This window comes from Nocardioides sp. Z35_8, assembly GCF_059621125.1.
In genome coordinates this window covers 1,805,807-1,917,887 of sequence record NZ_JCAQIE010000001.1, presented here as the reverse complement: position 1 = coordinate 1,917,887, position 112,081 = coordinate 1,805,807, and the positions used below count along the sequence as shown (strand labels likewise).

At 72.2% G+C, this 112,081-nt stretch carries 106 protein-coding genes, 1 pseudogene and 1 riboswitch (2 of these 108 cut by a window edge); of the genes and pseudogenes, 45 read left to right on the top strand and 62 right to left on the bottom strand.

Features of this window, described 5'->3' with window-relative positions:
- On the top strand, window positions 1–248 hold the final stretch of the coding sequence (locus AC54T2_RS09230; RefSeq protein WP_186341358.1) for an ATP-binding protein. 361 nt of this gene lie to the left of the window's left edge; 248 of the gene's 609 nt are visible here — the last part of the coding sequence; its start codon lies off the left edge, out of view; it ends in the stop codon at window positions 246–248.
- On the opposite strand, the gene AC54T2_RS09225 is transcribed toward AC54T2_RS09230, so the two are convergent.
- The gene (locus AC54T2_RS09225; protein ID WP_186341357.1) at window positions 232–1,311 is read right to left on the bottom strand and encodes an adenosine deaminase; all 1,080 of its coding nucleotides are present in this window, start codon (window positions 1,309–1,311) and stop codon (window positions 232–234) included. The two genes, AC54T2_RS09230 and AC54T2_RS09225, sit on opposite strands and share 17 nt — an antisense overlap.
- A 36-nt stretch (window positions 1,312–1,347) precedes the next feature.
- Between AC54T2_RS09225 and AC54T2_RS09220 the strand changes: the two genes are divergently transcribed.
- Window positions 1,348–1,800, top strand: coding sequence for a MaoC family dehydratase (locus tag AC54T2_RS09220; RefSeq protein WP_496666016.1), 453 nt, complete (start codon window positions 1,348–1,350; stop codon window positions 1,798–1,800).
- A gap of 9 nt (window positions 1,801–1,809) precedes the next feature.
- On the opposite strand, the gene AC54T2_RS09215 is transcribed toward AC54T2_RS09220, so the two are convergent.
- From AC54T2_RS09215 to AC54T2_RS09205, 3 genes are all read right to left on the bottom strand, one after another.
- A complete protein-coding gene (locus AC54T2_RS09215) occupies window positions 1,810–3,396 on the bottom strand; it encodes a VWA domain-containing protein (RefSeq protein ID WP_186341355.1) in 1,587 nt (528 codons plus the stop codon).
- A gap of 93 nt (window positions 3,397–3,489) precedes the next feature.
- The gene (locus tag AC54T2_RS09210; RefSeq protein ID WP_496666015.1) at window positions 3,490–4,773 is read right to left on the bottom strand and encodes a thymidine phosphorylase; all 1,284 of its coding nucleotides are present in this window, start codon (window positions 4,771–4,773) and stop codon (window positions 3,490–3,492) included.
- On the bottom strand, window positions 4,770–5,183 hold the full coding sequence (locus tag AC54T2_RS09205) for a cytidine deaminase (RefSeq protein ID WP_186341782.1): 414 nt from the start codon (window positions 5,181–5,183) through the stop codon (window positions 4,770–4,772). The genes AC54T2_RS09210 and AC54T2_RS09205 overlap by 4 nt, the downstream gene beginning before the upstream one ends.
- Window positions 5,184–5,463: 280 nt before the next feature.
- Here AC54T2_RS09205 and AC54T2_RS09200 point away from each other — a divergent pair, with 280 nt between their 5' ends.
- The 4 genes from AC54T2_RS09200 (at window position 5,464) to AC54T2_RS09185 (ending at window position 10,952) form a co-directional block, all read left to right on the top strand.
- The gene (locus AC54T2_RS09200; protein WP_186341353.1) at window positions 5,464–6,582 is read left to right on the top strand and encodes a BMP family lipoprotein; all 1,119 of its coding nucleotides are present in this window, start codon (window positions 5,464–5,466) and stop codon (window positions 6,580–6,582) included.
- A 265-nt stretch (window positions 6,583–6,847) separates the two neighbouring features.
- On the top strand, window positions 6,848–8,371 hold the full coding sequence (locus tag AC54T2_RS09195; RefSeq protein WP_186341352.1) for an ABC transporter ATP-binding protein: 1,524 nt from the start codon (window positions 6,848–6,850) through the stop codon (window positions 8,369–8,371).
- The gene (locus AC54T2_RS09190) at window positions 8,368–9,654 is read left to right on the top strand and encodes an ABC transporter permease (protein ID WP_241005338.1); all 1,287 of its coding nucleotides are present in this window, start codon (window positions 8,368–8,370) and stop codon (window positions 9,652–9,654) included. The genes AC54T2_RS09195 and AC54T2_RS09190 overlap by 4 nt, the downstream gene beginning before the upstream one ends.
- Window positions 9,651–10,952, top strand: coding sequence for an ABC transporter permease (locus AC54T2_RS09185; protein ID WP_241005337.1), 1,302 nt, complete (start codon window positions 9,651–9,653; stop codon window positions 10,950–10,952). Before AC54T2_RS09190 ends, AC54T2_RS09185 begins: the two co-directional genes overlap by 4 nt.
- 60 nt (window positions 10,953–11,012) lie before the next feature.
- Here the strand turns inward: AC54T2_RS09185 and AC54T2_RS09180 are convergent, their stop codons facing one another.
- From AC54T2_RS09180 to AC54T2_RS09140, 9 genes are all read right to left on the bottom strand, one after another.
- Window positions 11,013–12,200 (bottom strand): amidohydrolase, encoded by a 1,188-nt coding sequence (locus AC54T2_RS09180; RefSeq protein WP_186341351.1) that lies wholly within the window; start codon window positions 12,198–12,200, stop codon window positions 11,013–11,015.
- 12 nt (window positions 12,201–12,212) lie between these two features.
- Window positions 12,213–13,202: a methylmalonyl Co-A mutase-associated GTPase MeaB gene (gene meaB, locus AC54T2_RS09175; RefSeq protein ID WP_489975932.1), complete on the bottom strand. Its 990-nt coding sequence runs from the start codon at window positions 13,200–13,202 to the stop codon at window positions 12,213–12,215.
- Window positions 13,202–15,370 (bottom strand): methylmalonyl-CoA mutase, encoded by a 2,169-nt coding sequence (gene scpA, locus AC54T2_RS09170; protein WP_496666014.1) that lies wholly within the window; start codon window positions 15,368–15,370, stop codon window positions 13,202–13,204. Before scpA ends, meaB begins: the two co-directional genes overlap by 1 nt.
- Complete coding sequence (locus AC54T2_RS09165) at window positions 15,367–17,211, bottom strand: methylmalonyl-CoA mutase family protein (RefSeq protein WP_186341348.1); 1,845 nt, start codon at window positions 17,209–17,211, stop codon at window positions 15,367–15,369. Before AC54T2_RS09165 ends, scpA begins: the two co-directional genes overlap by 4 nt.
- Before the next feature lie 88 nt (window positions 17,212–17,299).
- Complete coding sequence (locus tag AC54T2_RS09160) at window positions 17,300–18,076, bottom strand: succinate dehydrogenase/fumarate reductase iron-sulfur subunit (protein WP_186341347.1); 777 nt, start codon at window positions 18,074–18,076, stop codon at window positions 17,300–17,302.
- An 8-nt stretch (window positions 18,077–18,084) separates the two neighbouring features.
- Window positions 18,085–19,944, bottom strand: coding sequence for a fumarate reductase/succinate dehydrogenase flavoprotein subunit (locus AC54T2_RS09155; RefSeq protein ID WP_186341346.1), 1,860 nt, complete (start codon window positions 19,942–19,944; stop codon window positions 18,085–18,087).
- Window positions 19,944–20,756, bottom strand: a complete 813-nt coding sequence (gene sdhC / locus AC54T2_RS09150; protein ID WP_186341345.1) for a succinate dehydrogenase subunit SdhC — start codon at window positions 20,754–20,756, stop codon at window positions 19,944–19,946. Before sdhC ends, AC54T2_RS09155 begins: the two co-directional genes overlap by 1 nt.
- Before the next feature lie 93 nt (window positions 20,757–20,849).
- Window positions 20,850–22,457 (bottom strand): APC family permease, encoded by a 1,608-nt coding sequence (locus tag AC54T2_RS09145; RefSeq protein WP_186341344.1) that lies wholly within the window; start codon window positions 22,455–22,457, stop codon window positions 20,850–20,852.
- 28 nt (window positions 22,458–22,485) lie between these two features.
- Window positions 22,486–23,553, bottom strand: coding sequence for a DUF2776 family protein (locus tag AC54T2_RS09140; protein WP_186341343.1), 1,068 nt, complete (start codon window positions 23,551–23,553; stop codon window positions 22,486–22,488).
- 216 nt (window positions 23,554–23,769) lie between these two features.
- Between AC54T2_RS09140 and gadC the strand changes: the two genes are divergently transcribed.
- From gadC to AC54T2_RS09115, 5 genes are all read left to right on the top strand, one after another.
- The gene (gadC, locus tag AC54T2_RS09135) at window positions 23,770–25,242 is read left to right on the top strand and encodes a glutamate/gamma-aminobutyrate antiporter GadC (protein ID WP_186341342.1); all 1,473 of its coding nucleotides are present in this window, start codon (window positions 23,770–23,772) and stop codon (window positions 25,240–25,242) included.
- 41 nt (window positions 25,243–25,283) lie between these two features.
- Window positions 25,284–25,688, top strand: a complete 405-nt coding sequence (locus AC54T2_RS09130; RefSeq protein ID WP_186341341.1) for a hypothetical protein — start codon at window positions 25,284–25,286, stop codon at window positions 25,686–25,688.
- Window positions 25,689–25,761: 73 nt separating this feature from the next.
- The gene (locus tag AC54T2_RS09125; protein ID WP_186341340.1) at window positions 25,762–25,971 is read left to right on the top strand and encodes a hypothetical protein; all 210 of its coding nucleotides are present in this window, start codon (window positions 25,762–25,764) and stop codon (window positions 25,969–25,971) included.
- Window positions 25,968–26,642 carry a hypothetical protein gene (locus AC54T2_RS09120; protein ID WP_496666013.1) on the top strand — a complete coding sequence of 225 codons (675 nt, stop codon included), beginning with the start codon at window positions 25,968–25,970 and terminating at the stop codon, window positions 26,640–26,642. The genes AC54T2_RS09125 and AC54T2_RS09120 overlap by 4 nt, the downstream gene beginning before the upstream one ends.
- A 108-nt stretch (window positions 26,643–26,750) precedes the next feature.
- Window positions 26,751–27,095 carry a carboxymuconolactone decarboxylase family protein gene (locus AC54T2_RS09115; RefSeq protein ID WP_496666012.1) on the top strand — a complete coding sequence of 115 codons (345 nt, stop codon included), beginning with the start codon at window positions 26,751–26,753 and terminating at the stop codon, window positions 27,093–27,095.
- A gap of 16 nt (window positions 27,096–27,111) precedes the next feature.
- Here AC54T2_RS09115 and AC54T2_RS09110 read toward each other — a convergent pair whose 3' ends face one another.
- Both AC54T2_RS09110 and bsh read right to left on the bottom strand, forming a co-directional pair.
- Window positions 27,112–29,331 carry a helix-turn-helix transcriptional regulator gene (locus AC54T2_RS09110; RefSeq protein ID WP_496666011.1) on the bottom strand — a complete coding sequence of 740 codons (2,220 nt, stop codon included), beginning with the start codon at window positions 29,329–29,331 and terminating at the stop codon, window positions 27,112–27,114.
- Between the two features lie 65 nt (window positions 29,332–29,396).
- Window positions 29,397–30,368, bottom strand: a complete 972-nt coding sequence (gene bsh / locus AC54T2_RS09105) for a choloylglycine hydrolase (RefSeq protein ID WP_186341337.1) — start codon at window positions 30,366–30,368, stop codon at window positions 29,397–29,399.
- A 266-nt stretch (window positions 30,369–30,634) separates the two neighbouring features.
- On the opposite strand from bsh, the gene AC54T2_RS09100 reads away from it, so the two are divergent.
- The 3 genes from AC54T2_RS09100 (at window position 30,635) to AC54T2_RS09090 (ending at window position 34,233) form a co-directional block, all read left to right on the top strand.
- A complete protein-coding gene (locus AC54T2_RS09100; protein ID WP_186341336.1) occupies window positions 30,635–31,336 on the top strand; it encodes a succinate dehydrogenase cytochrome b subunit in 702 nt (233 codons plus the stop codon).
- Window positions 31,337–31,379: 43 nt separating this feature from the next.
- Complete coding sequence (locus tag AC54T2_RS09095; protein WP_496666263.1) at window positions 31,380–33,401, top strand: fumarate reductase/succinate dehydrogenase flavoprotein subunit; 2,022 nt, start codon at window positions 31,380–31,382, stop codon at window positions 33,399–33,401.
- 88 nt (window positions 33,402–33,489) lie between these two features.
- Complete coding sequence (locus AC54T2_RS09090) at window positions 33,490–34,233, top strand: succinate dehydrogenase/fumarate reductase iron-sulfur subunit (RefSeq protein ID WP_186341335.1); 744 nt, start codon at window positions 33,490–33,492, stop codon at window positions 34,231–34,233.
- Window positions 34,234–34,423: 190 nt separating this feature from the next.
- On the opposite strand, the gene AC54T2_RS09085 is transcribed toward AC54T2_RS09090, so the two are convergent.
- Together AC54T2_RS09085 and AC54T2_RS09080 are read right to left on the bottom strand one after the other, a co-directional pair.
- Entirely contained in the window at window positions 34,424–35,488 is a 1,065-nt protein-coding gene (locus tag AC54T2_RS09085) for a YihY/virulence factor BrkB family protein (protein ID WP_186341334.1), read from the bottom strand.
- Window positions 35,485–36,000, bottom strand: a complete 516-nt coding sequence (locus AC54T2_RS09080) for a 2'-5' RNA ligase family protein (protein WP_186341333.1) — start codon at window positions 35,998–36,000, stop codon at window positions 35,485–35,487. The genes AC54T2_RS09085 and AC54T2_RS09080 overlap by 4 nt, the downstream gene beginning before the upstream one ends.
- Before the next feature lie 50 nt (window positions 36,001–36,050).
- Here AC54T2_RS09080 and trpS point away from each other — a divergent pair, with 50 nt between their 5' ends.
- The gene (gene trpS, locus AC54T2_RS09075) at window positions 36,051–37,115 is read left to right on the top strand and encodes a tryptophan--tRNA ligase (RefSeq protein ID WP_397180301.1); all 1,065 of its coding nucleotides are present in this window, start codon (window positions 36,051–36,053) and stop codon (window positions 37,113–37,115) included.
- A 34-nt stretch (window positions 37,116–37,149) separates the two neighbouring features.
- Here trpS and AC54T2_RS09070 read toward each other — a convergent pair whose 3' ends face one another.
- The 3 genes from AC54T2_RS09070 to AC54T2_RS09060 form a co-directional block, all read right to left on the bottom strand.
- The gene (locus AC54T2_RS09070) at window positions 37,150–37,308 is read right to left on the bottom strand and encodes a hypothetical protein (RefSeq protein ID WP_186341332.1); all 159 of its coding nucleotides are present in this window, start codon (window positions 37,306–37,308) and stop codon (window positions 37,150–37,152) included.
- A gap of 163 nt (window positions 37,309–37,471) precedes the next feature.
- On the bottom strand, window positions 37,472–38,719 hold the full coding sequence (locus tag AC54T2_RS09065; RefSeq protein ID WP_496666010.1) for an MFS transporter: 1,248 nt from the start codon (window positions 38,717–38,719) through the stop codon (window positions 37,472–37,474).
- A gap of 68 nt (window positions 38,720–38,787) precedes the next feature.
- Window positions 38,788–41,001 (bottom strand): NADP-dependent isocitrate dehydrogenase, encoded by a 2,214-nt coding sequence (locus AC54T2_RS09060; RefSeq protein WP_496666009.1) that lies wholly within the window; start codon window positions 40,999–41,001, stop codon window positions 38,788–38,790.
- A gap of 175 nt (window positions 41,002–41,176) precedes the next feature.
- On the opposite strand from AC54T2_RS09060, the gene AC54T2_RS09055 reads away from it, so the two are divergent.
- Window positions 41,177–42,307, top strand: a complete 1,131-nt coding sequence (locus AC54T2_RS09055; protein WP_496666008.1) for an aquaporin — start codon at window positions 41,177–41,179, stop codon at window positions 42,305–42,307.
- A gap of 7 nt (window positions 42,308–42,314) precedes the next feature.
- On the opposite strand, the gene AC54T2_RS09050 is transcribed toward AC54T2_RS09055, so the two are convergent.
- Complete coding sequence (locus AC54T2_RS09050) at window positions 42,315–43,019, bottom strand: hypothetical protein (RefSeq protein WP_186341328.1); 705 nt, start codon at window positions 43,017–43,019, stop codon at window positions 42,315–42,317.
- A gap of 106 nt (window positions 43,020–43,125) precedes the next feature.
- Between AC54T2_RS09050 and AC54T2_RS09045 the strand changes: the two genes are divergently transcribed.
- Window positions 43,126–44,115, top strand: a complete 990-nt coding sequence (locus AC54T2_RS09045; RefSeq protein WP_241005335.1) for a malate dehydrogenase — start codon at window positions 43,126–43,128, stop codon at window positions 44,113–44,115.
- A 116-nt stretch (window positions 44,116–44,231) separates the two neighbouring features.
- On the opposite strand, the gene AC54T2_RS09040 is transcribed toward AC54T2_RS09045, so the two are convergent.
- From AC54T2_RS09040 to AC54T2_RS09010, 7 genes are all read right to left on the bottom strand, one after another.
- A complete protein-coding gene (locus AC54T2_RS09040) occupies window positions 44,232–44,606 on the bottom strand; it encodes a DUF3017 domain-containing protein (protein ID WP_186341326.1) in 375 nt (124 codons plus the stop codon).
- A 1-nt stretch (window position 44,607) separates the two neighbouring features.
- Complete coding sequence (locus AC54T2_RS09035; protein WP_489975915.1) at window positions 44,608–45,456, bottom strand: bifunctional methylenetetrahydrofolate dehydrogenase/methenyltetrahydrofolate cyclohydrolase; 849 nt, start codon at window positions 45,454–45,456, stop codon at window positions 44,608–44,610.
- Between the two features lie 26 nt (window positions 45,457–45,482).
- On the bottom strand, window positions 45,483–46,727 hold the full coding sequence (locus tag AC54T2_RS09030) for an MFS transporter (protein WP_186341324.1): 1,245 nt from the start codon (window positions 46,725–46,727) through the stop codon (window positions 45,483–45,485).
- Between the two features lie 108 nt (window positions 46,728–46,835).
- Entirely contained in the window at window positions 46,836–48,413 is a 1,578-nt protein-coding gene (gene purH / locus AC54T2_RS09025; protein ID WP_186341323.1) for a bifunctional phosphoribosylaminoimidazolecarboxamide formyltransferase/IMP cyclohydrolase, read from the bottom strand.
- Between the two features lie 25 nt (window positions 48,414–48,438).
- Window positions 48,439–48,516, bottom strand: a riboswitch (ZMP/ZTP riboswitch).
- A gap of 1 nt (window position 48,517) precedes the next feature.
- Window positions 48,518–49,135, bottom strand: coding sequence for a phosphoribosylglycinamide formyltransferase (gene purN / locus AC54T2_RS09020; RefSeq protein ID WP_186341322.1), 618 nt, complete (start codon window positions 49,133–49,135; stop codon window positions 48,518–48,520).
- A 9-nt stretch (window positions 49,136–49,144) separates the two neighbouring features.
- Entirely contained in the window at window positions 49,145–50,347 is a 1,203-nt protein-coding gene (locus AC54T2_RS09015; protein WP_496666007.1) for a YibE/F family protein, read from the bottom strand.
- Window positions 50,348–50,349: 2 nt separating this feature from the next.
- Complete coding sequence (locus AC54T2_RS09010; RefSeq protein ID WP_496666006.1) at window positions 50,350–51,630, bottom strand: cell division protein PerM; 1,281 nt, start codon at window positions 51,628–51,630, stop codon at window positions 50,350–50,352.
- A 115-nt stretch (window positions 51,631–51,745) separates the two neighbouring features.
- Here AC54T2_RS09010 and AC54T2_RS09005 point away from each other — a divergent pair, with 115 nt between their 5' ends.
- Genes AC54T2_RS09005 through AC54T2_RS08995 form a run of 3 tightly spaced genes read left to right on the top strand, consistent with a single transcriptional unit; the run spans window position 51,746 to window position 54,653 of the window.
- The gene (locus tag AC54T2_RS09005) at window positions 51,746–53,644 is read left to right on the top strand and encodes a SigE family RNA polymerase sigma factor (RefSeq protein WP_186341319.1); all 1,899 of its coding nucleotides are present in this window, start codon (window positions 51,746–51,748) and stop codon (window positions 53,642–53,644) included.
- Between the two features lie 36 nt (window positions 53,645–53,680).
- Window positions 53,681–54,418 carry a hypothetical protein gene (locus AC54T2_RS09000; protein WP_496666005.1) on the top strand — a complete coding sequence of 246 codons (738 nt, stop codon included), beginning with the start codon at window positions 53,681–53,683 and terminating at the stop codon, window positions 54,416–54,418.
- A gap of 40 nt (window positions 54,419–54,458) precedes the next feature.
- Window positions 54,459–54,653: a hypothetical protein gene (locus AC54T2_RS08995; RefSeq protein ID WP_186341317.1), complete on the top strand. Its 195-nt coding sequence runs from the start codon at window positions 54,459–54,461 to the stop codon at window positions 54,651–54,653.
- Between the two features lie 19 nt (window positions 54,654–54,672).
- Here AC54T2_RS08995 and sucD read toward each other — a convergent pair whose 3' ends face one another.
- Together sucD and sucC are read right to left on the bottom strand one after the other, a co-directional pair.
- A complete protein-coding gene (gene sucD / locus AC54T2_RS08990) occupies window positions 54,673–55,554 on the bottom strand; it encodes a succinate--CoA ligase subunit alpha (RefSeq protein WP_186341316.1) in 882 nt (293 codons plus the stop codon).
- A gap of 17 nt (window positions 55,555–55,571) precedes the next feature.
- Window positions 55,572–56,741: an ADP-forming succinate--CoA ligase subunit beta gene (gene sucC, locus AC54T2_RS08985; protein ID WP_186341315.1), complete on the bottom strand. Its 1,170-nt coding sequence runs from the start codon at window positions 56,739–56,741 to the stop codon at window positions 55,572–55,574.
- A 128-nt stretch (window positions 56,742–56,869) separates the two neighbouring features.
- Here sucC and AC54T2_RS08980 point away from each other — a divergent pair, with 128 nt between their 5' ends.
- Both AC54T2_RS08980 and AC54T2_RS08975 read left to right on the top strand, forming a co-directional pair.
- Window positions 56,870–58,204: a cryptochrome/photolyase family protein gene (locus tag AC54T2_RS08980; protein ID WP_496666004.1), complete on the top strand. Its 1,335-nt coding sequence runs from the start codon at window positions 56,870–56,872 to the stop codon at window positions 58,202–58,204.
- 208 nt (window positions 58,205–58,412) lie between these two features.
- Window positions 58,413–59,180: a M23 family metallopeptidase gene (locus AC54T2_RS08975; RefSeq protein WP_496666003.1), complete on the top strand. Its 768-nt coding sequence runs from the start codon at window positions 58,413–58,415 to the stop codon at window positions 59,178–59,180.
- A 37-nt stretch (window positions 59,181–59,217) separates the two neighbouring features.
- Here the strand turns inward: AC54T2_RS08975 and pcrA are convergent, their stop codons facing one another.
- The 6 genes from pcrA to AC54T2_RS08945 form a co-directional block, all read right to left on the bottom strand.
- On the bottom strand, window positions 59,218–61,575 hold the full coding sequence (pcrA, locus tag AC54T2_RS08970; protein WP_186341312.1) for a DNA helicase PcrA: 2,358 nt from the start codon (window positions 61,573–61,575) through the stop codon (window positions 59,218–59,220).
- Window positions 61,576–61,611: 36 nt separating this feature from the next.
- Window positions 61,612–61,965, bottom strand: coding sequence for a hypothetical protein (locus AC54T2_RS08965; RefSeq protein WP_496666002.1), 354 nt, complete (start codon window positions 61,963–61,965; stop codon window positions 61,612–61,614).
- Window positions 61,966–61,975: 10 nt separating this feature from the next.
- On the bottom strand, window positions 61,976–62,434 hold the full coding sequence (locus AC54T2_RS08960) for a universal stress protein (protein WP_496666001.1): 459 nt from the start codon (window positions 62,432–62,434) through the stop codon (window positions 61,976–61,978).
- 1 nt (window position 62,435) lies between these two features.
- Entirely contained in the window at window positions 62,436–63,851 is a 1,416-nt protein-coding gene (locus AC54T2_RS08955) for an APC family permease (protein WP_496666000.1), read from the bottom strand.
- Between the two features lie 67 nt (window positions 63,852–63,918).
- Complete coding sequence (locus AC54T2_RS08950) at window positions 63,919–64,584, bottom strand: LuxR C-terminal-related transcriptional regulator (protein WP_186341308.1); 666 nt, start codon at window positions 64,582–64,584, stop codon at window positions 63,919–63,921.
- Window positions 64,581–65,939, bottom strand: a complete 1,359-nt coding sequence (locus AC54T2_RS08945) for a PspC domain-containing protein (protein WP_489975906.1) — start codon at window positions 65,937–65,939, stop codon at window positions 64,581–64,583. The genes AC54T2_RS08950 and AC54T2_RS08945 overlap by 4 nt, the downstream gene beginning before the upstream one ends.
- A gap of 143 nt (window positions 65,940–66,082) precedes the next feature.
- Between AC54T2_RS08945 and AC54T2_RS08940 the strand changes: the two genes are divergently transcribed.
- Both AC54T2_RS08940 and AC54T2_RS08935 read left to right on the top strand, forming a co-directional pair.
- Window positions 66,083–67,276, top strand: a complete 1,194-nt coding sequence (locus AC54T2_RS08940) for a PspC domain-containing protein (RefSeq protein WP_496665999.1) — start codon at window positions 66,083–66,085, stop codon at window positions 67,274–67,276.
- An 11-nt stretch (window positions 67,277–67,287) separates the two neighbouring features.
- Entirely contained in the window at window positions 67,288–67,671 is a 384-nt protein-coding gene (locus tag AC54T2_RS08935; RefSeq protein WP_186341305.1) for a hypothetical protein, read from the top strand.
- 3 nt (window positions 67,672–67,674) lie between these two features.
- Here the strand turns inward: AC54T2_RS08935 and AC54T2_RS08930 are convergent, their stop codons facing one another.
- Together AC54T2_RS08930 and AC54T2_RS08925 are read right to left on the bottom strand one after the other, a co-directional pair.
- Window positions 67,675–69,363 carry an aminotransferase class V-fold PLP-dependent enzyme gene (locus tag AC54T2_RS08930; RefSeq protein WP_496665998.1) on the bottom strand — a complete coding sequence of 563 codons (1,689 nt, stop codon included), beginning with the start codon at window positions 69,361–69,363 and terminating at the stop codon, window positions 67,675–67,677.
- On the bottom strand, window positions 69,360–70,400 hold the full coding sequence (locus tag AC54T2_RS08925) for a glycerophosphodiester phosphodiesterase family protein (RefSeq protein WP_496665997.1): 1,041 nt from the start codon (window positions 70,398–70,400) through the stop codon (window positions 69,360–69,362). The genes AC54T2_RS08930 and AC54T2_RS08925 overlap by 4 nt, the downstream gene beginning before the upstream one ends.
- Window positions 70,401–70,477: 77 nt before the next feature.
- On the opposite strand from AC54T2_RS08925, the gene AC54T2_RS08920 reads away from it, so the two are divergent.
- Genes AC54T2_RS08920 through AC54T2_RS08905 form a run of 4 tightly spaced genes read left to right on the top strand, consistent with a single transcriptional unit; the run spans window position 70,478 to window position 73,534 of the window.
- On the top strand, window positions 70,478–71,020 hold the full coding sequence (locus AC54T2_RS08920) for a YbaK/EbsC family protein (RefSeq protein ID WP_496665996.1): 543 nt from the start codon (window positions 70,478–70,480) through the stop codon (window positions 71,018–71,020).
- A gap of 53 nt (window positions 71,021–71,073) precedes the next feature.
- The gene (locus tag AC54T2_RS08915) at window positions 71,074–72,114 is read left to right on the top strand and encodes an LLM class F420-dependent oxidoreductase (protein ID WP_496665995.1); all 1,041 of its coding nucleotides are present in this window, start codon (window positions 71,074–71,076) and stop codon (window positions 72,112–72,114) included.
- Between the two features lie 34 nt (window positions 72,115–72,148).
- Window positions 72,149–73,297, top strand: a complete 1,149-nt coding sequence (locus AC54T2_RS08910) for an acyl-CoA dehydrogenase family protein (protein ID WP_496665994.1) — start codon at window positions 72,149–72,151, stop codon at window positions 73,295–73,297.
- Between the two features lie 21 nt (window positions 73,298–73,318).
- Entirely contained in the window at window positions 73,319–73,534 is a 216-nt protein-coding gene (locus AC54T2_RS08905; RefSeq protein WP_186341301.1) for an amphi-Trp domain-containing protein, read from the top strand.
- Here the strand turns inward: AC54T2_RS08905 and AC54T2_RS08900 are convergent.
- Window positions 73,524–74,411: an alpha/beta fold hydrolase gene (locus AC54T2_RS08900; RefSeq protein ID WP_496665993.1), complete on the bottom strand. Its 888-nt coding sequence runs from the start codon at window positions 74,409–74,411 to the stop codon at window positions 73,524–73,526. The two genes, AC54T2_RS08905 and AC54T2_RS08900, sit on opposite strands and share 11 nt — an antisense overlap.
- A 56-nt stretch (window positions 74,412–74,467) precedes the next feature.
- On the opposite strand from AC54T2_RS08900, the gene AC54T2_RS08895 reads away from it, so the two are divergent.
- Window positions 74,468–75,265, top strand: coding sequence for a DinB family protein (locus tag AC54T2_RS08895; RefSeq protein WP_496665992.1), 798 nt, complete (start codon window positions 74,468–74,470; stop codon window positions 75,263–75,265).
- 23 nt (window positions 75,266–75,288) lie between these two features.
- Window positions 75,289–75,654: a hypothetical protein gene (locus AC54T2_RS08890; RefSeq protein ID WP_186341298.1), complete on the top strand. Its 366-nt coding sequence runs from the start codon at window positions 75,289–75,291 to the stop codon at window positions 75,652–75,654.
- An 8-nt stretch (window positions 75,655–75,662) separates the two neighbouring features.
- On the opposite strand, the gene AC54T2_RS08885 is transcribed toward AC54T2_RS08890, so the two are convergent.
- The 3 genes and pseudogenes from AC54T2_RS08885 to AC54T2_RS08875 form a co-directional block, all read right to left on the bottom strand.
- Entirely contained in the window at window positions 75,663–76,277 is a 615-nt protein-coding gene (locus AC54T2_RS08885; protein ID WP_496666262.1) for an FAD-dependent oxidoreductase, read from the bottom strand.
- 130 nt (window positions 76,278–76,407) lie between these two features.
- Window positions 76,408–76,596 (bottom strand): annotated as a pseudogene (locus AC54T2_RS08880) (FAD-dependent oxidoreductase); the annotation flags it as partial.
- A 64-nt stretch (window positions 76,597–76,660) separates the two neighbouring features.
- A complete protein-coding gene (locus tag AC54T2_RS08875) occupies window positions 76,661–78,361 on the bottom strand; it encodes a phytoene desaturase family protein (protein WP_496665991.1) in 1,701 nt (566 codons plus the stop codon).
- Between the two features lie 158 nt (window positions 78,362–78,519).
- Between AC54T2_RS08875 and AC54T2_RS08870 the strand changes: the two genes are divergently transcribed.
- Window positions 78,520–79,713, top strand: a complete 1,194-nt coding sequence (locus AC54T2_RS08870) for an MFS transporter (protein ID WP_496665990.1) — start codon at window positions 78,520–78,522, stop codon at window positions 79,711–79,713.
- The gene (locus tag AC54T2_RS08865) at window positions 79,710–79,892 is read left to right on the top strand and encodes a hypothetical protein (RefSeq protein ID WP_496665989.1); all 183 of its coding nucleotides are present in this window, start codon (window positions 79,710–79,712) and stop codon (window positions 79,890–79,892) included. The genes AC54T2_RS08870 and AC54T2_RS08865 overlap by 4 nt, the downstream gene beginning before the upstream one ends.
- A gap of 6 nt (window positions 79,893–79,898) precedes the next feature.
- Here the strand turns inward: AC54T2_RS08865 and AC54T2_RS08860 are convergent, their stop codons facing one another.
- From AC54T2_RS08860 to AC54T2_RS08845, 4 genes are all read right to left on the bottom strand, one after another.
- Window positions 79,899–81,299 carry a DUF222 domain-containing protein gene (locus tag AC54T2_RS08860; RefSeq protein WP_496665988.1) on the bottom strand — a complete coding sequence of 467 codons (1,401 nt, stop codon included), beginning with the start codon at window positions 81,297–81,299 and terminating at the stop codon, window positions 79,899–79,901.
- Window positions 81,300–81,402: 103 nt separating this feature from the next.
- Window positions 81,403–81,717, bottom strand: a complete 315-nt coding sequence (locus AC54T2_RS08855; RefSeq protein ID WP_496665987.1) for a hypothetical protein — start codon at window positions 81,715–81,717, stop codon at window positions 81,403–81,405.
- Window positions 81,714–81,905: a putative immunity protein gene (locus AC54T2_RS08850; RefSeq protein WP_496666261.1), complete on the bottom strand. Its 192-nt coding sequence runs from the start codon at window positions 81,903–81,905 to the stop codon at window positions 81,714–81,716. The genes AC54T2_RS08855 and AC54T2_RS08850 overlap by 4 nt, the downstream gene beginning before the upstream one ends.
- A gap of 236 nt (window positions 81,906–82,141) precedes the next feature.
- Window positions 82,142–82,492, bottom strand: coding sequence for a hypothetical protein (locus AC54T2_RS08845; protein WP_496665983.1), 351 nt, complete (start codon window positions 82,490–82,492; stop codon window positions 82,142–82,144).
- Window positions 82,493–82,868: 376 nt separating this feature from the next.
- On the opposite strand from AC54T2_RS08845, the gene AC54T2_RS08840 reads away from it, so the two are divergent.
- From AC54T2_RS08840 to AC54T2_RS08830, 3 genes are all read left to right on the top strand, one after another.
- Complete coding sequence (locus AC54T2_RS08840; RefSeq protein WP_496665986.1) at window positions 82,869–83,552, top strand: GAF and ANTAR domain-containing protein; 684 nt, start codon at window positions 82,869–82,871, stop codon at window positions 83,550–83,552.
- Between the two features lie 27 nt (window positions 83,553–83,579).
- Window positions 83,580–84,278, top strand: coding sequence for an ANTAR domain-containing protein (locus tag AC54T2_RS08835; protein WP_496665985.1), 699 nt, complete (start codon window positions 83,580–83,582; stop codon window positions 84,276–84,278).
- Window positions 84,279–84,841: 563 nt separating this feature from the next.
- Window positions 84,842–85,312, top strand: a complete 471-nt coding sequence (locus AC54T2_RS08830) for a GAF and ANTAR domain-containing protein (protein WP_496665984.1) — start codon at window positions 84,842–84,844, stop codon at window positions 85,310–85,312.
- A gap of 340 nt (window positions 85,313–85,652) precedes the next feature.
- Here AC54T2_RS08830 and AC54T2_RS08825 read toward each other — a convergent pair whose 3' ends face one another.
- On the bottom strand, window positions 85,653–86,003 hold the full coding sequence (locus tag AC54T2_RS08825) for a hypothetical protein (protein ID WP_496665983.1): 351 nt from the start codon (window positions 86,001–86,003) through the stop codon (window positions 85,653–85,655).
- A gap of 402 nt (window positions 86,004–86,405) precedes the next feature.
- On the opposite strand from AC54T2_RS08825, the gene AC54T2_RS08820 reads away from it, so the two are divergent.
- On the top strand, window positions 86,406–87,263 hold the full coding sequence (locus AC54T2_RS08820) for a YihY/virulence factor BrkB family protein (RefSeq protein WP_206054512.1): 858 nt from the start codon (window positions 86,406–86,408) through the stop codon (window positions 87,261–87,263).
- Between the two features lie 136 nt (window positions 87,264–87,399).
- Here the strand turns inward: AC54T2_RS08820 and AC54T2_RS08815 are convergent, their stop codons facing one another.
- Both AC54T2_RS08815 and AC54T2_RS08810 read right to left on the bottom strand, forming a co-directional pair.
- Window positions 87,400–88,053, bottom strand: coding sequence for a flavin reductase family protein (locus AC54T2_RS08815; RefSeq protein ID WP_496665982.1), 654 nt, complete (start codon window positions 88,051–88,053; stop codon window positions 87,400–87,402).
- Window positions 88,054–88,129: 76 nt separating this feature from the next.
- Window positions 88,130–89,482, bottom strand: a complete 1,353-nt coding sequence (locus AC54T2_RS08810) for a carotenoid oxygenase family protein (RefSeq protein WP_496665981.1) — start codon at window positions 89,480–89,482, stop codon at window positions 88,130–88,132.
- A gap of 68 nt (window positions 89,483–89,550) precedes the next feature.
- On the opposite strand from AC54T2_RS08810, the gene AC54T2_RS08805 reads away from it, so the two are divergent.
- A complete protein-coding gene (locus AC54T2_RS08805) occupies window positions 89,551–89,853 on the top strand; it encodes a PspC domain-containing protein (RefSeq protein WP_496665980.1) in 303 nt (100 codons plus the stop codon).
- A 22-nt stretch (window positions 89,854–89,875) separates the two neighbouring features.
- On the opposite strand, the gene AC54T2_RS08800 is transcribed toward AC54T2_RS08805, so the two are convergent.
- Window positions 89,876–90,826 carry a class II glutamine amidotransferase gene (locus tag AC54T2_RS08800; RefSeq protein ID WP_496665979.1) on the bottom strand — a complete coding sequence of 317 codons (951 nt, stop codon included), beginning with the start codon at window positions 90,824–90,826 and terminating at the stop codon, window positions 89,876–89,878.
- A 123-nt stretch (window positions 90,827–90,949) separates the two neighbouring features.
- Here AC54T2_RS08800 and AC54T2_RS08795 point away from each other — a divergent pair, with 123 nt between their 5' ends.
- Together AC54T2_RS08795 and AC54T2_RS08790 are read left to right on the top strand one after the other, a co-directional pair.
- Entirely contained in the window at window positions 90,950–92,683 is a 1,734-nt protein-coding gene (locus tag AC54T2_RS08795) for a DEAD/DEAH box helicase (RefSeq protein ID WP_496665978.1), read from the top strand.
- Between the two features lie 34 nt (window positions 92,684–92,717).
- A complete protein-coding gene (locus AC54T2_RS08790; protein WP_496665977.1) occupies window positions 92,718–94,361 on the top strand; it encodes an ABC-F family ATP-binding cassette domain-containing protein in 1,644 nt (547 codons plus the stop codon).
- 158 nt (window positions 94,362–94,519) lie between these two features.
- On the opposite strand, the gene AC54T2_RS08785 is transcribed toward AC54T2_RS08790, so the two are convergent.
- Window positions 94,520–94,795: an excalibur calcium-binding domain-containing protein gene (locus AC54T2_RS08785; RefSeq protein ID WP_186342348.1), complete on the bottom strand. Its 276-nt coding sequence runs from the start codon at window positions 94,793–94,795 to the stop codon at window positions 94,520–94,522.
- A gap of 68 nt (window positions 94,796–94,863) precedes the next feature.
- Here AC54T2_RS08785 and AC54T2_RS08780 point away from each other — a divergent pair, with 68 nt between their 5' ends.
- Window positions 94,864–95,199, top strand: coding sequence for an HNH endonuclease (locus tag AC54T2_RS08780; RefSeq protein WP_186342349.1), 336 nt, complete (start codon window positions 94,864–94,866; stop codon window positions 95,197–95,199).
- Between the two features lie 15 nt (window positions 95,200–95,214).
- Here AC54T2_RS08780 and AC54T2_RS08775 read toward each other — a convergent pair whose 3' ends face one another.
- Window positions 95,215–95,496, bottom strand: a complete 282-nt coding sequence (locus tag AC54T2_RS08775; protein ID WP_496665976.1) for a hypothetical protein — start codon at window positions 95,494–95,496, stop codon at window positions 95,215–95,217.
- A 39-nt stretch (window positions 95,497–95,535) separates the two neighbouring features.
- On the opposite strand from AC54T2_RS08775, the gene AC54T2_RS08770 reads away from it, so the two are divergent.
- A complete protein-coding gene (locus AC54T2_RS08770) occupies window positions 95,536–96,045 on the top strand; it encodes a YfcE family phosphodiesterase (protein WP_489975880.1) in 510 nt (169 codons plus the stop codon).
- On the opposite strand, the gene AC54T2_RS08765 is transcribed toward AC54T2_RS08770, so the two are convergent.
- The gene (locus AC54T2_RS08765; RefSeq protein ID WP_496665975.1) at window positions 96,014–96,553 is read right to left on the bottom strand and encodes a DUF2243 domain-containing protein; all 540 of its coding nucleotides are present in this window, start codon (window positions 96,551–96,553) and stop codon (window positions 96,014–96,016) included. The two genes, AC54T2_RS08770 and AC54T2_RS08765, sit on opposite strands and share 32 nt — an antisense overlap.
- Before the next feature lie 36 nt (window positions 96,554–96,589).
- Window positions 96,590–96,790: a hypothetical protein gene (locus AC54T2_RS08760; protein WP_186342353.1), complete on the bottom strand. Its 201-nt coding sequence runs from the start codon at window positions 96,788–96,790 to the stop codon at window positions 96,590–96,592.
- Window positions 96,791–96,884: 94 nt separating this feature from the next.
- Here AC54T2_RS08760 and AC54T2_RS08755 point away from each other — a divergent pair, with 94 nt between their 5' ends.
- The 3 genes from AC54T2_RS08755 (at window position 96,885) to AC54T2_RS08745 (ending at window position 102,146) form a co-directional block, all read left to right on the top strand.
- Window positions 96,885–98,744, top strand: a complete 1,860-nt coding sequence (locus tag AC54T2_RS08755) for an AMP-dependent synthetase/ligase (protein WP_496665974.1) — start codon at window positions 96,885–96,887, stop codon at window positions 98,742–98,744.
- Between the two features lie 44 nt (window positions 98,745–98,788).
- Window positions 98,789–99,874 carry a hypothetical protein gene (locus tag AC54T2_RS08750; protein WP_496665973.1) on the top strand — a complete coding sequence of 362 codons (1,086 nt, stop codon included), beginning with the start codon at window positions 98,789–98,791 and terminating at the stop codon, window positions 99,872–99,874.
- A gap of 121 nt (window positions 99,875–99,995) precedes the next feature.
- A complete protein-coding gene (locus tag AC54T2_RS08745; RefSeq protein ID WP_496665972.1) occupies window positions 99,996–102,146 on the top strand; it encodes an MMPL family transporter in 2,151 nt (716 codons plus the stop codon).
- A 3-nt stretch (window positions 102,147–102,149) separates the two neighbouring features.
- On the opposite strand, the gene map is transcribed toward AC54T2_RS08745, so the two are convergent.
- The 6 genes from map to AC54T2_RS08715 all read right to left on the bottom strand — a co-directional run bounded on the left by map (window position 102,150) and on the right by AC54T2_RS08715 (window position 108,208).
- Window positions 102,150–102,920, bottom strand: a complete 771-nt coding sequence (map, locus tag AC54T2_RS08740) for a type I methionyl aminopeptidase (protein ID WP_489975875.1) — start codon at window positions 102,918–102,920, stop codon at window positions 102,150–102,152.
- Window positions 102,921–102,930: 10 nt separating this feature from the next.
- Window positions 102,931–103,623, bottom strand: coding sequence for a type 1 periplasmic-binding domain-containing protein (locus tag AC54T2_RS08735; RefSeq protein WP_186342358.1), 693 nt, complete (start codon window positions 103,621–103,623; stop codon window positions 102,931–102,933).
- Between the two features lie 48 nt (window positions 103,624–103,671).
- Window positions 103,672–104,904, bottom strand: coding sequence for an ROK family transcriptional regulator (locus AC54T2_RS08730; RefSeq protein WP_186342359.1), 1,233 nt, complete (start codon window positions 104,902–104,904; stop codon window positions 103,672–103,674).
- Window positions 104,905–104,912: 8 nt separating this feature from the next.
- The gene (locus tag AC54T2_RS08725; RefSeq protein ID WP_186342360.1) at window positions 104,913–106,208 is read right to left on the bottom strand and encodes a sugar ABC transporter permease; all 1,296 of its coding nucleotides are present in this window, start codon (window positions 106,206–106,208) and stop codon (window positions 104,913–104,915) included.
- A 20-nt stretch (window positions 106,209–106,228) separates the two neighbouring features.
- On the bottom strand, window positions 106,229–107,005 hold the full coding sequence (locus tag AC54T2_RS08720) for an ATP-binding cassette domain-containing protein (RefSeq protein ID WP_186342361.1): 777 nt from the start codon (window positions 107,003–107,005) through the stop codon (window positions 106,229–106,231).
- Window positions 107,006–107,098: 93 nt separating this feature from the next.
- Entirely contained in the window at window positions 107,099–108,208 is a 1,110-nt protein-coding gene (locus AC54T2_RS08715) for a sugar ABC transporter substrate-binding protein (RefSeq protein WP_186342362.1), read from the bottom strand.
- A 203-nt stretch (window positions 108,209–108,411) separates the two neighbouring features.
- Between AC54T2_RS08715 and aceB the strand changes: the two genes are divergently transcribed.
- Complete coding sequence (gene aceB, locus AC54T2_RS08710) at window positions 108,412–109,992, top strand: malate synthase A (RefSeq protein WP_186342363.1); 1,581 nt, start codon at window positions 108,412–108,414, stop codon at window positions 109,990–109,992.
- Here the strand turns inward: aceB and AC54T2_RS08705 are convergent.
- Both AC54T2_RS08705 and xdhC read right to left on the bottom strand, forming a co-directional pair.
- Window positions 109,949–111,328 (bottom strand): guanine deaminase, encoded by a 1,380-nt coding sequence (locus tag AC54T2_RS08705; protein WP_186342364.1) that lies wholly within the window; start codon window positions 111,326–111,328, stop codon window positions 109,949–109,951. The two genes, aceB and AC54T2_RS08705, sit on opposite strands and share 44 nt — an antisense overlap.
- On the bottom strand, window positions 111,325–112,081 hold the 3' portion of the coding sequence (xdhC, locus tag AC54T2_RS08700) for a xanthine dehydrogenase accessory protein XdhC (RefSeq protein WP_186342365.1). It continues 59 nt past the right edge of the window; 757 of the gene's 816 nt are visible here — the last part of the coding sequence; its start codon lies off the right edge, out of view — the gene reads right to left on this strand; its stop codon occupies window positions 111,325–111,327. Before xdhC ends, AC54T2_RS08705 begins: the two co-directional genes overlap by 4 nt.

The window sequence follows — 112,081 nt, the reverse complement described above, 5'->3', positions numbered from 1 at the left end:
GCCGCGACGAGGGGATCCTCGCGGCGGCCTACTGCATCACCCAGCACCCGCTCGTCACGTTCTGGCGGCGCCTGACCCGCGACCTGCGCGAGCACCGCAAGCCGCCGCTCGTCCTGGTGCGCCGCGGCCTGGCGCTGATGCGCGACCAGCAACGGGTGGTCGCCCACGCGGTGCGGCAGGGGTGCCGCCGCGCCACCGGCGACCAGGCCTACGCCGAGCTGACCGCCGCGGCTACCGAGCGTCGATGAGCGCGGCGTAGCCGGGCCTGATGACGCCCTCGATGAGCGCGAGCCGCTCGTCGAAGGGCAGGAACGCCGACTTCATCGCGTTGATGGTGAACCAGCGCAGGTCCTCCAGGGTGTAGTCGAACGCCTCCACGAGCCCGAACATCTCGCGGGTCATCGACGTGCCGCTCATCAGGCGGTTGTCGGTGTTGACCGTCACCCGGAACCGCAGGTCGGTCAGCAGCCCGATCGGGTGCTGGGCGAACGACTCCGCGGCCCCTGTCTGGATGTTGGAGCTGGGGCACATCTCGAGCGGGATCCGCTTGTCGCGCACGTAGGCGGCCAGCCGGCCGAGCTCGACCGACCCGTCGTCGTTGACGGTGATGTCGTCGATGATGCGCACCCCGTGGCCGAGGCGGTCGGCACCGCACCACTGGATCGCCTCCCAGATCGAGGGCAGCCCGAACGCCTCGCCGGCGTGGATGGTGAAGTGCGCGTTCTCGCGCTGGAGGTACTCGAAGGCGTCGAGGTGGCGGGTGGGCGGGAAGCCCGCCTCGGCCCCGGCGATGTCGAAGCCGGCCACGCCGCGGTCGCGCCAGTCGATCGCGAGCTCGGCGATCTCCATCGACCGCGCCTGGTGCCGCATGGCGGTGAGGAGCTGGCGGACGACGATCCTGCCGCCGCTGGCGGCCATGCCGGCGTCGAAGCCCTCCTGCACCGCGGCGACCACCTCGTCGAGCGTCATGCCGCCGCCGACGTGCTGCTCGGGGGCGTAGCGCACCTCGGCGTAGACGACGCCGTCGGCGGCGAGGTCCTCGACGCACTCGCGGGCCACGCGCGCGATCGCCGGGCCGTTCTGCATGACCGCGACCGTGTGGTCGAAGGTCTCGAGGTAGCGCACGAGCGAGCCGGAGTCGGCCGACTCGGTGAACCAGCGGCCCAATGACTCGGCGTCGGACGCCGGCAGCTCGTGGCCGGCCTCCGCGGCGAGCTCGACGATGGTCTGCGGGCGCAGCCCGCCGTCGAGGTGGTCGTGCAGCAGGACCTTGGGAGCGGCCTGGACCTGGTCGCGCGTGGGGGTGCTCATCGGCCCATCCAATCAGGGCCCACTATGTTCGTCCGCATGCGCACCTTCACCACGCTCGACGAGGTGGCGGCCGCCGCCCGCGCCGAGATCGGCACCAGCGAGTGGCTCACCGTCGACCAGGCCCGCATCGACGCCTTCGCCGACGCGACGCTCGACCACCAGTGGATCCACGTCGACGTCGACGCCGCGGCGCAGGGCCCCTTCGGCACGACCATCGCCCACGGGTTCCTCACCCTCAGCCTCCTGCCGCACTTCGCCTCGCAGGTCTTCCGGCTCGAGACGCCCGGCGCCCGCCTCAACTACGGCCTCGAGAAGGTCCGCTTCCCGGCCCCGGTGCCCGTGGGCAGCCGGCTGCGCTCGCACGTGCGCTTCGGCGAGGTGCGCGACCTGCCCGCCGGCCGGCAGCTCGTCGTCGAGCACACGGTCGAGATCGAGGGCCACGACAAGCCGGCCTGCGTGGCCGCGCACGTCGTGCTCCTCCTCAGCTGACCTCCGCGCTCAGCGGGACAGCACGGCCTGGGCGAACACGCCCAGCACGTCCTCGGGCTGCGCTGCCAGGTAGGCCTCCCCGCCGGTCACCCGCGCCATCCGGCGCAGCGCCGCGAGGTCGGCGTCGCCGCTGATCGCGATCCCGACCAGCCGCACCGGCCGCTGCGGGTCGCGCAGCTCGCCCAGGCGCCGCAGCAGGGCCGTCAGGGTGATCGAGCCGGGGTCCTCGTTGCGCCCGTCGGTCATCAGCACCACGGCGTTGGCGTAGTGCGGGCGATAGCTGCGCAGCGCCTCCCGGTAGGCGGCGAGCGCGGTGTCGTAGAGCCCGGTGCCGCCGTCGGTGAGGCCGGGCAGCTCCGCCGCGCGCTCGCGCAGGGCGTAGCGCTGGGTGCGGCCGAAGCGGAGGTCGTCGAGGCGGCGGATGGGCTCGAGCTCGCGCCAGTCGCGACCTGGCCCGCCCTTGTCCTCCGAGAAGACCCACAGCCCCACCCGGGCGTGGTCGGGCAGGAACCCGAGCCCGATCCGGGCGGCGTCGGCGAGCAGGTCCATCCGCGATCCCATCCCGGTGTCGAGGTCCATCGAGCCCGAGGCGTCCACCACCGCGAGCATCGCGGAGGGGACGCTCCACAGGTTCCACGACTGGACCGCGCGGGCGATCGTCGGCGCCGCGGGCGGGCGCAGGTCGCCTCGACCCGTCCCCGGGGCGCGGAGGCCCTCGTCCGCGATCAGCGCGCGTCCCGCCTCGCCCCGGAGGTGCTGGGCGAGGGCGCGGGCCAGCGCCCGCGCCCCCGGGGCCGCGTCGCCGCTGACGAGGAGCGGGAAGTCGAGGACCGGCGCGCCCACGGCCGGGGTCAGGTCGCGCAGGTCGTCACGTCCGGACACGGTGCGCAGCTGCTGCTCGGTGCTGACCACCAGGCGCGGCGAGCGTCGCGCGAACATGGCCGGCCCGACGGACTCGTCCTGGCCACGCACGGCACGCGCGCTCTGGGCCTGGGCGAACGGGACCACCAGCCGGCGGGCGTCGGCCCGACTGCGGCCGACCACGCGGGCCTCGGCCTCGGGCGCCGTCACCGCGAGGGCACCCGCCGCCGACGAGCCGGGGTCGGGCACCGTGACGAGGCCCGACGCCTCGGCGTCGCCCCAGGACGCGAAGCGACGCGCCGCCGCGCCGCCCACCAGCACCACGCGCGTACGCGCCAGGCTCCGCACGAGGAGCCGCGGCCGGGCCGAGCCGAGGTAGGCCGTGGCGGTGAGGAAGTGCGCCTCCGGGATCCAGACGTCGGGCAGTGCGCCCCCCATCGAGGCACTGCGGGCCACGTCGACGCCCGAGCGCATCGCCGGGTCGACCTGCACGCAGTCGGGGGTCACGTCGGCGAGCGCCGCGACCACCGCGCCGTACATCTCGGGCGCCACCGCGAGGTCGAGGCCACGGAACCCCTCGCACCCCGTCGAGTCGGTGCTGGAGCCGGGGCGCGAGAGCGCCAGCCAGGTCGCGCCCGCTCCGACCGCGAGCCCGGTCACCAGCACCACGACCGCCAGCACGGCGGTCGAGCGCGACGTGGCGCGGCCCCCGCCGCGCTCGTGGCTCGTCTGCATCGGGCCCCCAAGTTCCCTGGATGGGGGAAACGTAGGCGGGGACCCCGGTCGGCCGGGCGCTACTGACCGGTCATCGTCAGTTGTGGGGACCGGTCAGCCGATCCGGTCGAGCACGATCTCGCGACTGGCCGACCCGTCGTCGCCGCCGATGTCGAAGCCCCCCTCGAGCGAGGCGAGCGCGCGATCGAAGCGCTGCGGCTCGTCGGTGAGCAGCGTCAGGAGCGGCTCGCCCTCGGTGACCCGGTCGCCCGGCCGCGCGTGCCACACCACGCCGGCGCCGGCCTGCACCGGGTCCTCCTTGCGGGCCCGACCCGCCCCGAGCCGCCAGGCGGCCATGCCGACCGCCATCGCGTCGAGGCGGGTGAGGGTGCCGCTCACCGGAGCGGTCACCACGTGCGACTCCCTCGCCTGCGGCAGCTCGGCGTCCGGGTCGCCGCCCTGCGCGCGGATCATCGCCTTCCACACGTCCATCGCCGAGCCGTCGGCCAGCTTGTCGGCCGGGTCGACGTCGTCGCGCCCGGCGCCGGCGAGCATCTCGCGGGCAAGGGCGAGGGTGAGCTCCACGACGTCGGCGGGCCCGCCGCCTGCCAGCACGTCGACCGACTCCTGCACCTCGACCGCGTTGCCGGCGGTGCGGCCCAGCGGGGTCGCCATGTCGGTCAGCAGGGCGACCGTGCGCACGCCCGCGTCGGTGCCGAGCGCGACCATCGTCTCGGCGAGCTCGCGGGCGGTGGCGAGGTCCTTCATGAACGCCCCGCTGCCGACCTTCACGTCGAGCACCAGGGCGCCGGTGCCCTCGGCGATCTTCTTGCTCATGATCGAGCTGGCGATCAGCGGGATCGCCTCCACGGTGCCGGTGACGTCACGCAGGGCGTAGAGCCTCTTGTCGGCCGGGGCGAGGCCGTCGCCGGCCGCGCAGATGACGGCGCCGACGTCCTCGAGGATGCCGAACATCTCCTCGTTGCTCAGCGCCGCGCGCCACCCCGGGATCGACTCGAGCTTGTCGAGCGTGCCGCCGGTGTGACCCAGCCCGCGACCGGAGAGCTGCGGGACCGCGACGCCGCAGGCCGCGACCAGGGGCGCGAGCGGCAGGGTGATCTTGTCGCCGACGCCGCCCGTCGAGTGCTTGTCGGCGGTCGGGCGCGACAGCGTGGAGAAGTCCATCCGCTCCCCCGACGCGATCATCGCTCCCGTCCAGCGCGAGATCTCCCGCCGGTTCATCCCGTTGAGCAGGATCGCCATGGCGAGCGCCGACATCTGCTCGTCGGCGACGTCACCGCGGGTGTAGGCGTCGATCACCCAGTCGATCTGGCTGTCGGAGAGCTCGTGCTTGTCGCGCTTGGCGAGGATCACCTCGACGGCGTCGTGGGCGGTCATGGGGTTCCTTCCGGGGCGGCACCGGCCGCCAGGTCGTCGGGTCCGAAGGCGTCGGGGAGCACCTCGGACATGGGCCTGATGCCCGAGATGGTCCAGACCAGCAGGTCGCGACCACCGTGCTCGAACAGCAGCTGGCGGCACCGGCCGCACGGCATGATGACCTCGCCGGCGCCGTTGACGCACACGAAGTGTGTCAGCCGTCCGCCGCCGGTGGCGTGCAGGTGCGAGACCAGCCCGCACTCGGCGCACAGCCCGACGCCGTACGACGCGTTCTCCACGTTGCAGCCGACGACGACGCGGCCGTCGTCGGTGAGCGCGGCAGCCCCCACCGAGTAGTGGGAGTAGGGGGCGTAGGCCCGCTTCACCACGTCGAGGGCCGCGGCCTTGAGCTCGTCCCAGTCGACCCCCACGGGGCCGTCGCCCGAGGCGTCCCTCGTGCCGTCGTGCGTCACGTCGCCCGCCCCGCCGGCTGCCTCGTCGTGCACCGTGTCCTCCGCGTGTCTTCCACGCCGCAACTATGGCGCATGGGACGAAGGTGGTGCCTGTGGCGGGTTCCGCCGAAAGTCTTGTGGTGAGTTCTATGTCTCAAACGGGTCTCGAAGGCTGCGAACCGCGTGATTTGTCGCCGGGCGGCAGGCATCATGCTCCCCGAAAGCGACCCCGCCTGGGGGTCACGAACTTGGAGGCACTGTGAACAAGTCGAGGAAGGTCGTCTCGAGCGGCCTCGTGGCCCTGCTGGCGGCCGCGACCCTGGCAGCGTGCGGCGACGCGCCCGAGGAGGAGACCACCGGCGGCGGAAGCGGCAGCAGCGAGGCTGCGGCCAGCGACTTCACGCCGTGCATCGTCTCCGACGCGGGCGGATTCGACGACAAGTCGTTCAACCAGCTCGGCTACGAGGGTGCGAAGCAGGCCGCCGACGAGCTGGGTGTCGAGCTCATCGACGTCGAGTCCAACAGCGAGAACGACTACGGCCCCAACCTGGAGAGCCTGATCGGCGAGGGCTGCGACGTCATCGTGACCGTCGGCTTCGCCCTGGCCGCCGCGACCAAGGAGTCGGCCGCGGCCAACCCCGACGTCGAGTACGTCCTGATCGACGACTCCGCCGACGGCGGCGACGACGGTGCCACCTTCGACGGCAAGGCCGACGAGAAGAACATCAAGCCGCTGCTCTACAACACCGCCGAGGCCGCCTTCCTGGCCGGCTACGCGGCTGCCGACTACACCAAGACCGGCAAGGTCGGCACCTTCGGCGGCATGCCCTTCCCGACCGTCACCATCTTCATGGACGGCTTCAAGCAGGGCGCGGAGTACTACGCCAAGGAGAAGGGCAAGGACGTCGAGGTCGTCGGCTGGGACGGCAAGAACGGCTCCTTCACCGGTGGTTTCGAGGCCAACGAGGCCGCGACCAGCACGGCCAAGCAGATCCTCGACCAGGACGTCGACGTGATCCTTCCCGTCGGCGGCCCGATCTACCAGGGCGCGATCACCGCGATCGAGGACTCCGGCAAGGACGTCGCGATGGTCGGTGTCGACGCCGACCTCTACGAGACCGACCCGAACACCCAGGACTACGTCATGACCTCGATCCTCAAGGACATGAAGGTCTCGACCTACGAGGCCGTCATGGCCGCGGGCCAGGACGAGTTCGACTTCGAGCCCTACATCGGCACCCTCGAGAACGGCGGCGTCAGCATCGCCGGGTTCCACAACTTCGAGGACAAGGTCAGCGACGAGCTCGCCGCTGAGCTCGACGAGGTCAAGGCCGGCATCGTCGACGGCTCCATCAAGGTCAAGTCCTACCTGGGCTGAGCACCACCACGCTCCACCACGCGCCATCACGGGGGAGGCCGACGGGTTCGTCGGCCTCCCCCGTGCCGTGCCGGCCACCTGCCAGACGGCGGCCGTGACCTTTGGCACATCTCGTGGCAGTGCCGCGACAGCGCCGGCCGTTACCCTGCCCGCGCGCTTCCACGCCTGCCGTACGAGAGCGCCTGCCCGGGCCCGCCCGCCCTGGCCCCCAGTACCAGACCCTGGTCCAGCCCCCCGGACCTCTGCGACCCTAGGATGCGATGCCATGAGACTCGTCCTGCGAGGCATCACCAAACGCTTCGGCAGCGTGGTGGCCAACGACTCGATCTCCCTGACGGTGGAGCCGGGGCAGATCCACTGCCTCCTCGGCGAGAACGGTGCCGGCAAGTCCACGCTGATGAACGTGCTCTACGGCCTCTACAAGGCCGACGAGGGCGAGATCGAGCTCGACGGCGAGGTCCAGCACTTCACCGGCCCCGGCGACGCGATGGCGGCCGGCATCGGCATGGTCCACCAGCACTTCATGCTCATCCCGGTCTTCACCGTGGCCGAGAACGTGATGCTCGGCAACGAGTCCACGGGCTTCGCCGGCACGCTCGACCTCGACGCCGCCCGCGCGCGCGTCACCGAGATCTCGGAGCGCTTCGGCTTCCACGTCGACCCCGACGCGGTCGTCGAGGACCTGCCGGTCGGCGTGCAGCAGCGCGTCGAGATCATCAAGGCCCTCTCCCGCGACGCCGAGCTGCTCGTCTTCGACGAGCCGACCGCGGTGCTCACGCCCCAGGAGACCGACGAGCTGATGCAGATCATGCGCCAGCTCCAGGAGGCCGGCAAGGCCATCGTCTTCATCACCCACAAGCTCCGTGAGGTCCGCGAGGTCGCCGACCGGATCACCGTCATCCGCCACGGCAAGGTCGTCGGGGAGGCCGAGCCCAGCGCCACCAACGCCGAGCTCGCCTCGATGATGGTCGGGCGCCCGGTGGAGCTCGTCGTCCAGAAGGACGCCGCCACGCTCGGTGACGACGCGCTCGTCGTGCGCGACCTCGTCGTGCGCGACCTCGCCGGGCGCACGCAGCTCGACGGCCTGAGCTTCACGATCCGCGCCGGGGAGATCCTCGTCGTCGCCGGCGTGCAGGGCAACGGCCAGACCGAGCTCACCGAGGCCCTGCTCGGCCTCCAGGACGACGTCCACGGCTCGATCACCCTCGACGGCGTGGAGCTCGTCGGCCGGTCGACCCGCAAGATCCTCGACGCGGGCGTCGGGTTCATCCCCGAGGACCGCCAGGTCGACGGCCTGGTGCCCGGCTTCACCATCGCCGAGAACCTCATGCTCAACCGCAGCTTCAAGTCGCCGTTCGTCAAGAACGGCTCGCTGCGCCTCGGCGCCCTGCGCGCCTTCGCGGAGGAGAAGCTCCAGCAGTACGACGTCCGCGCCCGCGACATCGACTCGCTGGCCTCCAACCTCTCGGGCGGCAACCAGCAGAAGGTCGTCGTGGCCCGCGAGCTCTCCCGCGACCTGCGGCTGCTCGTCGCGGCCCAGCCCACCCGCGGTGTCGACGTCGGATCGATCGAGTTCATCCACAAGCAGATCGTCGCGACGCGCGACCGCGGCATCCCGGTCCTGGTGGTCTCCACCGAGCTGGACGAGGTGGTCGCCCTTGCCGACCGCATCATGGTGCTCTACCGCGGCCGGATCGTCGGCGTCGTGCCGGCCGACACGCCCCGCGAGACCCTCGGACTGATGATGACCGGCGAACGCCCCAAGGACCTGAAGGACGTGGTGGCGTGAGCGACTCCCGCACCCCCCAGCCCGAGAAGCCCGACGCACCCGAGACGGGCGCCGGCACGGACACCGGCACGATCACCGACACCGCCGACGCTCCCGACGCCGGGTCGAACGACACGCGCGGCCAGCGGTCCCGCTCCGTGCTGCGCGAGATCGCCTCGGGCGACCCGCTCGCCGGCGTGCTCGCCGTGTTCCTGGCGGTCTTCGTCGGGTCGGTGATGATCGCGGCGACCGACGAGTCGGTCCGCGAGGCCGCCGGCTACCTCACGGCCCGGCCCTCCGACTTCGTCACCGCCGTGTGGGAGGCCATCTCCGGCGCCTACACCGCGATGTTCCGCGGCGCGATCTTCAACTACAACGTCGACGACCCGGCGCTGCAGTGGCGCCCGCTCACCGAGACGCTCAAGTTCGCCGGACCGCTCATCCTCGGCGGCCTCGGCGTCGGGCTCGCCTTCCGTGCCGCCCTGTTCAACATCGGCGGCCGCGGCCAGATGCTCATCGCCGGCGGTGCCGCGGGCTGGATCGGCTTCCAGCTCGACCTCCCGCTCATCGTGCACCTGCCGCTCGCGATCCTGGTGGGCATGGCGTTCGGCGCCCTCTGGGGCGGCATCGCGGGCCTGCTCAAGGCCCGCACCGGCGCCCACGAGGTGATCGTCACGATCATGCTCAACTACGTCGCCTACTACCTGCTCTTCTACGCCCTCACCCGGGAGTGGCTGCTGAAGACCCCCGGGTCGGTCAACCCGAAGTCGCCGCCCATGAAGGACTCCGCGACGCTGCCCACGGTGCTGGGCGACCAGTTCAACCTGCGCCTGGGCTTCGTGCTCGCCCTCGTCGCGGTCGGCGTGGTGTGGTGGCTGCTCAACCGCTCCACCCTCGGCTACCGCATCCGCGCCGTCGGTGAGAACCCCCACGCGGCCCGCGCGGCGGGCATCAACGTCGGCAAGACCTACACCGTCGTGATGATGATCGCCGGCTCGCTGCTCGGCCTCGCGGGCGTCAACCAGGTCCTCGGCACCGTGTCCAGCGGCGTCTCGCTCGACCTCGACGCCTCCATCGGCTTCGACGCCATCACCGTGGCCCTGCTCGGGCGCTCGCGCCCGCTGGGGATCCTGGCGGCCGGCCTGCTGTTCGGTGCCTTCAAGGCCGGCGGCTTCACCATGCAGACCTCCGAGAACATCTCGGTCGACCTCGTGCTGGTGGTGCAGTCACTCATCGTCCTGTTCCTCGCCGCGCCTCCCCTGGTGCGCGCGATCTTCCGGCTCCCCGCCCAGGAGGCCAAGTGAGCACCGTGACCCCGGAGACCCCCGAAATCGGCGGTCTCGCCCCCGATCCCGCGGTGGTCCACGTGCGCCGCTACGGCCCGCGCAAGCTGCCGATCGTGCTCGGCGTGCTGACGCTGCTGCTCGCCGGCATCCTCCTGCGCTCGGGCCGCTCCGGCGACACGACGTTCCAGCTCGCCGCCGAGAGCGACATCGTCACGCTTCCCGACATCGTGGTGCCGTCGGGCCCCACCGCGTGGGTGATGGTGGTCCTCTGCCTGGCGCTCACCGCCGAGTCCGTGCGGCGCATGGTCGGGCACCTGCCGCAGCAGATCTGGATCCCGATCGGCTTCGCCGTCGCGTGGATGGTGGGCTTCCTCAGCTGGGCGGCGGCCGACGACCGCATCCGGGTGGTCAGCCTGCTCGGCGGTGCGGTGGCGCTCGCGATCCCCCTGGTCTTCGGCGCGCTCGGCGGCGTCCTGGGCGAGCGCGCGGGCGTCGTCAACATCGCCATCGAGGGACAGCTGCTGCTCGGTGCCTTCGCCGCGGCGATCACCGCCTCGACGACCGGCTCGCCGTGGGCCGGCCTCGTGGCCGCCGCGGTCGCCGGCGCCCTGGTGGCGCTCATCCTCGGACTGTTCGCGATCACCTACTTCGTCGACCAGGTCATCGTCGGCGTGGTGCTCAACGTGCTCGTGGTGGGCCTGACCAACTTCCTGTTCCGCCAGGTGCTCGCCCCCAACGCCGAGACGCTCAACTCCCCCGACCGGCTGCGCGCCGTGCCGATCCCCCTGCTCGGCGACATCCCGCTGATCGGCCCGATCCTGTTCCGCCAGACCCCGCTCGTCTACGTGCTCTACGCCGTGGTGGCGATCGTGGCCTTCGCGCTCTACCGGACCCGCTGGGGCCTGCGGGTGCGCGCCGTCGGCGAGCACCCCAAGGCAGCCGACACCGTGGGCATCAAGGTCAACCGCACCCGCTACCGCACGATCCTGCTCGCGGGCGCGATCGCCGGTCTCGGCGGGGCCTACTTCAGCCTCGTCTCGGTGGCCGGGTTCAACCGGGAGATGACCGGCGGCGCCGGCTACATCGCGCTCGCGGCGGTGATCTTCGGCAAGTGGGACCCGATCCGGGCCACGCTCGCCGCGCTGCTCTTCGGCTTCGCGACCAACCTGCAGGGCGTGCTCTCGGCCATCGGCTCGCCCGTGCCCAGCCAGTTCATGCTGATGCTCCCCTACCTCGTCACCATCTTCGCGGTGGCGGGCCTCGTCGGACGCTCCCGCGCGCCCGCGGCCGACGGGGAGCCCTACCGGCAGCAGTAGGGACGCATGCACCACGAAGGGCCCGGCGCACCGCGCCGGGCCCTTCGTGCACTGCGGGGGTCAGGAGGCCAGGGCCGTGACCGCCGTCTCGGCGAGCACGCGGGCCGCGATCGTGGTGGCCCGCTCGTCGATGCGCAGGTTGCCCTGGTGCAGGTCGTAGGTCGGCCCGCCGGGCGTGCGCGTGCCGAGCCGCGCCATCGCGCCCGGGACGGAGTCGAGGTACCAGCCGAAGTCCTCGCCCCCGAGGCTCTGGGCGGTCGAGACGCGGCCCGGTGCGCCGAGCACGCTCTCCACTGCGGCGCCGAGCAGCCGGGTCGACGCCTCGTGGTTGACGACCGGCGGGACCCCGCGCTGGTAGGTGACCTCGGCGGTGACGCTGTAGGGCGCCACGATCGCGCCGATGAGCTGGCGGATGAGGTGCTCGGCGTCGGCCCAGGCGACCGCGTCGAGCATCCGCACGGTGCCTGCCACGACACCGCCGTGCGGGATCACGTTGTGGGCCGACCCCGCGCGCACCATGCCCCAGACCACGCTCACGCCGGCCCGGGGGTCGAGTCGGCGGCTCAGGATCGCCGGCAGCTCGGTGATGACCTTGCCGAGCGCGAAGGTGAGGTCCTCGGTCAGGTGCGGCCGCGAGGTGTGGCCGCCCTTGCCGATGAGCCGGACGGTGAGTGCGTCGGCGGCACCGGTGAGCGGGCCCTCGCGCAGGCCGACCTGGCCCACGTCGAGGCTCGGGTCGCAGTGCAGGCCGAACACGTGGGAGACGCCCTCGAGCGCCCCCGCCGAGATGAGGTGGAGCGCACCACCGGGCATGACCTCCTCGGCGGGCTGGAACAGCAGCCGCACGCGGCCCGGCAGCAGCCCGCGGGCCGCGACCTCGGCCAGCGCGAGGCCGGCGCCCACGAGGCCCGCGGTGTGGACGTCGTGCCCGCAGGCGTGCGCGACCCCCGGGTTGGTGCTCTTCCACGGGTCGGAGATGAGGTCGTCGACCGGCAGCGCGTCGAGGTCGGCGCGCAGCGCGACGAGCCTGCCGCCGTGGCCGATGTCGGCGAGCACGCCCCCGCCCTCGGGCCGGGTCACCGTCCAGCCCGCACCCTCGAGGACGGTGACGACCGCCTCGGAGGTGCGCTCCTCCACCCAGCTCAGCTCGGGGTGGGCGTGGAGGTCGCGACGGAGGGCGACGAGGTCGTCGGCGTGCTTGTCGACGACCTCGGCGATGACGGGGGTGGCAGCGAGTGCAGGAGGCATGACCTGCCCAGTCTAGGTCGCGTCGGCGTCGTAGGCCGCGATGATCCGATCGGCGGCGAGCGGCGCGGGCAGCTCACCCGTCATCACGGCGCGTCGTACGTCGTCGCGCACGGCCGCGACCCCCGGTGAGGACCGCAGCCGGTGGTCGAGCTCGTCACGCACCAGGGCCCAGGTGAACTCGAGCTGCTGCCCGGCGCGCTTGTGGGCCAGTCCGTCGGCGCCGAGGTGCTCGCGGTGGGCCCCGACGCGCTGCCAGACGTCGTCGACCCCGGCCCCGGTCAGCGCCGAGCAGGTGACGACGGGCGGCGCCCACTCGGCATGCCCGCGCACCAGCCGGAGGGCTCCGGAGAGCTCGCGCGCCGCGACCCGCGAGTCGGCCTCGTGGTCGCCGTCGGCCTTGTTGACCGCGACGACGTCGGCGATCTCGAGGATGCCCTTCTTGATGCCCTGCAGCTGGTCACCGGTGCGCGCGAGGGTCAGGAACAGGAAGGTGTCGACCATCCCGGCCACCGTCACCTCCGACTGCCCCACGCCGACCGTCTCGACGAGCACGACGTCGTACGCCGCGGCCTCGAGCACGAGCATCGCCTGCGTGGTGGCCCGGGCGACCCCGCCCAGGGTGCCGGCGGACGGGGAGGGCCGGATGAACGCCATGGGGTCGACCGCGAGCGTCGACATCCGCGTCTTGTCGCCGAGCACCGAGCCGCCCGTGCGCACCGACGACGGGTCGACGGCCAGCACCCCGACGCGGTGCCCGGCCGCGGTCAGGCGGGTGCCCAGCGCCTCGATGAAGGTGGACTTGCCGACGCCCGGGACGCCGGAGATGCCCACCCGCGTCGCCGCCGGCCGGTCGGTCGCGGCGAGCGCGGTGAGCAGCTCCCGTGCCGCCGCGCGGTGGTCGACCCGGGACGACTCCACCAGCGTGATCGCGCGGGCGACGGCGGCCCTCCGGCCGGCCCGTACGTCCGCGACGAGGCCGTCGACGTCGATCGGGCGGGGCATCAGCCGGCGTGCTGTTCCCGCAGGCGCGCGATCAGGTCGAGGGCCGACTCCGCGATCACGGTGCCCGGCAGGAAGACCGCCGCGGCGCCCATCTCCCGCAGCGTCGGCACGTCGTCGGGCGGGATGACGCCGCCGATGACGATCATGATGTCGGGGCGGCCCTGGTCGGCCAGCGCCTGCTTCAGCGCGGGCAGCAGCGTGAGGTGGCCGGCAGCCAGCGACGAGACCCCGACGATGTGCACGTCGGCGTCCACGGCCTGCTGGGCGACCTCCTCGGGCGTGGAGAACAGCGGCCCGACGTCGACGTCGAAGCCGAGGTCGGCGAAGGCGGTGACCACGACCTTCTGGCCGCGGTCGTGGCCGTCCTGGCCCATCTTGGCGACGAGGATGCGGGGCCGGCGGCCCTCCTCGGCCTCGAACTCCTCGGTGGCCTGCAGGACCGCGGCCACGGCCGAGCCCTCGGCGGCGCCTGCCTCGTCGCGGTACACGCCGCTGATCGTACGGATCACCGCCTGGTGGCGGCCGTAGACCTTCTCCAGCGCGTCGGAGATCTCCCCCACCGTCGCCTTGGCGCGGGCCGCGTCGACGGCCAGCGCGAGCAGGTTGCCCTCGAGCGAGCCGCCGCCGACGGGGCCGCGCTCGGCGCTGGTGGTCAGCGCCTCGAGCGCACGGCGCACGGCGTCGTCGTCACGCTCGGCACGCAGTCGCTCGAGCTTGGCGACCTGCTGGCGGTAGACGTCGTCGTTGTCGACGCGCAGCACGTCGAGCTTGTCCTCGGCGGCGAGGCGGTAGGTGTTGACGCCGATCACCTTCTGCGCGCCCGAGTCGATGCGCGCCTGGGTGCGCGCGGCCGCCTCCTCGATGCGCATCTTGGGGATGCCCTGCTCGATCGCGGCCGCCATGCCGCCGGCGCGCTCGGCCTCCTGGATGTGGGCCCAGGCGCGCTCGGCGAGGTCGTGGGTGAGCTTCTCGACGTAGTAGGAGCCGGCCCACGGGTCGATGACCTGGGTGGTGCCGCTCTCCTGCTGCAGCAGCAGCTGCGTGTTGCGGGCGATGCGCGCGGAGAAGTCGGTCGGCAGCGCGATCGCCTCGTCGAGGGCGTTGGTGTGCAGTGACTGGGTGTGGCCCTGCGTCGCCGCCATCGCCTCGATGCACGTGCGCCCGACGTTGTTGAAGACGTCCTGGGCGGTGAGCGACCAGCCGGAGGTCTGGCTGTGGGTGCGCAACGAGCGCGACTTGGGGTTCTGCGGGTCGAAGTCGTCGACCAGCCGCGCCCACAGCGCGCGGGCCGCGCGCAGCTTGGCGACCTCCATGAAGAAGTTCATCCCGATCGCCCAGAAGAACGACAGCCGCGGGGCGAAGTCGTCTATGCCCATTCCTGTGCCGAGGCCGGCGCGGATGTACTCCACGCCGTCGGCCAGCGTGTAGGCCAGCTCGAGGTCGGCGGTCGCCCCGGCCTCCTGGATGTGGTAGCCGGAGATGGAGATCGAGTTGAAGCGCGGCATCCTCTGCGAGGTGAAGGCGAAGATGTCGCTGATGATCCGCATGCTCGGCGACGGCGGGTAGATGTAGGTGTTGCGGACCATGAACTCCTTGAGGATGTCGTTCTGGATGGTCCCCGCGAGCTGCTCCGGCTTCACCCCCTGCTCCTCCGCGGCGGCGATGTAGAGCGCCAGCACCGGCAGCACGGCGCCGTTCATCGTCATCGACACCGACATCTCGTCGAGCGGGATGCCGTCGAAGAGGGTGCGGGTGTCGTAGATCGAGTCGATCGCCACGCCCGCCATGCCGACGTCGCCGCGCACCCGGGGATGGTCGGAGTCGTAGCCGCGGTGGGTGGCGAGGTCGAAGGCGACGCTCAGGCCCTTCTGCCCGGCGGCGAGGTTGCGCCGGTAGAAGGCGTTGGACTCCTCGGCGGTGCTGAAGCCGGCGTACTGCCGGATCGTCCACGGCTGGGTCGTGTACATCGTCGGGTAGGGCCCGCGCAGGAACGGCGCCAGGCCGGGCCAGGTGTCGAGGCCGTCGAGGCCCTCGAGGTGCTCGGGACCGTAGACCGGGAGGACGTCGATGCCCTCGGGGCTCGCCCACGGCTCGCCCCCGGGCGGCTGCCCTCCGGTCGCGGCGGCACCCGCCAGCGACACGTCGGCGAAGTTCTTCGGAATGCTCATCGGGCGAGCTCCTCTCGGATGTGGGCCAGGAAGCCGAGCGCATCGACCCCCATGGCGCACGAGTCGTCGACGTCGGTCACGGTCCGCTCCCCCGGCGTGCCGGCGAGCACGACGTACGACGCCCCTGCCGCCCGCAGCGCGGCCACCAGGTCGGCGCCCCACTCGGCGTAGGCCGCGTCGGTGCCGGCGAGGCACACGACGCGCTGGCCGGAGTAGGCCGCCACGACCGCGTCGACCCCGTCGGTGGGGCCGGCCGCCTCGACGGCGACACCGCCGGCCGCGAGGAGGTTGGTGGCGAAGGTCGCCCGGGCGGTGTGTGCCGCGACCGGGCCCATCGTGGCGAGGAAGACGGGGGTCGCGGCGGGCTCGGCCCTCATGTCCTCGAAGGCCCGGCCGTAGTGGTGCACGTAGCGGTGGGGCAGGTGCTCACGCTCGGGCAGCACCTCGTCGAGGTGGGGGAACTCCGAGACGCCGGTCAGGGGGCGCGACCGGTCGGCGACCTGGGCGTCGCGCTCGGCGCGTACGGCCCGCACCCGCTCCTTGACGCCGGCGCGGGCCTCGTCGGCGAGCGCCCCGCCGGCAGACTCGATCCGGCCGAGCTCGGCCCACCCGGCGGCCGCGAGGTCGTCGGTGAGCCGCTCGACGGCGTAGGACCCGCCGGCCGGGTCGGTGACCGCGGCGACGTGGGACTCCTCGATCAGGAGCGAGGAGGTGTTGCGGGCGATGCGGCGACCGAACGCGTCGGGCGCGCCGAGCGGCTCGTCGAACGGCACGACGGTGAGGGCGTCGGCGCCGCCGACGCCCGCCGCGAAGGCCGCGACGGTGCCGCGCAGCATGTTGACCCACGGGTCGCGCCCGCTGGTCATGGGGCGGCTGGTGACCGCGTGCAGCGCCATCTCGCCGGCGCCACCGGAGGCCTCGAGCACCCGGGCCCACAGCCGGCGCGCGGCGCGCATCTTGGCGATCGTGGGGAACTGCTCGTCGGTGGCGGCCAGCCGGAACTCGATGAGCCGCGCCGCGTGCTCGACGGAGAGGCCCTCGTCGGCGAGCAACCGGAGGTAGGCCACGCCGGTCGCGACCATCCAGCCCAGCTCCTGGGCGTCGCTCGCGCCCTGGTCGTGCAGCGCGGTGCCGTCGACGACGAGGCCGCGCACGCCCAGCTGGATGGCCCGGCGCGCCAGCGGGGCGAACAGGTCCCGGGCCTCGACGCGGTCGTCGCGGACGCGGTGGTGGAGCATCTCGAGGGTCTGCAGGTCGAAGGAGAGGTTGGTGGCCGGGTGCAGCGCGCCCTCCACCCCCTCGAGGAAGTCGGCGAAGGCCTCGACCTGCTCGGTCGTCGGGCGGTCGAGCACGACCGGCGCCAGGTCGAGCAGCACGCCCTCCAGCACGGTGGCCCAGTCGTGGTCGCGCTCGGTGTCGAGGTGCAGCAGCAGCGACGTGCCACCGTTCTCGAGGTCCTGCAGGGCCGCCTCGTTGGCGGCCTTGTCGTCGACCACCTCCACCTGCGTACGCACATCCCAGGCGCCGGCGCGGGTCGGGCGGCCCGAGGTCGTGAGGGCGTCGAGGTCGGCCGGCTGCCCGATCGGTGGGACCGCGATGCCGTCGAGCGTGGTGCGGGTGAGGGCCGTCCAGACGTCGGAGTCGGGCGCGTCCTCGCCGAGCCGGCGGGCCTTGCGCAGGACGGCGGCGCTCGCCGCCTCCCATGCCGCGGCGTCGTAGCGGTCATCGTCGCCCACCAGGCGGAGCGAGCCCTCTGCGGGCTGCAGCTCCTCGGGCTCGTCGAGGCCACCTGCGAGATCACCTGCGAGATCACCTGGGAGGTCGCCAGGAAGGTCGGTCATGCTGCGCAGGATAGGCCCGCCCCGTGGGGAGGGTCACGGCCGCGGGCTATGGGAAAGGTCACCGTCGCTGCCCACGACCGGGCTCGCCTCAGACCTCCGTGCGGCCCTCGTCGTCCTTGCTCCGGAGGCCGATCTTGTTGCCGAGCCACACCAGCGGGTCGTACTTGCGGTCCACCACGCGCTCCTTCATCGGGATGATCGCGTTGTCGGTGATGTGGATGCCCTCCGGGCAGACCTCGGTGCAGCACTTGGTGATGTTGCACATCCCGAGGCCGGCCGCGTCCTGCGCGAGCCGGCGGCGGTCGTGGGTGTCGAGGGGGTGCATGTCGAGCTCGGCATAGCGGATGAGGAAGCGGGGGCCGGCGAAGTGCTGCTTGTTGTCCTCGTGGTCGCGGACCACGTGGCACACGTCCTGGCACAGGTAACACTCGATGCACTTGCGGAACTCCTGGCCGCGCTCCACGTCGACCTGCATCATCCGCCGCCTGCCGTCCGCGTCGCGGGGCCCGAGCTCGGCGTAGGGCAGCTCCTTGGCCTTCTCGTAGTTGAACGACACGTCGGTGACCAGGTCGCGGATCACCGGGAACGTGCGCATCGGCGTCACGGTGATGGTCTCGGCCGGGTCGAAGTCGGAGAGCCGGGTCATGCACAGCAGGCGGGGCCGACCGTTGATCTCGGCGCTGCACGAGCCGCACTTGCCGGCCTTGCAGTTCCAGCGGATCGCCAGGTCGCCCGTCTGCGTCGCCTGCAGCCGGTGCAGCGCGTCGAGCACCACCTCGCCCTCGGAGACCTCGACGGTGTAGTCGGTGAGGTCACCCCCGTCGGCGTCGCCCCGCCACACGCGCATCCTCAGGTCGTAGGCCATGGCCGTCCTCACGTGTCCTGGAAGAGCTGCTCGAGGTCCTCGGGCATCACCGGCAGCGCCTTCTCGGCGATGTCGACGCCCGACCCGGTCGCGTCGAGGGTGAGCACCAGGTTCTTCGCGCCCCACTCGGGGTCGGGCCCCGGGAAGTCGTCCCGGGTGTGCCCGCCCCGCGATTCCTGGCGCGCCAGCGCGGCCTTGGCGATGCACTCGCTGACCAGCAGCATGTTGCGCAGGTCGAGCGCGAGGTGCCAGCCCGGGTTGTACTGGCGGTGACCCTCGACGACCATCGCGGCCGCCCGCTCCTTGAGGCGGTCGAGGTGACCGAGGGACTCCTCGAGCTCCGCGGCGGTGCGGATGATGCCGACCAGGTCGTTCATCGTGTCCTGCAGGTCGTGCTGGATCGTGTAGGGGTTCTCCCCCCCTCCCCCCGGGCCGGCAGAGACCTCGAACGGCGCCAGCGCGTCGGCCTGGGCCGCCTTCACGTCCGCCTCGTCGACCGCCGGCCGCGGGCCCGAGACGGCGTGCGCCGCCGCGGCCTCGCCGGCGCGCTTGCCGAACACGAGCAGGTCGGACAGCGAGTTGCCGCCCAGCCGGTTGGAGCCGTGCATGCCGCCGCTCACCTCACCCGCGGCGTAGAGCCCCTCGACGCCCGAGCGCTGGGTGTCGGAGTCGACCTCGACACCGCCCATCACGTAGTGGCACGTCGGCCCGATCTCCATCGGCTCGGCGGTGATGTCGACGTCGGCGAGCTCCTTGAACTGGTGGTACATCGACGGCAGCCGCTTGCGGATGTAGTCGGCGTCGCGGCGGCTGGCGATGTCGAGGAAGATCCCGCCGTGCGGTGACCCGCGTCCGGCCTTGATCTCGGAGTTGATGGCGCGGGCGACCTCGTCGCGTGGCAGCAGCTCGGGTGGGCGCCGGTTGTTGGCCTTGTCGTCGTACCACCGGTCGGCCTCCTCCTCGGTGTCGGCCGTCTCGGACCGGAAGAAGTCGGGGATGTAGTCGAACATGAAGCGCTTGCCCTCGGAGTTTCGCAGGATGCCGCCGTCGCCGCGCACCGACTCGGTGACCAGCAGGCCCTTGACCGACGGCGGCCACACCATGCCGGTGGGGTGGAACTGCACGAACTCCATGTTGATCAGGCTGGCCCCCGCGCGCAGTGCCAGCGCGTGCCCGTCACCGGTGTACTCCCAGGAGTTGGAGGTGACCTTGTAGGACTTGCCGATGCCGCCGGTCGCGAGCACCACGCTCGGCGCCTCGAACGTGATGAAGCGACCGGTCTCGCGCCAGTAGCCGAACGCCCCGGCCACCCGCCCGCCCTCCTTGAGCACCTCGGTGACCGTGCACTCCATGTAGACGTCGATCCCGAGCTGCACCGTGCGCTGCTGCAGCGTGCGGATCAGCTCGAGCCCGGTGCGGTCGCCGACGTGGGCGAGCCGGGCGTAGCGGTGCCCGCCGAAGTCGCGCTGGGAGATCAGCCCGTCCTCGGTGCGGTCGAACAGCGCACCCCAGTCCTCGAGCTCGAGCACCCGCTCGGGCGCCTCCTGAGCGTGCAGCTGCGCCATGCGCCAGTTGTTGAGCATCTTGCCGCCGCGCATCGTGTCGCGGAAGTGCACCTTCCAGCTGTCCTCCGGCCACCGGTTGCCCAGCGCAGCCGCGGCCCCACCCTCGGCCATCACGGTGTGCGCCTTGCCGAGCAGCGACTTGCACACCACGGCCGTGCGCGCGCCCGCCTCGTGGGCGGCGATCGCGGCCCTCAGCCCCGCGCCGCCGGCGCCGATCACCACGACGTCGTAGGTGTGGCGCTCCATGCCCGCCCGGGCCTCGGGCGACATCTCGTTGCCCGTCATCGGATGCCGCTCGCTCATCAGAAGAACCTCACGTCCTGGATCGTGCCGGTGGCGAGGAGGAAGACGTAGAGGTCGACGATCGCGACGGAGAACAGGGAGTACCAGGCCCACCTGCCGTGGCTCTCGTTGAGCCGCGACACCCAGGTCCAGAGCCGGTAGCGGACGGGGTGCTTGGAGAAGTGGCGCAGGCGGCCGCCGACGACGTGGCGGCACGAGTGGCACGAGAGCGTGTAGAGCCAGATGAAGACGATGTTGGCGATCATCAGCAGGGTGCCCAGTCCCATGTGGACCCCGCTGGTCTCACCGTCCCCGAGGGCGTACTCCGCCGGCATCGGCCGGAAGGCCAGGACCGTGTCGAAGGTGAGCACCAGGCCGACCAGCACCGCGGCGTACCAGAACCAGCGGTGCACGTTCTGCACGATCAGCGGGAACCGCGACTCGCCCGAGTAGGAGCCGTGCGGCTCGGCGACGCCGCACGCCGGCGGGCTCAGCCAGAACGCCCGGTAGTAGGCCTTGCGGTAGTAGTAGCAGGTCATCCGGAAGCCGAGGGGGAACACGAGGATGATCAGCGCCGCCGACAGCGGCCACGCCGCGAAGGGCTGGCCGAAGTCGGAGGCCCCCTCGACGCAGTCGCCCAGGCACGGGGAGTAGAACGGCGACAGGTAGGGCGAGGCGTAGTAGTCGCGTCCCATGAAGGCGCGCACGGTCGCGTAGACGACGAAGGCCGAGAAGACCACGAACGTGGTCAGCGGCGAGAGCCACCACCGGTCCCGGCGCAGCGTCCCGGCCTCGATCCGCGCCCTGGTCGGGCCGTGCACGCCTGTGCTCATCGCATCCCCGTCGCGTCGTGGTTGGGCCAGAGTCTGCACACAACGGGCGGCGATGTGAAGTGGGCCACACCGGCCACCCTCGACGGGACCGGGTCAGGACGCCCGTACCGGCGGGACGGTGGCGACCAGCGCGGCCGCGTCGGCGGCGGGCAGCGCCGAGCGCACGCCCCACTCGAACAGGGCCAGCGCGAACACGGTGACCACCACCATGTCGACCCCAGCGGGCAGCACGTCGCGGCCGCCGCCGAACCTGCCGAGGAAGGTCAGCAGCAGCGCCCCGGCGTAGTAGGGCCCGAGCCACACCAGCGAGCCCAGCGCGAGCGATCCCCGCAGCTGCGGGTCGCGCAGGACGCGCCACGCCAGCACCGCGACGCCGACGGCGATCGGGATGGTCAGCTTGACCATCGTCTCCCAGCCGGTCCAGTAGATGATCAGGGTGATCACGACGAAGGCGACCCGCGCCATCACCGACACCGCGTGGAGGCGGAACGGACGCACGCGGTCGGGCACCTGGTGCCGCAGCGCCATCACGGTCACCGGGCCCAGGCACATCGAGAGCACGATGGCACCGGAGTTGTAGGACAGGAGCTCCGACCACCCGTCGCGGAAGGCGAGCAGCAGGGCCAGCCCGACCACCAGGTTGAGCACCATCGCCCGCATCGGGACGCCGTGGCGGCTGAACGCCGACAGCGCGCGCGGGAAGAGCCCGTTCTGCGCGACGGCCACGGTGAGGCGACCGGTGGACGCGGTCGAGACCAGGCCCGCGCCGAAGGGTCCGAGCACGGCGTCCGCCACCACCAGCTTGGCCAGCACCGTCATGCCGAGGCCGGACAGCAGCGCCGCGAGCGGCCCGTTGGCCCCACCCTTGTCGAGGCCGGCCCAGCCGCTGTCGAGCTCGGCGGGGTCCACAGCGCCGACGAACCCGAGCTGGAGGAGGGTGAACAGCACGGTGCAGATGAGGATGCCGCCGACCAGGGCCACGGGGATGGTCACCTGTGGTCGCCGCGCCTCACCGGCGAGGTCCAGTGCATGCCGGAACCCGAGGAACGCGAAGACGACACCGCCCGTGGTGATGGCGCTCAGCACCCCGGTCATCCCCTCGGGGGCGAACCCCGTCTCGCGGATCGGGGCGGTGGAGAAGCGGGTGAGCAGGGCGACGGCGATCGCCACCGGGATGACGAGCTTGACCCAGGTCAGCGCGCTGTTGATGCGGGTGAAGAGGGCCACCCCGAACGCGTTGAGCCCGGTGAAGGCCACCAGCACGACCGTTGCCGCCGCGATCCCCGGCAGGCTCAGCGCACTCTCCCCGTCGGAGGCGGCTCCCGCGACGAACAGCCAGTCGAAGGCCGGCTCGTTGCTGGCGTACTCGAGCATCGCCTGCGTCTCGATCGGCGCGGCCGTCACGTAGCCGACCCAGGCCACCCAGCCGATCGCGATGCCGACCCCCTGCCCGTGGCTGTAGGTGGGCAGCAGGCCGAGGCCGCCGACGACCGGCAGCATGGCGGAGATCTCGGCATAGACCAGCGCGACGGTGACGAGCATCAACCCCGCGATCGGCCACGCGATGATCGCGGCGGGCCCGGCCTGCTGGGCCGCGAACAGGGGGGCGAACAGCACCCCGGAGCCGACCACGCCGCCGACGGCGACGAAGGTCAGCCCGATCGTGCCGATCGACCGATCGGGAGCGTGCGGCCCGTCCATCGTCGTCGCCCGTTACGTCTCGGCGGGCTCAGTCGCCGTGCGACGACGTGCCGCTCTCCAGGATGGAGACGATGGAGTAGAGCGTGAAGCAGATCGCTCCCAGCCCCACGAGCACGTGGGCGGCGATGAAGACGTTGGTGTCGGTGAACGCGGCCTGGAAGACGAACGCCGCCAGGAACAGGCAACTGAGCGCGGTGACGACCGGGATCAGGGGCACCCGGTTGGCCAGGCTGAACGTGCGCCGCCACACCAGGGCCAGCAGCCCGACCTTGCTCAGGATGCTGAAGCAGACCAGGCCCAGGCCGATCATCACGAACCCGGGTGTGCGGTAGTACGGCTCGGTGTCGAGGACCAGCAGCACGATCCCCCACAGGATCGCGGCGCTGCCCATCGCGATCACCAGCCAGGGCCACGCCACGCGGTCGCGCGGCCCGTAGGTGTCCTGGACCTGGCGCAGGATGCTCCACACCAGCCCGATGAGGCTCGTGCAGATCATCGCGAGACCGCTGACGACGTGGCCCACCGTGAAGCGGCTCGGTGAGGTGGTCATCAGCAGGTTGGCGATGCCGAAGCCCCACGCGAGCGCGGCGAGCCCGACCGGGAGCGCCCCCAGCACGGCGACGACGGGCCCGGAGAACGCCGCCGGCGGGGGCGTGCGGTCGCCGGCCGGCCTGGCGGAGTTGGCGGGGATGAGCGTGAACTTGGTCGACGCCAGGGCGACCGTGGACACGCAGCCGCAGATCAACCCGAGACCGAGGACGACGTGCCCGGCGACGTACTCGGGGCTCTGGCCGCTGCCCGAGACCCCGGCGAACAGGGAGACGCCGTAGACCGAGGTGCCGATGGCGGACGCGTAGCCGAGAGCGGGGTAGACCACCTTGTCGACGGCGTTGAAGCGTCCGATGAGCTGCCGGATGATCGTCGCCGCCGTGCAGAACAGGCACAGGCAGATCGCGCCGAGGATGGTGACCACCCGGCCTGCCACGTAGTTTCCCGGCGCGTCCGCGGCGTTCCACACGTAGAGGCCGAAGCCGATGCAGACCGCCATCATCGCCAGCGGGATGGCACGGAAGACGACGCTGATCCAGTAGTTCATGACATCTCCGCTCCTCGTGCGACGACGCTCACGTCGGGACGATGCGGGACGCGGCAGCCCCGGGACCCACTCAGTAGAGCACCGATCCCGGGCGGGGTCAGCAGCCGACGAGGAAGGCGGATCGGGACGGCACAGACGTCACTCATTGTGAGTGATGCCGCCGCGTCGGCAGGCAACTAGCGTCGTTGGCCGGAGCAATCGGCGAAAGGCGCGGAGATGGCTACTCGGGACGACAGTCAGGCGACTGCACCGCAGGGACGGGCCCAGGCACGCACCTCGTTCATCAGTTGGACATCGATGGCGATCCTCATCGCCACAGCGGTCGCGAGCGTTCGCGGACTACCGGCCATGGCGGCCTACGACTGGGCGTCGATATTCCTCTACGTCCTGCCCGCGATCTTGTTCATGGTGCCGGTGGCGCTCGTGGCCGCCGAGCTGGCGAGCGGATGGAAGGGCGGGATCTTCGTCTGGGTCAAGGAGGCGTATGGCGACCGCCTCGGCTTCTTCGCGATCTGGCAGCAGTGGATGCAGAACGTCGCCTGGTACCCGGCCCAGCTCGCCTTCTTCGCCTCGGCCCTCGCGTACGTGTGGGATCCGGCCCTGGCCAACTCGGGCATCTTCACCGGCCTGATCATCCTGGTCGTGTACTGGATCTCGACGTTCATCGCCACCCTCGGTGTCGACGCGTTCGCCAAGGTCGGGACCTGGGGCTTCCTGGCCGGCACCCTCGTGCCGGCGGCGGCCCTGATCGTCTTCGCGGCGATCTTCTGGGCCGGCGGCGGCACCTCGCACCTCCCGCCGATCGGTGATGCGGAGTGGTTCCCGAAGTTCACCGGGCTGGCCAGCATCGTGCTGATCGTCAGCAACTTCCTCTCCTACGCCGGCATGGAGATGAACGCCGTCCACGTCAACGAGATGCGGCGGCCCAGCACCGAGTTCCCGAAGGCGATCGTCTTGTCGGTGATCCTCATCCTGTTCGTCTTCATCCTGCCCACCCTGGCCATCTCGGTCGCGGTCCCCGGCTCCAGCGTCAACCTGACCCAGGGGGTGCTCCAGGCCTTCGACGTCTTCTTCAACCACCTCGGGATGTCGTGGGGCACCACCGTGATGGCCCTGCTGATCGTCATCGGGATCCTCGCCTCGGTGGTCACCTGGATCCCGGGACCGAGCAAGGGATTGCTGCTGGTCGGCAAGGAGGGATACCTGCCCCCGCGCCTGCAGGGCACCAACAGCCACGGGATGCAGGTCCCGATCATGATGGTGCAGGGCATCATCGTGACGGCGATGGCCGTCCTCTTCGCCATCTTGCCGTCGGTGCAGTCGGTCTTCTGGATCCTCACCGCCATGGCCGTGCAGCTCTACCTGCTGATGTACATGGTCATGTTCCTCGCCGGCATGCGCCTGCGCCGCACCCACCCCGACGTCAAGCGCGGCTTCCGCACGCCTGCCATGACCCTGGTCGGGTCGGTCGGCTTCGTGGCGAGCGTCGCCGCCTTCCTCCTCGGCTTCGTCGAGCCGTCGGGCAACGCGGACGCGACGCCGCAGGGCGTGTACATCCTGATCCTCGTGGCCGGCATCGTCCTCCTCGGCGTGTGGCCGTTCGTCCTCTACAAGCTGCGCAAGCCGGAGTGGAAGATCGAGACCTCCCCGGACAACACCCATTCCGACACGACGGCCCAGGAGGCGTGAGTCCGATGATCACGAAGCGTCCACGAACAGTCCGCTCCGCAGTGCTCCGGACAGCCGGCCTGGCCGTGGCGGCGGGGCTGGGGCTCTCCGCCTGCTCCGCCGCCGGCAGCGCCTCCGACCCGGACAGCGACCGGGCACGCCAGCTCGCCGAGCAGCTCAACGTGAGGTTGTCCGAAGCCGGGTTCCCCACGGTCGACGCCTCGACGGCGACCGCCCTCTACGGCACGGACGGAGGCGTCAGCTGCGAGAACGTCGGCGAGCTGCAGCAGGAGCTGGCCCTGTCCCAGTTCGGCAACAACGCCCTGCACCTCCGGCGCGTGGTCATGGACCCCCGGATCATCGAGTACGACTTCGCGGTGGTCGAGACCTACTGCCCCGACAAGGCGGGCGAGCTGCTCGACGAGGTGGAGGACCTGGAGACCGATAGGACCATCCCGGACCGGTAGGCGACGCGCCACCCGACCCAGCCCGACCAGAGCAGAGTGTCTCGATGGCGCAGTCACGAGGAGCAGATGCCACATGGTGCACAGCAGGAACTCCGTACGCGGCGCCCTCGAGGACGACGTCTTCGCCTCGGCCGACCTGCCGGTCGCCGTACCGAAGTATCGCTTCCCGAACGACGAACAGGTGCCCCGGCACGCCTATCGGGTCGTGCACGTGGACAAGCACGGAACCAAGGAGTCCCTGACGCCGGACGAGGCACGAGCTTCCACCGCTGACCACGGATGAGACGCCCGGACTCCACCGACGACCTCGATGATCCCTATGCCGAGACCCGGTGGCCGATGGCGGCGGCGGTTGCCGTCGCCATGGGTCTCACCGTGCTGCTGCCCGACAGCCTGCGGCTCGCCCAGCCGTGGGTGCTGCCCACGATCTCCGGAGTGCTCCTGGTGGCGCTGCTCGCCGGCGACCCCGGCCAGATCTCGAGGCGTACGACGTCCCTGCGGGTGGCGTCGATCGCGCTGATCACGGTCCTGTCCCTGGGGACCGTCTGGTCGACGGTCCGGCTCGTCGCCGACATCATCGACGGCGGGTCGGCGACCGACTCGGCGCCCGAGCTGCTCCAGGCGAGCGGCTGCGTGTGGGTGGGCTCGATCATCGCCTACGCGCTCCTCTACTTCGAGCTCGACTGCGGCGGGGCCGCCGCCCGTGCCGAGTGGATGCCGCGCACGCCCGACCTCGCCTTCCCCCAGCAGCTCACCTCCGAGCTGGGACTGGAGAGCTGGCGCCCGCGCTTCGGCGACTACCTCTATCTCGGCCTGACCAACGCCACGGCGTTCAGTCCCACCGACGTGATGCCGCTCGCTCCCTGGGCCAAGCTCGTCATGTCGGTCCAGGCGCTGACGTCACTGGCCATCGTGGGCCTGGTCGTCGCCCGGGCGGTGAACGTGCTGGGCTGACGAATGGGCAGGTGGTGAGGGCGACTGGTCGCAGATGACACGAAACAGGTGGTGCGCAGACGGCCTGCACGGGCGCTAATGGGAAGACGTCTCCGGAGGGAGTCAGGGATGGACCACGGCGAGCAGCTGCGTCGTCTGGCGTTCGGCCAGACGGCGGACGACCGCGCACAGGACGTCCCCGACACCTGGCCGGCGACGGCCCTCGACGCGAGGATCCTGGCCCTGGTCCGGCTCGGCGCCCTCGCCGCGACGGGCGACGGCACCGTGCGCTCCTACGGATCGCTCGCGGACAGCGCCCTGAGCGCCGGGGCGAGCGTCGAGGAGATCGTCGACGTCCTCGTGGGAGTGCTGCCGATCACCGGACCGGTGCGCGTGGCGACGGCCGCGCCCAAGCTGGCCCTCGTCCTGGGCTACGACGTCGACGAGGACCGCGACGACGACGCCGGGCCGTGAGCGACACGCTCCTCCCTCATCCCCCGAGCAGCCCGAGGAGGGTCGCCCGGTCGACCGCCTCACCGCGTGAGGTGGCGCCGAGCTTGCGGTAGATGGCGGAGACCTCGGAGGCGACGGTGTTGCGCGAGATCTGCAGCCGCTGGGCGATGTCGACGATCCTGAGGTGGGTGGGGAGGTAGTGCAGCACGCGGAGCTCCGCCGGGGTGAGCGGTGCCTCGGGGGCGCCGGCATCGGTCCTCGTCGCCGTCGTGACCGCGCGGAGCTCGCCGACCTGCTGGACCAGGGTCCCCAGCTCGGGCCGGAGCCGGAGGATGTCGTCGATCTCGGCCAGCAGGAGCCGGGCGTCGGCGTGGTCGCCTCGCGTCCAGCACACCTTCGCAAGCTGGAGCCGGCCCCTCGTCGCGTGGCACGGGAGGGCGTACGTCGACGCGGCACGCGCCTCCAGGGCGCGAGCGACCTGGCGGTCCGCCTCGAGGAGGTTGCCTCCGTGGACGGCCAGTCGGGCCGCGGCCGCGAAGGGGAGCAGGCTGGTCGCGTAGTCCTCCAGGTGGTGCTGGTCGACGATGCCGAGCGCGAGCCCGACGTGCTCCGCGGCCTCGTCCCAACGCCCGCGGTCCATGTCGATGAGGGCCAGTCCCGACTCGCTGAGCACCACCGCACCCGTGTCGCCCACGGCGAGGCCGACCTCCGTGGCGTCCCGGAGCACGGCCCCGGCGCGCCCGGGTGAGCCCGCGAGCAGGTGCGCCTCCGCGAGGACGCAGAGCGCCGTCGCCCGCCACGGGCTCCGCAGCGGCTCCTGTGCCGCGGTGAGCTCGGCGTCGGCCAGCATCGCCTCGGGGCCCGACGCACACGTCATGGCGCGGAGCATCGACCGCGAGGACGCGAACGACGCGCCGCCGTGGGTCGGGGTCGGGTCGAACGACACCTCCTCCACGAAGGCGGCCCACCGTTGGGCGACCACCGCCTGCCCCGCCGACGCCGCGACCCACCCCGCCAGCACGGCGAGGGGCGGATAGGCCTCGATGGTGCGCTCGCCGAGCACGCCCAGCCACCGCTGGAGGGTCGAGATCTGCCCCGCGCTGACGGTGGTGAGTGCCAGCTCGGCCACGAGCTGGGCGCACCGCTCGCGCTCCTGGGTGATGAGGAGGTACTCCACGGCCGTCGCCGGTGCGCCGTTCGCCTGGAACCAGTCGGCCGCGCGCACCTGCAGCTTCTCCACCGCCTCCGGGTCGTCGCGGAGCAGCTCGGCCAGCAGGAACTCGCGGAACAGGGGGTGGTAGCGGTACCACTCGCGTCGCCGGTCCAGCGCGACGATGAACGCGTTCGACGCCTCGAGGGTGCGCAACCGGTCCTGGGAGCTCCGCTCCCCCAGCACCGCGTCGCAGAGCGGGCCGTGGAGCCGGTCGAGGACGGCCGTGCGCCGCAGGAAGTCCCGGATCCCGGGGTCGAACCTCCGGAAGACCTCGCGCTGGAGGTAGTCGGCGATGTAGCGGTCGTCCCCGGTGGCCCGCCCGGGCTGGTCCTCCCCCTCCCGCGCGATGAGGGCAGCGAGCTGGATCCCGGCCGGCCACCCCTCGGTCCGCGCCGCGACGTCGGCCGCCTGCGCCGGGGTGACGTCGACGCGCGCGGTCGCGAAGACCTGCGCCGCGGCGGACGCGTCGAGGGCGAGGTCGCGAGTGGTGAGCTCGACCGCCTCCCCGGCCGCCCGGAGAGAGGGGAGGTGGGGCTGCTCGTGGCGGCTGGCCGTCACGACCTGGGACCCGGGGGGGACGGCCGACAGCACGACACCCAGCAGGTGGTGGCACTCGGGCGACCGGAGCTCGTGCAGGTCGTCGAGCAGGAGGATGAAGGGCACCGGCGAGCGCCTGAACGCCGACGCGATCCGGGCAGCGCCCCGGCCGCGGGCGGCGGCGTCCGGGCCGGTCACCACGGCGGCCAGGCCCGCGTGCTCCGGCACGGCTCGCTCGTAGGCCGAGGCCAGCAGGAAGAGCAGGGCACTCGGGTCGTCGTCGGACCGGTCCAGCGAGAGCCACCCGACCCTCCGGCGGTCCCGGTGGGCCCACTCGACCAGCAGCGTCGACTTCCCGTAGCCGGCGGGCGCGGTGACGCCGACCACGGCAGTGGCCGCGTCACGGACGGAGTCGAGGAGCGCCACCCTGCTGACCATGCCGCTCCGGCGCCTCGGGGGCGACAGCTTGACCGTCAGCAGGGTGTCGTCCAGCCCGATCGTCGGCACTCCTGGCCCGCAGGGCCCTCTCCCCCGACGGGCCCGAGGAGAGGGCTGGCGGAGCGGCGCGACCACTAGTTCTGGGCCAGGATGCTCTGGCCGGTGAGGAGCGGGTAGCTGGAGAGCGTGTCGCCGTCCAGGTCGACCTTGTGCATGTCGACCGCCGTCACCTGGCTGTTCTCGTAGGTCGTGTAGTAGTAGACGCCCGTGTCGGTGTTGCAGCACGAGGAGTAGATCGTGATCTCGTACCTGTCGCCGACCTCGACGCATCCCCGCTGCTGGGCGACCGATCCGAGGATGTGGAAGAACTGGCTGATGGCCTCGGACTCGGACTCGCCGGAGACCGAGTTCACGGCCGTGAACGCCGCCTTGACGAACCGCGACATCGAGGAGAGGTCACCGGGCATTCCGATGCCTCCCAGCCCCCGGCTGTAGCTGTCGAAGTGCAGCTTCTTGGAGAAGTGGGTCTCGGGCTGGCTCGGCGACAGGCTGGCGTAGTTGTTGAGGTTGAACATCTGGATGTCGAAGGTCGGGTTGTTGGTGAGCACGCCCAGCGGGTTGTCGTAGACCCGCAACCCGTCCTTGACCGACTCGACCGTGAGCGACTCCTGGCGGTCGGAGACGATCCAGTGCAGCGGTGACAGCGGGAACTGGGGGCTGAACGGGATGTCGACCAGCACCAGCCTGTCCAGCGCCTCCCGGACCTGGGCGACCGTCTCGAACTGCCCCAGGATCCACGGGATGAACTCGAAGGGCGTGATGTTGTCCTTGCCCTGGGTCTCGGGCTTGTAGTCGGCGTTGTCGGGGAAGTTGAGCCCCGCCATGCTCAGCCCCTTCTCGTTGGTGGCGTCGTAGTAGAGCGGGTAGCCGTCGGCCACCGTCGTCATCCCGACGATCGCGTGGTGGGTGCGCAGGTCGTCCACCGTGCGGAACGGCAGCACGAAGTTGCGCGGCGTGATGGTCACCGACTCGTTGTAGGAGAACTCCAGGTCCAGGTTGCGACCGAAGTAGTGGTCCTTGGCGGTGTAGTTGGTCGCAGTGCACACGGTGCTGCCTCCACGTCGTTGTCCGTCTGGGCCGACTGCGAGCAGGTGCACCCGAAGGCGCTCCTCGTGCAGACGTCTCCTTGTGAAGTTACGAGCCCCGGCCGGGTCCCCGGCAGAGCACTTCGGCCCCAGGCGGCGGCCGTCCTCCCCTGCCGGTCGACCCGGGTCGCGACCGCCTGCGGTTGGCTTCATGCGCGCGGGCAAAGGGGCGTACGTCACACTCCCCGGGGCGTCGGGCACACGTCCGCAGGCGGTAGCGTGGAGACGTGTCTACCCCCACCCTCGTCAAGGGCGCACGGGCCTCGCGCTCGACGATCGCTCTCAAGCTGTTGATGGCCGGCAGCGGCTTCCTCTTCCTCGGCTTCGTGCTGGCGCACATGTACGGCAACCTCAAGGCGTTCGGCGGTCGCAAGGCGTTCAACGAGTACGCCGAGCACCTCCGCGTGCTCGGTGAGCCGATGCTCCCGCACGGAGGCGCGCTCTGGATCCTGCGCGTGGGCCTCATCGTGGCGCTCGTCGTGCACGTCTACTGCGCGGTCGTCCTGTGGCGTCGCGCCGCGCGCGCCCGCACCACCAAGTACGTCATGAAGAAGGACACCGGCGCCACGCGCGCCAGCCTGATGATGCGCTGGGGCGGGCTCGCGATCCTCGTCTTCCTGGTCTGGCACCTGCTCAACTTCACCATCGGGAAGGTCAACCCGCAGGGCGGGGCCACCAACGACCCCTACCTCCTGATGGTCGACACCTTCGACCTGTGGTGGATGACGCTGATCTACATCGCCGCGATGCTCGCGCTCGGCGCCCACCTGCACCACGGCATCTGGAGCGCCGCGCAGACCCTGGGCTGGACCGGCACCGCGGTCAAGCGCAAGCGCGCCAAGGCCTTCGGCTTCGTGACCGCGCTCGTCATCTCCATCGGCTTCTCACTCGTCCCGCTCGCCGTCCTGGCCGGCATCATCACCAAGTAAAGAGGGGTCACCTCACGTGAGCCACGACAGCCACGACATGGACATGCCCGACACCGTCACCTCGACGGAGGCCTCGGCCAGCGGGTCCCTGGACGGCGACTACGACGACGCCGCCGGCTACTACACCCCCGGTGAGCCGCTCGCCGACACCAAGGCGCCCGACGCCCCGCTCGCCGAGCGCTGGGCGACGCGGAAGTTCGACGCTCGCCTGGTCAACCCGGCCAACCGGCGCAAGCTCTCCATCATCATCGTCGGCACCGGCCTGGCCGGCGCCTCGGCGGCCGCCACGCTCGGCGAGGCCGGCTACAACGTCAAGACGTTCTGCTACCAGGACTCGCCCCGGCGCGCGCACTCCATCGCCGCGCAGGGCGGCATCAACGCCGCGAAGAACTACAAGGAGGACGGCGACTCGGTCCACCGTCTCTTCTACGACACGGTCAAGGGCGGCGACTACCGCTCGCGCGAGTCCAACGTCTACCGCCTGGCCGAGGTGAGCACCAACATCATCGACCAGTGCGTCGCCCAGGGCGTTCCGTTCGCCCGTGAGTACGGCGGCCTGCTCGACAACCGCTCCTTCGGTGGCGTGCAGGTCTCGCGCACCTTCTACGCCCGCGGGCAGACCGGCCAGCAGCTGCTGATCGGCGCCTACCAGGCGCTCGAGCGCCAGATCTCCGCCGGCACCGTGTCGATGTTCACCCGCCACGAGATGCTCGAGCTGATCGTCGTCGACGGCAAGGCCCGCGGCATCATCGCCCGCGACATGGTCACCGGCGAGGTGCAGACCCACCTCGCCGACGTCGTCGTCCTCGCCTCCGGCGGCTACGGCAACGTGTTCTACCTGTCGACCAACGCGATGGGCTCCAACGTCACCGCCGCCTGGCGTGCGCACCGCAAGGGCGCCTACATGGCCAACCCCTGCTACACGCAGATCCACCCGACGTGCATCCCGGTCTCCGGCTCGCACCAGTCCAAGCTGACGCTGATGTCGGAGTCGCTGCGCAACGACGGCCGCATCTGGGTGCCCAAGAACCAGGCCGACTGCGACAAGGACCCGCGCGACATCGCCGAGGAGGACCGCGACTACTACCTGGAGCGGATCTATCCCGCCTTCGGCAACCTGGTCCCCCGCGACATCGCCTCGCGCGCGGCGAAGAACGTCTGCGACGAGGGCCGCGGCGTCGGTCCCGAGGTGGAGGGCGTGCGCCGCGGCGTCTACCTCGACTTCGCCGACGCCATCGACCGCCTCGGCCGCGACGCCGTGGAGTCCAAGTACGGCAACCTGTTCGACATGTACGCCCGGATCACCGGCGAGGACCCGTACTCGACGCCGATGCGGATCTACCCGGCCGTGCACTACGTCATGGGCGGGCTGTGGGTCGACTACGACCTCCAGTCGACGATCCCCGGCCTGTTCGTCACAGGCGAGGCCAACTTCTCCGACCACGGCGCCAACCGCCTCGGCGCCTCGGCGCTGATGCAGGGACTGGCCGACGGCTACTTCGTCCTGCCCCACACGATCCGCGACTACCTCGCCGACGGCCCGTTCGAGCCCGTCGCCGAGGACCACCCGGCGGTCGTGGAGGCGCGCGAGTCTGTCGAGCAGCGCATCGCGCACTTCCTGTCGGTCAACGGCACCCGCAGCGTCGACTCCTACCACCGCGAGCTCGGCAACATCATGTGGGAGTACTGCGGCATGGAGCGCAACGAGACCGGTCTCAAGAAGGCGATCGACCTCATCCGCGGCCTGCGCGACGACTTCTACCGCAACGTCAAGGTGCTCGGCACCAGCGAGTCGCTCAACCAGTCGCTGGAGAAGGCAGGCCGCGTGGCCGACTTCTTCGAGCTCGGCGAGCTGATGTGCATCGACGCGCTCAACCGGCGCGAGTCGTGCGGCGGCCACTTCCGGGCCGAGTCGCAGACCGAGGACGGCGAGGCCATGCGCCACGACGACGAGTTCGCCTACGTCGCCGCGTGGGAGTGGACCGGCCTCGACGAGCGGCCCGTGCTGCACAAGGAGGACCTGGTCTACTCGGCCATCGAGATGAAGCAGCGGAGCTACAAGTGACGCCTGCCTCCGGCACCCTCCCCCTCCCCCGCTTCGCTCCCCCGGCCGACGACGCCGCGGGGACCCCGACACCCACGAGGACCCACCGATGAACGTGACGTTGAAGATCTGGCGTCAGCCCGACTCCGCCAGCCCCGGCGCGATGCACACCTACGAGCTGGCCGACGTGTCCCCGGACATGTCGTTCCTCGAGATGCTCGACGTGCTCAACGAGCAGCTCAACGACCAGGGCGAGGACCCGATCGCCTTCGACTCCGACTGCCGCGAGGGCATCTGCGGCATGTGTGGGCTGATGATCAACGGCGACGCGCACGGGCCCGAGGTCACCACGACCTGCCAGTTGCACATGCGCTCGTTCGAGGACGGCGAGACCATCACGATCGAGCCGTGGCGCGCCGACGCCTTCCCGGTCGTCAAGGACCTCGTCGTCGACCGCGGCGCCCTCGACCGGATGATCCAGGCCGGCGGCTACATCTCGGTCAACACCGGCTCGGCCCCCGAGGCCCACTCGGTGCCGGTGCCCAAGGACGACGCCGACCGCGCCTTCAACGTCGCGACCTGCATCAGCTGCGGTGCCTGCGTCGCGGCCTGCCCCAACGGCTCCGCCTCGCTCTTCCTGGGCGCCAAGGTGACCCACCTCGGCCTGCTCCCCCAGGGGCAGCCCGAGCGCGACGAGCGCGTGGTCAACATGGTCGCCCAGCACGACCACGAGGGCTTCGGCGGCTGCACCAACATCGGCGAGTGCACTGCGGCGTGCCCCAAGGAGATCCCGCTCGACGTGATCTCCCAGCTCAACAAGGACCTGCGCACCGCCATCAAGCACGGCCACTGAGCGGCAGCTCGAGTCGGCGCGTCCTGACGCTCAGGCAACCCCGAGTCGGCGCGTCCTGACGCTCAGACAACCCCGAGTCGGCGCATATTGACCGTCAGGACGCGCCGACTCGACGCCGTTCGACGGGCAGGACGCGCCGAGTCGGCGCCGTACGACGGGCAGGACGCGCCCACTCGGCCCCGAGCGACGTTCAGTGGCGGCGGCGGACGAGCGCGACAAGCCCGAGCATGGCGCCCGCCCCGGCGGCGAAGGCGGCCTTCGGGGAGGGGAAGGGCTCCGCCGACGGGTGGGCGGCTGCACCGGCCGACGCACCGGCCAGGTCGATCCGCGGGCCCGCGGGCAGCAGCTCGGCCACCTCCTCCGCCTCGCGGCGGGCGCGGGCCTCGCGCGAGGTGTGCGCCCACGAGGCGGCCAGCATGACGACGCGCGAGAAGTAGTTGATCCAGATCAGCAGCACGAGCGCGATGCCGAAGACGGCGAACGCCGGCTGGTTCTGCGTCGAGCTGATCAGGAAGGTCGCGGCCTGCTTGAGCACCTCGAAGCCCACCGCGCCGAGGAGCGCGCCACTCCACAGCGAGCGGTCGGGGGTGTCGTGGTCGGCCAGGATCTTGAAGATCGCGAAGAACAGCAGCGTGTTGGCGCCGAGTCCGACCGCGATCGCGAGCACGGTCAGCACCGGGCGCAGAGCGAGGTCGAGCCCGAGCCAGTCGAGGATGTGGCTGGACAGGGCGGTGACGACGCCGGAGACGGCCACGCTGAGCAGCAGCACGACGCCGATCAGCACCAGCGAGACCAGGTCCTTGAGCTTGCCCACCACGAAGCTGGGCTGTGCGCGCCGCGGCGTCTCGAACACGATCTGGAGCGCGTCGCGCAGGCCGGAGACCCACCCCAGCCCGGAGTAGAGGACACCGATGGCGCCGATGCCGGCAGCGGCGCCGGCGCCGTCCTGGAAGGCGTCGATCGAGATCTCGCCGGGACCGGCCTTGCCCTCGACCACCATCGGCAGCACCGACTGGATGGCCTTCACCACCTGCTCGGTGGCGTCTGAGTAGATGCCCGCGACCAAGCCGACCACGGCGAACGCGAGCGCCAGGATGGGGAAGAACGACAAGAAGCCGAAGAACGTGACCGCACCGGCGAGCGCGTTGCCCTTCACTGCGCCGTAGTGCTGGATCATCCGGAACAGGTGGTCGATGAACGGGCGGCGCTCGCGCACGGCGGCGACGCGCTGCTTGACCGTGTCGACGACGCTCATCGCCCGCCCAGCCGGTAGTGGTGGGTCGGCTGCCAGCCGGCCCGGTCGTCGTGGACGTAGAGGCTGAACTCCTCCACCGCGAAGCTGCACTCGAAACCGGCCAGCTCCTTGTAGGCGATGTCGAGCGTCTCGTCGTCGAGGTGGTGCGCGACGGTGACGTGCGGGTGGTAGGGGAAGTGCAGGTCGACGGCGAGCGGTCCCTGTCGTACGGCGCCGGCGAGCACCTCGCACCCCGAGATCCCCTCGGCGAGGGTGACGAAGACGACCGGCGAGACCGGGCGGAACGTCCCGGTGCCCCGCAGGTGGATGGTGAACGGGGAGACGGTGGCCGCGGCATCGGCGAGGTGGGCGGTGATGGCGTCGAGGTCGTCGCGGCGGACCTCGGTCGGCGGGACCAGCGTGACGTGCGTGGGGATCTGCGCGGCCGTGGTGTCGCCGACGCTGGTGCGGTAGTCCTGGAGCTCGCTCGCCCAGGGCTCGGGGATCGCGATCGCTACTCCGATGGTGGGCACCCCGAAACCCTACAGAACCCGATCGCGGCGACGATCGGCCCCGTGAAAGGATCGGCCGCGTGAGTGAGACCTTCCGCGCCGCCCAGGCTCGCAGCGACGCCATCGAGGAGCAGATGGCGAAGGACCCGGCATCGCTGCGCATGCTCACCGGGGACCGTCCGACCGGGGCACTGCACATCGGCCACTACTTCGGCTCGATCCGCAACCGCCTGCGCCTGCAGGACAGCGGCGCGGAGATCTGGCAGCTCATCGCCGACTACCAGGTGATCACCGACCGCGACGTGCTCGGCGACATCTCGAGCAACGTGCGCAACCTGCTGCTCGACAACATCGCCGCGGGCCTCGACCCCGACCGGGCGACGATCTTCACGCACTCCTCGGTGCCGGCGCTCAACCAGCTGATGCTGCCGTTCCTCAGCCTGGTCAGCGTCGCGGAGCTGCAGCGCAACCCCACGGTCAAGGACGAGGCCAGGTCGGCCGGCATCACCTCGATCGGCGGCCTCCTGCTCACCTATCCCGTGCACCAGGCCGCCGACATCTTGTTCTGCAAGGCCAACGTCGTCCCGGTCGGGCGCGACCAGCTGCCCCACCTCGAGCAGACCCGCGTCGTCGCGCGCCGCTTCAACGACCGCTACGCCCCGGTGTTCCCCGAGCCCGGCGCGCTGCTGTCCGAGGCTCCTCTCATCCTGGGCACCGACGGCACCAAGATGAGCAAGTCCAAGGGCAACGTGGTCGAGCTGCGGATGAGCGCCGACGAGACCGCCAAGAAGCTCAAGGGCGCCAAGACCGACAGCGACCGCGTCATCACCTACGACCCGGACGCGCGGCCCGAGGTGGCCAACCTGCTCACCCTCATCGGCCTCTGCGAGGGCGTCGACCCGGCCGTGGTCGCCGAGGAGATCGGGGACGGGGGCGGCGGTGCCCTCAAGCGGCGCCTGACCGACGCGATCAACACCGAGCTGGCACCGCTGCGCGCCCGCCGGGCCGAGCTCGAGGCCGATCCGGCCTACCTCGACGAGATCCTGCGCCGCGGCAACGCCCGGGCCAACGAGGTCGCGGACGCGACGCTGGCCGAGGTCAGCGAGGCGATGGGCATGGTCTACAGCTGGGCCTGAGCGGCCCGAGCCCGCACTGCCCGGGTCGATCCCGTCAGACGGCCCAGCCGACGTTCTCGGCGAAGAAGTCGGCCGCGGGGTAGATCCCCTTGAGCTCCTGGCGTCGCTGCAGCAGGTCGACCACAGCGCTGACGTTGCGGTCCGCCAGCTGCCGGCGGCGCTCCACCTCGCGCACGATCTTGTCGTCGTCCATCACGTCCTCCTCGGGAGATCTCGGGCGGCCTGCCCGCCCTTCGTGGATTGGATCGTTACAAGTCTGCGCTACGCAAGAGTTCCGCGTGTGTTAACTCCGTGCAACATCACCGGAAAATGCGTGCATCGTGGTGCGTGCAAGGCGGCGCCGAGCACCCCGGCGTTCAGGCGGGCACGGCGTCGCGCTGGCGCACGTGGAGCCTCGCGGAGAGCAGCAGGATGGCCACCCCGAGGATCGACAGGGCCAGGCCGACCAGGGCCGGGGCGCGCAGCCCCCATCCGCCGGCGATGACGAGGCCGCCGAGCCAGGCGCCCAGGGCGTTGGCGATGTTGAGCGAGGCGTGGTTCATCGCGGCACCCAGCGTCTGCGCGTCGCCCGCCACGTCCATCAGCCGCAGCTGCAGGTTGACCACCAGCACCGAGCCGAGGGTGGTGATGAGGAAGACCACCGGCAGGGCGGCCCACCCGTGGGGCGCCGCGAGCCAGAAGGCCAGCATCGTCGCGGCCATCCCGACGCCGCCGATGATCAGCGAGCGGAAGATCGACCAGTCGGCCATGATCCCGGCCAGCGAGGTGCCCGCGACCATGCCGAGGCCGAAGAAGAGCAGGAACACCGCCACCGACCGCTCCCCCAGGCCACCGACGTCGGTGACGACCGGGGCGATGTAGGAGTAGACCGCGAACATGCCGCCGAAGCCGACGGCGCCCGCCAGCAGCGTCAGCCACACCTGGGGCACCTTGAACGCCGCGAGCTCGCGCAGCCCGCTGGCCTCCGCGTCGCCGGGGACGGACGGGACGAACCAGGCGACGAGGGCGAGGGTCACCACGGCCAGGCCGCCGGCGGCCCAGAAGGCCGCGCGCCACCCGAGCTCCTGCCCGAGCACCGTCGCCGCGGGCACGCCGATCACGTTGGCGAACGACAGCCCGAGCATGACCAGCGAGACCGCGCGCCCCTTGCGGGAGGGACGGGCCATGCTCGCGGCCACGAGGGAGGCGACGCCGAAGTAGGCGCCGTGGGGCAGCCCGGCGGCGAAGCGGGCGGCCATCAGCTGCTCGTAGGACGTCGCGAGCGCGCTCAGCCCGTTGCCGGCGGCGAACGCGACCATCAGGGCCACCAGGAGGGCCCGGCGCGGGAGTCGCGCGCCGAGGAAGGCCAGCACCGGCGCGCCGACGACGACCCCGACGGCGTACGCCGAGATGACGTGCCCGCCGGTCGGGATGGAGACGTCGACGCCGCGCGCGATCTGCGGCAGCAGGCCCATCGTCACGAACTCGGTGGTCCCGATGGCGAAGCCGCCCATCGCCAGGGCGAGCACGGCCAGGCCGAAGTGGCGCGCCGTCACCGAGGGGACGTCGAGGTGGCCGGACGTCGGATGGTCGGGAAGCTCGGTCGGGTCGGCGGTCGTCGTCATCACCTGGCGCAAGAGCAGGACCCCCGGGGTTTGTTCCCCGGGGGTCCTGCCTGTGACGTGCGTCGCGGTCAGTCCAGCGTGGCGATCGCGTCGTTGAAGGTCGCGGACGGACGCATCACCGCGGCGGCCTTCTCCGGGTCGGGGCGGAAGTAGCCGCCGATGTCGGCGGGCTTGCCCTGGACCGCGAGCAGCTCGTCGACGATCGTCTGCTCGGCCTCGCGCAGGGTGCCGGCGAGCGAGGCGAACGCCGCCGCGAGCTCGGCGTCCTCGGTCTGCTTCGCCAGCTCCTCGGCCCAGTAGAGGGCGAGGTAGAAGTGCGAGCCCCGGTTGTCGATCGTGCCGAGCTTGCGCCCGGGCGAGCGGTCCTCGTTGAGGAAGGTCTCGGTGGCCTTGTCGAGGGTGTCACCGAGGATGCGCGCCCGCGCGTTGTCGTCGTGGTCGGCGAGGTGCTCCAGCGAGGCCGCCAGGGCGAAGAACTCGCCGAGGCTGTCCCAGCGGAGGTAGTCCTCCTTGACCAGCTGCTGCACGTGCTTGGGCGCCGAGCCGCCGGCGCCGGTCTCGAAGAGGCCGCCGCCGTTCATCAGCGGCACGATCGAGAGCATCTTGGCGCTGGTGCCGAGCTCGAGGATCGGGAACAGGTCGGTGTTGTAGTCGCGCAGCACGTTGCCGGTCACCGAGATGGTGTCCTCGCCACGGCGGATCCGCTCCAGCGAGTACGCCGTCGCCTCCGCCGGCGCCATGATCTCCAGCGACAGGCCCTCGGTGTCGTGGTCCTCCAGGTACTTCTTCACCAGGGCGATGAGGTTGGCGTCGTGGGCGCGGGTCTCGTCGAGCCAGAACACCGCCGGGGTGTCGCTGGCGCGGGCGCGGGTGACGGCGAGCTTGACCCAGTCGCGGATCGGGGCGTCCTTGGTCTGGCAGGCGCGCCAGATGTCGCCGGCCTCGACGTCGTGCGACATCAGCACCTCGCCGGCGCCGTTGCGCACCTCGACGCGGCCGGCGGCGGGGATCTCGAACGTCTTGTCGTGCGAGCCGTACTCCTCGGCCGCCTTGGCCATCAGCCCGACGTTGGGCACCGAGCCCATGGTGGAGGGGTCGAGCGCGCCGTGGGTGCGGCAGTCGTCGATCGCGGCCTGGTAGACGCCGGCGTAGGAGGAGTCGGGGATCACCGCGAGGGTGTCCTGCTGCTCGCCGTCGGCGTTCCACATCTGGCCCGAGGTGCGGATCATCGCCGGCATCGAGGCGTCGATGATGACGTCGGAGGGCACGTGCAGGTTGGTGATGCCGCGGTCGGAGTCGACCATCGCGAGCGCCGGGCCCTCGGCCAGGCCCTTCTCGAACGCCGCCTTGATCTCGGCGCCGTTGTCGAGGGAGTCGAGGCCGGCCAGGATGGCGCCGAGGCCCTCGTTGGCCGACAGGCCGGCGGCGGCCAGGTCCTCGCCGTACCGGGCGAAGACGTCGGCGAAGTAGGCGCGCACCACGTGGCCGAAGATGATCGGGTCGGAGACCTTCATCATCGTGGCCTTGAGGTGGGCGGAGAAGAGCACGCCGTCGGCCTTGGCCCGCGCGACCTGCTCCTCGAGGAACTCGTCGAGGCGGGCGGCGCTCAGGAAGGTCGCGTCGACGACCTCGCCCTCGAGGACCTCGAGGTCGGCCTTGAGCACCGTCTCCTGGCCATCGGTGCCGACGTGGACGATGGACAGCGTGTCGTCGGCCGGCATCACCACGGACTGCTCGTTGGTGCGGAAGTCGTCGTGGCCCATGGTGGCGACCGCGGTCTTGGACTCGCTGCTCCACGCGCCCATCGAGTGGGGGTGCGTGCGTGCGTAGTTCTTCACCGACGCCGGCGCCCGGCGGTCGGAGTTGCCCTCGCGCAGCACCGGGTTGACCGCAGAGCCCTTGACCTTGTCGTAGCGGGCGCGGATCTCGCGCTCCTCGTCGGTCTGCGGGTTCTCGGGGTAGTCGGGCAGGTCGTAGCCCTGCGACTGCAGCTCGGCGATGGTCGCCTTGAGCTGCGGGACGGAGGCCGAGATGTTGGGCAGCTTGATGATGTTGGCCTCGGGCCGGGTGGCCAGCTCGCCGAGCTCGGCGAGGTCGTCGGCGAGGCGCTGCTCGTCGCTCAGCCGGTCGGGGAACTGGGCGATCACGCGGCCCGCCAGCGAGATGTCACGGGTCTCGACGTCCACACCGGCGGTCTTCGCGTAGGCGGCGATGATCGGGAGGAACGAGTACGTCGCCAGGAGCGGCGCCTCGTCGGTCTGGGTGTAGATGATCTTGGCCATGGGTACGACAGCTCCTGTAGATCGTGATCTGATCCGGGCATAACTCTTGACGTCAAGATACCTGACGTCAGACCCGCCTGACGACTTGCCTACCCTCGCACCCCCGTCCCGACGCCGCTAGGCTCGACGTTGGCCTACGAGGGGTACGGCCACCCTGACCTTGGAGGACGAGCGAATGAGCGACACCGTCGAAGCCACACCCACCACCGGACAGAAGTTCACCGCGGAGGCGATGGGCACGTTCGTGCTCGTCTTCTTCGGCTGCGGTGCGGCCGTCTACACCGGAGGCGACATCGTCGCCACCGGGCTGACCTTCGGTCTCACCGTCGTGGTGATGGCCTACGCCGTCGGGCGCATCTCCGGCGGACACTTCAACCCCGCCGTGACGCTCGGCGCGGTCCTCGGCGGTCGCCTGCCGTGGAACCAGGTCGGCATCTACATGGCCGCCCAGCTCCTCGGCGGCCTCCTGGCCGGCGCGGTGCTCTTCGCGCTGGGCCACGGCTTCGACGGCTTCGTCGCCGAGGGCAACATGGGGCAGAACTTCTTCGGCGACCAGGGCTCGGGCTTCGCCTGGTGGGCCGCCCTGCTGCTCGAGGTGCTGCTGACCGCGGTCTTCCTGTGGGTCATCCTGGGCGTCACCGACGAGCGCAACGAGGTCAACGTCGCGCTCGGCCCGCTCGCGATCGGCCTCGCGCTGTCGATGATCCACTTCGTCGCGATCCCGCTGACCGGCACGTCGGTCAACCCCGCCCGCTCCATCGGCGTCGGCGTCTTCGCCGGCATGGACGCGGTCGCGCAGCTCTGGCTGTTCGTCCTCGCGCCGCTGCTGGGCGCGGCGATCGCCGGCCTCACCTACCCGCTGCTCTTCGGCCAGGGCGCTGCCCCGGTCGCCGGCTCCGGCCTCAACTTCGGCGGCGGCCGCAAGGACCAGACCGTCCCGGGCAACTACGAGGCGCAGTGGAACCAGGGCCAGCAGGGCGGCTGGGGCCAGCCCGGCGCCGCCTGGGGCGCTCCCCCGCAGCAGCAGTGGGGCCAGCCCGACCCCTACCAGCAGCCGCAGCAGCAGCCCGACCCGGCCCACGGCGCACCCCAGGGCGCGCCGCAGCAGCCCGGCCAGTGGGGCGGCCAGCCCGCGCCGCAGCAGCCCGGCCAGCAGTCGCAGCCGGGCCAGTGGGGCCAGCCCGCCCCCCAGCAGCCCGGCCAGCAGCCGCCCGTCCAGCAGCAGCCCGGCCAGAGCGCTCCGGGCCACTGGGGCAACCCTGACGGCGACGACGACGGTCGCACCCAGGTGCGGCGCCCGGACTGACTCCGGGTCAGTCGGCCGGCTCGGCGGTCCAGCCGTCGTCGAGGTCCACGAGCCCCACGAGGCCGGCACCCTTCTCGTACACCGTGCGGGTCGTGGTGCCGGCCTCGTTGCGCAGCTGCACCAGCGCGGCCGACTGGTCCTCGATCGTGCTGCTCGCCCGCGGCAGGCCGGGCACGTCGTAGGCGAGCCACCCGTCGCCGAGCCGCGGGTCGGCCGGCATCGCGAGCCCGGCCTGAGCAGCGTCCTCGCCCGCCCGCCAGCTGCCGGTGCCCCCGTCAGCCCCGTCCGCGCCGACGAGCCAGACGTTGCCCGCCGTGTCCTGGGCGTAGAGGCGGGTCTCCACGCTCGTCGTGCGGCCGGTGCCGTCGTCGAGGTCGGTCGTGGTGCGCACGGCCGTGGCGTCGAGCCCGGCGACCGGGACGGTGGCCTCGAGCACCTCCACCTCGATCGTGCCGAGGTCGCGAGCGCCGTCACCCACGTCGTAGGTCCGCCGCGCCCCCGGCTCGAGGGCGAGCCACGGGTTGTCCACGGCGTCGACGAAGTCGGCGGGCTCGGGGCTCGGCGTCGGGACGACGAGGCCGTTGATGCCCGGGGAGTCGTAGGGCGCCGGCTGGCCGACACCGCCGCAGCCCGCGAGGCCGAGCGCCAGGCCGGCGGCGAGCAGCGCCGTCGCCGCCCGCCCCCGGCGTACGACCCGTGGCGCCCTCGTCATGGGCGCCAGCATGCCAGCCGCAGACCAGCCGACGACGCCGGGCCGGGCGCTGCTAGCGTCAGCGGGACAGACCTCACCGACCTCATCTCGCGAGGAGAAGACCACCGTGACCTCCGCTGAACCTCTCAAGGTCGCCGTCACCGGCGCCGCCGGCCAGATCGGCTACAGCCTGCTGTTCCGCCTCGCCAGCGGCGCGCTGGCCGCGGACCGCCCGATCGAGCTCCGACTGCTCGAGATCGAGCCCGCCCTCAAGGCGCTCGAGGGCGTCGTCATGGAGCTGGACGACTGCGCGTTCCCGCTGCTCTCCGGCGTCGAGATCGGCGCGGACGCCGAGAAGATCTTCGACGGCGTCAACCTCGCGCTGCTCGTCGGCGCGCGTCCCCGCGGCCCGGGCATGGAGCGCGGCGACCTGCTCTCCGCCAACGGCGCCATCTTCACCGCGCAGGGCAAGGCCCTCAACGCCGTGGCCGCCGACGACGTGCGCATCGGCGTGACGGGCAACCCGGCCAACACCAACGCGCTGATCGCGATGAGCAACGCCCCCGACATCCCGCGCGAGCGGTTCTCGGCGCTGACCCGCCTCGACCACAACCGGGCGATCAGCCAGCTCGCCGCCAAGACGGGCGCGAAGGTCACCGACATCGCGAAGATGACGATCTGGGGCAACCACTCCGCGACCCAGTACCCCGACCTGTTCCACGCCGAGGTCAACGGCCAAAACGCCGCCGAGCTGGTCGGCGACCAGGCCTGGCTGGAGAACGACTTCATCCCGACCGTCGCCAAGCGCGGCGCGGCGATCATCGACGCCCGTGGCTCGTCCTCGGCCGCCTCGGCCGCCTCGGCGACCATCGACGCGGCGCGCGACTGGCTCTTCGGCTCCGCGGCCGACGACTGGGTGTCGATGGCGGTCGTCTCGAGCGGCGAGTACGGCGTCCCCGAGGGCCTGATCTCCTCCTTCCCGGTCACCACCTCCGGCGGCGACTGGTCGATCGTGGAGGGCCTCGAGATCGACGACTTCTCCCGCGCGCGCATCGACGCCTCGACCGCCGAGCTCGACGACGAGCGCAAGGCCGTCACGGAGCTGGGCCTGATCTGACGAGCAGGCCCGTCCTGACCGCTGGCTCACGTCGAGTCGGCGCATCCTGACCGCACCTCGACCGCCGAGCCGGCGCCCGTGTCCCTTCTCGGGGCACGAGCGCCGGCTCGCGGCGTTCAGAAGCCGGGCTGGTCCGGGATCGAGCCGGCGAGGAAGATCAGCGACCCGCCCAGGACGACGAGGATGAGCGCGTCCAGCACCTTGTGGCGCACGGCCAGCATCCCGGCGTCGCGCCGGCGCAGCACCAGGCGTACGAGCGCCGCGGCGATCAGCGCGCCGCCCACCATCCGGATGCCGGTGCGCCACTCGTCGAGCACCACCACGACCATCGCCACCGCGACGACGCCCAGGACGAGCAGGTAGAACGCTCCCCCGATCGTCGAGGGGTAGCGGCGCGGCTCGTCGGGGTCCTCAGGCGGCGGCTCCGCCGAGACCGGCGGCACCGACTCGGGCGGCTCGACGGACGGCTCCGGGGCGTCGGGGTCGGGCATGTCAGGACCGGACGGACTTCTCGGCGATCTCGACGATGTTGCTCAGCAACATCGCCCGCGTCATCGGACCGACGCCCTTGGGGTTGGGCGAGACCCAGCCGGCGACGTCCCACACGTCGGGGGCCACGTCGCCGGTGACCTTGCCGTCGACCCGCGACACGCCGACGTCGAGCACGGCCGCGCCGGGCCGGACCATGTCGGCGGTGATGATGCCGGGGACTCCCGCGGCCGCGACGACGATGTCGGCCCGGCGCACGTGGGAGGCGAGGTCGCGGGTGCCGGTGTGGCAGAGGGTGACCGTGGCGTTCTCCGAACGCCGGGTCAGCAGCAGGCCGAGGGGGCGGCCGACGGTGATGCCGCGCCCGACGACGACGACGTCGGCGCCCGCGATCTCGACGCCGTGGCGGCGCAGCAGCTCGATGGCCCCGACCGGCGTGCACGGCAGCGGTCCGGCCTCGCCGAGCACGAGCCTGCCGAGGTTGACCGGGTGCAGCCCGTCGACGTCCTTGGCGGGGTCGACGCGCGACAGCAGCGCGAACTCATCGAGCCCGGTGGGCTGCTGGACGAGAAACCCGGTGCAGGCGTCGTCGGCGTTGAGCTCGTCGATGACGGCCTCCACCTCGGCCTGGGTGGCGCCCGCGGGAAGGTCGCGCCGGATCGAGGTGATGCCGATCTCCGCGCAGTCCTTGTGCTTGGCGCCGACGTACCAGTGCGAGCCGGGGTCGTCGCCGACCAGCACGGTGCCGAGCCCGGGGACCACCCCCTGCTCACGGAGTGCGGCGACTCGCTGCGCGAGCTCGGCCTTGATGGTCCGCAGCGTGGCCGCGCCGTCCAGGGTCTGTGCCGTCACGCGGGCCAGTCTAGGGATCGGCTCGCTCAGACCCCGACCGGCGCCCCGATCCGGACCAGGTGCCGCTCGGCCGCGCGGGCAGCGGGGTGGGCGACGACGGCGGCCGTCATGCCGATCACGGCGATGGCGACCCAGCCGACCGTGCCGACCGTGAGGGCGAGCCAGGTGTAGAGGGCCGGGAAGACGATCGGCTCGACCTGGTAGCCCAGGCCCCAGATCCCCTGGTAGTCGCCGAGACGCCGGTGGTCGGAGAGCTCGGCGGTGAAGCACCAGTCGGCGGCCGACTGCCACAGCTCCGCGCCGGTGATGGTGACGTGGCCGATCCAGATCAGCACGATCGAGACCCAGCCCACCGTCTCGTGGGTCCAGGCGATGAGCCCGCACGAGAGGACGAACGCGTAGCCCGACCACCGCGCCGCCCGCAGCGACCCGTCGACGGAGTCGGCGACGCGACTCGCGCGCACCTGCAACGCGACGGCGAGGACCGTGTTGGTGCCGAACAGCCAGGCCACCAGCGTCACCGGCGCGTCGGTGCGCTCGACCAACCACAGCGGCACCACGACGTTGAGCAGCACCTGGTTGGACGAGAGCACCCCGTTGCAGACGCTCAGCACGACGAAGCCCGGGTTGCGCCAGGCCGGCGGCGCCGCGACGGGCGTCCCGTCGTCCTGCACCTCCGGCACGGCGCGCGCCACCGCCGGCAGCACCGTCGCGATCAGCAGCGCGTTGAGCACCAGGAGGGCGCCGGTGACCAACGGGATCAGGCGCACGGCGTCGAGGCCGATGCCGAGCGCCACTCCGCTGGCGCCGGCGCCGAGGGTGTAGCCGACGTTGCGGGCGGCGCGCATGTAGGCCATCGCCCGCACGCGGACCGCACGCGGGAAGACCGCGATCCGGTAGACGTTGCGCGCGTTGCGCCCGGCGGTCTCGAAGATCGCGAGCACCGACAGCATCGCGACGAAGGTCGCCATGTCGCCGATGAACGGCCACGCGAGGTAGAGCGCCGCCTCCACGAGGCTCGCCACGGCCCACAGCGGCTTGGCGCCGACCCGGTCCGCGAGCCGGCCCATCGGCAGCTGCAGGACGAGGGTGACGCCCGCGGCGATCGACATGCCCAGCCCGACCTGCGCCCCGCTCAGCCCGACGACCTGGGTGAAGTAGACGGCGGTGCCGGCGAGGAACGTGCCGGTGGCGAACGCCGACAGCACGCACTGCCAGACCAGGTCGCGCTCGAGCTTCGTCGGCGGGAGGACCCGCTGCCACCACCGCACGTCGCACCCCCACTCGGCTATCTTGACGTCAAGATAACAGGGGTCGGCGGTGCGCGCGCGGCATTTTCCGCGCCGCGGCGCCCCCTCCACGCACCGCCCGGGGGCGCGTCAGTGGAAGAAGTGCCGGGCCCCGGTGAGGTACATCGTCACGCCCGCCGCCTCGCACGCCGCGACCACCTCGGCGTCGCGCACCGAGCCGCCGGGCTGGACGATCGCCCGCACCCCCGCGTCGATGAGGATCTGCGGGCCGTCGGCGAACGGGAAGAACGCGTCGGAGGCCGCGACCGCCGACGCGGCCCGCTCCCCCGCCCGCTCGACCGCGAGGCGGCAGGAGTCGACGCGGTTGACCTGGCCCATCCCGACGCCGACGGAGGCGCCGCCGGAGGCGAGCAGGATGGCGTTGGACTTCACCGCCCGGCAGGCGCGCCAGGCGAAGGCGAGGTCGGCCAGCACCTCGTCGGAGGCGGCCTCGCCGGTCGCCAGGGTCCAGCTCGCGGGGTCGTCGCCCTCCGCGGAGAGCACGTCGCGCTGCTGCAGCAGCAGCCCGCCGGAGATCGAGCGCAGGTCGCTGCCGCCGCGGGTGAGCGGCGGGCACTCCAGGATCCGGATGTTCTTCTTGGCCTGCAGCGCCTCGATGGCGCCGTCCTCGTAGCCGGGCGCCACGACGACCTCGGTGAAGATCTCGGCCACCTGCTGCGCCATCGCGACGGAGACCGGCACGTTGGTGGCGATCACGCCGCCGAAGGCGCTGACCGGGTCGCACTCGTGCGCCTTGCGGTGGGCGGTGGCGACGTCGTCGGCGACCGCGATGCCGCAGGGGTTGGCGTGCTTGATGATCGCCACGGCTGGCTCGTCGAAGTCGTAGGCCGCCCGGCGGGCCGCGTCGGCGTCGACGTAGTTGTTGTAGGACATCTCCTTGCCGTGGTGCTGGGTGGCCTGGGCCAGGCCCGGCCCGTCGGGCAGGAAGCCGGTGCCGTAGAGCGCGGCGGACTGGTGCGGGTTCTCGCCGTAGCGGAGCGCCGCCTCCTTGGTCCACGTCGCGCCCAGCCACGCCGGGAAGCCCGAGCCGTCGCTCGTGTCGGTGAGCACGTTGCCCATCCACGACGCCACGTGGACGTCGTAGGTCGCGGTGTGGACGAAGGCCTCCGCCGCGAGGCGACGCCGCTCGGCCAGCGTGAAGCCGCCGGCCGCGACGGCGGCGAGCACGGCGTCGTACGCCGCGGGTGAGGTGACGATGGCGACGCTGGGGTGGTTCTTCGCGGCGGCGCGCACCATCGAGGGCCCGCCGATGTCGATCTGCTCCACGCACTCGTCGGGTCCGGCCCCCGAGGCGACGGTCTCGGTGAACGGGTAGAGGTTGCTCACGACGAGGTCGAACGGCTCGACGCCGAGCTCCTCGAGCTGCGCGACGTGGGAGTCGAGGCGGCGGTCGGCCAGGATGCCGGCGTGCACCCGCGGGTGCAGGGTCTTGACGCGGCCGTCGAGGCACTCGGGGAAGCCGGTGAGGTCCTCCACGCGGGTGACCGGCAGGCCGAGGGAGTCGATGAGCGCGGCGGAGCCGCCGGTGGAGACGAGCTCGACGCCGGCGCCGTGCAGGCCGCGCACCAGCTCGTCGAGGCCGGTCTTGTCGTAGACGGAGACGAGGGCGCGGCGGATCGGGACGCGGTGCTCGGCGGTGGGGGACACGGGACTCCTCGGGTGGGCAACGAGTCGGGGGCACCCAGGCGTTCGATGCTCCCCGGCGTCACTCCCTGGTGGTGACCCACCTGCGCCAGTCGTGTGGCTGCAGACTACCGAGCGGGAGCGCCGATGCGAACCCGGCGACCCTCCACCGTGATGCCGTCGCGGGCGATGCGGCCCACCGCGTCGACGAGCATGGCGCGCTCGGCGGTCTTGATCCGCTCGTGCAGCGACGCGACGTCGTCGTCGTCGGCCACCTCGACGGGCACCTGCGCCACGATCGGCCCGGTGTCGACGCCGCCGTCGACCACGAACAGGGTCGCCCCGGTCACCTTGACGCCGTGCTCGAGGGCGTCGCGCGGGCCGTGCATCCCCGGGAACGCCGGGCACAGCGCCGGGTGCGTGTTGACGGTGAGGAACCGGTCGAGGAACTCGGTGGACAGCAGCTTCATGAACCCCGCGGACACCACCAGGTGGGGCTCGAAGCGCTCCACGACCGTCGCCAGCGACGCGTCCCATCCCTCGCGGGTCTCGAAGTCCGACAGCTTGCGCACGAACGTGGGGATGCCGGCGCGCTCGGCGCGGGCCAGGCCCTCGATGCCGTCGCGGTCGGCGCCGACCGCCACCACCCGGGCGCCGTACGCCGGATCGGCGCAGGCGTCGACCAGTGCCTGGAGGTTGGTGCCGGCCCCCGAGACGAGGACGACGAGGCGGGCGGGCTGCTGCACGGGGCGATCCTAGGCGCGGTGGGACCCGCCCGCGCCCACGCCCCGGTCGCGCACCAGCCGACCCGCGACGAGGGCCGCGATCGCCGTGGTCACCGGCACCGCGGCGATGATGCCCAGGCCGCCGACCAGGCCGCGCACGACCTCCTGCGCGACGACCTCCTGGCTGATCGCGACGCCGAACGGCATCGACAGCGCCGAGAACACCAGCATCAGCGGGAGCGTGGCGCCGACGTAGGCCAGGACCAGCGTGTTGACGGTGGAGGCGACGTGCGAGCGCCCGATGCGCATCGCCCGCGTGAAGAGCGAGCGGGTGGTCGCGTCGGGGTCGACGTCGGCCAGCTCCCAGACCGCCCAGGTCTGGGTGACGGTGACGTCGTCGAGCACGCCGAGCGCGCCGATCACCAGCCCGGCCAGCAGCAGGCCGCGCAGGTCGACCTGGGCGGCGATGCCGGAGATGTACTGGCTGCCCTCGTCGACCAGGCCGGTGAAGTGGCCGACCCGGGTGAAGACCCAGCCGACGCCGCCGATCACCACCAGCGACACCAGGGTGCCGATCATCGCCACGGTCGAGCGCACGTCGAAGCCATGGGAGAGGTAGAGCGTGACGAGCATGATCGCGGCGGCGGACGTCACCGCGACCAGCAGCGGGGAGGCGCCCTCCATGATCGCCGGCAGGGTGAACACCGCGATCAGGACGAGGGAGTACGCCAGGCTGGCGAGCGCACCGATGCCGCGCCAGCGCGACAGCGCGAGGACGCCGACGGCGAAGAGGATCGTCAGCACCAGCAGCGGCGGGCCGCGGTCGAAGTCCTGGAACGCGTACTGCTCGCCGGCGGGTGCCTGCTCGGTGAGCGACACGATGATCCGGTCGCCGGCGACCACCTCGGGCGCCTGGGGGCCGTAGGGCAGCAGCGCGTCCGCCGTGCCGGGCGCACCGGGCCCGCTGAGCAGCTCGACCTCCGCGAGCCGGCAGCCCGCCACCTCCTCGCCGTCGCGCGGCGGGCAGGGACCGACCTCGGTCACGGTCGCGGTGCCGCGCTCGACGTCGACGCCGGGCTGGTCGATCTGAAGGTCGCCGTCGGGCCACAGCACGACCAGCCCGACCAGCGTCGCGAGCACCAGCGGCCCCACGACGAGTCCGATCAGCACCGCGAGCCGACGCGGCAGCGGGCCCAGGGAAGGGCGCGCGCCGTGGCTGTGTCCAGCCCTCACGCTCAGTCCTCGGCGCCGGGGTGGGCCGGGTCGCCGGCCGGTGCGGGCACCTGGGGCACCGCCCGGGCCGCGCGCCAGGCCAGCCACGACAGCACGGCCGCACCGGCCAGCGCACCGATCCCGCACGCCGTGACCGAGTGCACCAGGACGTCGCGGGTGAACGGGCCGACGAACCGCATGCGGCCGGGCCCGGCCGCACCGCCGGACAGCGAGGCGAGCACGGCGAAGCCGACGCCGGCCGCGAGCCCGCCACCGCAGCCGGCGAGCGCGATCCGATCCCAGGTCAGCACCCGGCCGCGCAGCGTGCGGTGGGCCGACCAGGCCGCGACCAGCGCCGGCAGCGCCATCAGCGCGCCGACCCAGCCGGCGGGCGTGCCGACGGCGGGCAGCGCGGCGAGCAGCGGCACGACCGGCAGCGGCCCCAGGACCACCGCGCCGGGCGAGACCACGGTGGCCCCACCCATCGCGAAGCCGGGGCCGAGCAGCCACGAGCCGGTGAACAGGGCCGCGTTGGGCGCGAACGCGGCGTTGACGAGCGAGTAGAGCCCGGCCTCGGCCGGGCTCTGGTGCAGCCGCGAGGTCATCGTGGCGGCGTCGTCGAAGGAGAGGGCCAGCGCGACGAGGAACACGAGCGCGGAGAGGGCGAGCAGCCGGGCCAGCACGGCTCCGGCCACGGCGGCGCCCGCGCGGACCGAGAGCGGCACGAACGCCGCCCAGATCGCCGCGCGGCCCGAGCCGATCGCGATGGCGGGCGCCGCGACGAACGCGGTCAGGAGCAGGCTCCAGCCGAGCACCCGCGGTAGGGACGGGTCGGCGGTGGTGCCGGCGGCGAGGGTCGCGACCACGACGGCCACGACGGCGTAGGCGGAGAAGAACAGGGCGATCGCGGTGGGCACGGTGAGGTCGCGCTCGCCGTCGGAGATGCGGTCGGCGTCGGGGCCGTGGCCGGAGACGGCGTCGCCGACGCGGTGGCCCAGGCGCCACATCGACCAGGCGGCGATCGCCGTGACGCCGAGAGGGACGATCGTGATCCGCGCGCCCATGACCGTGACGCCGGAGCCGTGACCGGCCAGCCAGGCCAGGGCCCCGACCCGCATCCCGTCGCGCGGGGCGCCGTGGACGCCCGCGTCGCTGGCGAACCAGCCGATGACCCCGACCGCCAGCAGCACGACGAGCGGACCGAGGGCGGCGAGGGCGCCGCCGAACGTGGCGATGAGCACGAGCGGACGCGGCCGGGGAGCCTCGGTCCGGGGGTGCTCGGGTCGGGTCAGGAGCGACGTCATGGCCGCCCCATCATCACCCGCTCCCCGCGGCAGATCGCGCTGCCACGCCGCCCCCGGCCGGGACCGGTGGGACGGATGTGCGCCGTGTGCACGCCTCCCGTACCGTGGAGCGGTCATGAGGAGCCCCGAGACCTTCGACGCCTACTACGTCGAGACGCGCACCCGCCTCCTGCACGAGGCGTACGCACTGACCGGTGACGCGCCCGCGGCCCGCACCGCCGTCCGGGACGCCTTCGTCGTGACGTGGCACCACTGGCGCAAGGTCGAGCACCTCGACGACCGCGACGGCTACGTCCGCGCCCTCGCCCTCGGTCGCGCCCGCCGACGGCACAACGCCCGCCTCTGGCACCGTGACAAGTCGCTCGACCCCGAGGTGCGCAGCACCCTCGACGCGCTGAGCAAGCTCACCGCCCGCCAGCGTGAGCTGCTCGTGCTCAACGTGCTCTCCGCCCTCTCCCTGAGCGAGCTCGCCCGCACCGTGGGCCTGCCCCGCGCCGACGCCGAGCGCGAGCTCCAGACCGCGACCGCGCAGTTCGCGCTGCACCGCGACGCGCCGAGCACCGAGATCCCCCGCCTGCTCCACGCCCTCTCCGGCCCGCTCGAGGACATCCGCTGGCCGCGGGCCACCGTGATCCGGCGCTCCGGCGCGGCGCGCCGGCGCACGCACACGGTCATCGGCGCGGCGGTCGCCACGGCGGCGCTGGTCGCCTCGGGCTCCCTCGTCGCCGCCGGGTCGGGAGCAGAGCCGACCAGCCTCGGCGAGGACAAGTCGACGCCGGGGGTCACGGTGCACCCACCGGTCTCCGACGCCGACGGCGCCGACAACGTCGCCGCCGACGCCCTGCTCTCCCCCGCGCAGCTGTCCCGGTTCGGGGCCGGGCTGGACTGGACCGAGACCGCCACCACCGACGACGTCGACGGCGACGGCCTCGTCGCGCCCTGCCAGCGGGAGCGGTTCGCCGACCCCGACGGGGTGAGCGCGCTGACGCGCACGTGGAAGGGGACCGAGACCCGCGTCGTGAAGAAGAAGGTCGGCACGGGCAAGCGCGCACGCACCCGCAAGCGCGAGGTCACCTCCGTGCGGTCCACGGCCGTCGAGGTGGTCGAGACGTCGCGCACCGCCGAGGACGCCGAGCAGGCCTTCGAGACCGCCTCGCTGTGGTTCGCCGGCTGCATCGACCCGCGCACCCAGCTCGTCACCACCCGCACCGTCACGCGCGTCGGCGACGAGGCCCGCGCCTTCAGGCTGCGCTCGTGGGGCAAGAAGTCGGCCGACATCTCCGTCGGCGTCGCGCGCACCGGCCGCCTGGTGGTGGCCCTGGTGGTGCGCAGCCAGGGCAAGCCGGTCGGCGACAAGGCGGTGCTCACCGGGCTGTCCGCGGCGGTCAACGGCGTCTGCGGCGCCGAGGGGGCCGGCACCTGCGCCGGTCGGGCAAGGGCGCGCACGAGCGCGCCGCTCCCCATCGGTACGCCGCCCGGGCTGCTGTCGGTGGTCGACCTGCCCCCCGTGTCCGCCGTCCGTGGCCCCTGGGTCGGCACCGACGCCGAGAAGGCCCGCACCAACTACGCGGCCACCCGCTGCGACCGCACCAGCTTCACCGGCAAGGGCATCAGCAAGGCGCTGACCCGCACCTTCCTGTTCCCGGAGACGCCCAACGCCAGCCAGCTCGGCCTCACCCAGACCGTCGGGGCGATGAAGCCGGCCCGGGCGCGCACGTTCGTCGACACGGTGCGCGACCGGATCCGCGAGTGCGCTCGCGCCAACCTCGGCACGAGCGTGACGCAGCTGGCGTCGAGCTCCTCGAAGTCCTCCGACCTGAGCGTGTGGGCGCTGACGTTCGAGATCAACGACCGACAGTCGTTCCCGTTCCTGATGGCCATCGTGCGCGACGGCGGCGCCGTCTCGCAGCTCGGCTTCGCCCCCGACCGCAACATGACGATGTCGCGGGCCGACTTCGTCACCCTCGCGCGCCGCGTGATGCAGCGGCTCGGTCCGCTCGACTCCGCACGCTGACACAACCTTTCCGCGCGCCGCGGCGTCTCACCGCTCATGAGGCACCGCGCACGGCTCGTCACCGTCGCGCTCGCGTGCGCGCTCGCGCTGTCGGCGTGCCGGGGCGAGTCGCCCCCCGTCCCGTCGACCGGGGGCACACCCACGTCGGTGGCGACCGGGCCGGGGGCCGCGATCCCCGACGACTTCCCGCTCTCGGCGGGCATGGGCGGCCCGCGCGACGACGTGCCCACCTCTCGCACCGGGACCGGGCTGCGTGACCTCGACCTGTGCGGCACGTCGCCGCTGCGCGGGCTCGTCGTCCGCGACCGGATGGTGGCCGACAACAGCGGCGGCGAGTCGGCCGACACCCGCGACCTGGTCGTCCTCCCGGCGCCCGGCGACGCGAGCCGCCTGGCGGAGGACATCGCCGAGCTCGCGACGGGGTGCGAGCGGGCGGACGTGTCGGGCGACTCCGGCGACTCGGGGGACTCGGGGGACTCGGGCGGAGCGGGCGGAGCGGGAGACATGGAGACCCGCACCCAGGTGCTCGCCTCGCCCTTCGGCCCGCGCCCGGCCGCGACGCTGCTGCAGACCTACCGCGTCGACGGACGGGCCGGCGACGGCGCGACCGTCGTGCACGTCGTCCCCGCCGGGGCGGCGCTGCTGGTCACCTCGACGTACGGGCAGTGGACCGAGGACGACGTCGACCGCGCGGTCGCCCGGACGGTCGCGCCACTGCGCGAGACGGTCGCGGCGCTGACGACGTTCGCCGAGCGGTCGGCGGGCCGCGACTGATGCGCCCGGCAACACGGTGTCCACGAGAACGGGGAGAACGGTGTCCATTCCTTCGACGCTGACCAGCTCGGCCTGCCCGACCCTGCCGTCGCCGCGACGTCCCAGCGCGGTGGCACCGGTGCGCCTGCTGGGCGCGCACGTCCTGTGGCGGCTGCTGTGGCAGGCGCACCGGCCCGCCCTGCACGTGAAGACCACGACGGCCCCGCAGGTGGACCTGCGAGGCCGTCTGGAGTGAGCCCGGGGGCCCCGATGACTCAGAGTCCCTGGAGGATCTCCCGCATCAGCGCGGCGGTCTCGGACGGCGTCTTGCCGACCTTGACCCCGGCGGCCTCGAGGGCCTCCTTCTTCGCCTGCGCGGTGCCCGAGGAGCCCGAGACGATGGCGCCGGCGTGGCCCATGGTCTTGCCCTCGGGGGCCGTGAAGCCGGCGACGTAGCCGACGACCGGCTTGGTCACGTGCTCCTTGATGTAGGCCGCGGCCCGCTCCTCGGCGTCGCCGCCGATCTCGCCGATCATCACGATCGCCTTGGTCTCCGGGTCGTTCTCGAAGGCCTCGAGCGCGTCGATGTGCGTGGTGCCGACGATCGGGTCGCCGCCGATGCCGATGGCGGTGGTGAAGCCGAAGTCCTTCAGCTCGTACATCATCTGGTAGGTCAGCGTGCCCGACTTCGACACCAGGCCGATCGGGCCCTTGCCCGCGATGGTGTGCGGCGTGATGCCGGCCAGCGACTCCTCCGGCGTGATGATGCCGGGGCAGTTGGGGCCGATCATGCGGGTCTTCTTGCCCTCGAGGTAGGCCACGACCTCGGCCGTGTCGAGGACCGGGACGCCCTCGGTGATCACCACGAGGAGCGGGATCTCGGCGTCGATGGCCTCGATGCAGGCGTCCTTGGTGAACGCCGGCGGGACGAACGCGACCGACACGTCGGCGCCGGTCTCCTTCATCGCCTCCTCGACGGTGCCGAAGACCGGGAGCTCCTTGCCGCCGAGCTCGACGGTCGTGCCGGCCTTGCGGGCGTTGACGCCGCCGACGATGTCGGCGCCCGACTCGACCATGAGGGTCGTGTGCTTGGCACCCATGCCGCCCGTCATGCCCTGGACGATGATCTTGGAGTCCTTGTTGAGGTAGATGCTCATCTGTTCAGTTCTCTCTCTCAGGCCTGGTGGGCGAGCTCGGCGGCCTTGTCGGCCGCGCCGTCCATCGTGTCGACCTGGGTGACCAGCGGGTGGTTGAGCTCGTCGAGGATCGCGCGACCCTTCTGCACGTTGTTGCCGTCGAGGCGTACGACGAGCGGCTTGGTGGCGCTGTCGCCGAGGATCTCCAGCGCGCCCTTGATGCCGTTGGCCACCTCGTCGCAGGAGGTGATGCCGCCGAAGACGTTGACGAAGACGCTCTTGACCTGCTCGTCGCCGAGGATCACGTCGAGGCCGTCGGCCATCACCTGGGCGTTGGCGCCGCCGCCGATGTCGAGGAAGTTGGCGGGCTTGACGCCGCCGTGCGCCTCGCCGGCGTAGGCGACCACGTCGAGGGTGCTCATCACGAGGCCCGCGCCGTTGCCGATGATGCCGACCTGGCCGTCGAGCTTGACGTAGTTGAGGCCCTTGTCCTTGGCCTTCGACTCGAGCGCGTCGGCCTCCTCGCGGATCTCGAACTGCGCGTGGTCGGGGTGGCGGACCTCGGAGGCGTTGTCGTCGAGCGACACCTTGCCGTCGAGGGCCTCCAGCTTGTCGCCCTCGAGGCGGGCCAGCGGGTTGACCTCGACGAGGGTGGCGTCCTCCTCGACGTAGACCTTCCACAGGTTCTGGACCATCTCGATGGCCTGGTCGCGCAGCTCGGCGGGGAACTTCGCCTCGTCGACGATCGCGGCGGCCTTCTCGGGGGTGACACCCTCGAGCGCGTCGATGCGGATCTTCTTCACCGCGTCGGGGTTGGTCTTGGCGACCTCCTCGATCTCGACGCCGCCCTCGACCGAGGCGATGCACAGGTGCGAGCGGTTGGAGCGGTCGAGCAGGAAGGAGAAGTAGTACTCCTCCACCGGCGGGGTCGCGGGGGTGACCAGGACGCGGTTGACCCGCAGGCCCTTGATCTCCATGCCGATGATGTCGCGGGCGTAGGACTCCGCCTCGTCGGCGGTCTTGGCGATCTTCACGCCTCCGGCCTTGCCGCGGCCGCCGGCCTTGACCTGGGCCTTGACGACGGTCACGCCGCCCATCTCCTCGGCTGCGGCGCGAGCAGCCTCCGGGGTCTCGGCGACGACACCCAGGGTGGTCGTTACTCCATGCTTGGCGAAGAGCTCTTTCGCCTGAAATTCCATCAGGTCCACGAGGTGACCGATCCTTTTCGTCTGCGAACAGTGGCGGGATATCCCTCTCGGCACCCTAGACCTCATCGGCGTGGTGGCACGAGGTCAGGTGGAGTGGCGGTGCTCACGCCCGGGCTACGGTGAGGAGCATGCCCACCTCGGACCGGGACGCGCGCTCGAGTCTCGTGTGGTTCCGCCGCGACCTGCGGGTGCGCGACAACCCGGCGCTGCTGGCGGCCCTCGAGGAGGGCACCACGACGGCGCTCTTCGTGGTCGACCCCGCCCTGTGGGCGGGGTCGGGCCCCGCCCGGCGGGCGTGGCTCGCCGCCAACGTGCTGGCCCTGGCCGAGCGCATCCCGCTGACGATCCACCACGGCGACCCGCGCGAGGTCGTGCCCCGGGTGGCCGCCGGCCGGCGGGTGCACGTCGCCGCCGAGACGACCCCCTACGGCCGTCGCCGCGACGAGGCGGTGGGCCGGGAGGTCGAGCTGGTCGCCACCGGATCGCCGTACGCCGTCGGTCCCGGGCTCGTGCGCAACGGCAGCGGCGGGCCCTACCAGGTGTTCAGCGCCTTCGCCCGGGCGTGGCGCGAGCACGGCTGGCCGGAGCCGGCCCCCACGCCCCGCTCCCCCGCGATCGAGCCGTGCCAGTCCGACCCGCGCGCGCTCGGCCTGCTCGAGGACGCGGTGGCCGGCGCGCCGTTCGACCTCCCCCCGGCCGGCGAGGACGCCGCGTGGCGGCGCTGGCGGGCGTTCCGCGACGCCGGCCTGCACGACTACGACGTGGCGCGCGACCGTCCCGACCACGACGGCACGTCGCGGCTCTCGCCCTACCTGCACCTCGGGGTGCTGCACCCCCGCTCCCTCCTCGCGGAGGTCGCGCACACCTCGACGTACGCCACCGAGCTGGCGTGGCGCGAGTTCTACGCCGACGTCCTGTGGCACGCCCCGGGGTCGGCGTGGGCCGACCTGCGCCCCGCACTGGCGGGCATGCGCTACGACGACCCGGAGGACGCCGTCGAGGCGTGGCGCACCGGCACCACGGGCTACCCGGTCGTCGACGCCGGGATGCGCCAGCTGCTGCACACCGGGTGGATGCACAACCGCGTGCGGATGATCACCGCCTCGTTCCTCACCAAGGACCTGCACGTGTGGTGGCCCGTCGGCGCCCGCCACTTCCTCGACCTGCTCATCGACGGCGACGTCGCGTCCAACAACCACGGCTGGCAGTGGGTGGCCGGCACGGGCACCGACGCCTCGCCCTACTTCCGCGTCTTCAACCCGGTCACCCAGGGCCTGAAGTTCGACCCGGACGGCGACTACGTGCGCCGCTGGGTCCCCGAGCTCGCCCACCTGCCGGGGCGGGTCGCCCACGAGCCGTGGAGGTCCGACGTGGGCCACGAGCACGACTACCCCGTGCGGATCGTCGACCACGCCGAGGAGCGGCGCGAGGCCCTCGAGCGCTACCAGGCCGCCCGCCGGTGAGGAGACCGTCCGTTTACCGACCGCCGGACCGGGGTATGTGGCCAGATTCCGTCAAGGGTTGCACTTTCCCGTGATGTTTCCGTTACAGTCGGGCGCGGTCTAGCCGACCCGAACCCCCCTGACGATCCGGCAGATTGGTAATTCCTTCATGGGCAACCACCGAGCGGAGCGCGCTCCCAAGCGCCGCACCTCGGCATCGGCTGCACCCGTGAGCGGCAAGCGGCGCGCCACCCCGGCGCCGCGCCGTTCCCTGGTGCGGCTGCCGTCCGTCCCGCTCGTGGCCGGTGTCGCCGTCCTCGCGGTCTCCGCCACCGCGGCCGTCACCGGTGCGGGGGCCGGCGTCACGACGCTGGCCTCGACGGGCTCGACGGTCGGCTCCACCCAGGCCATCGGTGCGGCCGCCGGGCAGGCGCTCTCGCGCCGCGGTCCCCTGGTCAGCCGCGGCGACATCCGCGACTCCGGCAGCGAGGAGACCGACCCCGAGCTGGTCGCCCTGGCCGAGAAGCAGGTGGCCGAGTACGCCGCCAAGCTCAAGGAGATGCGTCAGGCCGCGGAGAAGCAGGCGGCGAAGATCAAGGAGAACAAGTGGGTTCTCCCCCTCGCCAGCTACGGCATCACCGCCACCTTCGGCCAGTACGGCCTCTGGGCCAGCTACCACACCGGCCTCGACTTCAACGCCAACAGCGGCGACCAGATCCTGTCGGTCGCCAACGGCACGGTCACCTCGACCGGCTACGACGGCGCCTACGGCAACAAGACCGTCGTCACCCTCGATGACGGCACCGAGATCTGGTACTGCCACCAGACCTCCATCTACGTCTCGGTCGGCGATCGCGTCAACGGCGGCGAGGTCATCGGCACCGTCGGCACGACCGGCAACGTCACCGGCTCCCACCTCCACCTCGAGGTGCGTCCCGGCGGCGGCGGACCGGTCGACCCGTTCCAGGCCTTCGTCGAGCACGGCATCGTCCCCTGACCGACCGCCGTCTCCGGGGACCGGACGAGCCGCGGGGCTAGAGCTTCTCGACCGGGGCGTAGCGCAGCAGCAGTCGCTTGACGCCCTCGGAGCCGAAGTCGATGGACGCCACGGACTTCTCGGCCGCGCCCTCCACGGCCACGACCGTGCCCATGCCGAAGGAGTCGTGCACGACCCGGTCGCCCGGGTCGAGGCTGGGGATCGCGCGCGCCGGCTTGGCCTTGGAGGCCGCGTCGGCGCGCAGCGCCGCCGAGCTGAAGTTGCGGCGGCCCGCGTCGGTGGGGGTGCCCAGGCGCGTGGACCCGCCGGTGAGGTCGGTGCGGCCCCACCGGGTCTGCTCGGCCGCCGTGCGTCGCCAGTCGACGAGGTCGACCGGCAGCTCGTCGAGGAAGCGGCTGGCCGGGTTGTGGCTCGGCGCCCCCCAGGCGGAGCGGACGAGGGCGCGCGAGACGTAGAGCCGCTGCTGCGCGCGGGTGAGGCCGACGTAGGCGAGGCGGCGCTCCTCCTCGAGCTCGGGCTGGTCGCCCAGCGAGCGCTGGTGCGGGAACACGCCGTCCTCGAGGCCGGTGACGAACACCACGGGGAACTCCAGGCCCTTGGCGGTGTGGAGCGTCATCAGCGTCACCACGCCCGTGTCGTCGCCGTCGGGGGTGTCGGGGATCTGGTCGGCGTCGGCGACCAGCGCCACCCGCTCCAGGAAGTCACCGAGGCCCACCGCGACCGTGCCGGCCTCCACCTCCGCCGGGTCGGCGCTGGGACCGGGCTGGGGGTCCTCGGCGAACTCGCGGGCGACGGCCACGAGCTCGGCGAGGTTCTCCACGCGGGTGCCGTCCTGCGGGTCGTCGCTGGCCTCGAGCTCGGCGAGGTAGCCCGAGCGCTCGAGCACCGACTCGAGGATGACGTCGGGGCGCTCGTCGGCCTCGACCATCGACTGCAGCTCCTGCACCATCGCGACGAACCCCTCGATGTTGCGCAGGCTGCGCGTGGCCAGGCCGGGCGCGTCGGCGGCGCGGGTCAGCGCCTCCCAAAAGGTGATCCGGTCGCGCTCGGCCAGGGCCGCGATGCACGCCTCGGCCCGGTCACCGATGCCGCGCTTGGGGGTGTTGAGCACCCGGCGCAGCGAGATCTCGTCGGCGGTGTTGACCAGCATCCGGAGGTAGGCCAGCGCGTCGCGGACCTCCTTGCGCTCGTAGAAGCGCACCCCGCCGACGACCTTGTAGGGCTGGCCGGTGCGGATGAACACCTCCTCGAAGACGCGCGACTGGGCATTGGTGCGGTAGAACACCGCGACGTCGGCGGGGCGTACGCCGGCCTCGTCGGCGAGCCGGTCGATCTCCTCGCTGACGAAGCGCGCCTCGTCGTGCTCGTCGTCGGCGACGTAGCCGACGATGCGGGCGCCCTCCCCCGCGTCGGTCCACAGCCGCTTGGGCTTGCGCCCGCGGTTGTTGCCGATGACGGAGTTGGCGGCGCTGAGGATGGTCTGCGTCGAGCGGTAGTTCTGCTCGAGCAGGATCGTCGTCGCGTCGGGGAAGTCCTGCTCGAAGTCGAGGATGTTGCGGATGTCGGCGCCGCGGAAGGCGTAGATGGACTGGTCGGCGTCGCCGACGACCATCAGCTCGCTCGGCTCGACCTGCTCGGAGCCCTGCTCCTCGAGGGACTGCCCGCACAGCTGCTGGATCAGGCTGTACTGCGCGTGGTTGGTGTCCTGGTACTCGTCGACCAGGACGTGACGGAAGCGCCGGCGGTAGTTCTCCCGGACGTCGGGGAAGGCCTGCAGCAGGTGGACCGTCGTCATGATCAGGTCGTCGAAGTCGAGGGCGTTGGCCTCGCGCAGGCGCCGCTGGTAGTGGCTGAACGCCTTGGCGTAGGCCTCCTCGAAGGAGTTGCGCGCCTCCTTGGCGGCGTCCTCGGCGTCGCGCAGCTCGTTCTTCTGGTCGGAGACCCAGTGGAGCACCGCGTTGGGCTGGTAGCGCTTGGGGTCGAGCTCGAGGTCGCGCAGCACCAGCGTCATCAACCGCTTGGAGTCGGCGGCGTCGTAGATCGAGAAGTTGGACTTGAAGCCCACCCGGTCGATCTCCTTGCGCAGGATGCGCACGCAGGCGGAGTGGAAGGTCGAGACCCACATGATGCGCGCGCGCTTGCCGACGAGCTCCTCGACGCGCTCCTTCATCTCGGCCGCGGCCTTGTTGGTGAAGGTGATCGCCAGGATCGAGCCCGGGTGGGCCTTGCGCTCGTTGATCAGCCACGCGATGCGCCGCGTCAGCACCCGCGTCTTGCCCGACCCGGCGCCGGCGACGACGAGGAGCGGCGCGCCGGCGTGGGTCACCGCCGCGCGCTGCGGCTCGTTGAGGCCGTCGAGGAGCGGGTGGTCGATCAGTGCGTCAGTGGGGCTCATGTCCTCCCCAGCCTATGCGGGAGGGGGGACACCCGATCAGGCGTGGGTGGGGGCCCAGAAGACGGCCACACCGATGTTGACGACCGTCAGGGCGAGCAGGCCCAGGTAGAGGCCCTGCGGGATGCTCGGCTTGCGCATGTTGACCATCACCAGCACCAGGATGACCAGGCCGATGCCGAACTTCACGGCGATCTTGGCGTGGTCGGGCGAGGCCACCTGCTCCAGCACGCCGACCAGCAGCAGGCCGGCGACGAACGCCAGGCCCGCGCCGTCGCGCATCAGCGGGTTGACCGTCGTGGTGTCGCTGCGCAGCTGGACGAGGAGCCCGCCGAGCAGCGCGGCGTAGCCGAGGATGTGGGCGAACAGCAGCACCAGGCGCAGGGTCTCCATGCGGCGCACCCTACCGATCGCTCTTGCGCCTCCGGGGTCTGGGGGCGGGCCGCACGACGAGCACGGGGCACGGCGCGTAGTGCTGGACGCGTTGAGCGGTGCTGCCGACCAGGACGCTGTCGCTGAGGCCCCGTCCACCGGCCGCCACCACGACCAGCCCCGCGTCGTACTGCTTGGCCGCCTTGATGATCTCGTTGGCCGCCGAGCCGCTGCGGATGCGCTTGTGGACCTTCGGCCCCCAGCCGTCGAAGACGGCGGCGATGGCGTCGACCGCGTTCTGCGCGGCGTCGCGGAAGGAGCCGTCGAACCCGCGCTCGGACACGTCGTCGGCGAAGGCCACCGAGGCGAGCGGTCGCAGCACCGCGATCACCGAGATGTCGGTGATCTTCGCGGGGTCGGCGAAGGACTTGAGGTGCTTGGCTGCGGCCAGGGATTGGCGCGAGCCGTCGGTGGCGACGATGACGTGCATGTCAGGCTCCCTTCACGGCGCCGGTGTCGGCGGAGTCGGGGTTGCGGGACCCGAACACCTTCTCCACAACGTAGAGGATCCCGCCGAGGCCGACGAGGGCCGCGCACCAGATCAACGAGGACGGGTCGGTGACGACCACGTAGCCGAGCAGCACGATGTTGCCGATGAGTCCCAGCACGAGCAGGACGCTCGGGGCGCGGAACGTGTCGTCGGACTCGTCCTGGCCGCGCAGCTTGAAGCAGGACACGATGACGCCGGCGTAGACCGCCAGCAGGAGCGCCACCGTCACCGAGGCCAGCCGGCTCACGATGTCGACGTCGAGGCCGATGCGGCCCAGCACGTCGCCGGCGACCACCAGGCCGATGACGACGGCGGCGCTGAAGACCAGGGCGACGTAGGGGCTGCGGCGCGAGCTGTGGATCTTGCCGAACGCGGCGGGCACGACGTCCTCGCGGGCCATGCCGTAGAGGATGCGCGACTGGGTGACGACCTGGACGAGCGTGGTGTTGGTGATGGCGACCATCGCGATGATCGCGAAGATCAGCGTCATGGCGGTGACCGACAGCGGCAGGATGCCGGCCTTGACGACCTCGAGGAGGGCGGCGTCGGACTCGGCGAGGGTGTCGATCGGGACCGTGAGGGCCGCCGACATCGACACCAGCACGTAGATCACGCCGGCGGTGGCCATGCCGCCGATCAGGGCGATCGGGAAGTTCTTGCTGGGGTCAACGGTCTCCTCGGCGACGTTGGCGACGTTCTCGAAGCCGGTCATCGCGAAGAACGACAGGGCGACACCGGCGACGATCGCGAAGATGACGTTGTCGCCGGTCGAGAAGTCGCCGAGCGCGGAGAAGTCGGCCTTGCCCTGCCCGATGTAGATGATGGCGATGACGACCACGATGACCAGGCCGATGATCTCGACGAAGGTCATCAGCATGTTGGCGACCACCGACTCGGTGATGCCGATGAAGTTGAGCAGCGCGAGCAGCAGGATGAAGGCGATCATCACCAGCAGGGCGGGCGGCGCGTCCCAGACCTCGGCGACGTACTGCGAGAAGCCGGCCGCGAGCGACCCGGCGGCGGCGAAGGTGGCCGACAGGTAGGTCACCGTGGTGAGGAACGTCAGCGGTTTCTTGCCGAACGCCTTGTTGACGTAGAGCGAGGCGCCGGCCGCCTGGGGGTACTTCGTGGCGAGCTCGGCGTAGGCCAGGCCGGTGAAGCCGGCGACCGTCACACCGACGGCGAAGGCGGCCCAGAAGGCTCCGCCCACCTCGCCGGCGACGGAGCCGATGAGGACGTAGATGCCGGAGCCCAGCACGTCTCCGAGGACGTAGAAGAACAGGAGGCGACCGGTGATCGACCGCTTGAGCCCGCCGTCGTCGTCGGCGACGGTCGCGGGGGACGCAGTGTCTGCCATTCCCCGACCCCAGCGCCTCGGCGAGGGCTTTGTCAATCGCCGCCCACCCGGACGGGCGCGGTGCCGCTCAGAGCAGGCGGCGGTCGGAGGCCCACTTGGTCAGCTCGTGGCGACTCGACAGCTGGAGCTTGCGCAGCACCGACGACATGTGGGTCTCGACCGTCTTGACCGAGATGAAGAGCTCCTTGGCGACCTCCTTGTAGGCGTAGCCGCGGGCGATCAGGCGCATCACCTCACGCTCGCGCTCGGTGAGGCGGTCGAGGTCCTCGTCGACGGCGGCGACGTCGATGGAGCCGGCGAACGCGTCGAGCACGAACCCGGCCAGCCGCGGGGAGAACACCGCGTCGCCGCCCGCGACGCGCAGGATGGCGTCGACGAGCTCGGGGCCCGTGATCGTCTTGGTGACGTAGCCGCGCGCACCCCCGCGGATGGTGCCGATGACGTCCTCGGCGGCGTCGGAGACCGAGAGCGCCAGGTAGAGGGTGTCGGGCGCCGGATGGCGCCGCATCACCTCGACGCCGCCACCGCCGGGCAGGTGCACGTCGAGCAGCACCACCTGCGGCTGCAGCTCGCGCACCACGGCGACCGCGGCGTCGGCGTCGGCCGCCTCGCCGACGACCTCGACCAGCCCCGCACCGCTCGCGGCGAGCTCGGCACGCACCCCGGCGCGGAACATCGCATGGTCGTCGACGAGGACGACGCGCACGGGACGCTCTGGGCTGGCCTGGTTCATCGGGTCTCCTCGCGGTCGGGCGGGCTGTCGTGCGGGCGGTCGTGCGGGCGGTCGTGCCGGTGGGGAGCGCGCGGCATGTGCAGGCGCACCTCGGTCCCCTCACCGGGTGCCGAGCGTACGTCCGCGCTGCCGCCGTGGCGCGCCAACCGGTCCACGATGCTGCTGCGGACGCCGTGGCGGTCGGCGGCGACGGCGCCAGGGTCGAAGCCGGCGCCGCGGTCGCGCACGAACACGTCGACGGCTCCCGGGGTGGTCTCGGCGTAGACGTCGGCACGCTGGGTTCCGGCGTGCTTGGCGGCGTTGACCACGGCCTCGCGGGCCGCGAGGACGACGGGGCGCAGCGACTCGTCGAGGTCGCAGTCGCCGACGGTGACGACGTCGACGACGACGGGGTGCTGCGACTCGACGTCGGCGGCCATCTCCTTGAGTGCACCGGCGAGCGTGGTGGTGTCGGGGGTGTCGGCCTCGAAGAGCCACTGGCGCAGGTCGCGCTCCTGCGAGCGGGCGAGCCGGGCGACGGTGGTGGCGTCGTGGGCGTTCTTCTGGATGAGCGCGAGGGTCTGGAGCACCGAGTCGTGCAGGTGCGCGGCCATGTCGGCGCGCTCCTGGGTGCGCACCCGCTCGGCCCGCTCGGCGCCGAGGTCGTTGACCAGGCGCAGGACCCACGGGCCGACCACGATGGCCAGGCCGAGCAGCCCCAGCAGCCCCGCGACCACGACGGGGACCGCGATCGTCGCGCGGCCGGCGAGGGCGAAGACGACGAGCGCGGTGACGATGAGTCCCAGCCCGGCCGCGATGCGGCCGTAGGCGGCCCAGCCGCCGTTGCCGAAGATCGCCCGGAACGGGTCGATGCGGCCGGAGGAGTCCATCCAGCGCTCGCGCTGCGCCTCGTCGGCCTGGCGCCAGAGCAGTCCGACGCCGGCGATCGCGAGGACCACCGGCCAGAACAGGGCCCCCTGGCCGAACAGGGCCTCGACGCCGAGCACCACGCCGAGGAAGAGGGCGCCGAGCGCGACCGCGGGCCCGGCGTCGCGCAGCAGCGAGCGGCGCCCGGGACGCTTGCCGGTGCGGGTCGCGCTCTCCAGGCCGGGAGCGCCGACCTCGAAGTGCTGACCGGCGGGCAGGAACACCCACAGGCCGGCGTAGAGGATGAGTCCGAAGCCGCCGAGGAACGCGGTCGCGACGAAGAACCCCCGCACCCAGAGCACCGGCAGCCCGAGGTGGCGCGCCAGGCCCGAGGCCACCCCGCCCACCAGGGGTGCGGAGAGGTCGCGGTAGGCGCGGCGCGGCTCGTCCGGGTGGGACGGACGGGACGGGCGGGCGGCCGGGCGGGCGGGGGGCGGGGGATGGCTCATCGTGGCTCCATCGTCGCAGGCGCGCAGGGCCGCGACCATGAGGTTCGACCCCGAGCCGACCCTGACCCCCACCCCGGGAACCACCGCACGGATCAGGGCTGTCCCCGATGGTGGCGGGCGGCGCACGCGGGGAGAGTGGAGCCATGGACGACGTCAACCCCTCCGCCGAGCAGCCCGCCCAGGCCACCCCTCCCCCGTCGGGCCCTCGCGTCACCCGCGACGAGATGAAGGATCTCGGCCGGCTCCGGCGCAGCGTCACCGACCGGTACGTCGCGGGCGTGGCCGGCGGCATCGCCCGCCACCTCGACATCGACCCGATCATCGTGCGCGTGGCGCTGGCGGTGGGGGCCTTCTTCGGCGGCGCCGGACTCATCGTCTACGTCGCGGCCTGGCTCCTGGTGCCCGAGGAGGGCACCGCCGACGAGCCGCTGGGCCTCGACGAGCGCAACCGGACGATCGCCCTCGGCGCCGCCGGCGTGCTCGCCCTGGTCGCCGCGCTCAGCGACTGGGCCGGCGCCTTCTGGTTCCCGTGGCCGCTGGCGATCGTCGCCGCCCTCGTGGTGTGGTTCCTGCACCGCAAGCAGCCGGGGTCACCGCCCCCACGCGCCGGCACCACGTACGCGGGGCCCATGGAGCCCACGGCCTACGCTCCCCCGCCGGAGCCTGCCTGGGCACCCCCCACCGACCCGGCGTGGACGTCCTACGCCCGCACGCCGCGACCGGAGCCGCGCACCCCGCGCCGGCGCGGGCCGATCCTGTTCTGGTTCACCCTTGCGTTGATCGCGCTGGCCGAGGGCGTCCTCGGCGTGGTCGACGTCGCCGGCGTGACGGTCGCGGACAGCGCCTACCCGGCGCTGGCGCTCGGCATCACCGCCGTGATGCTGGTGCTCGGCTCGTTCTGGGGTCGCGCCGGAGGCCTGATCCTGCTGGGCCTGGTGGCGGCGATCACCACCGCCGTGACGACCGTCAACAGCACCATCGGTGACGAGAACCGCTACCTCGCCCCGACCACCGCCGCGGGCGTCGAGGACACGTACGACTTCGGGGGCGGCCGGTTCACGCTCGACCTCTCCGGGGTCTCCGACGTCGACGGGCTCGACGGCCGCGACGTCGCGATCGACGCGGTCGGCGGGCAGGTCGACGTGATCGTGCCCGAGGGGATGGACGTCGACGTCCGGGCCGAGGTGGTCGGTGGCAGCGCCGTGGTCTTCGGCCAGCGCAGCGGGGGCTTCGCCATCAGCCAGGAGGGCTTCGTCGACGGCGGCGACGGCGTCCCCGACATGTCCATCACCATCGACCTGGTCGGCGGCGAGGTCGTCGTCCGCGAAGCGGCCTGAGGAGCACTGCCATGAGCGACAACGAGAACCAGAACGACCACCGGAACGACGAGCTCCGCCCCGCGGGACTCGACGCGTTCTCCTACGACACCGGCGCCCCGGTGGACGCCACCGCCGGGCCGGACGCCTGGCCGACGGCGTACGACGAGCCGATGACCGGCCCTCTCGACGCACCCGCCCGCGCGACGGGCCTGCACCCGGTCAACGTCGGCCAGCTCGTGATGGGCGTCGCCTTCGCCGGCATGGTGGTGGTGTGGGCGCTCCTGCAGGGCGACGTGGTGGAGACCCACCAGCTGCGCTGGCTGATGCCGATGCCGTGGCTCGTGGCCGGCGCCGCCGGGCTCGCCGCCACCGTCTGGCCCACCGGGCGAGGGCCGGCGCGCTCCCAGCCGTGATGCCTAGCCCAGGGAGCAGGCGGGCAGCGCGAACCACCTGAGGGCGTCGAAGTCCTCGTCGAGGTGGGCGGTGTCGGACCAGTCGGGCGGCGACGCGGCGGCCATGATCGCGCGGCCCTCGTCGAGGTGCTCACGGAGCACCGAGACGGGGGCCGTCTGCGGGTGCGTCGGCCAGGTCATCGTGCCGTCGGGGCCGTAGGTCACGTCGGTCAGGCGCAGCGGCGGCTCGACCGGGCCGGTGCGGTGGTGCCACAGGCCGGTGAGGGGGTCGAACCGGTAGTCGCCGAGCAGCCGCCAGCCCTCGCGGGCGACGAGCCGCACCGCCTCCACGACGTAGGTGAAGACCTCCTCGTCGAGGAAGTAGTTGAAGTTGACCCGCACCCAGCCCGGCTTGATGCCCTCGCACCCGCCGGCGATCTGGGCCTCGAAGCGGTGGCTGCGGTCGAGGTCGATGTCGAGCAGGCGGTGCCCGTAGGGGCCGGCGCACGAGCAGCCGCCGCGCGTCTGGATGCCGAACAGGTCGTTGAGGAGCGCGACGACGAAGTTGTGGTGCAGGTAGGCGCCGTCGGGCGCCTTGATGACGAAGGAGACGATCGAGAGCCGCTGGGAGTCCAGGTTGCCGAGGATCTGGATGGTCGGCTCGGCGACCCACGCCTCCACTGCGCGCCCGAGCAGCTCCTCCTCGTGCTGCTGGATCGTCTCCACCCCGACGGCCTGCTTGAGCTGGAAGACCAGGCCGGCGCGGATGGACTCCACGATCGCCGGGGTGCCGCCCTCCTCCCGGTGCGCCGGGTCGTCGAGGTAGCGGTGCTCGGAGGTGTTGACGTACATCACCGTGCCGCCGCCGGGCACCACCGGCACCCGGTTGGCCATGAGCTCGCGCCGCACGACGAGGACCCCGGGGGTGCCGGGGCCGCCGATGAACTTGTGCGGGCTGAGGAAGATCGCGTCCTTGTGCGAGCTGCCCGGCCCGTACATCTCGATGTCGACGTAGGGCGCGCACGCGGCGAAGTCCCAGAAGCTCAGCGCGCCGTGCTCGTGCAGCAGGTCGGCGACGCCCTCGGTGTCGGTGACGATGCCCGTCACGTTGGAGGCCGCCGAGAACGAGCCGATCTTGAGCGGCCGGTCGGCGTGACGCTCGAGCTCCTCGCGGAGGTGGTCGAGCGAGACCCGGCCGTCGGCGTCCTCGTGGATGGTGACGACGTCGGCGATGGTCTCGCGCCAGCTCACCTCGTTGGAGTGGTGCTCGAACGGGCCGAGGAAGACCACCGGGCGCTCGTCTGCGGGGATCGCGTCGCTGAGGGCGTAGCGGTCCTCGAGGGTGGAGGGCACGCGGAGGCCGAGGATGCCGATCATCTTGTCGATGGCCGCGGTGCTGCCGGACCCGCAGAAGACGACGACCGTCTCCTCGTCGCCACCGACGGCGTCGCGGATGATCCGCCGCGCGTCCTCGCGCAGCCGGGTCGTCTGGAGGCCGGTGCCGCTCGCCTCGGTGTGGGTGTTGGCGTAGGCCGGCAGCACCTCGGTGCGGATGAAGTCCTCGATGAAGCTCAGGCTGCGACCCGACGCGGTGTAGTCGGCGTAGGTGACGCGCCGGGGTCCGTAGGGGCCGTGCATCACCTGGTCGTCGCCGATCACCGATGCGCGGATGCGCTCGAGGAGCGGGGTCGAGGGGGCGCCGGCGTGGGTCACGGGGCGAGCGTACGCCGGTGCGAGGCGTTGCCTTGCACCTCCCGCACCACGGCCAGCGCCTCCTGGGGGTGGTCGGTGATCACGCCGTCGACCCCGGCAGCGAGCACCGCCCGCACCTCGGCTGCCATGTCACCGGGTGCGTCGCGGGCATGACCGCGGCGGAGGTTGGTGGGCAGGAAGCGGTTCTCCGCGCGCACGGTCCACGCGTGGACCGTCAGCCCGCGCCGGTGGGCATCGCGCACGAGCGTGGACGGCGCGCCGATCGCTCCCCCGCCGTCGCGCGGGAGCACCAGGGAGGTGTGCGCGCCGACTCCGTCGGCGTACTCGTCGATCTTGTCGAGCTCCTCCGGCGGCGGCAGGTGCCCCGGCGCCAGCAGCTGCACCAACGGGAGCCGGGTCAGGCGGGTCAGGCGTCGCAGGACGGGCGACTCGAAGGACATCAGCGTCACCCGCGCCCAGGGGTCGTCGAGGCCGTGCCGGGCGAGGCCGCGCAGGAGCGGCACCTCGAGCGGCAGCCCCGCCGCGTCGTGGTGGGCGGCGTGCTTGAGCTCGAGCATCAGCCCGACGGGCCGACCCCGCCTGGCCGACTCCGCACCGGCCATCGCCAGCACCTCGGTGAGGCTCGGCACCCCCTCCGTCCCGTCGTACGCCGCGCTGGCCGGGCGGGTGGCGGGCATCCGCTCACGGGCGGCGAGCGTCGTGACCTCGGCCAGCGTGAGGTCCTGGACGAACCAGGCCCGCTGGTCGACCCCGTCGATGCTGCGGGTGCGGCGCAGGTGCGCCAGCCGGGGGTGGTCGGCCACGTCGGTGGTCGCCCCCAGGTCCAGGTCGTGGCGCGCCACGAGCACCCCGTCGCGGGTGGCGACGAGGTCGATCTCGATGTCGTCGACGCCCATCCGGATGGCCGTGCGATAGGCGCCGAGCGTGTGCTCGGGACGGTGCCCGCTGGCGCCGCGGTGCGCAACCACGGCAGGGGTCGCGACCAACGACGAGGTCGAGACCGTCCTGGCCCGGGGGGCCTCGCGAGTCACCGTCACGGCACCACCGTGCCCGCCGCGGGCGACCCGGCGGTGGTGCCGAGATGGCGTTGGGATGAATGGCGGATGATGACCCCGTGACGCTCCCCAGCCTCCCCTCCCTGACGTCCCTGCCGGCCACCGAGCACCCCGAGCTGCTCGCGCCGCCCGTCGCCGCGGCGCTCGCCTCGTGGCCGGGCGCCGCCGACGTGGCGGTCGTCGAGATCGCCCCCGATCTCGCCGACACCGCCGCGATGAGCGAGGCCTACGGCATCGCGATGACCGCCAGCGGCAACTGCGTCGTCGTGGCGGGCTCGCGGGCCGGCGAGGAGCGGGTCGCGGCGTGCGTGGTGCGTGCCGACACGCGGGCCGACGTCAACACGCTCGTGCGCCGGATGCTCGACGTGCGCAAGGCGTCGTTCCTCCCCATGGAGCGCGCGGTGGCCGAGACCGGCATGGAGCGCGGCGGCATCACCCCGGTCGGGCTCCCGTCCGGGTGGCGCGTGCTGGTGCACGAGGCGCTGCTCGCCGAGCCGGTCGTGGTGATCGGCAGCGGCGTACGCCGCTCCAAGCTGCTGGTGCCCGGGCCCGCGCTCGCCGGCCTCCCCGGTGCCGAGGTGGTGCCCGACCTGGGCCGCTGAGCACCACGCGGCGACCCTTGCCATCGTGACAGCGGCACTGTCACGATTGCTGCATGCGCCTCGCCTCCCTGCTGATGTACGACGGCAACCCCCGCACGGCGGCCGACGAGGTCGTCGCGCTCGAGCGGGCCGGCCTCGACAGCGTGTGGGTCGCGGAGGCCTACGGCTTCGACTCCCCCACGCTGATGGGCTACCTGGCCGCGAAGACGGAGACCGTCCGGATCGGCTCGGGCATCCTCAACATCTACTCCCGCACGCCCGGCGCCCTGCTCCAGACCGCCGCCGGGCTCGACAACGTCAGCCAGGGTCGGGCGATCCTGGGCCTCGGCGTGAGCGGTCCGCAGGTGGTCGAGGGCTTCCACGGCGTGCCCTACAGCCGGCCGATGGCGCGCACCGCCGAGGTCGTCGAGATCATCCGCAGCGGCCTGAGGCGCGAGCCGCTGTCGGCCGCCGGGGAGTTCCACCTGCCGCTCGACAAGGAGCACGGCGCCGTCACCGGCCTCGGCAAGCCGCTCAAGCTGCTCAACCGTCCCGAGCGCGACACCGTCCCGATCTGGATCGCCGCGCTGGGCCCGAAGAACGTCGAGCAGACCGCCGCGATCGCCGACGGCTGGATCCCCCACCTCTTCCACCCCGAGAAGGCGCACCGCGTGTGGGGCGACGCCCTGGCGGCGGGCGCCGCGAAGCGCCAGCCCGGCCTGGGCCCGCTGCAGGTGATGGCCGGGGGCATGGTCTCCATCGGCGAGGGTCCCGACACCACCTCGCTCCTCGACTTCGCGCGCCCGATCTTCGCGCTCTACGTCGGCGGCATGGGCGCCAAGGGCAAGAACTTCTACAACGACGTCGCGCGCGCCTACGGCTACGAGCGGGAGGCCGAGCAGATCCAGGAGCTCTACCTCTCCGGCAAGAAGCGGGAGGCCGAGGCGCTGGTGCCGACCGAGTGGCTCGAGGCCGCCAACCTCGTCGGCCCGGCGTCGTACGTCAAGGAGCGGATCGAGGCGTTCCGCGAGGCCGGCGTCACCGACCTCAACATCACGCCCGTCAGCGAGGACCCTGCCGCCACCGTGGCGCAGGTGAAGGAATGGGTGTCCTGAGCCGAACGGCCCGCACCCTCACCGAGAGGAACACATGCCTGAGCGCCCCACCATCCTCGAGCAGGAGCACGAGGACTTCCGCGCCGTCGCGCGCGCCTTCTTCGACAAGGAGGTGGTGCCGCACCACACCGCGTGGGAGGAGGCCGGCATCGTCGACCGCGAGGTGTGGCGCCGGGCCGGGGAGCGCGGCCTGCTCTGCTTCGACGTCGACGAGGCCTACGGCGGGCCGGGCATCAAGGACTTCCGCTACAACATGGTGCTCGCCGAGGAGGCCGCGCGCGCCGGCGCCACCGGGCCCGGCTTCGCGGTGCACACCGACATCATCGTCCCCTACATCTCGTCGCTGGGGACCGAGGAGCAGAAGCGGCGGTGGCTCCCGGGCTGTGTCTCCGGCGACCTCGTCACCGCCATCGCGATGACCGAGCCGGGCGCCGGGTCCGACCTCCAGGGCATCCGCACGACCGCGGTCGACGCCGGTGACCACTACGTCCTCAACGGGTCGAAGACGTTCATCTCCAACGGCATCCTGGCCGACCTCGTCGTGGTGGTCTGCCGCACCGACCCCGACGCCGGCCACCAGGGCATCTCGCTGCTGGTCGTCGAGCGCGGCATGGAGGGCTTCGAGCGCGGACGCAACCTGGCCAAGATGGGGCTGCACGCCCAGGACACCGCGGAGCTGTCCTTCGCCGACGTCCGCGTGCCCAAGGCCAACCTGCTCGGCGCGGAGGGAACGGGGTTCGTCTCGCTGATGGAGAACCTGCCCCAGGAGCGCGTCTCGATCGGCTGCATCGCCGTCGCCGCGGTCGAGCACGTGCTCGACCTGTGCCTGGCCTACGCCAAGGAGCGCGAGGCGTTCGGCAAGCCCATCGGGAAGTTCCAGCACAACCGCTTCGTGCTCGCCGAGATGGCCACCGAGGCGCACATCGCGCGGGTCTTCATCAACGACTGCGTGCTGCGGCTCAACGCCGGCGAGGTGGACACCGCGCTCGCGTCGATGGCGAAGTGGTGGACCACCGAGCTGCAGAAGCGCGTCGTCGACGCCGGGGTGCAGCTGCACGGCGGCTACGGCTACATGGACGAGTACCCCATCTCCAAGGCCTACACGGACTCGCGGATCCAGACGATCTACGGCGGCACGACCGAGATCCAGAAGGAGATCATCGGGCGGATGCTCGGGTTGTAGCCACCCGATAGGTTCACCGCCATGGACCTCTTCGAGATGGACGAGACCCGCACCATGACCCGCGAGGAGGCGGCCACCCGGCTGCACGCGCTCGCCGACTCGCTGGCCAAGCACAACTCCGTCGAGTTCCTGCGCGACGGCGGCAAGGTCACCGTCTCGGTGCCCGACGAGGTCAAGCTCAAGGTCGAGGTCGAGCTCGGCGAGGACAACGAGGTCGAGATCGAGCTCACCTGGTAGCGAGCACCTCGCGCAACCGCGCGGCGAACTCGTCCGGGGCGCCGGTCTGGCCGAACTCGCCACCGAGGAAGCCGTTGTGCCCGCCGGGGAACATCACCGGCTCCTGCCCGAGCGCTCGCGCGACGGCGTGGGCGGCCCGTCCCGCGATCTCGCCGTCGTCGGGACCGCCGGACTCCTCCCCCACGCCGACGACCACGCGGGTCGGCGCGGCGCGCACGGCGTCGAGGTCCGGCACCGAGATGACTGCTCCACCACGCACGTTGGCCATCAGCGGGTCGTCGCGTGAGCCGTCGTCCTCGGTCGGCAGGCCGAACATCGCCGGGTCCGGCGCCGGCTCGTCGCCGGTGACCTCGCCGCGGTGCGTCACCAGCCCGATGAACCGCGCCATCGCCGGCCCCTGGCCCGAGGCGTCGTAGGTCGCCACCATGTCGTCGCAGGCCCGGGCGATCGCGTCGGCGTCGGGCAGCAGCCCGGCCATCGGCGGCTCGTGGGCCACCAGGATGCGTACGTCGTCGGGGTGCGCGGCGAGCAGGTGGAGGAGGTTGACCGCCGCGCCGGAGCTGGCGAACACGTCCACCTGCCCCACCCCGAGCGCGGCGACGAGCGCGTGCAGGTCCTCGGCGTGCTGCTGGGGCGTCACCGCCGCCGTGGCGTCGTCGGGGGTGCTCCGTCCGGTGTTGCGCGGATCGGTGAGCACGAGGACCCGACCGTCGAGCCGGGACGCGAGGCTGCCGAACCCCGTGCTGTCCATCGGCGACCCGGCCAGCACCAGGGGCGGGGTGTCGGGGGTGGCGTCGGCGAGGTCGCCGACGACGTCGAACGACAGGACGGCGCCGGGGACCGCGACGGTGCCGGGCGTGCGGGGTGCGGCGGTCATCGCCCCATCATCGAACCGGTCGCGGATCGTCCGCAACGCCTTCTAGCCTGCTGGGCATGACCGACTTCACCGAGCAGGACCTGGGCGGCTCCACGTTCCAGCGCGTCAATCTCTCCGGCGCGGTCTTCCGCGAGGCGGACCTGACCGGGATGGACCTGCGCGACGTCGACCTCAGCGGCACCCGCGTGCGCGCGGCCTACCTCGACGGGGTCCGGATGACCGGCGTCGAGGCCCCGCACCTCGAGATCTCCGGCGAGCTCGGGCGGGTGCTGGTCAACGGCGTCGACGTCGTGCCGCTCGTCGAGGCCGAGCTCGACCGGCGCACGCCCGAGCGCGCGCTGATGCGGCCCACGGACGTGGCAGGCCTCCGCACCGCCTTCGAGACACTGGACCGCCTGTGGGCGGAGACGGTCGACCGGGCCCGAGCCCTGCCGCCGGAGGCGCTGCACGAGCAGGTGGACGGCGAGTGGTCCTTCGTCCAGACCCTGCGCCACCTCGGGTTCGCGCACGCCTGCTGGGTCGGGGGCGTCGTGCTGGCCGACCCGGCGCCGTGGCACCCGCTCGACCTGCCGTGGGACGAGGCGCCCGAGCACGACGGCGTCCCGTGGGACCGCGACGCGCGCCCGGGGCTCGACGAGGTGCTCGAGGTGCGCGCGCAGCGGCGGGCCACCGTGGGCGCGGTCCTCGACGACCTGACCGAGGAGGGCCTCGAGCGAGCGGTCTCCTCCGCCACGCCCTTCCTGCGGGACGCCGACTCGCTGACGGTCGCCGACTGCCTGCGGGTGGTGGTCCGCGAGGAGTGGGAGCACCGCTCGTACGCCGAGCGCGACCTCACGACGCTGGACTCGCGCTGACCCACGGGAGCACACTGGGCGCCGTGAGCGGGACCCTGGGAGCACGGCTGGCGAGCGCCATCGCCGCCAAGGACGAGGCCGCGCTGCGCGCCGTGCTCGCCGACGACGTGGACTTCAAGGGCCTCACGCCCGGGCGGCTGTGGGAGGGCACCGGCCCCGACGCCGTCGTGGAGATCCTCTTCGGGTCGTGGTTCGAGCCGCCCGACGAGATCGAGCGGGTGGTCGACGTCTCCGAGCGCGAGGACGTGGCCGACACCTCGCACGTGGGCTACCGCCTCGACCTGACCAACCCCGGCGGCTCGTACGTCGCCGAGCAGCAGGCCTACTACCGCGGAGGCGACGCGATCGAGCACCTGCGGATCATGTGCTCGGGCTTCCGCCCCAGGTGACGCGGCCCTCACCCGAGCCGCTCGGCCAGCGCCCGCCCCAGGCGTACGCCCGAGAGCCAGGCGGCCTCGACCCGCGGCCGCTGCCCCCACCCGTCGCCGCAGACGCCGACCAGCCGCGCCCCCTCGACCAGGGCGAAGGGGTCGTCGCGGCGTCCCACCGGACGGGCGAAGGTCCAGCGGTGGACGTGCACGTCGTCGGGCTCGGCCGCACCGACCAGTCGGCGGACCGCACCCACGACGGCCGGGGCGGCCGCCGCCGGGTCGTCGAGGTGCCGCGCGGCGCGCTCGGGCGTCGAGTGGGCGACGAGCACGGGGGCGTCGTCACCGCGACGCCGGCCGTCGTCGGCGATCCAGCCGACATCGGGGTGGCCGTTGACGAACGCGCCCTCGAAGCGACCGCCCGGGCTCGCGTCGTCCCAGGTGCGCCGCAGCCACCGGGCGGCCACCGCGACGACCGGCTCCCATTCCCGGGTCAGGGCCTCGGCCACCGGGTGGTCGCCCACCAGTCGCCGGGCCTGCGGGTCGGGCATGGCCAGGACGACGGCGTCCGCCGCGTCGGCCTCGTCGAGGGTCGTGACGTCTCGCCGGTGGACGTCGAGGCCGCGCGCGAGGTCCTCGACCAGCGAGCGCAGGCCGTGGGCCGCCCCCCCAGCGCATCGGGCCGACCGTCTCCGCGGGGTCGCCGTCGCCGAGGACGGAGAGGGTGTCGGTCCACTCGCGCGCCAGGCCGCGCGCCGCCCAGTCGTCGACGACGGCGGCGAAGCCCGGGTCGCTGACGGTGAGGTAGGACGCCCCGAGGTCGACGGGCCGGTCCCACAACCGCCGCGCGGCCATCCGGCCGCCGGGCACCCGGCCACGGTCGACCACCGTGGTGTCCAGGCCCGCCGACCGCAGCTCGCGGGCGCAGGCCACGCCGGACAGGCCGGCGCCGACGACGACCACACGACCCACACTCACGCGGCCGAGCGTACGACCGGGAGCGAGCCCGGCTGTGTCCCCGAGCCGGTCAGGCCGTGGCCCGGGGACGGCGGCGCGCGGGCCGCCGGATCGCCGACCCCGGCTTGGAGGCGAGCAGCGGGTCGAAGTCGTCCGTGATCTCGGTCAGGCGCGCCTCGTCGACGAAGACGGCCCCGTCGCGCACCTCCTCGACCAGGTCGCGCCCCAGGATGGTCCCGGCGGTGCCCATCCCGCCCCAGATCGTGGCGTTGATGCCGAACATGTGCTGGGTGCTGCCCCCGGCGAGGAAGAGCCCTGGGATGTGGGTCGTGACCCGCGGCCGGAACGGGCCGAGGTTGCGCAGGAGCGGCGCGATGCCGTAGCAGGAGCCGTCGCTGGTGAGGGTGAAGCGCTCCTGGGTGATCGGCGTGGAGGCCTCGCAGAAGACCATCCGCTCGCGGAGGTCGGGGATCATCAGCTCGGCGGTGTCCAGCACCCGCTGGGTGAGCTCGTCCTTGAGCTGCCGGTAGCGCTCGTCGCGGCCGTAGCCGTCGCCGTCGCCCGGGTCGGTGTCGACGTTCCAGAACGCGTGGTCCTTCGGCGCCCAGCTCACCAGCTCGAGCGTCGAGTAGCCGGGCGGCGCGGAGTGCGTGCCCTCGGGGTCCTTGGCGGTCGGGCAGCTGATGCCCACCGGCATCAGCTCCGGGCAGCGGCCGGCCGCGACCTCGCGGTAGTAGCCGTCGACGTCGTTGGTCGGCCACACCCAGGCGAGCGGCGGCGTGCCGCGCTCGCGCAGGTCGACGTCGAGCGCGACGTAGACCGCGAACATCGGCAGGGTCATCTCGAGGTCCTCCAGCCGGCGCCGCAGCCGGCGGGTCAGGTGGGCGTCGCCGACCAGCTCGGTCCACGTCTTCTTGTAGTCCGCGGCCGAGACGACGACCTCGGAGCGGATCACCTCGCCGCCGCGGAGCCGCACTCCCACGGCGCGTCCGTCCTCGATGAGGATCTGCTCGACCCGGGCCTTGGTGCGCACCCGGCCGCCGTGCGACTGCACGACGTCGGTGAGGTGGGCGCCGATGACCTGGCCGCCCCCGCGCGGGTAGTAGGCGCCGGCCTGCAGGTAGTGGTGGAGGAAGCCGGCGTGCATCGCGGTGGGCGTCCGGTGCGGGGGCCACGTGTAGTCGCCGTTCTCCGCGAGGATCACCGCCTGCGCGTCGGCGCTGAGCCCGCACGCGTCCATCAGCGTCGTGATCGGGCGTACGCCCCAGCGCAACAGCATCCACGGACGCATGCGGGGCTCCTCGCCCGCCGCGACGATCCGCATCACCCGCACGCACCGGCGCAGGCCGGCCTCCTCGTCGGGGAACGCCGCGAGGAGACGCTCGAGGTAGGTGTCCCAGCCGGTCGGCGTCTGGAACGTCGTGCCGGGGATCATGATCTGGCAGTGGCCCTCGGGGCGCTGCCGCAGCCACGTGATGCGCTCGGTCAGGGCCAGCCCGGACAGCGCGGTCTGCATCCGGCCGCCGGGACCGCACTCGCCGACGTAGTGGGTGCCCACGTCGAACTCGAACTTGTTGCCCGCGCGGCGGAAGACCTGCGTGCTCCCGCCGACGACCTGGTTGGCCTCGAGGACCAGCACCCGCTTGCCGTTGGCCGCGAGGTAGGCCGCGCATGTCAGGCCACCGGGGCCGGCGCCGACCACCACGACGTCCCACGGCTCGGAGGGGGCGTCGTGCGGGGTCTCGCTGCTCGGGGCGGCGGTCTGGGTCATGTCGGCTTCTCTTCCGCGAGTGATCTGGAGTCTCACTCCAGTCAACCGCGTCCCCGCCTGCGCGGCGGGGTCGACGGGCGTACGCGACGGGTGCTCCTCGTTCACCCGGCCACACTAGGGCCGAGGTCGTCGCCCGCGCCGTCGTTAGACTCCGGGCCGTGAGCGCTGGGGGCCCGATCTGGCGGCAGCCGGGCATGGCGCCGCTGATGGCGATGTCGTGCGCCGGGTTCTCCGGCTACGCGATCCTGCTGACGGTCGCGCCGCTGTGGGCGGTCGAGGGCGGGGCGGGCACCGCCGGGGCCGGGCTCGTCAACGGCGTGCTCCTGCTCTTCACCGTGCTCACCCAGCTCTTCGTCCCCCGCGCGCTGCGCACCCTCGGCTGGGCGCCGGTGCTCACCGCGGGACTGCTGCTGCTGGGCGTCCCCGGCGTGCTGCTGACGCTGAGCGACGACCTCGGCGTGGTCCTCGCCGTGTCGGCGGTGCGAGGCGTGGGCTTCGGCGTCCTGACCGTCACCGGCAGCGCGGCCGTCGCGGGCCTGGTGGGCGCCCGGCGCCGCGGCGAGGCGATCGGCGCCTACGGCCTCGCCGTCGCGGCGCCCAACCTGGTGCTCCTGCCGGCCGGGCCGTGGATCGCGGAGAGCCTCGGCTATTGGGTGGCGTTCGTCGTGAGCGCCCTCCCCGTCGCCGGGATCCCGGCGGCGCTGCGGCTCGCCTCGGTCCTGCGCCCCGACACCCAGGAGCCGCACCCGGCGGCGGAGTCCCCCGATCCGCACGACCCGGCGTCCGCGGCGTACGTCCGGCTGCTGCGCCCGATGCTGCTGCTCCTCACGGTGACCCTGGCGGGTGGCGCACTGGTGACGTTCACGCCCCAGATGGTCGACCGCCCGTCGGTCGCGGCGGGCGGTCTCCTCCTGATGGGGCTCGCGAGCGCCCTCAGCCGCTGGCGGATCGGCGTGCTCGCGGACCGTCACGGGGTCCACCGCCTGCTCGTGCCGTTGGTGCCCCTCACCGGGGTCGGCATGGCGCTCGTGGCGTGGTCGGTCGCGGACTCCGACGGCGCGCGGGTCGGCTCGTTCCTGGTCGCGATGCTGCTGGTAGGCCTGTCCTACGGCGGCCTGCAGAACCTGACCCTGCTGATGTCGTTCACCGCCGTCTCGCGCCGCCACCACCACCTCGCCAGCGCGGTGTGGAACGTCGGCTTCGACGCGGGGACGGCGCTGGGCTCGGTGGCCGTCGGCGTGATCGCCGAGCTCACGTCGTTCACGACCGCCCTGCTGGTCGCGGGCGCGATCGCGGTGGCGACGCTGCCCCTCGCCCTGCGTCGGCCGGGGTCGCCTAGGGTCGGCGCATGAGCGCTCCGAAGGTGATCCTGCGTGGCGGCCCCGCGGACGGGCAGGTCGCCTCCTGCCCCGTCCTGGGCGAGCCGGTGTCCGTCGAGGACGTGGGCGGGGGCTCGATCACCTACGTCGACGCCGGGCGGTCCGAGGAGCACGACGGCGACACCCTGCGGGTCTACGAGCCCCGACGCTGACCCGCGTCATGCCGCCAACGTGAAGAGCGCTCGCGCGAGCTGCTCCTCGGCAGGGCTGCGGCTGCTCCCGGCCGGCACCCGTCGCGTGCCGCTGTGGTCGACGAGGTAGGTCGCCCCGTGCGGGTCGCGCCACACGTAGAGGCCCGGGAACGGTTGCCGCACCTGCCACCCGCCGTGGGTCTTGATGCGGTGGTGGAAGCCGGTCATGGGTCCGTAGTTGCCCACGCTCGACTGCCCCGGTGGCCCTGCTCGCCGGAAGGGCACGGTGTGGTCGATCTGCTGGGTGCGGGAGGTGCTGACTCCCCACGGGAAGGTGTCGGCCGGCGTCATGAGATGCACGGCCTGGCGATGTCGGTCGGGGATCTCGTAGGCGTCGACGGGCGCCTGGCCGGCGAGGTCGAGGGCCGGCTTGACGGTGAAGCGGGCGTGTGGGCCGAGGTGGCGACGGACCCACTCCTCGGTGACCGGCCCGTGGCCCTCGACGCGGGCGGTGCGGGTCGGCTCGGGGCCGGCGTAGGTGTGCACGTGGAGGGTGACGGTCGGCAGGAGCCTCGACCAGTCGACCGCGGGACGATCGCCGGTGCGCCCGTGGCCGTGCCGGTCGTCGGCCGGGCACTCAGGACGGTCGCGCCACGCGACGAAGGCCTCGATGAGGGCGACGGCCTCGTGCGGAGTGGCCAGGACGGCGATCGCCTTGACGCGCCTGGCCTCCAGGTCGTCGGTGTCGCCGAGGGCCTCCAGGATGTCGGCGATCCACTGCACCCGGGCGTCGAGCAGCGCGACGACGGGGAACGGCGCGCGGACGAAGAAGCCTCGCATGCCGCTCTCGGTGGAGCGGGTGGGACGCGCGACCTGGCGCGCGGCGTTGGCCCGCTCCTCGCGCTGGGCCGCCTCGGGGTCGCTGGCGACGACGAGACCCGTGACCAGGTCCTCGAAGCGGGACCACGGGATGCGCCCGTCCGCGGACTCGGCGGCGCGCTCGTCGACGTAGGACGCCTGCTCGACCGTCAGGTCGCGCGTGCGCCGCGCGACGAAGCGGGCGTAGGACGCCTTCACCTCGAGCGCCTCGACGCGCCGCCAGAACTGTGGGAGCCGGATCACCAGATCGAGCGCGTCGGCCATCAGGGAGTGCGCCGAGCCCGTCGAGATGCCTATCCGCGCCCCCAGCGCCGCAGCCGCGAACTCGGACACGTCCGGCGTCCCCACGCCCCCGAACCGCCTGATCCGCTCGCGCCCGGGCAGTGAGCCGACCGCGGGGTCGATCCTGTCGGGGGCGTGCAGGATCGCCACCTGCAGCGCGATCCGGAGCACCTGCGTCTCGCACTCGCGCTGCATGCGCGCGACCTCGTCGGCGTGATCGAGGAGCTCGGCCTCGGTCAACTCGTCGAGAGCGGTGGTCAGGTGCATGCCACTACTCAATCAGGAGGGTCCGACAGTGGGTGGCCGGTGATGCGGGGGTTGCGCTGGGGCATTCCGCCGCCTGTCGGCGTCTCGAGTCGTACCGCCGAGATCATCGCGCTCGTAGTGAGTTGTCCAACGCCTTCATGAGGATGCTGACCCGGCTCGGTCCGACCGCCGCCGGCGGATAGCGCCGCAGCACCTCGACCACCAACGGTGTCGCCCGATCGGTTGCATGGCCTACGTGTTGCAGGCCGACGCCGGGGTCGCCAGTCAGAAGCTCCAGCGCACAGGCGGCGTGAGCATCCGCGCGCAAGATGTGGCCTACCTGGTCAGCCTTGGCGAACGGATGCAGATAGGCGGAACCCGCCGCGTCGCCCGCCGCGTGCGCCGCGTGTTTGGCCGCGACTGCGGCAACGTCTTTCAAGCTGCTCGGTGGGCGTCGAAGGCCGTTGATCGCTGCAGCTTGGACCGCCTTGCGCCGTTGGCGAACTCCCAGGCAGCGTCAATAGCAGCTCGCGGGCGGCGGTCGGTTGGCGCTGCTTCCTCAAAGATGCCCACAACCTGCTGAGCGCCTGAGGCAGCGAATCCCGCAACCGCGCGCAAGTCACTCATGGTCAACTCGAAGTAGTCGCCCTGATCAACCGCCACGAGGAGCAGCGTACTTACGCAGTCGTCCTCTCTGCGAGGTCTCGACGGACTGTGACGACTGCGTCTATCCGCCGCGATCCGCGTGACCGTGGGCGCGGGTCTACTCGCGCTTGACCCACTCCGAGGCAGGACCAGGCGCGGGCGGTCGCCGACCGGCTAGCCCGCAGTCGTCGCCACGCAGCTGGTGGTCTGAGCCCTTCTCAGCGCAGGCCGGACAGCACGGCCAGCGCGGCGCGCGCCGCCTCGGCGCGCTTAGGAGCCATCTCGCCGTAGACCGCCGCCGCCTCGGCGAGCGAGGCCACCTCAGCGTCCAGTACAGCAGCCTCCTCGTCGTCGCTCAGCGCACGCCGCGGGGCGTCCGCCGCGCCAATCCCGACCGATGCTTGCTCGATCGCTCCGGCGGCAGGCATCGCGCTAACCGGAACCGCCTCGGCGTTCTCCAGGGCGGACAACACGGTGCGCAGGGTGCTCACCGTGCCGCTGTCCCCGGTGCGCCGGGCGTCCAACATCGCCGAGCGCAGGCGCCTGCGAAGAGGGGAGTCGGTCGTCATGCGCCGATGTTCGCAACACCATGCGCCGGCGCGCCAGCGGATAACCGCCTCGGCCCGAGGGCGTGCAGAGCTTGTTGGGTGCCCTCTCGTAGTCGCAGGCGACGGAGCGCGTCAGGCGCCGCGCGCTCGTTCGGGAGGAGAGGCCAAGCCATCTACTCATCCTGCCGAGGGGTACGAACATCCGGATCCGCGCGGCGATGACTGAACGTGCCCGGTGCGTCCTTCCGCCGCGAGTCAGCGCCCGCCCGAGCCCGCGCCGACGTTCAGGCGCACGTCTGCTACGTCCAGTCACCTCCCGCCGCGGGCGTGTCGTCCGCCCCCTCCTGTCCCACCGTCAGCGCGGCTGCCGGTTCTGGGGCTGGTCTACGCTGCCGGGATGAGTGACGACCGCGTTGTCGAGGCTTCCAAGCGGCTGGCGGCCGCCCTTCGTCCGGGCGACTTGGACCAGACGCTGTCGAACATCACGGCCGCAGCAGTGGAGGTCCTGCCGGACGTGCAGTGGAGCAGCTTGACCATCAAGCACGCGGACGGTCGCTTGGAGACGGTGGCCCCGACTCACGACATCCTGTGCGAGGTCGACGCCGCGCAGTACGAGCTGCAGGAGGGCCCTTGCTACGAGGCCGCGGTCGACACCGTCCACGTCGTGGCCTCGCACCTCGCAGCCGATGACCGCTTCCCTCGCTACGCACCCGTCGCACTGCGAGCTGGGATCCGGGCGCAGGCCGGCATCCGCCTCTTCGACGCCCCGGACTCGAATGGCGCCTTGAACCTCTACTCCGACAAGGTCGGTGCGTTCGAGGACCTCGGGATGCTGGCTGACCTCTTCGCTCACCAGTCGGCCGTTGCGCTGGACTACGCCCGGCGAGTCGACCAGCTCGAAGAGGCGGTCACCAACCGTCAGCTGATCGGCCAGGGCGTCGGGATGGTGATGGAGCGCTTCCAGGTAGACGACGCTCGCGCCTTCGGATTCCTGACCCGCTTGTCGAACCAGGAGAACCTCAAACTGCGACTCGTCGCGCAGCGGCTCCTCGCGGCGCATCGCGACTCGATCGGAATGTAACAACGTTGCCTCGGGTATTGATGGTTCGTGGAGCCCATCCCAGAGACCCTTGAAGCCCTCGAAGAGGTTGAGTCCTACCTGGACGAGGGAAGCCTTGAACAGCAGCTGCGGACGACTGTGTCCCGTGCCGAGCAGGTTGCGCCGGGACTCGTCGGAGTGAGCCTGGCGTTCCGCGAGCACGGGTTGACGTTCACCCTCATCGCCACCGATGAGGACATTGCCACACTCGATGCCGTTCAGTACGTCGCCAGCGGCCCGTGCGTCGACGCGGTCGACCTCGGCCACGGCATCGCCACGCCTGACGGGCTGCTGAGCGAGCAGCGGTGGCAGCACTTCGCCCGGGCCAGTGCCGCCGCTGGCGTGCAGAGCACCTTGACGCTCCCCGTGGTCGACGGCGACGTGGTCATCTCCACGGTCAACCTGTACGGGCGTGCGGAAGACACCTTCACGGGAAAGCATGAGGTCCTTGCAGGTGTCTTCGGCGCGTGGGCGCCCGGAGCGGTCGCCAACGCTGACCTGTCGTTCGCGACCCGCCGCGCGGCTGAGCAGGCGCCGACACAGTTGCGGGAAGCCGCGGTCGTCGATACGGCTACCGGGATGCTCGCCGCCGAACGTGGCTTGTCCGTCGAAGACGCCCGCGCCCAGCTCGACGATGCGGCGCATCGCGCCGGAATCCCCGTCCAGAGGCTCGCCCATGTCGTGGTTGGCCTCTACCTCGACGACTGAGCCGGCCGCGCCAGCCGTCATCCCGCACTGGCGGACGGGTGACGCCACCTTGCGGCGGCGCCTGCACCAGACCCTTCATTGGTGTCCCGTCCGTCGCAGACGGCCCGTAGCTGCCTTTGGCGCGCGTGCGACTGGGTCGGCAGGTTGGCGGGTCGCGGACGGAGCAGCTTGGGGAGCTCAGATGAGCGCGATAGCCCGAGCGCCTGGACCGGTGCGCTGTTGGCGGCAGCGAGCCGGTTCGCGGAGTACACCGACAAGGCCGCCAGACTCGCGTCCGAGCCGACGGATGGTCTGCAGGGCTCGTTCGAGCGCCTCTCTGTGTCCTCACTTCCAGTGCACCGAAGAGTCCCCGTGCTTACCTCATCTGATTTCGCCCAATCCATCGCCGAGGCAGCGCGGACCCTCTACAAGCCCCGCAGCCTCGACGAGACCATGCAGACCATCGTCGAGGTGGCCTGCAACTCCGTGCCGGGGTTCGACCACGCAGGCATCTCTACGGTGGAGAAGCGGGGGCGATCGAGACCGAGGCATGCACCAGCGACCTCGTCCTGCGGCTCAATGCCGTGCAGTATGCGCTGCGCGAGGGCCCCTGCTCGGCTGTGCTGCACGGCACCGACGCGGTGTGTGTGTCGATCCTCGAACACGAGCAGCGACGGCCCCTGTACGTGCCGCAAGCCCTCGAGGCACGTGTCCGGTCCCAGATGGCGGTCAAGCTCTACCTCGGCGAGGACACCTTGGGTGGCATCAGCTTCTACTCCACGACCTCCGACGAGGTCACCGAGGACGCCCGGGCTCTGGCTGGGTTGTTCGCCACCCATGCAGCCATCGCGCTCGGACACGCACAGGAGCGCGCGGGCCTCAACGAGGGACTGCAGTCGCGCCGTGTCGTCGGCCAGGCCATCGGGATCCTCATGGCTCGCTACGAGATGAACGAGGACCGCGCCTTCGCCTTCCTCGTCCGTGCCTCCTCACACAGGAACATCAAGCTGCGAGCCATCGCACAAGAGCTCGTTGACGAGGCCAACGCGCCGTGACCCGACCGCGGGGTCATTCCTGGCGCGGAATGAGTGGCGTTGTCCCCTAACGGGGTGTCGAGGCGTGGCGAAGGAAGTCCGACCGGTGGTCGTAGCTCTCGGCGACGGATCCGAAGGAGCCCGCTCGACCCCATTCGCTGTGCAGAATCATCGAGAGCACTCGATGATTCTGGCTCCACCTCGTTCGCACCCCGATGAGTGCCCCATTCCGCCGCGATCCGCGTGACCGTGGGCGCGGGTCTACTCGCGCTTGACCCACTCCGAGGCAGGACCAGGCGCGGGCGGTCGCCGACCGGCTAGCCCGCAGTCGTCGCCACGCAGCTGGTGGTCTGAGCCCTTCTCAGCGCAGGCCGGACAGCACGGCCAGCGCGGCGCGCGCCGCCTCGGCGCGCTTAGGAGCCATCTCGCCGTAGACCGCCGCCGCCTCGGCGAGCGAGGCCACCTCAGCGTCCAGTACAGCAGCCTCCTCGTCGTCGCTCAGCGCACGCCGCGGGGCGTCCGCCGCGCCAATCCCGACCGATGCTTGCTCGATCGCCCCGGCGGCAGGCATCGCGCTAACCGGAACCGCCTCGGCGTTCTCCAGGGCGGACAACACGGTGCGCAGGGTGCTCACCGTGCCGCTGTCCCCGGTGCGCCGGGCGTCCAACATCGCCGAGCGCAGGCGCCTGCGAAGAGGGGAGTCGGTCGTCATGCGCCGATGATCGCAACACCATGCGCCGGCGCGCCAGCGGATAACCGCCTCGGCCCGAGGGCGTGCAAAGCTTGTTGGGTGCCCTCTCGCAGTCGCAGGCGACGGAGCGCGTCAAGCGCCGCGCGCTCGTTCGGGAGGAGAGGCCAAGCCATCTACTCATCCTGCCGAGGGGTACGAACATCCGGATCCGCGCGGCTATGACTGAACGTGCCCGGTGCGTCCTTCCGCCGCGAGTCGGTATGTCGTCAGGCGTCGACACCCGGGTGGGTGGGGCGAATGATTGGTCCGGTGACGCGGAGCTCGAGGGAATCGCCGAATGCTGAGGTGGACGATGCTGTCGCTCCTGGGCGGCTGTCGGCCCGGAGCTGGGGCGAACTCGTGCGACGCGCTGCAGGGCATGTAGTGCAGGCACGTCTTCCCTTCCTCAGCGCCGGTGTCGCGTTCTTCGCTGTGTTGTCCGTCGCGCCCGTGTTGGTGACGGCGCTGTCGGTCTACGGTGCACTCAACACGCCTGGGCAGGCCCGTAGTCAGCTCGCGGGGGTTGCGGAGGTGCTGCCGCCCCAGGTGGAAGTCCTGGTGACCGATCAGCTGACCAGCATCACGACCGCTTCGGCGGAGGTGCTGACGGTGCGCGGTCTCGTAGGTCTGGGGCTCGCCTTGTGGACAGCCACCACCGCGATGGTGGCTCTCATCGACGCGTTGAACGTGGCCTACCACGAGACGGAGTCCAGGGGCTTTGTGCGGCGGACGGTCCTGGGTCTCTCGTTCGTCCTTGGGGGTGCGCTCTTCCTGGGCGCCGCGATCGCTCTGGCCGGTGTGACGACCCGGGCCATCGACAGTTCACCAGGCTACGTCCGTGCCGTGGCGGCGGTGGCGGCGTGGCCGGCGATGGCGGTGCTGATGTGCACGACGCTCGCCGTCCTCTACAGGTTCGGCCCGGACCGCAAGGACCCACAATGGCGATGGACGACGTGGGGGGCCGTGGGCGCCACCGTGCTGTGGGCGGCGGGCTCTGTCGCGCTCTTCGTCTACGTGCAGAACCTCGGTACCTACGGGACCATCTACGGCTCGCTGGCCGGTGTGGTGATCAGCATGTTCTGGCTCTGGTTCACCGTGCTGCTGGTGGTGTTCGGAGCCGCTGTCAACGGCGAGTCCGAAAGGCAGACCACGTATGACTCCACGACGGGTCCTGAACGTCCGGTGGGCCAGCGGGGCGCGGTCGTCGCTGACAGCACGCCGCACCACCTCAATCGTCCATGACCAGCGACTTCCCTTCCTGTTCGACGTCGGCTTCGCAGACAGTGAGACTGTCTCCCCGCTTGCGCCGCCGCCGTGAACAGTTCCGGCGGCGTTGAGATGCCGATCATCCGCATCCACCGTCGGCGTTGAGCGTCCGTCAGCTGCTTGGGGCGCACGAGCGCCGATCGTCGAGCCGGCCCGGCATCCTCCAGCCCGCTGCGAGCCGCGAGGGAATCAGCGGCTGGCTGTCGCCGAAGAAGTCACAGAACTTCATGATGAGTGGGTCCCAAGCCTTCGGGTCGATGTGATCGCTGCCGGGCAGCCGTACGGCATCGTCCACGTGGGCGCGCAGCACCCGGACGTGGATGGCGAGCGCTCCCGGAGAGTCCCGGTCGATCGGGTAGTGGCTCGACACGTGGCACTCGAGCTGGATCGGGCATTCGACCACTCGGTCCGGGGCGATCAGATCCGACGGTTCAGGGGTCAGCCCGGCGACCTCGAACTTGCGCGGCTCGTAGCGGTACCCAGTGTCACGCTTGTGCGGCGACAGCTCGGGCGAGCCGCTGAGCAGCGCAAGCCGGTCGACGTGGCCGACCAGGTCGGCTGAGGCGAGGTTGAGGACCGCCTCCCCTGTACGCAGCATGTTCTGCGTGGTGCGGGAGGAGGCGGCCAGGCCCAACACGGCGTGCTGCCCCAGCCACCAGGCAGAGGACATCGGCGCCACGTTGGTGGTGCCGTCGGGGTTGGCGGACGAGACCAGGACGACGGGCGTTCCGTAGTAGTGGACCTTGAGAGGGAGGACTCGGTGCATGCACCGAGTCTGGCGAGCGAGGCGACGGGGTTCTGGCGGAAACCGGACGGCGCGTTGGCCACCCGGGTCCGACCGCTCAGGCGAGGGCGGAGTCGGGGATCCAGTTGCCGTGGAACCCCTGCGGCACCCGGACCGGCAGGTGGACCGTGGCCACCGGTGGTCCGAAGTCGTGGGCATCGAGGATCACCAGATCGCTGGCGCCGCGCGCAGCGTCGTACACGTAGCCCATCAGCCACCCGTCGTCCTCGCCGGCCGCGCTGCCGGCCGGGACGAACGCCATCTCGCTGGAGATGCGTCCGGGGCCCAGGTCCAGCTCGGCGGTGGTGCCGCCGACGAGGTCGTGCTTGCGCACAGCGGTGCGGGGGTCGTCGCCCAGGGCGCCCAGGTCGCGCACCGAGGACGAGCCGATCGTGTAGCCGTAGCGGTGCTGACGGCCCGTGAGTCGTTCGTCCCCGCGGGGGAACTCGGTGCCGCGATCGTCGATCGTCTCGGTGAGGACCCTGCGTGCCCGCGGGTCGATCGTCCAGCGCTCCAGGCGGGGGTGATCGGCCAACGGCTCGCCGTCCTCGGCGAAGGCATGGTCGTGCACCACGAGGTCGATGATCACTCGATCACCGTCGTCGAAGGCGTTGAGGGGGTGGTAGACGAAGCACGGCTCGACGTCGATCCACACGACGTCGGACCCGGCGCCGGCCCGGGGCAGGAGCCCGACCCGGGCCCCGTTGTCGGGGCGCCAGCGGAAGGGCAGGGAGACGCCTTGGAGGGCGAGGTCGAGGTCGAAGAGCACAGGCAGGTCGAAGAGCACGACCCGGGACGCGGTCAGGCCCATGTCGTGGAGCATGACCGGAGCCGGCAGGTCGACGTCGACGGTCCTGACGAGCTCCCCGGCAGGGTCGATCACGTGATAGCGCAACGCGGGGTCGTCGAAGCCGTAGGTCATCACGTGCATCTCGCCGGTGCTCGGGTCGAACTTGGGGTGAGCGTTGATGCCACCAGGGAGCGGGCCACCGAAGTTGCGGGTGGCGACCGTCTCCAGCTCGCCCGTCAGCTCGTAGGGCAGCGACCCCTCGGTCACGGCCAGGATCCGGCCGGCGTGGGCGAACACGCTGGTGTTGCCCGAGCCGGGATACCACCCGCCGTCCGCATGGGGCACGGGAGACTCACCGAGGTGCGCGCTGGCCTCGGGACTGCGCACCCAGCGGTTGCGATACCAGCGTGGCCGGCCGCCGTGCAGGTCGACGCCGTGCACCATCCCGTCGCCCGCGAACCAGTGGTAGGTGTCGGCCTCCGCTGCGAACGGGTTGGGCCCGGTGCGGATGTACCTGCCCGCCAGGTCCGGCGGCACCGCCCCCGTGACCTCCAGATCCGTGGCGGTCACCTCAGTGGCCACCGGCGCGAAGTTGCCGTCGAGGTACGTCGCTGCAGTCATCGTCTGCTCCCTGGCATCAGGCCGCCGAGCCGGCCCCACCAATAGACACCCTCCCCCGCGACGCGTCAATGCGCCGCCTGTCGGCAAGCCCCCGGGGCACGCCGTCGCTTCTGCCCCATCCCGGATGCCTCTGCGAGGATGGCTGCGCCCCGCGCCGCCGACCTCAGCCAGCCGAAGGATGCCCATGTCTACGTCACGATTGGTACGCCCCAGCGAAGGACGGTGGCTCGCTGGAGTTCTGCGCCGGCCTGGCAGACAGGTTCGGGATCCCGCGGGGACTGGTCCGCCTCGGCTTCGTGATCTTCGGCCTCGTGGGCGCGGGCGAGCTCGCGTACGTCATCGCGTGGATCGTCATGCCCAAGGGCGACTGACCCACGCACCTGACCGGCCCGCCTACACCGACAGCGTGTTGACGGTCCGGGTGATGCGCCCGTCGGTCCTCTCGAGGAACACGATCTGGCCGAACTCGACGTGCGACCAGCCGTCGGCGTCCTCGGTCAGCGCCTCGGAGGCGAAGATGGCGGCCGTCGCCTCGTCCTCGTCGCACGCCTCGAAGTCGTAGGCGGTGTCGTCGCGCGGCACGTGGCGGCCGACGAGCAGGTACATCGGCTCGAGGAGCATCGACAGGGCGAAGTCGTCCGTGCCCGGGCCGGACTCCCGCAGCTTCTTCCAGTCGCCCGCCGGGTGGGTCTCGCCCTGGTGCCCGAGACCGACGTTGACCCCGATGATCCGGTGGGGCGACACCAGCGCCATCTTCAGCTTGGTCAGGGCGGGCAGGTCGAGGTCCTTCATCGCCTGCGCGATGAGGCCCACCATCTCCTCGATCGCGCGCTGGACGTCCTTGTCGGTGTCGCCGTCGAGCAGCGAGAGCAGCAGCACGTAGAGGAACTCCGTGTCCGTGGTGCCCCGCATCTGCGCGAGGTACCTGTCCTCGCAGTGCTGCAGCAGCTCCCTCTGCAGGAGCATCCAGTGGGGCAGGTCGCCGTTCTGGGCGATGACCCAGGGGGTCTCGTCGAAGGCGAACGGGTGGCAGTTCTCGTCGACGATGACGGCCGCCGAGTCATAGCTGGCCGCGCGCACGTGGGCGAGCATCGTGTTGGCCCGCAGGCTGGGGACGATGTGCGGGGCGTTGTCGTCGTAGAACGCCGCCATGGGCCGGCGGTAGTGGAAGGGGTCCTCCGGGTTGAGCAGGTGCTCGCTCCAGGCCGCGAAGCCCCAGCCCGCCAGCTGGAGGTCCGGGTAGTGCTCAGGGTCGAGGGCCTGGTTGACCAGGCTGTTGGACGGCGTGAGCAGCAGGCTCTCGAGCGGCGTCTCCGGCCCGATGTAGGCGAGCACTCGGCACATGGAGTTCCTTCACTGACGACAGGACGCGCCGGGGTCGGCGTCCAGGTGGGCCCCGAGACGGGCGTCGCCACCCTATGGGCGGGGCGCGGCTGCTCGTGAGGGAGACCCCGATAGCGTCCCGGGGTGGCCAGCCCTCGACGATCCGGTGCTCGTCGGCGCGGCGCACCCTCGCGCCGCGGCGGCGCACGTACGCAGCAGCGGCCGCTGCCGGTCGCCGGGCCGGGCGAGCGGGTGTGGGTGCTCGACGTCCCCTACGGGACCCAGGTCGACGGCGCCGCGTGGCACCCCGCCGTGAAGACCCACCTGTACGTCGGGCGCGCGCTGCCCGCGCACCTCGAGCCCTACGCGCCGGGTCCCCACACCCTCGGCCGGTTCATCGAGAACACGCTCAACCCCGACGACCCGACGCCCGCCCCCGAGCCGAGCGACACGCTCGAGCCGCGGCGGATCCAGTTCGAGGCGGCCGACGCGATCGCGGCGCGGGCCGAGGCGGGCGGGCGGCAGTTCCTGCTCGCCGACGAGCCCGGCGTCGGCAAGACGATCTCCGCGGTGCTCGGGGCGCAGGCCGTCGGCGACCTGCGTGGCGCGAAGCGGGTGCTGGTCGTCGCCGACCGGCCCGCCGCGATCACGATCGGCCACTGGTGCCGCACGATCACCGCGCTGGGCGACGGCGGCCTGGAGTGGGTCGTGATCACGTGGGATCGGCTGGACAAGGTCACGGGCCACGACTGGGACGTGATCATCGCCGACGAGGCCCACGCCCTGCGGCGCACCACGACGAAGCGGTGGAAGCTCTGGGCGCGGATCTCCGGTCATGGCAAGGCGCACGACCGGGCGCCGTTCGTCATCGCCACCACCGCGACGCCCGGGCACACGCCGCTGGAGCTGCCCTACCTCGCCCCGGCGTACGCGCAGGTGCTCGGCGAGCCGATGCGGGAGTGGACGTCGGCGACCCGACCCGGCGACGTCTTCGCCGCCGCGCTCGAGCGCCACGGCGTCGGAGTGGAGCAGGGACGCTACGGCGCGACGTGGACCGCCGACCCGGCGCGGCGCGCGGCCGACCTCGAGCTGGTGCGGGGCTGGCTCGACGACGCGAGCCCCGCGGCGATGTTGCACCGCGCCGCGCCGTGGGGGCCGGTGCCCATCTCCGGCATGCCGGTGGCGCTCACGCCCACGGAGCGAGCGGCGTACGAGGCGGAGTGGGGCGAGTTCTGCCGCGAGATGGACATCGCGCGACGCGGCCGCAACGTCGCCAAGGGGCGGGCCGCGCTGCTGCGCTTCCGGCAGAAGGCCGGGCTGATCCGGGTCGACTCGACGGTGGCCTGGATCGCCCAGCAGGTCGAGGCCGAGCGACAGGTGGCGTGCTCGGTCGAGTTCGTCGGCACTGCCGCCGACCCGATCGCCGACCGGCTGCGCGACAGCGGCATCGAGGTCGCCACGATCTACGGCCGCGACCGGTTCGACCCCGAGGCCGAGCGGCTCCGGTTCCAGACCGGGCAGGCGAAGGTCTGCGTGTTCACGACGGTCGCCTCGATCAGCCTGCACGCCGGAGAGACCCTGGACGGGGGCCGTCAGGCGAGCACGGAGCCGCGGGTCGGGGTCTTCCACCAGGCCCGCTTCTCGGGCATCGCCGGCCGACAGGTGACCGGTCGCACCCACCGCGACCACCAGGTCTCGCCGTGGCACATCGCCTACGCCGAGGGCACGGTCGAGGAGCAGGTCGGCAAGGTCATGGTCGAGCGCATCGCCGCGGCCTCCGACACGGTGGGCGGCGACACCAGCGGCCTCGCCGACCTCGCCCAGCTCCTCGGCGCCGACTGGCTGCCCGCCACCACCCTGGTCGAGGACGGCGCCTGAGCGGCCCCCTCGGTGCGGACGTAGGCTCCTCCGCGTGAACGCCACCCTCGTCGCGAAGGACCTCGCCGGCGGGCACGGCCACCGGGTGCTCTTCGAGGGCCTCGACCTCACCGTCGCGCCGGGCGACGTGATCGGCGTGGTCGGCGCCAACGGCGCGGGGAAGTCGACGCTCCTGTCCCTGCTCAGCGGGTCGGTGCCGCCGATGGCCGGCTCCGTGGAGTGCGCGCCCCGGGACGCCTTCGTCGGCTGGCTGCCGCAGGAGCACGAGCGCGTGCCCGGCGAGACGATCGCGCACTACCTCGCGCGCCGTACGGGTGCAGCCGAGGCGACCGCGGCGATGGAGTCGGCCGCCGAGGCGCTCGGCTCGGGCGAGCCCGGGGCGGACGACGCCTACGCGGCGGCGTTCGACCGGTGGCTGGCGAGCGGGGCGCCCGACCTCGAGGACCGGATCGCCCCGGTGCTGGCCGACCTCGGCCTCGACGTCGGCCCCGACGCCCTGATGACCACGCTCTCCGGTGGGCAGGCCGCCCGGGTGGCGTTGGCCGCGCTCCTGCTCAGCCGCTTCGACATCGTGCTGCTCGACGAGCCGACCAACGACCTCGACCTCGACGGGCTGGCGCGGCTGGAGGCGTTCGTGCAGGGGCTGCGCGGTGGCGTGGTGCTGGTCTCGCACGACCGCGAGTTCCTCGCTCGCTGCGTCACCCGGATCGTCGAGCTCGACCTCGCCCAGGGCAGGGTCAGCGTCTACGACGGCGGCTACGAGGCGTTCCTGGAGGAGCGGGCCGTCGCCCGCCGTCACGCGAGGGACGCCTACGAGCAGTACGCCTCGACCCGCGCCGACCTCGTGCAGCGGGCGCGCACCCAGCGCGAGTGGAGCTCGCAGGGGGTGCGCAACGCGATGCGCAAGAGCCCCGACAACGACAAGATCCGGCGCCGCGCCGCCACCGAGTCGTCGGAGAAGCAGGCCCAGAAGGTGCGCCAGATGGAGTCGCGCATCGCGCGGCTCGACGAGGTGGAGGAGCCGCGCAAGGAGTGGGTCCTGCAGTTCGACATCGCCGCCGCCCCGCGCTCCAGCGCGGTCGTGGCCACGCTCAACGAGGCGACCAAGAGCTTCGGCGACTTCCGCCTCGGGCCCGTCTCCGCGCAGGTCGACGCGGGCGACCGGATCGGCATCACCGGCCCCAACGGGGCAGGCAAGACCACGCTCCTGCGCCTGCTGCTCGGGCGCACGGAGCCCGACACCGGCACCGCCTCGCTGGGTGCGTCGGTGTCCATCGGCGTCATCGACCAGGCCCGCACGGGCCTGGCGGAGGACCTGCCGCTCGGCGACGCCTTCGAGGCCGTCGTCCCGGAGCTGACGCAGGCCGAGGTGCGCACGCTGCTCGCCAAGTTCGGGCTCAGGGCCGACCAGGTCGCCAGCCCGGTCGCGCGCCTCTCCCCCGGCGAGCGCACCCGTGCGGCGATGGCGCTGCTGCAGGCGCGCGGGGTCAACCTGCTGGTCCTCGACGAGCCGACCAACCACCTCGACCTGCCGGCCATCGAGCAGCTCGAGGACGCGCTGGCGTCGTACGACGGCGCGCTCCTGCTGGTCTCGCACGACCGGCGCCTGCTGGCCAACGTCCGGCTCGACCAGCGCTGGGAGGTCGACGACGGCCGTCTGGTCGTGCGCCACGCCTGACGTCCAGCCTCGACGAGTGCAGGTCGACAGCGCCCGGCCTGGACGGGGGCCTCGGAGCTCGCCGTCGCCGGCGGCATGGCGGGCCCGCTGCTGCGCGCCGCGACGGGCCGCGACGGCCTGCCCCCCGGCTTCTCGGTCCTGTGACGGGCGGCGGCGCGTCAGTTCTCGCAGGCCGTGCCGTCCTTGTCGCGGTCGAGGCTGCGGTAGTTGGTCCAGTAGACCTGCACGGCGAGCTTGGTGGTGGCCGGGCGGGAGTAGCCGTCACGCACCGCCTTGGAAGCCGCCGCCGGCCCCTTGGCGACACCGTTGGGCCACTTGGCGGTGAGGGCGTCGCACGAGCGGAAGGAGGGGGCAGCCGCGTCGGCCGGCGTCAGCACCAGCAGCGGTGCGGTGAGGGCGAGGGCGGCGAGGGCGCCGCAGAAGTTCCTGGTCATGCCGGGACCGTACGTCCGGCCTCCGCGCCTGCGCAGGGAAAGCGGGAATCCCCCCCTACGCTGGCGCCATGCCTGCCGCCCGGACCCGCCGCGCCCGCGCGGCGAGGAAGCGCCAGCGGCGGATGGCGGGCGTCGAGCACGACCTGAGCGCGGACGAGTGGGCGGGGCTGCAGGAGGCGTGGGGAGGCTGTGCCTACTGCGGGGCGAGCGGCGCGGCCCTGCAGAAGGACTGCGTGCTGCCGATCTCGCGCGGCGGCCGCTACACGGTGCTCAACGTCGTGCCCGCCTGCGCGTCGTGCAACGCGAGCAAGTGCAACGACGAGGTCACCGGCTGGCTGCGCCGCAAGCGGCTCGACGAGCGCGCCTTCCTGACCCGGCTCGCCGAGGTCCACGCCGGGCTGTAGGGGCGGCAGCGGCGCCTACAGCGGAGTGTCCTCCGGCACCACCCGCAGCACGCTGAGGGTGCCGGCGTCCCGGCCGAGCACGACCTTGACCCCGTCGAGGCGCTCGAGCGCGCCGCGCACGTCGTCGACCTCGAGGCGGGTGTCGACGGCGATGTCGACGTCGCGGACCGGCACGGTCGTCTCCGGCCACTCGGACGCGTCGACATCGAAGGGGTCGAAGTCGGTCTGGGCCGCTGACCACAGCTGCAGCGCGGACTCGGCGACCATGTCGTCGGTGGTGCTCTGATCGGGGGTCATGCCTCGAAGGTACCCACCCGCGTGCAGTTGACTGGGGCCATGGTCACCCGGCTGCTGCTCCTCGCCGACACCCACCTGCCCAAGCGGGCCCGCGACCTGCCGGCCGAGGTGTGGCGCGCGGTCGAGGAGGCGGACGTCGTCGTCCACGCCGGCGACTGGGCCGACGTCGGGCTGCTCGACGAGCTCGAGGCGCGCTCGGCGCGGCTCCTCGCGTGCTGGGGCAACAACGACCACGGGGAGCTGCGCGAGCGCCTGCCCGAGGTGGCCCGGGCCGAGCTCGAGGGCGTACGCCTCGGGGTGGTGCACGAGACCGGTCAGGCCAAGGGCCGCGAGGAGCGGATGGCGGCTGCGTACGCCGACCTCGACGTCCTGGTCTTCGGCCACAGCCACATCCCGTGGGACACCGTGGCCCCGACCGGGCTGCGGCTGCTCAATCCCGGCTCACCCACCGACCGACGGCGCCAGCCGCACTGCACCTACATGACCGCGAGCGTCGCTGACGGAGAGCTCCGCGACGTCACGCTCCACCGGCTCCCGCCACGGGCGTAGGCGTCCACGCCCGGTCCTCCAGCTCGCGCGAGCCCGCGCGCATCAGGACCCAGCCGGCCGCGACCAGCAGCGCGCCGAACGCCAGGAAGCCGAGGTCCCACGCGAGCGGACCGCCGAGGTCGTCGCGCACGTGGTGCACGCCCAGGATCTGGTGGTCGACCAGTCCCTCCACGAGGTTGAAGCCGCCCCACCCGGCGAGCAGCCCGCCGACGTGGAAGCGCCAGCTCGGCGGGAGCCGGCCCTGACGCCACTGCGCCAGCGTGACGATGGAGGCACCGACCACGACGAACCACGTGACGAGGTGGAAGAAGCCGTCGGCGAGGGTGTTGACCTCCAGGCCCGCGACGGTCGTGACCGGGTAGTCGCCGGTGGCGCTCACCATGTGGTGCCACTGGAGGATCTGGTGCAGCACGATCCCGTCGACGAACCCGCCCAGCCCGACGCCGTACATCAGGCTCGCGGCGGCGGACGGAGGATCTCCCACGGAGGTCGGCACTGAGGTCGGCATGCCGGTCCGGTACCCCACTGGTCCCTCGTCCACCACTCAGGCGTCGGGCCCGTCGGGCCGTCGGGTGGGACAGTCGGGGTTGGTGCACGCGCGCAGGTCGACGGTCGGGTCGCCGCCGCCGACGACGCCGTCGGCGGGCCCGGCCGGGCCATCGGTCGAGTCGCCGTCGGTGCCCGGGTGCGGCAGCAGCCGCACCGCGGAGCCGCAGACGGCGCACGGGGCGTGGTCGGAGTACACGCGCAGAACCCTAGCCAGCCGGGACGTGCTCCACCATGATGTGACCCCCGCCACACCGTCGAGCCGACGACGACCCGACCCCAGGAGCCCGCACATGACCGCGACCCAGACCGACCCCGACGTCCTCGCCGTCCGCGAGGACTACGAGTCCCGCATCGTCGGCCTCCACATGCCGGCCACCGTGCGCCGGGCCGCCGAGGAGAACCCCGACCTGCCCGCGTTCTCCGACCGCTTCGACGTGGCGGAGGGCGAGACCTGGTCGACCATCACCTGGGCCGAGACGTGGGAGCTCACCCGGCAGGTCGCCGCCGCGCTCATCGACCTGGGCGTGCAGACCGGCGACCCGGTGGCGATCATGGCCGCCAACCGCACGGCGCACACGCTGGCCGACTACGGCGCGATGACGGCGGCGGCCGTGCCGATGTCGATCTACAACACCCTGGCGCAGGAGCAGGTCGCGTTCATCGCCGGCGAGTCGCGGCCGGTCGTCGTGGTGCTCGAGGACCACGACCGCTACCAGCGCTGGGAGCCGGCCCTCGACCGGGTCGACTCGATCCGCCACGTGGTCATGCTCGCCGACGCCGACCGGGTCGACGACCCGCGCGTGATGACGTGGGAGGAGCTGCTGGCCCGCGGCGCCGACACCGGCGCGGTCGACGCGCGGATGGAGCAGATCACCCCCGACCTGCCCGCGACGTTCCTCTACACCTCCGGCACGACCGGCAACCCCAAGGGCGTGGTGCTCACCCACCACAACGTCATGTACGAGGCCGTCTCCACCCTCGACGCCGGCGGCCTGCACGGCCCGCAGCGCACGATCAGCTACCTCCCGCTCGCGCACATCGCCGAGCGGATCCTCGCGACGTACGCTCCCCCGTTCCTCGGCAGCCACGTGCACGCCATCCCCGACCCGGCCGGCCTGCTCGGCGCGCTCGGCGAGGTGCACCCGACGGCCTTCTTCGGCGTGCCGCGCGTGTGGGAGAAGATCAAGACCGGCATCTCGGCCAAGCTCGCCGAGGACCCCGACCCCGCCAACCAGAAGCTCGTCACCGACGCGATGGCGGCCGGGCTCGCCTGGACGCAGGCCCACGAGTACGGCAACGAGATGACGCCCGAGGTCGAGCAGGCCTTCGCCGAGGCCGACGAGGCGATCCTGGCCTTCCTGCGCCTGCTGCTCGGCCTCGACCAGGTGACGTGGGCCGCCAGCGCCGCGGCACCGATGCCCTTGGAGGTCGCGAAGTTCATGGGCGGTCTCGGCGTGCGCGTCTACGACGTCTACGGCATGACCGAGACCACGGGCGCCTTCACCTCCAACGGGCCCGACGCGTTCAAGCTCGGCACCGTCGGGCGGCCCAACCCGGGCATCGAGGTGCGGCTCGCCGAGGACGGCGAGATCCTCGTCCGGGGACCGGTCAACACCCCGGGCTACTACAAGCAGGAGGAGGCCACGCGCACCCTCCTCGACGAGGACGGATGGGTGCACACGGGTGACATCGGCACCGTCGACGAGGACGGGTTCTACTCCGTCGTCGACCGCAAGAAGGAGCTGATCATCACCTCGGCGGGCAAGAACATCGCGCCCTCCAACATCGAGAACTACCTCAAGGAGTCGCCGATCATCGGCCACGCGATGGCCATCGGCGACGACCGGGCCTACGTCGTCGCGATCCTCACCCTCGACGGGGAGATCACCCCCCTCGTCGCGCAGAAGATGGGCATCGAGTTCATCGACCTCGCCGACCTGTCGTCCCGGCCCGAGATCCGGGCGATGGCGCAGGCGGCGGTGGACAAGGCCAACGAGCGGCTCTCGCGTCCCGAGCAGGTCAAGGCGTGGGAGCTGCTGGCCGACGAGTGGACGGCCGAGTCCGAGGAGCTCACCCCGACCCTCAAGCTCAAGCGCCGCGTCGTGCGCACCAAGTACGCCGACGTGGTCGACGGCCTCTACACCGGCTGAGCGCGGCCGGGCAACCTCCGACCCCAGCCGGGCGTCTCCTCGTCATGACCACCTCACTCCGCATCCCTCTCGTTGCCGGCCTGACCGCCGTCGCCACCCTCGTCGCCCCCCTCTCACTGGGCCTCACCCTCGCCACCCCCACCGCAGCGAGCCCGGCGCCCGCCGGGGGCGCCGAGCGTGCCGCTCCGCGGACGGTCCTCGACGTCCGCGGGCTCGACCGCGGCGCGCCACCCGCGGTCGCCTGGAGCGAGCGGCGCGCGGGCCGGACCGTCGTCCACGGCGTCGGCGGCACCCGCACGCCGGTGCCCAACAGCGTCGTCGAGCTCGCGCCGATGGGGTCGGGCTACGTCGTCCAGTCCGTCGGCGGGGCGGCGGCCAGGACCCGGTGGGTCGACGCCGACGGCTCCCCCGGGCGGCGCGAGTGGCGCACCGGCTACGGCCTGGCCGTCTCGGCGCAGGGCGGGGCGGTCGCCTTCTCGGGCCGGGCTGGCAGGGTGTGGTCGATCGACGACGCGGGCGACCGGGTGCTGTCGTTCCCCGCGGTCCCGATCGCCGGGCGGGGCCGGGCCGTCGCGGTGGTCGGCGAGGACTGCAAGGAGGACGCGACCAGCAACGGCTGCACGGTCTACGTCAACGGCGCCCGCGCCTGGCGCACCTCCTCGCACGGCATCGTCGACCGGGTGGGGCGGCTGCGCCTGACCTCCACCGCCCGGGGACGCTGGGTCGGCGGCATCACCTCCCTCAGCGACACCGGCTCCTGCAGCGCCATGCTGCGCGGGTCGCGGCTGCGGTGGCGCACCTGCGACAACCAGCTCTCCGACATCTCGCCCGACAACCGCCGCGTCCTCGGCACCCCGGCGTACGCCGACGGCTTCGGCCCCCGTGCCCTCGACATCCTCTCGACCGCCGACGGGTCGGTGGCGCGCTCGTTCGCCTCCGCCCGCGACGCCCGGTCCGCGACCTACTTCGACGAGGTGTGGGAGGACGCCGAGCACGTGCTCGTGGTGACCTACCAGGCCGACCGCTGGGCGGTCGTCCGCCTCGGCGTCGACGGCTCGATGGAGTACGCCGTCGCTCCCCGCCGCGGGTCGATGGACACCCGGTCGCCGTTCCAGCTCCAGACGCGCTGACGACCGTCGGGGACGCCGGGCAAGGGGGTAGGCCCCGGAGCCGACCCCGGGATCGACCTGGTCTAGACCTCGGGGGTATTACGGATGCACAGGCGCGGCGACCGCTGTTCTTCTGGAACGCATGCATCGACGGATCGCAGGGTCATTGACGGGCCGCATCACGAAGTGGATCGTCCTCGCCGCCGCGGTGGCCATCACCGGGTTCATGGGGATGTTCTCGAGTCAGCTGGCCGACGTCCAGAACAACGAGGCGTCGTCGTGGCTGCCGGAGTCGGCGGAGTCGACGCAGGTGCTCGACGAGCTCTCGGAGTCGGTGGACCCCAACGACATCCCGACGCTGGTGGTCTACCAGCGCGACGGCGGGCTCACCGACGACGACCTCGCGCAGCTGGAGTCCGACGGCGCGGAGATCGCCGAGCTCGACGGCCTGACCGGCGACGGGGTGCTGACGCCGGCCGCCGCCGAGGCCGCGGCCGCCAAGGGCGCTCCGGTGCCGACCCTCGTCTCGGAGGACGGCGAGGTCGCCTACCTCTACTTCGTGCTCAACTTCGGCAGCGACGGGTGGAACGCCATCCCCGACGCGGCCGACGAGATCCGTGACATCGCCCAGCTCGACGGCGGGGAGGTGCACCTGGCCGGCTACGGCGGGCAGGCGGCCGACTCGGCCGAGGCGTTCGAGGGCATCGACACCGACCTCATCCTGATCACCCTCGGCGTGGTGGTGGTGATCCTGCTCTTCACCTACCGCAGCCCGGTGCTGTGGCTGCTGCCGATCATCTGCGCCGTCGTCGCCAACACCGTCGCGACGGGTCTGGTCTACCTGCTGGCCAAGCACGCCGGCCTCACGGTCAACGGCCAGAGCCAGGCCATCTTGAGCATCCTGGTGATCGGCGCCGGCACCGACTACGCCCTCCTCCTCGTCGCCCGCTACCGCGAGGAGCTGCGCCGCCACGCCGACCGCCACGAGGCGATGGCCGTCGCGCTGCACCGCGCCGCCCCGGCCATCCTCGCCAGCGCGGCGACGGTCGCGGTCGGCATGCTGAGCCTGTCCTTCGCCGAGCTCAACTCGACCGCCGGGCTCGGCCCGGTCAACGCGATCGGCGTCGCGGTGACGATGGTCGTGATGCTCACGCTCCTGCCCGCGCTGCTGGTGATCTGCGGCCGCTGGATCTTCTGGCCCAAGCGCCCCGCGTTCGGCAGCCCCGAGCCCACCGCCGACGGTCTCTGGGCCCACGTCGGGCGCCGGATCAGCCACCGCCCGCGCCGGGTGTGGGTGACCACCACGGGGCTGCTCCTGCTGGCGTGCCTCGGCCTGTTCCGCCTCGACGCCTCGGGGCTGTCCACCGAGGACACCTACACCCAGGAGTTCGACTCCATCAAGGGACAGAGGCTCCTCGAGAACCACGGCCTGTCCGACAACTCCAACACCCTCCAGGTCGTCGCCGACGCCGACCGCGCCCCCGCCGTGATCGACGCCCTCGCGGGCATCGACGGCCTCGGCGCCCCCGGCGAGGTCCAGCCCCTGTCCGACGGCCGCGCCTGGTTCGAGGCCACGATCGAGGCCGACATCTCGTCCACCGCCGCGGCCGACATCGTCGAGGAGTCGCGCGACGTCCTGCACGCGGTCGACGGTGCCGACGCCCTCGTGGGAGGCGGCTCGGCGTTCTACCTCGACACCAAGATCGCCTCCGAGCGCGACAGCTGGGTGATCATGCCGCTCGTCCTGCTCGTGGTGCTGGTCATCCTCATCGGGTTGCTCCGTGCGCTGGTCGCGCCGCTCATCCTGATCGCCACCGTCGTGCTGTCCTTCGGTGCGGCGCTCGGCATCTCCGCGCTCCTCTTCGAGTACGTCTTCGGCTTCGCCGGCTCCGACCCGGGGTTCCCACTGTTCGCCTTCGTGTTCCTCGTGGCGCTCGGCATCGACTACAACATCTTCCTGATGACCCGGGTGCGGGAGGAGACCGAGCAGCACGGCACCCGCCGCGGCTCGCTGATCGCACTGGCCTCCACCGGCGGTGTGATCACCTCCGCCGGCATCGTGCTCGCGGCCACGTTCCTCGTGCTCGGCTCGCTGCCGCTGGTGTTCCTCGCCGAGCTCGGCGTCGCCGTCGCGCTCGGGGTCATGCTCGACACCCTGGTGGTCCGCTCGGTCCTGGTGACCGCGCTCAACCTCGACCTCGGCGGGAGGATCTGGTGGCCCAGCAGGCTCGACCGGGAGGACGCCCCCCTCACGCCCGCCGAGGCGGAGGCACCGCTCGAGACGGTGCACTGAGCCTCACCCCACGCGGGTGAGGACCTCTGCCCCGTCGTCGGTGATGGCGACGGTGTGCTCGCTGTGCGCCGTCAGGCAGCCGGTGGCGCTGCGCAGCGTCCAGCCGTCGTCGTCGGTGACCAGCTCGTCGGTGTCGACCATGATCCACGGCTCGAGCGCCAGCAGCAGGCCCGGGCGCAGCTGGTAGCCCCGCCCCGGGCGGCCGTCGTTGGCGACATGGGGGTCCTGGTGCATCGTCGTGCCGATCCCGTGGCCACCGAACTGCAGGTTGATGGGATAGCCGGCCGCGGTGAGCACCGTGCCGATGGCGTGCGAGATGTCGCCGATCCGGGCGCCCGGGCCCGCCGCGGCGATCCCCGCCGCCAGCGCGCGCTCGGTCGTCTCGATCAGCTCGACGCTGCCGGCCGGGCGGCTCTGCCCGGCCACGAAGCTGATGGCGGAGTCGGCCGCGACGCCGTCGAGGCGCACGGCGAGGTCGAGGCTGACCAGGTCGCCGTCCGCCACCCGCTGGTCGCGCGGGCGGCCGTGCAGCACGGCGTCGTTGACCGAGGTGCAGACGTAGTGGCCGAAGGGGCCGCTGCCGAAGGAGGGGGCGTAGTCGACGTAGCAGGACTCGGCGCCCGCGTCTCGGATCATCTCGGCCGTCCAGCGGTCGAGGTCGAGCAGGTTGGTGCCGACCTCGCAGCGCGAGCGGAGGGTCTGCAGGATCTCGCCGACGAGCGCGCCGGTGCGGCGGGCGCGGTCGACCTGGGCAGGGGTGAGGATCTCGATCATCGCGGCGCCATCATCTCAGCCCCAGCCTCGCACACCGCTTGCTCGTGTCGCCGCTGCACAGCTCGTCGATGGTGAGCACACCGTCGGCGACCAGCACCGAGGTGAGCGTGTCGACGGTGACCTCGCTGTCCGGGTAGAGCCACGACTCGACGCCGTCGACCTCCACCCCGCCCTCCGCGGGCTCGCCGGCGAGGAAGGCGACCGCCACGTCGGCGGCCTGCTCGCTCATCTGCCGGGTCGGGACGTAGGCCATCGACCGCTCCTCGCCCCGGAGCACCTCGCGGGCGGCCTCGAGGTCACTGCCCGGCTGGGACGGCGGCGCGCCGCTCTCGAGCCCGACGAAGGCCTCCGAGCCCGGCACCAGCTCGCCGAGCGAGACGACCGGCAGGTCGCCGCCGATGAGGGTGCCGAGCCCGTCGGGGTCGACCGGCACCACCACCAGGGCACCGGCCGAGGACGCCTCCGCCTGGCGGGCCTGGTTCTTCTGGGTCCCGGCGTCGCCCTCGGCGTCGTAGACCCGCACCCGGCACTCGTCGCAGGTGGCCTCGACCCGCTCGGTGAACTGCTCGACGTCGACCGCGCGCGAGGAGGAGTCGCCGCCGTCTGCGACGAGCAGCGCGATCGTCGGCTCGTCGTTGATGCAGGCGGACAGCGCAGGCGCGACGGCGAGCAGGCAGGCGGTGAGCAGACGGGCGCGGGACATCCCGAGGAGGTTATCGGCTGCGCCGCCCGGGCCCGGCCCCGGCCGCCGTCAGCCCGCGAGTCGCGCGCCGACCCCGACCAGCGCCGTGGAGAGGGCGGCCACCGGGTCGACGAACAACGGCTCGAGGGCGATCTCCGCGGCTCCCAGCAGCGACGAGTCGCCGTCGAGCCCCGGCAGGGTCAGCGTCACCGACTCCAGCGGCGCCGGGAGCGCGCGGTCGGCGAGGCCGGCCTGGACCTGGGGGCCGACCAGCGCGTAGAGCGAGCGGAAGTAGCCGCCGAGCACGACCTGGCGGGGGTTGAACACGTTGACGATGCTGGCCAGCCCGTGCCCCAGCGCGGTCCCGGTCTGGCGCAGCGCCGCCGACGGCTCGCCGAACCCGTCGAGCACCTCGCCGAGCTGCGCCACCCGGTCGGTGGGGCAGTGGATCGCCTCGGCGATCGCGTGGGCGCCGACCTCGGTCTCCCAGCAGCCCCGGTTGCCGCAGTGGCACTCGCGCCCGGCGGGGTTGAAGCGCAGGTGGCCCACCTCGCCGGCGTAGCCGCCCGCGCCCTCCAGCCGGACGCCGCCGGTGATGACGCCCGCGCCGACGCCGACGTTGCCCGTGACGTAGATGAGGTCGTCCACCCCGACCGCCACGCCGCGCACGTGCTCGGCGAGGGCGCCCAGGTCGGCGTCGTTGGCGATGGACACGGGGACGTCGAGGCCCAGGGCGGCCAGCACGATCCCCCCGAACGACACGTCGTGCCAGCCCAGGTTGGGGGCCAGCCGGATGAGGCCGTCGTTGCTGCGCACGAGGCCCGGCACGCTGATCCCGATGCCGACCATCGGGGACGTGTCGGGCACGTCCGCGACCACGCACCGGATCAGCCCGGCCACCGCGGCGCCGACCTGCCAGGCCTCGCCCTCGCTGTGGACCGGCGCCTGCGAGCGCGCCAGCACCCGTCCGCCGAGGCCGATCCGCGCCACCACGGCGCGGTCGACCCCGAGGTCCACGGCGATGACGAACGGCCCGTGGGCGGCGATCCGGACGCCCGCGGACGGGCGACCGGCGCCCTGGCGGGGGGCGTCCTCGGGCGGGAGCGCCCGCTCGGTGACGCCGAGCGCCTCGAGCTCGTTGACGAGCGCCGCGATCGTGCTGCGGTTGAGACCCATCCGCCCGGTCAGCTCGGCACGCGAGAGCTGGCCGGCGCCGTGGACGTGGCGCAGCACCGTGCCCAGGTTGTGGCGACGCGCGAGCTCCTGGTTGGTGCCCAGGCCCGGGCGCCGACGCGTGGTCATGCCCGGCCCTACACGCCCGCGGACGAGCGGCGGCGCCGGGAGACGGCGTCGACGCTCGCGGCGAGCAGCAGCACCCCGCCGGTGACGAGGAAGTTGATGTAGCTCGCCTGGTTGAGCAGGCCCAGGCCGTTGGGGATGGTGGCGATCACCAGGCCGCCGATGACGGCGTCCATCGCCCGGCCCCGGCCGCCGAAGAGGCTGGTGCCGCCGATGACCGCGGCGCCCACGGCGTAGAGCAGCTCGTTGCCGCCACCCGAGCCCGGCGAGACCTTGCCGGTGTAGGAGGCCGCGAGCATGCCGCTGATCGCGGCCATCGAGGAGCAGATCACGAACGCGAGGATCTTGACCCGGCGCACGTTGATGCCGGCGCGGCGGGCGGCCTCGGCGTTGCCGCCGACGGCGTAGAGGTGGCGACCGAAGCGGGTCTTGGTCAGCACGAAGGTCCAGAAGAGCAGCAGCGCGATCACGACCGGGGCGACCCACGGGATGCCGCTGATGGTGAACAGCGCCGGGTTGGGCGCGCGGTTGGCGCTCAGCAGGGCGGTCAGACCGAGGACGATCACCCCCAGCACGACGATGCGGATCAGCACGAGCCCGAGCGGGCGGTGGACCAGGCCCTTGGAGGCGAGCGAGCGGTAGCGCCACAGCGAGACCGCGGCGAAGCCGACCACGATGAGCACCGCGGCGATCCAGCCGGCGGTGACCGGGACGTTCTTGATCGACAGCCCGCGCAGCACCTCGTCGTTGAAGCGCAGCGAGCCGCCCGAGCCGATCAGCCGCAGCGGCACCGCCTGCAGCGCCAGGAAGAACGCGAGCGTGACGACGAACGACGGGATGCCGAGCCCCGACACGAGCGCGCCGATGGCGAAGCCGATCACCGCTCCGACGGCGACGCCGGCGAGGGTGGCCAGCCACCACGTCCAGTCGTAGTCGATGAGCATCAGCGCGATGATCGTCGCGGAGGCGCCGCCCGCGACGCCCGCGGACAGGTCGATCTCCCCGAGCAGCAGCACGAAGACGATGCCCATCGCCAGCACGATGATCGAGCCGGCCTGCACGACCAGGTTGGCCATGTTGTAGGTCGTCAGGAACCGGTCGTTGAGCGAGGAGAAGACGACGAAGAGGACGATGAGGCCCAAGATCGCGGGCAGCGAGCCCATGTCTCCGCCGCGCAGCCGGTTGACGTAGTCGCGGGCCGAGTCGGCGATCGTGACGGCCTGGACGTCGTCGTCGGCGAAGCCGACATGGGGGGTGGGGTCGGTCGACGAGGGGCCGGCGTCGGTCGCGGTGCCTGAATCGGTCATGGTGTGGTCTCCGGTCCTTCTCAGACGGTCGCGGTCGCGGGGTTCTCGGAGATGCCGAGGCTCCCGGAGCGTCCGGCGGTGATCAGCTCGACCACCTGGCTGTGGGTCACGTCCTTCACCGAGACGTCGGCGGCCACCCGGCCGAGGTAGAGCGCGGTGATCCGGTCGGCGACCTCGAAGACGTCGCCCAGGTTGTGCGAGATCAGCACCACGCCGAGGCCCCGGTCGGCGAGGCGCCGCACCAGGTCGAGCACCTGGCGGGTCTGCGCCACGCCCAGCGCCGCGGTCGGCTCGTCGAGCAGCACGATCTTGGAGTTCCACAGCACGGCCTTGGCGATCGCCACCGTCTGGCGTTGACCACCCGACAGGCTCGCCACGCTCTGGCGCACCGACTTCACGGTGCGCACCGAGAGCGACGACAGGGTCTCGCGGGCGCGCGACTCCATCGTCACCTCGTCGAGGCCGATGCCCTTGACCTCCTCGCGGCCCAGGAACATGTTCTGGACGATGTCGAGGTTGTCGCACAGCGCGAGGTCCTGGTAGACGACCTCGACGCCGAGTGCGGCCACGTCGCGGGGGCCGTGCACGTCGACCTCGCGGCCCTCGAAGAGGTAGCTGCCGCTGTCGCGGCCGTAGATGCCCGCGATGATCTTGACGAGGGTCGACTTGCCCGCGCCGTTGTCGCCGACCAGGGCGGTGACCTGTCCGGGGCGGACGGCGAAGTCGACGTCGTGCAGCACGTGCGCCACGCCGAAGCTCTTGTTGACCCCGCGCAGCTCCAGCAGCGGTTCCGGCATTGACCTACTCCGATCGGGACGAGGTTTGTTGTCTGCGGGGACGCGACGGTGCCCGAGCCGGCTGCGGCTCGGACACCGTCGACGCCAGCCGGGTCAGGAGATGCCGGCCTCGGCGCACAGGTCGGCGAACTTGCCCGTGCAGATGTCCGCCGCCTTCTGGCCGCCGTCGTCGATCACGTCAGTGATGTTGTCCTTGGTGATGGCCTGCGGATCGAGCAGGATCGAGGGGACCTCGCTGTCGTCGGAGGAGTCGACCGTGGTGCCCGTGGTGTCTGCCTCCTCGCCGTTGGCGAGCGCGATGGCGACGTCGGCCAGCGCCTGCGCCTCCTGCGTGGCGGACTTGTAGACCGTCATGCACTGGGTGCCGGCGAGGATGTTCTGCAGGCCCTCGACCGTGGCGTCCTGACCGGTCACCGGCACCTTGCCGGCCTGGCCGTTGCCCTCGAGGATGCTGATGGCGGCGCCACCCAGCCCGTCGTTGGCCGCGAGCACGCCGTCGACCTTGCCGTCCGCGGCGGTGTAGAGCTGCTGGAAGATCGTGGCGGCCTCCTCGTTGTCCCACTCCGGCACGGCCTGTTCGCCGACCACCGTGTAGTTGCTCATCTCGTCCAGCACGCTGTGCGCGCCCTCGGCGAAGAGGGTGGCGTTGTTGTCAGTGGGCGAGCCGTTGAGGTAGACGATGTTGGCCTTCTTGTCACCGAGGCAGTCCGCGAGGCCCTGGCCCTGCAGCTCGCCGACGACGGTGTTGTCGAAGGACACGTAGTACTCCGCCGAGCCGCCGAGCGTGAGGCGGTCGTAGTCGATGGTGGCGACGCCCTGGGACTTGGCCTTCTCCTGGATGGCCGCCCCGGACTCGGAGTCGAGGTTGACGATCGCGAGCACCGTCACGCCGTTGCCGATCATGGTGTCGGCGATCTGGGTCATCCGCTCCGCGTCGTTCTCGGCGTTCTGGATGTCGTAGTCGACGCCGGCCTCCTCGAAGGCGGCCTCGAGCGCGGGACGGTCCGCGCTCTCCCACCGCACCGAGGACTCGGTGTCGGGCAGGATCACGCCGACCTTGCCGGTCGCCGCGGCGCTGCTGCTCTCGCTGCTGCTGTCGTCGCTGGTGTCGTTGCCCGAGCTGCTGTCGTCGTTGCCGCAGGCGGTCAGCGCCATGGCGGCGCCGAGCAGGGGGATGAGGACCAAACTGTGCTTCCGCTTCACACGAACCGCCTCCTAGCGATCTCGCACGTCGACCCGCGGGAGCGCCGGACGTCCATGCATATGTTGTGCCACGCAACATATGGAGTGACGGAGGTCACGTCCAGACGGCTGGGGTCGGTGTTGCCCGTTCGTTACCAAACCCCGCGGGGCGAGCGTCCGCCGGACTGGACCACCCGGGCTCGGCGACGGCTAGCGTGGCGGCCATGACCGGCCTCGAGGTGTCCGCCCCGTCCGTGCCGAGGTCGCAGGAGGTCCTCACGCCCGAGGCGCTGGACTTCGTGGCCGGCCTCGACGCCCGCTTCCACGAGCGCCGCGACGAGCTGCTCGCCGCGCGCCGCACCCGACGCGAGGAGATCGCCCGCACCGGCCGACTCGACTTCCTCGCCGAGACCGCCGAGGTGCGCGCGTCGGACTGGCGGGTCGCCCCGGTGCCCCACGACCTGCGGGACCGCCGCGTCGAGATCACCGGTCCCACCGACCCCAAGATGGCGATCAACGCCCTCAACTCCGGAGCGCGGGTGTGGCTGGCCGACCTCGAGGACGCCAACACCCCCCACTGGCGCAACGTCGTCGGCGGACAGCTGACGCTGCACGACGCCGTCCGGGGGCGCCTGTCGTACACGTCGCCGGAGGGCCGGCAGTACGCCGTCGCCGACCCCGCGAGCGCGCCGGTGGCCCTCCCCCGCCCGCGCGGGTGGCACTTCGACGAGGCCCACCTCACCGCCGCCGGCCGCCCGGTCGTCGCCGCGCTGGTCGACTTCGGCCTGCACTTCTTCCACAACGCCCGCGAGCTGCTCGCGGCGGGGAGCGGTCCCTACTACTACCTGCCCAAGCTGGAGTCCCACCTCGAGGCCCGGCTGTGGAACGACGTCTTCACCCACGCCCAGGCCGAGCTCGGGGTGCCGCACGGCTCGGTGCGCGCGACCGTCCTCATCGAGACGATCACCGCGGCGTTCGAGATGGACGAGATCCTCCACGGGCTGCGCGACCACGCGGCCGGGCTCAACGCGGGCCGTTGGGACTACCTCTTCAGCATCATCAAGAACTTCCGCGACGCAGGCCCCGACTTCACCCTGCCCGACCGCAACGCGGTGACCATGACGGCGCCGATGATGACCGCCTACAGCGACCTGCTCGTCCGCACCTGCCACCGGCGCGGCGCCTTCGCCATCGGCGGGATGGCGGCGTTCATCCCGAGCCGCCGCGACCCCGAGGTCAACGCGCGCGCCTACGCCAAGGTGCGCGAGGACAAGACCCGCGAGGCGCGGGCCGGCTTCGACGGGTCGTGGGTGGCGCACCCCGACCTGGTGCCGGTGTGCGCGGAGGTCTTCGACGCGGTCCTCGACGGGCGCGACAACCAGCTCGACGTGCTCCGCGAGGACGTCTCCGTGCGGGCCGGCGACCTCCTCGCGGTGGCCGCGACACCCGGCGAGCGCACGGAGGCGGGGCTGCGCGGCAACGTCCGGATCGGCATGCAGTACCTCCACGCCTGGCTCTCCGGCAACGGCGCCGCCGGCATCGACCACCTCATGGAGGACGCGGCGACGGCCGAGATCTCGCGCTCGCAGGTGTGGCAGTGGGTCCACAACGACGCCACCCTCGACTCCGGCGAGGCGATCACCCGCGAGCTCGTCGAGCGGCTGGTCGCCGAGGAGTTCGAGACCCTCGGCGGTGCGGTCGACGACGACGCCCGGCGGCTGTTCGTCGACTGCGCGCTCGGCGACGACTTCCCCGACTTCCTCACCCTGCAGGCGTACGACGTGCTGCTGGCGCGGGGCGACTGACCGGGCGGACGAACCCGCCGCTGGCGACCTGGTCGCCGCCGACCCACACGTCGGCGACGTCGGCGTCGTGGGCCAGCGCGAAGATCTTGCCGAGGGCCTCCTCCGGCGACCCGGCGTGGCGCAGCCCGATGTCGAGCGCGGTGCCGACCCGCGGGCGCAGGCAGATCGCGTCGAACTGCTTGCCGGGGCCGAGGTCGCCGGTGACGTCGCCGAGCCCGAGCGCCGCGGCGCCCGCCGCCGTGCTCAGGTGCAGCAGGTGTCCGGCGGTCAGCTGCAGCCCGTCGGCACCGAGGAGGTGCTGCAGGAAGTAGGCCTGCAGGCCCTCCTTGAAGATCGAGAAGCCGGTGCCCGCGCCGACGTCGCTGCCGAGGGCGACGCGCACCCCCGCCGCGACGTGGCGTCGCAGCGAGAACATCCCCGAGCCGAGGGCGGAGTTGCTCGTCGGGCAGTAGGCGACCGCCGTGCGCCGGGCGGCCAGCACGGCGAGCTCGGCGTCGGTGGGGTGCACGTCGTGCGCCAGCACGGCGAGCCCGCCGAGCAGCCCGTGGTGGTCGTAGGTGTCGACGTAGTCGGCGCGGTGGGGGAACTGACCGGCCACGGTGGCGATCTCGTCGTTGTTCTCGTTGACGTGGGAGGTGAAGAACGCGCCGTCGACGGCGGCGAGCACGTCGGCGCACGCCGCCAGGATCGCGTCGGAGGCGGACAGGGCGAACCGCGGCGTCACGGCGTAGCGCAGCCGGCCACGCGCGTGCCAGTCCGCCGCCAGCCGGAGGGCGTCGTCGCGGGCCCGCTCGGGGGTGGTGAGCAGCGGCTCGGGCAGGATCCGGTCGCTGACCACCAGCCCGCTCGTCACCCGCAGCCCGTAGCGCTCGGCCTCCGCGAAGAGGGCGTCGACCGCCGGGGCGAAGTGCGAGCCGAAGACCAGCGACGTCGTCGTCCCGGCGGCGATCAGGCCGGCGACCATCTCCTCGGCGACCGTGGCGGCGTAGGCGGTCGAGGCGAGGCGCACCTCCTCCGGCAGGGCGCACCGCTCCAGCCACTCCAGCAGCGGCATGCCGAGGGCGCCGATCACCCGCACCTGCGGGAAGTGGACGTGCGTGTCGACGAGGCCGGGCAGCAGGATCCCGGCGCGCAGGTCGATCACCGGCGCACCCGGACGGGCCGCGGCGACCTCGGCGAACCGGCCGCGGTCGACGATGACCCCGTCGCCCGAGACGGCCAGGCCGAGGTCGTCGTCGTAGCGGAACGCAGGCCCGGACACGGTGAACGGGTCGTCGGGAGCGTCGAAGGCGCGGGCGCGGTAGACGACCTCGGCGGCCGGCTGGCCAGGGCTCATGCGCGGGTCCGGGCTCGGTCGGCGGCGAGGAGGTCGAGCAGCTCCGCCGCGACCGAGACGGCGATCGCGGCGGGCGCCTTGGACACCGCTGCCGGCAGGCCGATCGGGCAGCGGATGCGCGCCAGTGCCGCCTCGTCGTGTCCCTCCCGCGCCAGGCCCGCGCGGAAGCGCGCCCACTTGGCGGCCGAGCCGATCAGCCCGATCGAGCCGAGGTGGGCGCACCTCAGGGCCTCGTCGCAGAGCGCGAAGTCCTCGGCGTGGTCGTGGGTCATCACCAGCACGTGGGTGCCGAGCGGGAGCGTGCCGAGCACCAGCTCGGGGACGGGCGCGTGGTGCACCCGCACCCGCGCCTCACCGTCTCCCGGCAGCGCCAGGCGCTCCTCGGACAGCTGGGCGGCACGCGAGTCGACGAGGTGGAGGTCGAGGTCGTGGGCGGCCAGGACGCGGGCCAGCTGGAGGCCGACGTGCCCGACGCCGACGACCGCCACCGACCCCACCACGGGCAGCGGCTCGAGCAGCAGGGTGACCTCGCCGCCGCAGCACTGGCGGCCGTGGTCGGTGCGTGCCTTGTCGGTGAGCCCGAGGACGAGCTGCTCGGGATCGGCGGCGCCCGCGGCCAGCATCGCCCGGGCCCGGGCCAGCGCGGTCTCCTCGAGGTTGCCGCCTCCGACGCTGCCCCACGCGCCGTCGGCGGAGACCACCATCTTGGCGCCCGGGTCGCGGGGGGCGTGGCCACGCACGCCGGCCACCGTC

Bases quoted from the DNA above. Each gene is read 5' to 3' on its own strand.
- AC54T2_RS09010 (WP_496666006.1), bottom strand. From the start codon at position 51,630: ATGACGTCGCTCCTGACCCGACCCGAGCACCCCCGGACCGAGGCTCCC.
- AC54T2_RS08755 (WP_496665974.1), top strand. From the start codon at position 96,885: ATGACCGCGACCCAGACCGACCCCGACGTCCTCGCCGTCCGCGAGGAC.
- AC54T2_RS08765 (WP_496665975.1), bottom strand. From the start codon at position 96,553: ATGCCGACCTCAGTGCCGACCTCCGTGGGAGATCCTCCGTCCGCCGCC.
- AC54T2_RS08780 (WP_186342349.1), top strand. From the start codon at position 94,864: ATGCCTGCCGCCCGGACCCGCCGCGCCCGCGCGGCGAGGAAGCGCCAG.
- AC54T2_RS09195 (WP_186341352.1), top strand. From the start codon at position 6,848: ATGAGACTCGTCCTGCGAGGCATCACCAAACGCTTCGGCAGCGTGGTG.
- AC54T2_RS09220 (WP_496666016.1), top strand. From the start codon at position 1,348: ATGCGCACCTTCACCACGCTCGACGAGGTGGCGGCCGCCGCCCGCGCC.
- AC54T2_RS09210 (WP_496666015.1), bottom strand. From the start codon at position 4,773: ATGACCGCCCACGACGCCGTCGAGGTGATCCTCGCCAAGCGCGACAAG.
- gadC (WP_186341342.1), top strand. From the start codon at position 23,770: ATGGCTACTCGGGACGACAGTCAGGCGACTGCACCGCAGGGACGGGCC.
- AC54T2_RS08770 (WP_489975880.1), top strand. From the start codon at position 95,536: ATGGTCACCCGGCTGCTGCTCCTCGCCGACACCCACCTGCCCAAGCGG.
- AC54T2_RS08800 (WP_496665979.1), bottom strand. From the start codon at position 90,826: ATGTGCCGAGTGCTCGCCTACATCGGGCCGGAGACGCCGCTCGAGAGC.
- AC54T2_RS09005 (WP_186341319.1), top strand. From the start codon at position 51,746: ATGAGGAGCCCCGAGACCTTCGACGCCTACTACGTCGAGACGCGCACC.
- AC54T2_RS08860 (WP_496665988.1), bottom strand. From the start codon at position 81,299: ATGCACCTGACCACCGCTCTCGACGAGTTGACCGAGGCCGAGCTCCTC.
- AC54T2_RS08895 (WP_496665992.1), top strand. From the start codon at position 74,468: ATGACCGACTTCACCGAGCAGGACCTGGGCGGCTCCACGTTCCAGCGC.
- AC54T2_RS08705 (WP_186342364.1), bottom strand. From the start codon at position 111,328: ATGAGCCCTGGCCAGCCGGCCGCCGAGGTCGTCTACCGCGCCCGCGCC.
- scpA (WP_496666014.1), bottom strand. From the start codon at position 15,370: ATGAGCATTCCGAAGAACTTCGCCGACGTGTCGCTGGCGGGTGCCGCC.
- AC54T2_RS08735 (WP_186342358.1), bottom strand. From the start codon at position 103,623: ATGTCCCGCGCCCGTCTGCTCACCGCCTGCCTGCTCGCCGTCGCGCCT.
- AC54T2_RS08900 (WP_496665993.1), bottom strand. From the start codon at position 74,411: ATGACCGCCGCACCCCGCACGCCCGGCACCGTCGCGGTCCCCGGCGCC.
- AC54T2_RS08945 (WP_489975906.1), bottom strand. From the start codon at position 65,939: ATGAGCCATCCCCCGCCCCCCGCCCGCCCGGCCGCCCGCCCGTCCCGT.
- AC54T2_RS08825 (WP_496665983.1), bottom strand. From the start codon at position 86,003: ATGACGACCGACTCCCCTCTTCGCAGGCGCCTGCGCTCGGCGATGTTG.
- AC54T2_RS09180 (WP_186341351.1), bottom strand. From the start codon at position 12,200: ATGCCTCCTGCACTCGCTGCCACCCCCGTCATCGCCGAGGTCGTCGAC.
- AC54T2_RS09055 (WP_496666008.1), top strand. From the start codon at position 41,177: ATGAGCGACACCGTCGAAGCCACACCCACCACCGGACAGAAGTTCACC.
- pcrA (WP_186341312.1), bottom strand. From the start codon at position 61,575: ATGAGCCCCACTGACGCACTGATCGACCACCCGCTCCTCGACGGCCTC.
- AC54T2_RS08750 (WP_496665973.1), top strand. From the start codon at position 98,789: ATGACCACCTCACTCCGCATCCCTCTCGTTGCCGGCCTGACCGCCGTC.
- meaB (WP_489975932.1), bottom strand. From the start codon at position 13,202: ATGCCCCGCCCGATCGACGTCGACGGCCTCGTCGCGGACGTACGGGCC.
- AC54T2_RS08865 (WP_496665989.1), top strand. From the start codon at position 79,710: ATGAGCGCTCCGAAGGTGATCCTGCGTGGCGGCCCCGCGGACGGGCAG.
- AC54T2_RS08965 (WP_496666002.1), bottom strand. From the start codon at position 61,965: ATGGAGACCCTGCGCCTGGTGCTGCTGTTCGCCCACATCCTCGGCTAC.
- AC54T2_RS09090 (WP_186341335.1), top strand. From the start codon at position 33,490: ATGAACGTGACGTTGAAGATCTGGCGTCAGCCCGACTCCGCCAGCCCC.
- AC54T2_RS09225 (WP_186341357.1), bottom strand. From the start codon at position 1,311: ATGAGCACCCCCACGCGCGACCAGGTCCAGGCCGCTCCCAAGGTCCTG.
- AC54T2_RS08960 (WP_496666001.1), bottom strand. From the start codon at position 62,434: ATGCACGTCATCGTCGCCACCGACGGCTCGCGCCAATCCCTGGCCGCA.
- AC54T2_RS08935 (WP_186341305.1), top strand. From the start codon at position 67,288: ATGAGCGACAACGAGAACCAGAACGACCACCGGAACGACGAGCTCCGC.
- AC54T2_RS08840 (WP_496665986.1), top strand. From the start codon at position 82,869: ATGAGTGACGACCGCGTTGTCGAGGCTTCCAAGCGGCTGGCGGCCGCC.
- AC54T2_RS09125 (WP_186341340.1), top strand. From the start codon at position 25,762: ATGGTGCACAGCAGGAACTCCGTACGCGGCGCCCTCGAGGACGACGTC.
- AC54T2_RS09065 (WP_496666010.1), bottom strand. From the start codon at position 38,719: ATGACGACGACCGCCGACCCGACCGAGCTTCCCGACCATCCGACGTCC.
- AC54T2_RS09160 (WP_186341347.1), bottom strand. From the start codon at position 18,076: ATGGCCTACGACCTGAGGATGCGCGTGTGGCGGGGCGACGCCGACGGG.
- AC54T2_RS09070 (WP_186341332.1), bottom strand. From the start codon at position 37,308: ATGGACGACGACAAGATCGTGCGCGAGGTGGAGCGCCGCCGGCAGCTG.
- AC54T2_RS09095 (WP_496666263.1), top strand. From the start codon at position 31,380: ATGCCCGACACCGTCACCTCGACGGAGGCCTCGGCCAGCGGGTCCCTG.
- AC54T2_RS08810 (WP_496665981.1), bottom strand. From the start codon at position 89,482: ATGACTGCAGCGACGTACCTCGACGGCAACTTCGCGCCGGTGGCCACT.
- AC54T2_RS08725 (WP_186342360.1), bottom strand. From the start codon at position 106,208: ATGACCGATTCAGGCACCGCGACCGACGCCGGCCCCTCGTCGACCGAC.
- AC54T2_RS09145 (WP_186341344.1), bottom strand. From the start codon at position 22,457: ATGGACGGGCCGCACGCTCCCGATCGGTCGATCGGCACGATCGGGCTG.
- AC54T2_RS09155 (WP_186341346.1), bottom strand. From the start codon at position 19,944: ATGAGCGAGCGGCATCCGATGACGGGCAACGAGATGTCGCCCGAGGCC.
- AC54T2_RS08720 (WP_186342361.1), bottom strand. From the start codon at position 107,005: ATGCCGGAACCGCTGCTGGAGCTGCGCGGGGTCAACAAGAGCTTCGGC.
- AC54T2_RS09050 (WP_186341328.1), bottom strand. From the start codon at position 43,019: ATGACGAGGGCGCCACGGGTCGTACGCCGGGGGCGGGCGGCGACGGCG.
- aceB (WP_186342363.1), top strand. From the start codon at position 108,412: ATGACCGGCCTCGAGGTGTCCGCCCCGTCCGTGCCGAGGTCGCAGGAG.
- AC54T2_RS08955 (WP_496666000.1), bottom strand. From the start codon at position 63,851: ATGGCAGACACTGCGTCCCCCGCGACCGTCGCCGACGACGACGGCGGG.
- AC54T2_RS08915 (WP_496665995.1), top strand. From the start codon at position 71,074: ATGCGCCTCGCCTCCCTGCTGATGTACGACGGCAACCCCCGCACGGCG.
- AC54T2_RS08730 (WP_186342359.1), bottom strand. From the start codon at position 104,904: ATGACCACGCGTCGGCGCCCGGGCCTGGGCACCAACCAGGAGCTCGCG.
- AC54T2_RS08980 (WP_496666004.1), top strand. From the start codon at position 56,870: ATGCCCACCTCGGACCGGGACGCGCGCTCGAGTCTCGTGTGGTTCCGC.
- AC54T2_RS08785 (WP_186342348.1), bottom strand. From the start codon at position 94,795: ATGACCAGGAACTTCTGCGGCGCCCTCGCCGCCCTCGCCCTCACCGCA.
- AC54T2_RS08850 (WP_496666261.1), bottom strand. From the start codon at position 81,905: ATGAGTGACTTGCGCGCGGTTGCGGGATTCGCTGCCTCAGGCGCTCAG.
- AC54T2_RS08950 (WP_186341308.1), bottom strand. From the start codon at position 64,584: ATGAACCAGGCCAGCCCAGAGCGTCCCGTGCGCGTCGTCCTCGTCGAC.
- AC54T2_RS09040 (WP_186341326.1), bottom strand. From the start codon at position 44,606: ATGCCCGACCCCGACGCCCCGGAGCCGTCCGTCGAGCCGCCCGAGTCG.
- AC54T2_RS08815 (WP_496665982.1), bottom strand. From the start codon at position 88,053: ATGCACCGAGTCCTCCCTCTCAAGGTCCACTACTACGGAACGCCCGTC.
- AC54T2_RS08910 (WP_496665994.1), top strand. From the start codon at position 72,149: ATGCCTGAGCGCCCCACCATCCTCGAGCAGGAGCACGAGGACTTCCGC.
- AC54T2_RS09115 (WP_496666012.1), top strand. From the start codon at position 26,751: ATGGACCACGGCGAGCAGCTGCGTCGTCTGGCGTTCGGCCAGACGGCG.
- AC54T2_RS08845 (WP_496665983.1), bottom strand. From the start codon at position 82,492: ATGACGACCGACTCCCCTCTTCGCAGGCGCCTGCGCTCGGCGATGTTG.
- AC54T2_RS09060 (WP_496666009.1), bottom strand. From the start codon at position 41,001: ATGGCCAAGATCATCTACACCCAGACCGACGAGGCGCCGCTCCTGGCG.
- map (WP_489975875.1), bottom strand. From the start codon at position 102,920: ATGATCGAGATCCTCACCCCTGCCCAGGTCGACCGCGCCCGCCGCACC.
- AC54T2_RS08745 (WP_496665972.1), top strand. From the start codon at position 99,996: ATGCATCGACGGATCGCAGGGTCATTGACGGGCCGCATCACGAAGTGG.
- sdhC (WP_186341345.1), bottom strand. From the start codon at position 20,756: ATGAGCACAGGCGTGCACGGCCCGACCAGGGCGCGGATCGAGGCCGGG.
- AC54T2_RS09140 (WP_186341343.1), bottom strand. From the start codon at position 23,553: ATGAACTACTGGATCAGCGTCGTCTTCCGTGCCATCCCGCTGGCGATG.
- AC54T2_RS09000 (WP_496666005.1), top strand. From the start codon at position 53,681: ATGAGGCACCGCGCACGGCTCGTCACCGTCGCGCTCGCGTGCGCGCTC.
- AC54T2_RS08875 (WP_496665991.1), bottom strand. From the start codon at position 78,361: ATGACCCAGACCGCCGCCCCGAGCAGCGAGACCCCGCACGACGCCCCC.
- AC54T2_RS08905 (WP_186341301.1), top strand. From the start codon at position 73,319: ATGGACCTCTTCGAGATGGACGAGACCCGCACCATGACCCGCGAGGAG.
- AC54T2_RS09165 (WP_186341348.1), bottom strand. From the start codon at position 17,211: ATGACCGACCTTCCTGGCGACCTCCCAGGTGATCTCGCAGGTGATCTC.
- AC54T2_RS08775 (WP_496665976.1), bottom strand. From the start codon at position 95,496: ATGACCCCCGATCAGAGCACCACCGACGACATGGTCGCCGAGTCCGCG.
- sucD (WP_186341316.1), bottom strand. From the start codon at position 55,554: ATGAGCATCTACCTCAACAAGGACTCCAAGATCATCGTCCAGGGCATG.
- AC54T2_RS09085 (WP_186341334.1), bottom strand. From the start codon at position 35,488: ATGAGCGTCGTCGACACGGTCAAGCAGCGCGTCGCCGCCGTGCGCGAG.
- AC54T2_RS08805 (WP_496665980.1), top strand. From the start codon at position 89,551: ATGCGCCGCCTGTCGGCAAGCCCCCGGGGCACGCCGTCGCTTCTGCCC.
- AC54T2_RS09120 (WP_496666013.1), top strand. From the start codon at position 25,968: ATGAGACGCCCGGACTCCACCGACGACCTCGATGATCCCTATGCCGAG.
- AC54T2_RS09215 (WP_186341355.1), bottom strand. From the start codon at position 3,396: ATGCAGACGAGCCACGAGCGCGGCGGGGGCCGCGCCACGTCGCGCTCG.
- AC54T2_RS08940 (WP_496665999.1), top strand. From the start codon at position 66,083: ATGGACGACGTCAACCCCTCCGCCGAGCAGCCCGCCCAGGCCACCCCT.